This window comes from Burkholderia lata (genome assembly GCF_902499335.1).
In the GTDB taxonomy this organism is placed as follows: Bacteria; Pseudomonadota; Gammaproteobacteria; order Burkholderiales; family Burkholderiaceae; genus Burkholderia; species Burkholderia lata_B.
In genome coordinates this window covers 449,586-561,199 of the sequence record NZ_CABVQK010000001.1, presented here as the reverse complement: position 1 = coordinate 561,199, position 111,614 = coordinate 449,586, and the positions used below count along the sequence as shown (strand labels likewise).

Below are 111,614 nucleotides of genomic sequence, written 5' to 3'. Positions count from 1 at the left end.
GATTCGCGACATCGCCCGACTTGATGCCGAACACGCCGCCGGTGTGCAGCTTCTCGCGGACCACCGGGAACACGCGCCCGGCCCTTTGACTGTGCAGCACGAAGGCTTCGCGAACCGCCGCCGTTACTTGCGCGGCCTGGAGGGCGGGTGCGACGGCATCGCGGTCGAGAAGCAGGAGTCGGGCGTCTGTCGGCATGTTCAGGCAAGCGCTTTCGGCGCAAGGTGAATCGGAGTAGTTTAAATTTTGTCCAGATTTGGATAAATAGTCAATCAATCGACGTGGCGGCGTGGGCGCACGGTTTTGCTCACCACCCGTAGAAGCGCGGCCACGTGTGCGCGCCGCCGTCTTCGCCGATCGCTTGATACTCGGGATGTTGCGCACCGGTGGCGCACGCGTGATTCGGCAGGATGCGCAGGCGGGTGCCGATCGGAAACCGCTGCGCGATGGCGGAGTCGGGCGAGCCCGCGCACGACACGATCCCGTGCTCCTGGTTGGCGGCGCTCATCAGGTAGTCGCCGAGCACGTCGCCGTGTTCGGTGCAGACCTGCCCGTAGCCGAAATCGCGCGCCTGACGCTGCGTGCCGCGGTCGCGGCTCATCGCCATCCAGCCTGCGTCGACGATCGCCCAGCCTTTCTCTTCCTGGTGCCCGATGACGGTGGTCAGCACCGACAGCGCGATGTCGGACAGGTCGCACACGCCGATGTTGTGCATCACGAGGTCGAACATCACGTACACGCCGGCGCGCACTTCGGTGACGCCGTCGAGGTGTTCCGCCGCGAGCGCGGTGGGCGTCGAACCGATGCTCACGACCGGGCAGGGCAGCCCGGCGGCCCGGAGGCGCTCCGCCGCCCGCACGGTGCGGCTGCGTTCCTGCTCGGCGATCGCCGCCAGCGCTTCGGGCGTGTCGTATTCGTAGCTGGAACCCGCGTGCGCCAGCACGCCGCCGAGCACCATCCCGCCGTCGACCAGTGCGCGGCCCACGTCGATCAGCAGGTCGGCGTCGGGTGGAATGCCCGAGCGATGGCCGTCGACGTCGACCTCGATCCACACTTCGAAGCGCTCGCCATGTGCGCGCCCGAATTCGGCGATTGCTTGAGCGGCCGGCAGGCTGTCGGCGACCAGCTTCAGGTCGCAACCTTGCCGGCGCAGCGCAAGTGCCTGGCCCAGCTTCGCGGGCACCATGCCGACCGCGTAGACGATGTCGCGGATACCGTGAGCGAAGAATTGCTCGGCTTCCTTGAGCGTCGATACCGTGATGCCCTGCGCGCCTGCCGCGATCTGGGCGTCGACGACGTACGTGCACTTGGTGGTCTTGACGTGCGGCCGGAACCTGACGCCGAGCGCGTCCAGATGCGCCTGCATGCGGCCGATGTTGTGACGCATGCGGCCGACGTCGATCAGGGCGGCCGGGGTGTTGAGGGTTTGAAGGTCCACGATGCGTTGCCTCGGAGTGTTGCCGGTGCGAACACTGTAGAGGCGCCGACGGGTTGCGTGTTTAACGCGTGGCTAATCCGGCATTAAACGCTGTTTAATCGACTGGATCGAGCGGACACGCGGCGCGGCTCATGCCTTGCCGCGCCACGGCGGCGGGCTCAGAAACCGCGTCGCGGCTTCGAGGAACACCCGTTGCCGCGCGGAACGGCCGGTGCGCGACGGCAGCAGCGCCGTCACCGGCGCGGGCGGCAGATTCCAGTCGGGCAGCAAACGGACGAGCTTGCCGCTTGCCAGCAGCGGTGCGACGTCCCACTCCGAGCGTTCGACGATCCCGAGCCCGGCCAGCGCCCAATCGGTGATGACGGTACCGTCGTTGGACGACAGCGCGCCCGTGACGCGGATCACGGTAGACCGTCGCGGCTCGCCTTTGGCATCGCTGCGTGGCGAGAAGCGCCATCGCGGGATGTCCTCGTCGTTCTCGCGCAGGCACAGGCAGTCGTAGCGGGCCAGGTCGGACGGATGGTTCAGTTCCTTGATGCGGCGTGCGTAGGCCGGGCTCGCGCACAGAAAGCGATCGTTGGGCGCGAGCGGATACCCGATCCACGACGACGACTTGAGGCTGCCGACATGGACGACCACGTCGGCGCCGGACGCGCTGGTCAACGGGCTCTCCGACAGGTGGAGCGATATTTCCAGCTTCGGATGCGCGCGTTGCACGTCGCGCACGATCCGCGCGACGTACTTTCGCCCGAAGCCGAGTGGGGCGACGACGCGCAGCGTGCCTTGTACGTCGCCGTGGTCGCCCGCGATGCTGACCGGCAGCGCCTCCACGCGCTCGAGGATGTCGACGGCTTCCTGGTACAGCCGTTGCCCTTCGTCGGTGAGCGCAATCCCTTTCGGCTGCCGCACGGCGAGCCGTGCGTTCAAGCGCGCTTCCATCCGCTGCAGGCGGATCGTGACCGCGGGCGGCGTGAGATCGAGCAGCCGCGCGGCGGAGGCCAGCGAGCGCGATGTGCCGATTGCGCGTACGAGTCGAAGGTCGTCGAGGTCGAGCATTTCATGTCTCTTAATGCTGGATGTGCCGAGCATTAAACCTCACATCGTGACGCGAATCCATCGATGCGGCTGTGGATCGCGTGGGCCGCGCATCGAATCGGATCGCATCGCATCGTCGTTTCGAATGACACGGCCCGCGACGCCACGCACCGTTACCGGTCGAGCCCGAAAATCAGCGACCGGTGCGCGGCAACCCCGGCCATCACGCCCGACGCCGATGCGAACGTTGCGTTGCTCATCGGTGTCGACGCGTCGCCGGCCGCGAATACGCCGGCGACGCTCGTCTGCTTCAATGCATCGACGCGCACGACCGGGCCGAGCGGCCCGTCGTCGAATGCACAGCCGAGCTGCTGCGCGAGATCGCTCGCCATTGCCGTGCGCGCGCCGACGAACAGCGCATCGACCGGCACGACCTGCCCGTCGGCGAGCCGCAATGCGTCGATACGCGGTGCATCGCCGAGGATTTCCACGACCGGCGACCGCTCGATGCGCACGCCACGCGCATCGAGCAACGCGGTTTCTTCTTCATTCGCTTCGACCACGCCCTGCGTGAACCACGTCGTCGGGCCCCAGTCCGGAATCAGGATCGCCTGATGCACGGACAGCGGATGCGTGGCGAGCACGCCGAGCCGCTGGCCGCTCACCTCGTACCCATGGCAATACGGACAATGCAGCACGCTGACGCCCCAGCGCTCGGCGAGCCCCGGCAGCGCGGGCAGTTCGTCGCGGATGCCGGTCGCGAGGATCAATCGGTCGGCGCTCGCCCGGCCGCCGTCGGCCAGCGTCACGTGGAAGCGGCCGTCCGCATCGCGCTCGGCCGTGCGCACGTCGCCTGCGAGCCGCTGCACGGTCGGATACGCGGCGAGTTGCGCGGCGGCTTCGTCGACGATCCGCGCGGGCGGCTTGCCGTCCTGCCCGAAAAAGCCGTGCGCGTGTTCGGCAAAGCGGTTGCGCGGCCGGCCGGCGTCGATCACGAGCACGCGGCGGCGCGTCCGCGCCAGCTGCATCGCGGCCGACAGCCCCGCGAAGCTCCCGCCGATCACGATCACTTCATGATGGTCATGCATGCACCCGCTCCTTTCCTGAACCTGCGTGAATGACGAACGTGCTCCGCTGATGGCCAACTCACGAAACACGAGAAGTTGCATGATAGGGCGATGGTATCATTCATGCAACTTCAAAAGTTTCGAGAAAGGGGAGCGCCGCTAGTGAGAACCGACAGCCGCTTGTCGCGCATGCTGCATGCGCTGATCCACATGGACCAGGCCGACGGCCCGATGACGTCCGAAACGATCGCGACGATGCTGTGCACGAACCCGGTCGTCGTGCGGCGCCTGCTCGGTGGCTTGCGCGACTGCGGCTACGTGCAGTCGGAGAAGGGGCATGGCGGCGGCTGGGTGCTGAGCGTCGCGCTCGACGACATCACGCTGCTCGACGTCTATCGCGCGGTGGGCGAGCCGCCGCTGTTCTCCGATCTCGTCACCGACGACGAGGCCGAATGCCTGGTCGAGCAGGCCGTCAACGCACATCTGTCGGCCACGCTGAAGGAGGCCGAAACGACGCTGCTCGCCCGCTTCGGCGAAGTCACGCTCGGCATGCTGTCGCGCGATTTCGAAGCGAAGCACGCGAAGCGGCGCAAGCCGCGCTGACGCGCCGCAGCATCGCGGCCGATCGTGCCCGACGCGCGATCCGGCACGGCCGAAAACGCTGCGCCGCGATGTTCTGTCCCCCAACTTCTGCCCGGTTTGCCCGCCACAGGGCAAAATACGGGTTTTCCGCACCCGCGAGGGCGCGACCGAATCACGCGCCGGGCGGCGCCAGTGCGCAATCCGCACGCTGCCGCCGGGCGCCCAGGCAAGATCGCTCGCCATGTCGCGAGCCCACAGGAGTCCAGACCCCATGCCCGAATCCAACCTGTCCTTCTTCGGCCGGCTGTCGCTGGCCGTCGGCACGTTCTTCTCCGTGCTCGGCAACCGCGAATTCGCGGCCGGCGTGCTGCGCGTGCGCGATGGCGCCCCGGCGCCGGTCGCGCCGGCACCCGCCGCTGCCCCGGCTCCGGCCCCGGCACCTGCCGCCGCGCCCGTGAAGGCGCCGGCGCCCGAGCTGCGCGAGGCGAGCCCGCAGGCCGCCCTGCAACTGCTCGGCCTGCTGCAGCGCGATGCGCGCTTCATCGACTTCGTCGAGGAAGACATCGCCGGCTACGCGGACGCCGACATCGGCGCGGCCGCGCGCCTCGTGCACGACGGCTGCCGTGCCGCGCTGCGCGAACATTTCACGATCGTACCGGTGCGCGACGAAGCCGAAGGCAGCCGCGTGACGCTGCCGGCCGGCTTCGACGCGACGGCCGTGCGCGTGACGGGCAACGTGGTCGGCTCGGCGCCGTTCACGGGGACGGTCAGCCATCGCGGCTGGCGCGTGGCCGACGTGCGCCTGCCGAAGCTGACGGGCAGCCACGACGCCTCGGTCGTCGCACCGGCGGAGGTGGAACTGTGAGCGATCCGCGCTATTCGATCGGTATCGATCTCGGTACGACCCACTGCGCGCTGTCGTATGTCGACAGCGCCGCGAGCGACGGCGAAACCATCACGCAGCAGGTGCTGCCGATCGCGCAGCTCACCGCGCCCGGCGCGCTGGAGTCGCGCGACCTGCTGCCGTCGTTCCTCTACCTGCCGCATGAAAGCGAACTCACGCAGGGCGACCTGACGCTGCCGTGGACGGCCTCGCGCGCCTTCGCGGTCGGCGAGATGGCGCGCACGCGCGGCGCCGGCACGCCGATCCGCCTCGTGTCGAGCGCGAAGAGCTGGCTGTGCCACCCCGGCGTCGATCGCCGTGCGGCGATCCTGCCGAGCGATGCGCCGCCGGAAGTGTCGCGCGTGTCGCCGCTGGAAAGCTCGATCCGCTACCTGACGCACCTGCGCGAAGCGTGGGACCACACGCATCCCGACGCGCCGTTCGCGGATCAGGACGTGACGGTCACGATCCCCGCGTCGTTCGACCCGGCCGCGCGCGAACTGACGGCCGAGGCCGCACGCGCGGCCGGCTATTCGCGGATGACGCTGCTCGAGGAGCCGCAGGCCGCGCTGTACAGCTGGATCCAGAAGAGCCAGGGCGGCTGGCGCAAGCAGGTGCAGGTCGGCGACCTGATCCTGTGCGTCGACGTCGGCGGCGGTACGACCGACCTGTCGCTGATCGCGGTGGTCGAGCGAGAAGGCAATCTCGAACTGCATCGCGTGGCGGTCGGCGAGCACATCCTGCTCGGCGGCGACAACATGGACCTCGCGCTTGCGCATATCGTGGCGCGCAAGCTCGCGCAGCAGGGCACGCAGGCCGATCCGTGGCAACTGCGCGCGCTCACGTACGCGTGCCGTTCCGCGAAGGAAACGCTGCTGTCCGACCCGACGACCGATGCGGTGCCGCTCGTCGTGCCGAGCCGCGGCTCGAAGCTGATCGGCGGGTCGATCCGCACGGAGCTGACGCGCGCGGAACTCACGCAGACGATCCTCGAAGGCTTCTTCCCGCAAGTCGACGCAGCCGCGCGCCCGGTGAGCCGCGCACGTGTCGGCCTGACGCAGCTCGGCCTGCCGTATGCGCAGGATGCGGGCATCACGCGCCATCTCGCGGCGTTCCTCGGCCGCCAGGTCGCGGCGCTCGACGCGCTCGAAGGCGTGCAGCGCACGCTGCCGCAGGGCGCGACGTTCCTGCATCCGACGGCCGTGCTGTTCAACGGCGGCGTGTTCAAGTCGACGCTGCTCACGCAGCGCGTGCTCGATACGCTCAACAGCTGGCTCGCCGCCGAAGGCGCGCCGCCCGCGCGCCTGCTCGAAGGCGCGGATCTCGATCTCGCGGTCGCGCGTGGCGCGGCGTACTACGGCTACGTGAAGCGCGGCCGTGGCGTGCGCATTCGCGGCGGCACGGCGCGCGCGTACTACGTCGCGATCGAATCGGCGATGCCCGCGGTGCCGGGGCTCGAACCGCCGGTGCAGGCGCTGTGCGTCGCGCCGTTCGGGATGGAGGAAGGCTCGGACGCGGCGCTGCCGCCGCAGGAGTTCGGCCTCGTGGTCGGCGAACCGGTGCAGTTCCGCTTCTTCGGTTCGTCGGTGCGTCGCCAGGATCAGGTCGGCACGCTGCTCGACTACTGGTCGCCGGAAGAGCTGCAGGAACTGGAGGAAATCCAGGCGACGCTGCCCGCCGAAGGGCGCACGGTCGGCGAGGTCGTACCCGTGAAGCTGCATGCGCGCGTGACCGAAGCCGGCACGCTCGAACTCGAGGCGATCCCGAGCGGCACGAACGAGCGCTGGAAGGTCGAGTTCGACGTGCGCGGCGCCGCCTGAGCGCGATGAAGCGCTATACGGTCGGGATCGACCTCGGCACGAGCAATACGGTCGTCGCATACGTCGAGGCCGGTTCCGACGCGATCCGCGTGTTCGACGTCGAGCAGCTGGTCGGCCCCGGCGCGGTGGCCGCGCAGCCGCTGTTGCCGTCGGTGCGCTATCACCCGGCGGCGGGCGAGCTGCCGCCGGACACGCTGCGGCTGCCTTGGGCGGCCCATGCGAAAGCGAACGCGGCCGGTGCGACGCCGGCCGTGATCGGCCGCTACGCGCGCACGCTCGGCGCGCAGGTGCCGGGCCGGCTCGTCACGAGCGCGAAGAGCTGGCTGTCGCACGCGTCGGTCGACCGGCTCGCGGCGATCCTGCCGTGGGGCGCGGCCGACGGCGTCGACAAGGTGTCGCCGGTCGATGCGAGCGCGAGCTATCTCGCGCACGTGCGCGACGCGTGGGACGCCCGCTTTCCCGATGCGCCGCTCGCGAAGCAGGACGTGATCCTGACGGTGCCCGCGTCGTTCGACGACGGCGCGCGCGCACTGACGGTCGAGGCCGCGCGGCGCGCGAAGCTGCCCGCGCTGCGGCTGCTGGAAGAGCCGCAGGCCGCGTTCTACGACTGGCTGTACGGCCAGCGCGCTACGCTGCGCGACACGTTTGCCGCCGCGCGGCGCGTGCTGATCTGCGACGTCGGCGGCGGCACGACCGATCTCACGCTCGTCGATGTCGCGCCAGGCGACGACGGCGAGCCGGCTTTCACGCGGGTCGGGGTCGGCAACCACCTGATGCTCGGCGGCGACAACATGGACCTCGCGCTCGCGCGCCTGGTCGAGTCGCGGCTGACCGAGCCCGGCACGCGGCTGTCCGCCGCGAGCCTGTCGCAGCTCGTCGAGCGTTGCCGTGCCGCGAAGGAGCGGCTGCTCGGCGACGATGCGCCCGAATCCGTCAACGTCACGCTGCTCGGTGCGGGCAGCAAGCTCGTCGGCGGCGCGCGTTCGGCCGAGCTGACGCGGCAGGAAGTCGAGCAGATCGTCGTCGAAGGTTTCTTTCCGCAGGTCGAATCCGGCGAACTGCCGCGCCGCGCACGCGCCGCGATCGTCGAATTCGGGTTGCCGTATGCGAGCGACGCGGCCGTCACGCGGCACGTCGCCGCGTTTTTGAAGCGTCATTCCGAAGGCCCGCTGCCCGACACGCTGCTGCTCAACGGCGGCGTGTTCCGCGCGGGCGCGCTCGCCGGCCGTCTCGCACAGACGCTCGGCGCGTGGCGCGGTGCACCGCTCGACGTGCTGCACAACGCGCATCCGGACGTGGCGGTCGCGCGTGGCGCGGTGGCCTACGGGCTCGCGCGCGCCGGGCATGCGCCGCGTATCGGCGGCGGCTCCGCGCGCAGCTATTTCCTCGTGCTCGACGATGGCGCGGCCGATTCCGCCGCGCGCGGCGTCTGCCTGTTGCCGCGCGGTGCGGAAGAGGGCCACGAGATCCGGCTCGACGATCGCACGTTCGCGCTGCAACTCGGGCAGCCGGTGCGTTTCCACCTTGTATCGACAGTGGCCGAAACCGCGTACCGGCCCGGCGATCTCGTCGATCTCGACGGCGGCGATTTCGTGCGGCTGCCGCCGATCGCGACCGTCGTCGACGCGAAAGCGGGTGGCGATGCGCGCGAAACGCCGGTGAAGCTCACCGCGTCGCTGACCGAGGTCGGCACGCTTGAAATGCACTGCATCGCGACCGACGATGCGTCGCGCCGCTGGCGGCTCGAATTCCAGTTGCGCGGCGATGCGCCCGCGCAGGGCGACGACGCTGCATTCGCGCGGCATCCGCGTCTCGACCAGGCGATCGAACTGATCGAGCGCTCGTTCGGCAGCAAGGCCGCCGACGTCACACCGAAAGACACGCGTCGGCTGCGCGCGCAGCTCGAACAGGTGCTCGGCGCGCGTGAAGAGTGGGACGTCGCGCTTGCGCGCGAACTGTTCGATGCGCTGCTCGCGCGCGCACGGCGGCGCCGGCGCTCGGCCGATCACGAACGTGCGTGGCTGAACCTCGCCGGTTACTGCCTGCGTCCGGGCTTCGGCCATCCGCTCGACGCGTGGCGCATCGAGCAGCTGTGGCCGCTGTTCGACGACGGGATTCAATACGTGACCGACGGACAGGTGTGGTCCGAGTGGTGGACGTTGTGGCGACGCGTGGCCGGCGGCCTCGACGACGACGCGCAGACGCAGGTGCGCGACGCGATCGCGTTCCTCGAACCGTCCGACGACAAGCGGCGCAAGCTGCCGTTCGATCCGGGCAAGGTCGGGCCGGCCGACATGACGCGGCTGTCCGCGTCGCTCGAACGGCTACCGGTCGAGCGCAAGGTCGAGCTGGCCGAGCGCCTGATCGCGCAATTGCAGAAGCCGGCCGAGCGTGCACTGTGTGCTTGGGCGCTCGGGCGCATCGGTGCGCGCCGACCGTTCTACGGCAGCGCGCACAGTGTCGTGCCGGCGGACGTGGCCAACGGCTGGCTCGATGCGCTGTTTGCGCTCGACTGGAAACAGGTCGAACCGGCGGCGTTCGCGGCTGCGCAGATTGCGCGGATGACCGGAGACCGTTCGCGTGACCTGCCGGACGACACACGCGAGGCCGTGATCAAGCGCCTGTCGGCCGCGAATGCGTCGACGGCGTGGGTCGACATGGTGCGCGAGGCGCTGGCGTTCGACGAAGCCGATACGGTGCGGGTATTCGGCGAAACGCTGCCGGCCGGGTTGAAGCTGCTGGCCGGGTGAAGAAAGTCACGGATGCTTCGGCCTCGTTCGCAGGACGAAGCATCCGGTTGCGCCAGTCAGTGCGCGACTTGGCCGTCGCTTCCTTCAGGCATGCGACACCGATTCAATTCCCGATGCATCGCGCGCGGTCAAACGCCGCGCGAGATGAATCCCCGCCAGCATGCAGCGCACCGAGCCGCCGGCCAGTTCGATCGTCGGCACGTCGAGCGGTAGCAGCCGTGCGGAACGCTCGATCGTCGCGCGCTGCACCGGCGTGAGACAGTCGTACGCGCGCCGTGACAGCGCGAGCACACGTCCCTCCTTTCCCGACAATTCCAGCGTATTGCCCGCGAAATTCGCGATCTGCGCTGCATCGAGCGCGATCACCGTGCGCCCCGTTTCGGCCAGCCGTTGCGCGATCTCGTCACGACGGCGGCGGTCGGCGATGAAGTCGAGGCCGACCATCGCGAACTCGGTCGCGACGCTCATCATCACGTTCGTGTGATAGATCGGCCGCCCGTCGGCATCGGCCGTATCGAAGCAGATCGGCTCGAAATTGAAGTTGGTGCAGAAGCGTTCGAGCGCGACCGGATCGGCGCGGCGCGAACGCGCGGTGTACGCGATTCGCGCGACGTGGTCGAGCACCATCGCGCCGGTACCTTCGAGGAACACGTCGTCGTATTCGAGCCCCGAGTAGTCGATCACGTCCTGCACGCGATACTCGGCTTTCAGCATCTCGATCACGTCCGCGCGCCGTTCACGGCGGCGGTTCGGGCTATACATCGGATACAGCGCGACGTGGCCGCCCGGATGCGTCGAGAACCAGTTGTTCGGGAACACCGAGTCGGGCGTGTCGCGCTCGCCGTGGTCGTCGAACACGTGCACGCGCACGCCTGCGTCGGTGAGCGTCTGTGCGGCGGCCGTGACTTCGTCGCGCGCGGCGGCCGACACCGACGACGTGTCGTTCGCCCCGCCGCCGGATGTGCGCTGGAACGCGTTGTCGGCCGCGGTCTGCGGGTTCGGCAGGAAGTGGTGCGGCCGGATCATCACGACGGCGGCCGGCGCCTGGATCGATACGAGATTCATGGAAGGCAGGAGCGAAAGGCAAGGGGCCGGGCGGCGCACGGGCCGCCCGGGGATGACGGTCAGCGCGCGAACGCGGCGACGGCTTCGGTCACGTACGCCGCGTGACCCTGTGCGATCGCGGCCGGGTCGTCGATCAGCGCGAACAGGTTCTTCGGGTCGACGGCCGGCGGAATCAGCGCGATCTCGACACCCGCGTTGTGCTGCTGCGCAAGCGCATACAGGTAGCGCAACGCCGAGTAATCCTCGAGCGCGAAGCCGACCGAGTCGAACACCGTGACTTCGTCCGCGCGTTCGCGGCCGGTCGTCTCGCCTTGCAGCACGCGCCACAGCTCGGTGACGGGGAAGTCGGCCGGCATCTGCTGGATCTCGCCCTCGATGCGCGACTGCGGCTCGAATTCGACGAACACGCGGCCCGCACGCAGCACGCCGGCCTCGAGTTCGGTCTTGCCCGGGCAATCGCCGCCCACGGCGTTCAGGTGCATGCCGGGCTCGATCATGTCGGCCGTGACGATCGTCGCGTACGCCTTGTCGGCGGTGACGGTCGTCACGATGTCGGCGCCGCGCACGGCGTCGGCGGTCGACGCGGCGCGCACGACGCGCAGTGCCGGGTACGCGGCGAGGTTCTGCTCGAGCTTGTCGGTCGCGCGCGGATCGACGTCGAACACGCGGATTTCGTCGATGCCGAGCAGCGTGTGGAACGCGATCGCCTGGAATTCGCTCTGCGCGCCGTTGCCGATCAGCGCCATCGTGCGTGAATCGGGGCGTGCGAGGGCTTGTGCGGCGAGCACCGACGTGGCGGCCGTGCGCAGCGCGGTGGTCAGCGTGAGTTCGGCGAGCAGCAGCGGGTAGCCGGTATCGACTTCGGCGAGCGCGCCGAACGCCATCACCGTGTGCATTCCGCGCGCGGCGTTGACGGGGTGGCCGTTCACGTACTTGAACGCGAACAGCGATGCGTTCGCGACGGGCATCAGTTCGATCACGCCGTCGCGCGAGTGGCACGCGACGCGCGGCGACTTGTCGAAATCGGCCCACTGCAAGTAATCGGCGCGCAGCGTGTCGACGAGCTCGCGGAGGAACGTCGTGACGCCGGTCCTGGCGATCAGTCGGGCGGTGGCGGGAACGTCGAGGAAGCGGGTCATAAGTTTGTCTCCTGTCGACCCGAGTTAGCGCTTTAGCGCTTACTCGGGTCCCATGCCTTGTGCGGTCGACCCGAGTTAGCGCTTTAGCGCTTACTCGGGTCCCATGCTTTGCAATTACTCAGTGCCGGTACGGGTGTCCCTGGCGTCCTGGTCGACCGGGCGGTGCTTCGGCGCGCGTTCGGGCTTCCTGGAAAGCGCCCGCGCGGCTTGTCCGGCCGGTCGATAGAGTCATTATTTCCGCGAGTCGAGCCAACAAAAAGACAGCAAAAGTGGCAGATTTATCGATAGACTTGGCAAATTGCCACCCCAATCCGGCAGTTTGATCAAATCGCACTGGCCGGAATGCTCAGCCTCCGGCACGCTGGCGGCCGGTTCACGTTCAACAGGAAGGCCCGTCCATGATCACGCTCGACGACGTCGACCGGCAGCTCATCGCACTGCTGCGCGACAACGCGCGACTGCCCGTCGTCGCGCTGGCGAAGGAATTGCGCGTCGCGCGCGCGACCGTGCAGAACCGGCTGACGCGGCTGGAGAAGAACGGCGTGATCGTCGGCTATACGGTGCGGCTCAAGCCGGCGGCGGAACGGCACCGGATCCGCGCGCTGATGTCGATCGCGGTGCAGGGCAATCGCGGCGCGGAAGTGGTGAAGGTGCTGCGCGGGCATCCGAACGTCGCGTCGATCCACAGCACCAACGGGCGCTGGGATCTCGTCGCCGAGCTGCATGCCGATTCGCTCGAGCACTTCGATCGCGTGCTCGGCGCGATCCGGCTGATCGACGGGATCGCGAATACCGAAACGAGCATTTTGCTGTCGACGCACAAGGCGTGATGCGGGCGGGACCGCGTCAGGCTGCCGACGCGTCTGGACCGCGGATGGATTGGCCACGTCGCGGCTGCGAAGCAAAGAGGCCAGCGCGAAGTCTGCCGCGTTGCGCCGTTACCCGCCTTCCATCCTGGTCACCCAGTGCGTGACCTGCATCAGGCCGATTTCGCCCAGGGCAAGCCAAACGTTTGCGAGGCGGCAGAGATGATTTCGTTCGCCTGAAAATCAATATGAGCCGGGAATGGATGGGTGGACCGCGCGTCCCTTGCGTCGGTATCACCATTCGACCGGGCGCTCGGGAATTACACCAATCAACATCAGAAAGTTGAAACTTGGGCGTTCGCCCATTGAGAGGGCATGCTAGTCTGAAATGGAAATATAAAAAGTCCTCAATAAATTACAGACCAATAACATGAAACAGGCGATACAGGACGCAGGGGCACGGGGAGCGCGCACGCAAAGTACGTTGGCAGTACACGCTACGGGTGTGAGAGAGGCATCGGAGCAGATCAGTCTGATCGAGCTTGGTGCTCGCGTGTCTTCCGTGACGGTGCTGGGCGTGTTCGCCTGTTTGATCTATTTTCAGTGGCGATTGAATCCAGGCCGGATCACGCTGATCCTGCTGTTGGCCTCTGCAGTACTGACCGTTGGATTCTCGGCCTTCGCGAAATTGCCGAGGCGGCGCGACTGGCATCCGGTCGCGGTGTGCCTTTCGATTGGCGGTTCATTCTATTGCCTCGCCTATCAGCTGACCGCCAGTACCCAACTGATTCCGGAGTGGGCCGGGGGCGGCGGGCAGATTGTCGGGATTGCATTGCAATTGTTCGCGAAGCTGTCGCTGGGGCGCTCATTCGGTCTGCTGCCGGCAAACCGCGGGGTAGTCTCGATCGGCGCGTACCGCTTCGTGCGTCACCCGATCTATGCCGGTTACCTGTTGTCCGAAATCGGCTTCCTGCTCACCAACTTCAGTACCCGAAACCTGGTCACGATCGGCGTCTGGATGCTGTTGCAAATCGGGAGAATCAGATTCGAGGAACGCGTGTTGTCGGAAGACGCGGATTATCGGGCGTACAAGACGCAGGTTCGATATCGACTGATTCCCGGCGTGTTCTGACGGGATTACCGGAAGCTCGCCATCCCTGAACGTTGGTGACGCACATGAGCGTGAGTCCGGCGCAGCTTTGTGCGCCGGAATTCGTCAGATCAATCGCGTGGAATGGTCAGACGGATCAGACGTGGGCTACCTGCTCCGGAAACACCGGTTCGCCGAGCGTCAGCATCAACCGGTTCGCCCACGCGAAGATCGCGATCGCGTGCGACAGGTCGAGAATCTCCTCATTCGTCAGCCCTTCGGCTTCCAGCGCGGCGATGTCGCGCGCGTCGACCGTATCGGGCCGCTCCGTCAGCGCGATCGCATAGCGGACGATCGCGCGTTCGCGCGCCGTCGTGCCGGCCGTCGCCGGATCGTCGAACACCTGCTCGATCGCGTCGGTGCGTTTCGCGAGCTGCGCGAAGCGCTGCGCATGCACGGACGCGCAATACACGCAGCCGTTCACGCGCGACACGGCGGTGCTCGCCAGTTCGCGCTCCGCGCGCGACAGCCCGCCGGGGCCGTACATGATCGCGTTGAACACGCCCGAGCGTTGCCGCAGGATCTCGGGAAGATGGACGAGCAGCAGGTAGTAGTCGGACGTCTTCGCTTGCGGATGGCTCGCTTCGAGCACCGCAAGCTGATCGGGCGTCGCGGCATCGAGCGAAACGGTATCGAGCCAGGCACGCCAGCCGAGCGTGTCGGACGTGAAGCCGTGGGTGGTCGTCGTCATGCGGCCTCCGTGGCGGCACGCGCCTGAAGTGCTTGCGCGGCAGCCGCGACACGCAACTGATACGCGACGAACGCAACGAGTTGCGACAGCGCGACGATCGCGGGCGTCGTGAGTCCGGCCGACTTCAGCGCGTCGAGATCGGACGGGCGTGCATCGACAGGGGAGCGCGCCAGCAGGCGCGCATGCGCCAGGATCGCGCCGATGCGGCGGGGCAATGCGTCGAATGCATCGGCGTCTGCCCGTGCGATATCGTCGAGCGTGCCGCCTGCGTCGACCAGTCGTTTTCGATACGTGTCGGCCAATGCGAGTGCGTTCGATTTTTGTGCGACATACCGTGCCGCGTGCAATCGTTCGGTTAGCGAAAGATCGGGCAGCGCGGGATCGAACAACGCGGCTTCGCTTAGTCGCGTATGCAGCAGCACCTTGTCGCGCGCGCGGCGCAGCGCGGCGACCGCATCGCCGTCGCGCAGGCCGGCTACTGCGTCGATCGTGTCCGGCGCATCGGCCGGCGTGATGGATTCAGTCATCGTTTCGGGTTCCCTTCGTCGTCAATGTGATCGATGAACGTGCGCTCACGCGTCTGCGTCGCGCCATTCGTCGCCTTGCAGTTCGGCGTTCGCGTATGCGACGAGCGCGTCGTAGTGGCGGTCGCGGTCAGCGTCGAACAGCCGGCTCGCAATGCCGCGCGCGAGCCGCCTGGCGCCCGCGCTGATGGCCGGGATATCGCCGGACAGCTTGCCGTGGCTCAGGCTCGCCGCATGGTTGAAGCAATGGATCCGCGTGATGGCCGCGCACGTGCCGGGCTCGCGCTCCTGGAATGCGAATGCGGGGCCGAGATCGGGCGACTCGGCGAGTTCGTCGAGCCACGTGCCCGGTTCCGGTCGATAGCGATCCTTCCAGCGCCGCACCTGCGCGCCGAACGACGCGAATTCCGCGCGCGTCGTCCAGTCCGAATGGAAGCCGGTCGCGAAGATCAGGAAATCGACGGGGTAGCGCCCGCGCGGCGTCGTGACGTCGAGGCCGTCCGCGTGTTCGGCGAGCGTCTCGATCGGGCTGTTCGCGTGGAAATGCGCATGCGCGTGGCGCGACACACGCAGCACGCTGTCGCGCGGCGGCGGCGTTTGCGACGTCAGCGCGTAGTGCATGAAGCGCCACTTCGTCGCGTCGTCGAGATCGGCGTAGCCGTGCACGAGGCCCGGGCTGCCGATGCCCGTCAGCTTGTTGATGCGCGGAATGTCCGCGCGGCGGAAGAACAGGTCGACGCGCGCGGCGCCGGCTTCGAGCGCGGTGCCCGCATTGTCGAACGCGGACGCGCCCGCGCCGACCACGCCGACGCGCTTGCCCGCGAGCGCCGCGAAATCGATCGGCTCGGACGAATGGGCCCAGCGCGTGCGCGGCGTGCGTTGCGCGACGGGCGGTACGTACGGGCCGCCGAGCCCGTCGCGGCCGGTGGCGAGGACCACGTGGCGCGCGAGCAGCGTCTGCGCTTCGCCGTTGCCGCGCACATCGAGCGCGAGCAGGCCGTCGTCGCGCGGACGCAGCGCGACGAGCGTGGTGTCGTTGCGTACCTGCAGGTCGAGCGCGCGGCGGTACCAGCGCAGGTAGTCCATCCATTGCGTGCGCGGAATCTTGTAGAGCGCGTCCCATGCGTCGCGGCCGTATTGCGCCTCGAACCATGCGCGGAACGTCAGCGCGGGCAGCCCGAGCGCGGGGCCCGCGAGCTGCTTCGGCGAGCGCAGCGTGTCCATCCGCGCGAACGTGACCCACGGCCCTTCGTAGCCGGCCGGCGCGCGGTCGATCACGCACTGGTTGTCGATGCCGAGCAGGCGCAGTTCGGCGGAAGCCGCGAGCCCGGCCATGCCGCCGCCGACGATCGCGACGTCGAGCACGCGTGTGCCGTCGGCCTCGCGCGGCGGCACCCACGACGGCGCGGGCAGGTCGAGCCAGCGCAGGTCTTGCGCGAGCCGTGCTTCGAGTGCGTGGAGCGAGGTCGTCATGCGGCCTCCTTGCGCGAACGGCGGGTGCGGGTCGGGCGAGGCGCGGGCGGCGTGCGGCCGCCGCGCTCGCTGCGCAGCCGGTCGCCACGCAGCAGCGCGTCGTGCGCGGCCGCTTCATGAAAGATCACGTCGTCGAGCAGGGCGCGCGTCGTACGGTGCAGCGCATCGAGCAGCGCATCGACGGCGGCCGTGCGCGTCTTGCCGGCCGGCGTCGCGACGCCGAATGCGAACGGGATGTCGACGTCGAGCGGGCGCGCGACGACACCGTCCACCGGCAGCGCGACACCCGTCGCCGGATCGACGATGCCGATCCCGATGCCCGCGCGTGCGGCCATCACCGCATTCAGCGATGCATTGGTTTCGATGAACACGCGGGCGTCGACCCGTGCGGCCGCGAATGCCGCATCGATCCGCTGGCGCAGCCGGTGCCGGTTCGCGACCGTCACGATGCGGCGGCGTGCGAGATCGCGCAGCGCGATGCGCGGCTGCGCCGCGAGCGGGTCGCCGGCGGGTAGCACGGCGACGCACGGCGTCTGCGCGATCCAGTGCACGTCGAGCCCCGCGTGTGCCATCGGCAGCGTGACGACGCCGACATCGGCCGTCCCGGCCAGCACCTCGTGCACGACATGCTCGGCCGATTCGCTGCGCAACTGGTAGTGCGGCGCCTGCGCGCCGTCGGGCAGCGCGGCGAGCGCGGTCGGCACGAGCGTGGCCGCGAGCGAAGGGGTTGCCGCGATGCGCACGGGTTCGGCGGTTTCATCGCCGAGCGCCCGTGCACGTGCCTCGATCGCACGCAGGCCGACCAGCGAGCGTTCGACTTCCTCGTAGAGCAGGAACGCGCGCCGCGTCGGCGTGACGCGCGGGCCATGCCGGTCGAACAGCGCGTAGCCGAGATCGGCTTCGAGCTCCTGGATCTGCCGCGTGACGGCCGGCTGCGAGCGGCCGAGCAGTTCGCCCGCGCCGGTCACGCTGCCGGCCGACATGACCGCGGAAAAGGCTTCGAGTTGATGCAGCTCCATGACACCTTCCGATGATGCGATTTGCGCATTGTAGGAGTGCGAGCATGCGCGATTCATATAATGATTTTTGCTATCGACAGCGCGAAAACTGCGAAGCGCCCGATCGTCGCGATGGCCGGTTGCGCGTGCGTGCGCATTGGTCGAGACGGGTGACGTGAACGAAACGCCAATCGAATCAAGGCGCTGCGATGCATGCTGATGCATCGTGCGATACAGGGTGTGCATGCGATCGCTTGCGAGCCTCTCCGCTTCGCGCGGCGCACGATATCGATATGCGCAAAACTTCGTTGGATCGTCCTGAACCGGATGGTTACATGCCCTCACTCTTTTCGACTGACTGAAGCTGGGGGACGCATGAACGTTTCGGGGAACGACGCACGCGGCGCATGGCGGCGCGTGCTGGGCACGGTGGCGGCGCTCGCTGCCGCATGGGGCTTGTCGACGGGCGGCGCGCTCGCGGCGGGCGTGTCGGGCGAGCCGGTGGTGATCGGCGTGAGCGGTCCGCTCACGGGCCAGGACGCGCAGTACGGCGAACAATGGAAGCGCGGCTTCGATCTCGCGCTCGACGAGATCAACGGCAGCGGCGGCATTCATGGCCGTCCGCTCGCGGTCGACTTCCAGGACAGCCGCAGCGACCCGCGCCAGGCCGTCGCGATCGCGCAGAAGTTCGTCGCCGATCCGCGCATCGCGATCGAGCTGGGTGACTTCTCCAGCGCGACGTCGATGGCCGCATCGCCGATCTACCAGCGCGGGCAGCTGATCCAGTTCGGCTTCACGAACTCGCATCCCGACTTCACGAAGGGCGGCGACTATCTGTGGAGCACCGCGCTGAGCCAGGCCGAGGAGCAGCCGCTGCTCGCGCGTTATGCGGTGAAGGAGCTCGGCTTCAAGCGGATCGCGGTGCTGTACCTGAACACCGACTGGGGCCGCACCAGCAAGGATATTTTCGCGAAGGCGGTGGCCGGGCTCGGCGCGCAGGTCGTCGCGGCCGAAGGCTATCAGCCGACCGAGAAGGATTTCCGTTCGACGCTCGTGCGGATCGGCGCATCGAAGCCCGATTCGATCGTGCTGATCTCGTACTACGCGGACGGCGCGCAGATCGTGCGGCAGGCGCGCACGTCGGGCGTCACGCTGCCGATCGCGGCGGTCGGCTCCGTGTATTCGCCGAAATTCCTCGAACTGGGCGGCACGGCCGTCGACGGCGTCTATACGGAATCGAACTTCTTCCCGGCCGAGCCGCGCCCGGAAGTGCAGGCGTTCGTGCAGCGCTATCGCGCGAAATTCCACGCCGATCCCGATTCGTTCGTTGCGCGCGCCTACGACGCGCTGATCCTGTCGGCCGAAGTGCTGCGCCGCTACGGCACGACGCGCCAGGCCGCACACGACGGCTTCGCGAAAATCAGCGACGTGCCGAGCGTGATCTTCGGCAAGGTGCGCTTCGATCCGCAGACGCGCCGCGTCGCGGGCGCACGTACCGTGTATCTGGTCGTGAAGCAGGGGCAGTGGGCGCTGTGGGATGGCGCGAAACCGCAGCTCGCCGCGCGTTGAGCCCGGCCCTGAACAGCATGCACGTAACGGACGCATCGTGATGGCTTCCTGGCTCGACTACACGCTCAACGGCCTCATCGTCGGCAACATCTACGCGCTGCTCGCGGTCGGGCTCGCGCTGATCTTCGGCGTGTCGCACCTGATCAACTTCGCGCACGGCTCGGTCTACATGGTCGGTGCGTTCATCGGCTGGCTGTGCCTGACGCGCTTCGGGCTGCCGCTGCCGGTCGCGCTCGCGGCGGTCGTCGTCGGCTGCGGCGCGCTCGGCGTCGCGATCGAGCGGATCGGGCTGCGGCCGCTGCGTCACGCGGCACGCATCGCGCCGCTGCTCGCGACGATCGGCATCAGCTTCATCCTCGACCAGCTCGTGCAGCTCGCATTCGGCGCGGACCCGCGCGCGGTGCCGACGCCGCTGCCCAACTGGCACCTGCGGATCGCCGGTGCGACGCTCGGCTCGCTCGACCTGCTGATCGCGGGCATCGGCATCGCGGCGGCCGCGCTGCTGTACGGCTTCCTGCGCTTCACGCGGCTCGGCTGGGCCGTGCGCGCGACCGCGCAGGATCGCGATGCGGCGCTGCAGATGGGCGTCGACGTCGACCGCGTGAACCAGACCGTGTTCGCGATCGCGTGCGCGCTCGGCGGCGTGAGCGGGCTGCTGGTCGGCATGTACTACAACAGCATCGATCCGGCGATGGGCTTCCAGGCCACGCTGAAGGGTGTGGTTGCGCTGCTGATCGGCGGGCTCGGCAACGTGCCGGGCGCGATCGCGGGCAGCCTGCTGCTCGGTCTCGTCGAAAGCTACGGCGTCGCGCTGTTCGGCACCAGCTATCGCGACCTGTTCGCGTTCGGGCTGCTGATCGTGTTCCTCGTATGGCGGCCGAACGGGCTGTTCAGCGCGAACCGCGCGCTGCCGCCGGAGCCGATGACGGGCACCTTCCTCGCGGCCGCGAAGGCCGTACGCGTGCCGCGCCCGGTACTCGTCGTGCTGGTCGCGCTGGCGGCCGTGCTGCCGTGGCTCGGCGCGTCGCCATACGTGTTGCAGACGCTGACCAACGCTTGGCTGTACGGGCTGCTCGCGCTGAGCCTCACGCTGGTGGCGGGCACGGTCGGGCAGATCTCGCTCGGCCACGCGGCGCTGCTCGTGATCGGCGCGTATGCGTCTGCGCTGCTGTCGTCGGATCTCGGCTGGCCACCGGCCGTGACGATCCCGTGCGCGGGCGTCATCACGGCCGTGCTCGGCACGCTGCTCGTCTATCCGGCATTCCGGCTGCGCGGGCACTACGTGTCGATCGCGACGCTCGGCATCGGCGAAGTGGTGAGCCTCGTGATCCTGAACTGGGACGGCCTCACGCGCGGCCCGCTCGGCATCACCGGCATCGCGCCGCTGCCGTGGGCGACGACCGCGCGCGCCGCGTACTGGTTCACGTTCGCGGTGCTCGTCGTGTTCGCGCTCGTGCAGGTGCGGCTGCTGCGTTCGCATCTCGGCCGCACGCTGCGCGCGGTGCGCGAGGACGACGTCGCTGCGCGTGCGCACGGCATCGCGCCGAACCGCTACAAGGCGATCGCATTCGCGGTCGGCGGCGTCGCGGCCGGCGTGAGCGGCGGGATCGCCGCGCACCTGTACAGCTACATCAATCACCAGACCTTCGATTCGCAGGTGTCGATCCTCGCGCTGACGATGGTGATCCTCGGCGGGCTCGGCAACGTGCTCGGCGGCATCGCCGGTGCGATCGCGCTGATCGGGCTGCCCGAGCTGTTCCGCTGGGCGGCCGATTACCGGATGCTGATCTACGGCCTCGTGCTGCTGCTGCTCGTCCGGTTCCGGCCGCAGGGCCTGCTCGGCACGGTGTGAGGAGGAATGCGATGACGACCAATCGACCCTTGCTCGACGTACAGGGCCTGACGCGCCGCTTCGACGGCGTGACCGCGCTCGACGGCGCGAGTCTGACACTCGCCGATGGCGAACTGCTGAGCGTGATCGGGCCGAACGGCGCGGGCAAGTCGACGCTGTTCAACCTGATCGCGGGCGCCGACCGGCCCGATGCCGGCCGCGTGACGTTCGACGGCCTCGACATCACGGGCACGGCGCCCGAGCGGCTCGCGGCGCTCGGCATCGCGCGCACGTTCCAGCACGGCCGCGTGTTCGGCAACCTGAGCGTGCTCGACAACGTGCTGATCGGCGCGCATGCGCGGCTGCGCGCGGCGCGGCCGGGCTGGCCCGCGTTCGGCGCCGCGGCCGAGGTGCTGCGCGCGCTCGTGCGGCCCGCGTCGGTGCGGCGCGAGGAAGCCGCGCTGCGCGAAGATGCGCGCGCGATCGTCGCCGGGTTCGGCGAGCGGCTCACGCCGCGCATCGATCATCCGGCGCACAGCCTGTCGTATGCGAACCGGCGGCGTGTGGAGATCGGCCGCGCGCTCGCGCTGCATCCGCGCCTGCTGTTGCTCGACGAACCGACGGCCGGGATGAACGAGACGGAAACGGCCGAGATGCTGCAGCTGATCCAGTCGCTGAAAACGCGCGGCCTGACCATCCTGCTGATCGAGCACAAGCTCGAACTCGTGATGCGCGTGTCCGACCGCGTGATGGTGCTCGACAACGGCGTGAAGATCGCCGAAGGCGCGCCGCGCGACGTGCGGCACGATCCGCGCGTGATCGAGGCGTACCTCGGCCGCCGCCATGCGGGTGGTGCGCCGGCCGATCGCGCAGCACAGGCGGCCGCATGACCGCACTTTCTTCCGGACCCGACACGACCATGACCGACGCGCTGCTGAAACTCGAACACCTCGACACGTTTTACGGGCCGGTGCAGGTGCATTTCGACGTGAACTTCGAAGTCGGCCGCGGGCAGATCGTCAGCCTGCTCGGCGGCAACGCGAGCGGCAAGTCGACGACGATGAAGCTGATTCTCGGGCTGATGCGGCCGCGCCGCGGCGTCGTGCGCTTCGACGGTGACGACGTGACGGCGCTCGCGACGCCGCAGCGCGTGCGGCGCGGGATCGCGGCCGTACCCGAGGCGCGGCGGCTGTTCGGCGACATGAGCGTGCGCGAGAACCTGCTGATGGGCGCGTACACGCGTGGCGACCGCACGGCGGTGGCGGAAGACTACGAACGCGTGCTCGACCTGTTTCCTCGGGTGCGCGAACGGCTGACGCAGCGCGCGGGCACGCTGTCGGGCGGCGAGCAGCAGATGCTCGCGATGGCGCGGGCGCTGATGGCGCGGCCGAAGCTGATCTGCATGGACGAGCCGACGATGGGGCTGTCGCCGCTTTACGTCGACAAGGTGCTCGAACTGATCGACGCGATCAACCGGCAGGGCGTGACCGTGTTCATGGTCGAGCAGAACGCGAGCCTCGCGCTGGAGATCGCGCATTACGGGTACGTGCTGCAGACGGGGCGCGTCGTGCTCGAGGGGCCCGCGAAGGCGCTGCTCGACGACGAGCGGGTGCGCGATGCGTATCTCGGCGGAGAAGCGGTGGCGGCGTAGCGGGCGTGGCAAAAAACTGCGATGCACTCCGGATTGTCAGGTAGATTGGCGCTCAGTCGCCATTACCGCCACCGGGAGCGCCGCGCCATGTTGACCTATTCCGTTCAGAAAGTCGGCTACCAATTCGATCAACTGGATTCTCAGGGTGCGACGGATTACCCGTCGTTCACGCAAGCGTTCGATGCGTTCCCGTGGGCAGCGCAGCATGCCGAATGGGACGACACGCAGGAAGGCCCGCTGCCGGCTCTCGTGCTGCAGCATGCCGACGATCAGCGGGAATTGTGGGTGACCGCGCTGAGCGACGCGCATGCGGACGGCTTCCAGCTGAATGCCGTCTCGATGCGGATGAAGAAGGGCCTTTTCGGAATCGGCAAGGGAAAGCTGGAGCAGCATGTCGATACGATCGACGTCGACACGCGCGCGGACGTCGACACGTTGTGCCGGCTGTTCTGCGATCGTCAATACGACGAGCTGGACCGGGTGGTTGCGCGGCACGTGGAGCGCAACCGCTTCGATGACGACAGCGACGATTGAGCGCCTGTCGCGCATGAGCCGACGCGCACCGGTCGGCTCATGCCCTTTCTGCGCCGATCCCCGCCGCGCGCGGAAACGTCAGCACTACCGCAAACCCGCCCGCATCGGGAAACGCGAACCCGACGCGCCCGCCGTGCGCCTTCATCACTTCCTGCACGATCGCGAGCCCGAGGCCTGACCCCGTGCGCCGCTCGCTGCCGTCCGGTGCGATCCGCACGAACGGTTGCAGCGCGGCGTCCCAGTGCTCACGCGGAATCCCGCGGCCGTTGTCGGTGACGGTCAGCGTCACCGCATCGTCGCCGTTGCCCTGCGTCGCGACCGACACGACGATGTCGTCCGCATGACCGTGCAGCAGCGCGTTGTGCAGCACGTTCGACAGCGCTTCCTGCAGGCTGATCGCATCGCCGTCGATCCACGCGAGCGGCGCGTCGCTCGCGAACGCGACGGCGACATCGCGCTCGCCAGCGAGCGGAATCGTGCGGCCGAGTACGTCCTTCGCGAGCGCGACGAGTTCGACGGGTTGCAGCGGCACGGCCTCGGTGCGGTGAATCACCATCGCATGATTGAGCAGCTGCCCGGTGAGCCGACCGACGTCCGAGCAGGTCGCGCGCAGCGCGTCGAGTCGTGCCGCGTGGCGCGCGGGATCGGCTTCGCCGTCGAGCAGCTCGATCTGCGCGTCGAGTCGCGCGAGCGGCGTGCGCATCTGGTGCGCGGCGTCGGCAATGAAGCGCTGCATTGCGTTGATCCGCTCGGCGAGGCGGCGCATCAGCCCGTTGATCGACCCGATGATCGCGTCGATCTCGCTCGGCGTATCGACGGCCACCGGCCGCAGGTCGGCCGGGTCGCGTGCGGCGATGATCGTGCCGATCTGCGCGAGCGGGCGCAGCCCGCGCCGGATCGCGAGGCCGCTCGCGCCGATCGCGAGCACGCTCATCAGCAGGATCAGCGTCCACACCTTGAAACTCATGTCGTTCGTGAGCTGCTGGCGCGCGTTGGTGGTTTGCGCGACCGTCACGAGCGCCCAGCCCGGCGTGCTTTCCTCGGGCATGTAGCGCGCGATGGTCGCGGTGCGGATCCGGTGGCCCTGGTACATGCCGTTCGCGAACGCGGGGCCCTGTTTCGCGGCGGCGAGCGTCGCAGGGCTCGCGAGATCGTTGTAGCCGGCCACGACGATGCCGCGCGAATCGACGACCTTGTAGTAGACGAGGTCGTAGCGCGACAGCGTCGACAGCGCGGCCACCGGCGGATTCAGTGCGAGCACGCCGCCCTGCACGTAGAGGTTTTCCGCGACCTGGATCGAGGCGCCGGCCAGCAACTGGTCGTAGGCGCGTTCGGCCGCGACGCCCGCGTAGTAGCGCGCGATCGCCGCGAGCGCGAGCGCGCCGGTCGCGACGACGAGCGCGATGAACAGCAGCGTGCGCCCGAACAGCGTCTTCGGGAACCAGTCAGTGCGCGGCAATCTGATACCCCATCCCGCGCGCGGTACGGATCTCGACCGAGCTGCCCTGCAGCTTCTTGCGCACGCGTGTCACGTACTGCTCGACCGCGTTCGCGGTCGGCTCGTTGCCGAAGCTGAACAGCTGGTTCAGCAGTTCGTCCTTCGAGAAGATGCGCTGCGGCCGGCTCGCGAGGATTTCGAGCAGCGCGAATTCCTGGCGCGACAGCGACAGCGGCTGGCCGTCGAGTTCCGCGAGGCGGCTGCTGCGGTCGATCACGAGGCCGCCGAGCGTCAGCACGTCGTTCGCGTGGCCGCTGTTGCGGCGCAGGAGCGCCTGCACGCGCGCATCGAGCTCGCGGTAGTCGAACGGCTTCACCAGGTAGTCGTCGGCGCCCAGGCCGAGGCCGCTCACGCGGTCGTCGATCGCCGAGCGCGCGGTGACGAGCAGCACGGGCGTCGTGCTGCCCGATGCGCGCAGGTGGCGCAGCACCGTGAAGCCGTCCATGCCGGGCAGGTTCGCATCGAGCACGACGAGGTCGAAGCGCTCGACGCGCAACAGCCCGTTCGCGGTCGCGCCGTCGGTTTCGAGATCGGCGGCATGGCCGAGCCGCGTGAGGCGGCTGCGGATCGCCGCGCCGATTTCGGCATCGTCCTCCACGACGAGAATGCGCATGGTGCCGTTTCGCAGGTGGGTGGGTTAGGGGTTTTCCCGGGGCCGGGATGTCAGCATTTTCTCAGACTCGGTCGATAACCTGTGTCGAGCCGGAAGTTGCAAGGACGGCCATTAATACCAGAACCACAGGAGACGGCAACATGCAGCAGCAAACGGGCGCGACGAACGCGCGGCGCAGCGCGCCGCCGGCCTGCGCTCGCCGGTGCGGCGAAGCGGGCCGCGGCCGCGTGGGGGGCGATGCAATGGCGTTCGCGGCTCATCCCGCACGTGCCGGGAAGGCCGGCGCATGACGACGTCGCCGCGCCGCCGCGCATTGATCGCCGCCGGGCTCGGCGTGCTGGCCGCGCCGTCGCTCGTGCGCGCGAAGCCGCGCACGGTGCGGATTTCCAAAGGCTATGGCGTGCTGTACCTGCCGCTGCTCGTGATGGAGAAGCAGCGGCTGTTCGAGCGGCACGCGGCGCGCCACGGTGTGCGCGACGTGGCGGTCGACTGGGTGCTGCTCGACGGCGGCAATTCCGTCAACGACGCGATGATGGCCGGCACGCTCGATTTCGCGGGTGCCGGCGCACCGGGTTTCATCGAGCTGTGGGCACGGGCGCGCGGCATTCCGAATGTCGAGGTGATCGGCATCAGCGGGCTGTCGACCACGTCGCTGTCGCTGAACGCGAACCGGCCGGGCCTCGTGTCGCTGCGCGATTTCACGCCGTCCGACCGGATCGCGGTACCGGGTATCCGCACGTCGCTGTCGGCGGTGGTGCTGCAGATGGTCGCGAGCCGGCAGCTCGGGCCGAAGCATTTCGCGCAGCTCGATTCGATCACCGTGAACCTGCCGCATCCGCAGGCGATGCAGGCACTGATTCGCCGCGAGAACGGTGTTACCGCGCACTTCACGTCACCGCCGTTCTCGACGCTCGAATTGCGGCAGCCGGGCATTCACCGCATCGTGAATTCGGTCGACGTGCTCGGCCCGATGACGCTCGACGTCGTGTTCGCGCCGAAGCGGCTCGTCGATACGGAACTCGCGCTGGCCATCGCGTTTCTCGGCGCGCTCGACGAAGCGAACCGCCTGATCGCGCAGGATCCGCGCGCGGCGGCGGCGCTCTATGCGGCCTCGTCGGGCGTCGGCGTGTCGCACGACGACGTGATGCGGATGCTCGCCGCACCCGACACGCGCTTCTCGGTGCTGCCGAACCAGCTGATGGACTACGTCGAATTCCTGTACCTGGCCGGCACGATCAAGGCGAAGCCGCGTGCGTGGCACGAGATGTTCGCGCCGATGCTCGACGCCTACCGGTCGGGCTGATACCGCCGCGCCCTTTCAACGAAACATCCCGCGCCCGTGCGTTCGTCGCGCGGCGCCGATTCAACCGATATGCAACCGCTATGCAACCGATTCACGCAAGGAGCCTGAAGTGAACGCTACCGATACCCTGGACCCCGCGTCCGCCGAAGAACAGCGCATCATGTCGAAGATGGCGCGGCGCCTGCTGCCCATCCTCGTCGTGATGTTCCTGATCGCGTTCATCGACCGGCAGAACGTCGGCTTCGCGAAGCTGCAGATGGTGCACAGCCTCGGGATGACGGAAGCCGCGTTCGGGCTCGCGTCGTCGCTGTTCTTCATCGGCTACCTGCTGTTCGAGGTGCCGAGCACGCTCGCGCTGCATCGCTACGGCGCGCGCGTATGGCTCGCGCGGATCATGCTGACGTGGGGGCTCATCACCGTGCTGATGGGCTTCACGACGTCGATGCCCGCATTCTGCGCGCTGCGCTTCGTGCTCGGCATCGCCGAGGCCGGCTTCTATCCCGGCGTGATCTATTACCTGACGCTGTGGTTTCCGCAGAGCTATCGCGCGAAGGTGCTCGGCATCTTCACGCTCGGCAGCGCGCTCGCGAACATGCTCGGCTCGCTGGTCGGCGGCGTGCTGCTGAGCCTGAACGGCGTGTGGGGGCTCGCGGGCTGGCAGTGGGTGTTCGTGGCGACGGGCATCCCGGCGGTGATCGTCGCGGTCGTCGTGTTCCGGGTGCTGCCCGCATCGGTGCGCGACGCACGTTTCCTCGACGACCGCGAGAAGCAGATCGTCGAGGCCGCGCTCGAACGCGAGAAGCCCGCGCAGGCCGAGCACGGCCAACCGTGGAAGGCGCTGCTCGATCCGCGCGTGATGCTGTTCGCGGCAACCTACATGCTGATGTCGACGTCGCTGTACGGCGTCACGTACTGGCTGCCGACGCTCGTGAAGTCGTTCGGCGTGTCGAGCACGACGAACGGCTTCCTGAGCATGCTGCCGTGGGCGCTCGCGGTGCTGCTGCTGGTGTGGCTGCCGGGGAAGCTGCGCCGCGCGAAGAGCATCCTGCGCACGATCGCGATCGTCGCGGCGCTTGGCGCGCTCGGCTTCCTGCTGAGCCTCGTGCTGCCGTCGACGCCGCTGCGTTTCATCGCGCTCGTGTTGGGCGGCGCATGCATCCCGCTGCTGTATCCGTGCTTCTGGTCGATGCCGCCGCGCTACTTCACCGGTGCGCGGGCGGCGGCGAGCGTCGCGGCGATCAACTCGATCGGCAACCTCGGCGGCTTCTTCAGCCAGAACCTGATGCCGTTTGCCGGCAAGGTGACGGGCACCGCGTTCGGGCCGATGATCGTGCCGATCGTGTGTCTCGCGCTGCTCGGGATCGGCGCGCTGGTCGCGTGGACGCGGTCGGAGCGGGGGATGGTGGCGGCGCGGGCGTGACGGCGGGCGGCGTTACCGCTTCATCAACCGGTTCCCGACGAACGAGAAGTTGGCCGTTGCGTGCGTGTTCGACAGCAGGTACTTGAGCGCGTGGAGGTCGGGAGCGGTCGTCGTGAAGCGGTTGTCGCCGTCGAAGATGAAGTCCCACGTGACGATGCCGCGGCTGGTGCCGGGATCGTCCAGGTGGATCGCCTTCAGCGATGCAAGCGGATACGCGCGCTCGTGCCAGTCGAACAGGTGCCGCACGTAGAGGTGATCCGGTGTGACGATCTCGTAGCGGCGCAGGAAGGGCGTCGCGATGAGCAGGACCACCGTCGTGAAGATCAGCCACGAGCGGGCGCCGCGCCACAGGACGGCCCGCGCCGACGGGCGGCCGCGCACCATGACGCGGTAGCGCGCGCAGGCGGGCTGCACGATGAGCGCGGTGCCGAACCACCAGGCGATCGCGATGAACCCGAGCGGCACGTTCATGAACGGCACCGAAAACGCGCCGACGAAGCTCGTCGGAAAATCCAGGAGCCGTGCGGTCGACACGAACCCGAGACCGATGTAGCTGCCGGCCGGATGCGGGATGAACACGGCCGTCGTCAGTGCCTGCAGCGCGAGCAGGACGGGCCAGCACAGCAGCGATACGGCGAGCCAGCCGGCCAGGGCGGCGAGAAAGAAGAGTGGATAGCTCAGGATGGATTTCATCGTGGTGGAAGCGCGAGGTTCGGACTGCCGACGCATCGGTGCGAGAGCAAGGCGGGACGGTGGCAAATTGTAGCGTTGTGCGGAAGCGGGTCAGGCGGGCAATGTTGCCTTGGGCCGCCTGGCGGCCGAGCAGGACCATGCAGCGCATGCGTCGCGGTCAGCAGACTGACACTTTGGGAATCCCTGCCGATGCGCTACCGTTCGTCGCAGGTGTGGCGTATGGAGCGGACAATGAAAACGATGACGATGAAAATGTTGCGCGATGGAATGTCGCGCCGACGCATGCAGTGCGAGTTTGTCGCACGTGGCCTGGCATCGCGCGACGAGGCGTGTCGGACTGGCGAATACATCGATGCCGCCCACGTCCATGCAGATCTTGAACGCATGCTGGATGTGGCACGTTCGACGAAGGCTGTCGATTAAATCGTAGGATCAGACTCGTACTTCGCCGGGTAGGCAGCGATTGCGGTTGCTCGACACCCACCCGCACCACCGTCTTCGCCGGGTGCCTACCCGCGCGAACCCCCATCCCCGCCATGCACGACCGTCACCTTCGCAGGCGACAGCGGAATCTCCACCTCGACCGTCGTCCCCTCGCCGAGCGTCGTCGTGATCCGCAGCGTGCCGCCGACGAGATACGCGCGCTCACGTAACCCGACCAGCCCGAACGATCCCGACTTGCGCGGCACGCCGGGATCGAAACCCGTGCCGTCGTCGCGAATCGTCAGCTCGATCGCATGGTTCGCATGCACCAGTTCGACGTTCGCATGCGACGCGGCCGCGTGCCGCGCAACGTTCGCGAGCGCTTCCTGCGCGATGCGGAACACCGCCGTCGCATACGGCTCGTCGAGCTGCAGCTCGGGCGGGTCGACATGCAGCGCGCATTCGATGCCGTGACGGTGCCGGAAATCCTCCACGAGCCATTGCATGGCCGCGGCGAAGCCGAGATCGTCGAGCATCAGCGGGCGCAGGTCCGACGCGATGCGGCGCGTCGCGGCCACCGCGCCGCGCGCCAGCGCGTGCATTGCCGCGATCTTGCGCGCCAGCTGCGCATCGTCCTGCGGCACGCGGTCGATCAGCCATTCGAGATCGTTCTTCAGCGTCGCGAGCGTCTGCGCGAGTTCGTCGTGCAGCTCGCGCGCGATGCGGCGTTGCTCGGCCTCGCGTGCGCTCGCGCTGATCGCGGCGATCTCGCGCAGCTCCTCGCGCGATGCCTGCAGCGCCCGCTCCGCGCGCACGCGGTCCTCGACTTCGCGTCGCAGGTCGCGGTTCGACGCGCTCAGTTGCGCGGTGCGCGCGGCGACGCGCTGTTCGAGCCGTTCGTTCGCGTCGTTCAGCTGCGCGCTCTTCTGCACGACGAGCAGATGCTGGTAGCGCGCGCCGGCCAGCGCGCGCACCGTCTGCGCATGCAGCCGGCCGTTCTCGAACAGCATCGCGAACAGCACGACGCCGGACGCGACGAGGCCGTACGCGCGCCCCGCGTAGAAGCCGAGGTCGTAGCGCCCGTGATTCAGCATCGACGACAGCGCGATGTCGAACAGCCACGCGACGAGCACCGTCATCACCCACAGGTCGAGCACGGAATGGCGCCGCCGCCGTTGCCACATCAGCATCAGCGCCACGAGGTTCAGCCCCCAGACGATCGTGATCGCGTTCGTCATCGTCGCGGCCATCCGGTTGCCGTTCATGATGCGCGGCAGGTGGTCGTGGCCGGCCGTCGCGAGCAGCGCGAGCGCGGCTGTCGCGCCGACCGCGGCCGCGATGCACAGCACTATGGGAATCGCCGCGCGGCGCTGCGGGGCCGGGATCGGGCCCGCCGCACGCGATGTCGCGCGCAGCAGCGCGTACGCGGCGACCGCCAGCGGAAAGCCGCCGTGCCAGAACAGGTACAGCCAGGCGGTGGTCTGGTCGCCGGCGCCGAGCAGGCCGGTCGGCGCGAACAGCCCCGGAAAGGTCAGCATGTGGGTGCCGGCCATGAAGCCCGTGAACAGGTAGCCGCCCGCGAGCACGAGCAGCGGCTTCTGGCGCAGGATCGCGTACTGGCCGAGCAGGAGGCCGGCCGTCACCATGTCGTTGACGACGATCGCCGATTGGTACACGGGGATGAACGCCCAGCCCGGCGCAAGCGGCCTGCCCGCGAACGGCGCAAGCGCGGTGAAGATCACGGCGGAGATGAGCACGGTCGCGAGCGCGAGCCGCCGTTCGCGCCGGCCGGGCGGCAGCGACGACATGAACAGGCGCGACGCGTCCGGGTCGTCGTCGTCCGGGGGCGAGGGCGGGAAGCGGAAGGCGGCGGTCATGCGTCGCCGCCGGGGTCGAGGTCGTGGCGCACCGCGTAGCGGACCAGCGCGGCTTCGTGCGGCAGTTCCATCTTCTCGAGGATCCGTGTCTTGTATGTGCTGACCGTCTTCGCGCTCAGCGCGAGTTCGGTCGCGATCTGCGTGACGGTCTGGCCCGCGACGATGCGGCGCATCACGTCGAGTTCGCGCGCGGACAGCCGTTCGTGCGGCAGCGCGGCGGCCGGCGCGCGCAGCGTCAGCGCGAGGCTTTCGGCCGCCGACGGGCTCACGTAGACGCCGCCCGCCGCGACCTTGCCGACGGCCTCCACGAGCTCGGCGGTCGCGCTGTCCTTCGTCAGGTAGCCGGTCGCGCCGGCCTTGAACGCGCGTGCCGCGTACTGCGCCTCCGCATGCATCGTCAGCACGAGCGTGCGCAGCGACGGTGCGTGGCGCTTCACCAGCCGGATCAGCTCGATGCCGGTCGGCGCGGGCATCGACAGGTCGAGCAGCAGCACGTCGGCGGCGCCGCGCTCGACGAGCGCGAGCGTGGCCGAGCCGTCGCTCGCCTCGCCGACGATTTCGAAACCGCCGGCCGTTTCCAGGATGTACCGCAGTCCGTCCCGCATGACTGCGTGATCGTCAGCCAGAATTACCCTGATCATCTAGCGATCCTCTTCGGGATGACGCCGCGCACTGCTGTCCGGTGGTCGCCGCGGCTGTTCTTCTGACCAATATATTCCGCCGAATCCGAAAACGGTACACATCCGGGAAATTTTCGAGATAGCCGATCGCGGAATGTGCACTGAAACGAAATAATCGCGGGGAAAAGGTACGCGGCGGAGCGGGTGCAAATCAGGGTATTCCCTGATGACTGCGGTGGCCGGAACGGGATGGCGCCGCGCGTCGCGAACCGTTCCGCGAACCGTCCCGATTCGGGACTAAACTGGTGCCCGATGCCACGCCACCGCCCGAGGAGCCCCGCGATGATCGATCTTGCCGATATCCTGCCGTCCGCACTGCCCGCCGCCGTTGCATGGGCCGAAGCGGAGGCGGCGCGCGGGATCGCGCAGGGGGCGCCGCTGACGCCCGCGCAAGCCGACGACGCGCGCACGGTCGGTGTCGCGCAGCCGGAGCGGATCCGCGTGGTGATCGTCGACCGCATGCCGTTTCCCGAGGTGCCGTCGCTCGCCGCGATCGCCCGCGACACGGGCCTCCTGTCGCCGGGGACGATCGGGCTCACGCTCGGTCATGCGGTGTACGTGCTGCGCGGCCAGGACACCCGCCGCCTGCTGACCCACGAATTCCGCCACGTGCATCAGTACGAGGCCGCCGGATCGATCGGCGCGTTTCTCACGCGCTATCTGCAGGAGATCGCGACGGTCGGGTACCACGACGCGCCGCTCGAGGCCGACGCGCGGCAGCACGAGTTCGATTGATTCGCCACGCCGGCGCGATCGCGCGCAGTTCCCGATGAACGTTCCCCCTGCCATCGCCGGCCCGGCGTCCGCACGCCGCGGTGTCCCGCCGTGGAGCGGGCCATGAGCGACACGATCCACGCGTGGATCGGCGCGATCGGCGCGCATCCGCTGCTCGTGCTCGCGATCGTGTTCGTGACGGCCTGTGCCGAGGCGATCGCGCTGATCGGCACCGTCGTGCCGGCCGGCGCCGTGATGTTCGCGGCCGGTGCGCTGATCGGCGCGGGCGCGCTCGACGGCTGGACGACGATCGGTGTCGCGGCGGTCGGCGCCGTGATCGGCGACGGGATCAGCTACGAACTCGGGCGGCACTACCGCGGGGTGATCCGCAACGTGTGGGCGCGCTTCGGTTATGCGGCCGCCTACGGGCGCGGCGAGGAGTTCGTGCTGCGTCATGGCATGAAGAGCATCGTGCTCGCGCGCTTTCTTGCGCCGGTGCGTGCGGTCGTGCCGGTGGTCGTCGGCTGCGCGACGCTGCCGCGCCGGTCGTTCTATCCGGTCAACGTCATCTCGGCGCTCATCTGGGCGCCCGTGCACGTCGCGCCGGGCATCCTGTTCGGGGCGTCGGCCGCGCTGGCCGCGGCGATCAGCGTGCGGGTCGCCGTGATCCTGCTGGTCGTCGCGGCGCTGGTCGCGCTCGTGTGGATCGGTGTGCGCGTCGCGTTGCGGCGCGGCTGGCCGCTGTTGCGCCGTGCGCTCGTCGAAGGCGTGCACGCATGCGGGCACCGCTGGCCGCGCTTCGGCGCGCGGCTGCACGACGCGATCGCATACGTGCGTGGCCTGCCGGGCGCGGTGCCCGTGCTCGCGCTGCTGTTCATCGGCTGCGTGTGGCTCTTTGCGGGGATCGTGCAGGATGTCGTCGCGAACGATCCGCTGATGCACGCGGACATCGCGCTGTATGCGTTCCTGCAGAACCTGCGTACGCCACCGGTGGACGCCACGATGCGCGCGCTTGCGGTGCTGCACGGACACGATACGGGGCTGATCGTCGCGGCCGCGTTTCTCGTCTGGCTGTTGATCCATCGCTGCTGGCTGACGTCCGCGTGGTGGCTCGTGACGGTCGGCGTTGCCGTCGTGCTCGTGCCGGTGTTCGGCGCGGGCGTGCCCGGCGCGACGCCCGCGAGCCTGCCGCCCGGTGCGCTGCACGTGCCGCTGCCCGATGCCGAAGCCGCGTTCGCGATTCTCGCGAGCAGCGGCCTCGGCTGGGTGCTGACGCGCGACCGGCCCGCGCGGTGGCGGATCCCGGTCGTGACGGCGGTGGTGCTGTGGATCGTGCTCGGCGGCTTCGCGCGGCTGTATGTCGGCGACACGTGGCTGTCGGGCCTGCTGGGCGGCTGGAGCCTCGGGCTGGCCTGGTTCGCGTTGCTGGCCGGCGCCTATGCGTACTGGCGCGTCCGCGAGCATGTGCAGCCACGGGGCGCGCTCGTCGCAGTGAGCGTGGTGCTCGCGACGGCCGGCGTATGGACGGTTCCCGTGCAATGGCAGCTCGACCGCGCGGCGCGCCCGCATGTCGGCGACGTGGTCGCGATGACCGTCGACCAGTGGCTGCGTGGCGGGTGGCAGCGCGTGCCGGTGCGGCGCACCGAGATCGGCGGCGACCGCGAGGAATATCTGCCGCTGCAGTGGAGCGCGACGTCGGACACGCTCGACCGGCATCTCGCGCAGGCCGGCTGGCAGCGCGCGACGCCGTGGTCGCCGGCCACCGCGCTGCGCTGGCTGTTGCCGCAGGCGCCGGCCGATGCGCTGCCGGTGCTGCCGCGCTACACGCACGGCGAAAGCACGCGCCGCGTGTTCGTGCGCGTCGATCCGGGCCAGCCGGAAAGCCGCCTCGTGCTGCGGCTGTGGCGTTATCCGTACGTGCTGCAGGACGCGCTCGGCATGCGGCCGCTGTGGTACGGCGCGCTGTATCGCGAGACGCTGCACCGGCCGGCGCGGCTGATGACGATCGTGCGCACGACGACGATCGACGATGCGGCGACGATCGCGAAGGCGCTGGCGGTCGAGCCGACGATCGAGCATCCGCCGGCGGGGATGACGGCGGCGCCGGCGGAGATGCTGCTGGTGTGGATGGTTCGGCCGTGAGGGGGCGGTACGCCGCTTACGCGTGCGCCGGCTGTGCGGGGACGACGGACAGGCGCAGGCCGACGGTCTTGAGCACCGCGAGCAGGGTTTTCAGCGTGGGGTTGCCGTTGGGGGAGAGTGTGCGATACAGCGATTCGCGGCTGATGCCGGCTTCGGCCGCGACGGCGCCGAGCCCGCCGTACGCTTCCGCGACCGTACGCAGCGCGAGCAGGCCGGCCGCGCGGTTGTCGGGATCGTCGAGCGACTCCATCGCGACGCGCAGATAGGCCACCGCGAGTTCGCGGTCGGCGCCGAGTTCGGCGACTTCCGCGTCGTGGTGCGATACCGCGGCTTTGAGCTGCTTCATGCTTACCTCCGTGTCCGGTTCAACCTTGGTCGCGATTGTAGCTTATAAGTTACAGGGCGAGGGGCCGAGGAGGAGGCGTGTGAACCGCAGACCTGTCGGCGCGAGCCGACAGGCTTCCTGACATTACTGCTTCGCCGGCGCGACCGTCGCGACCTTGTCGAGCGCAGCGGGGATGTACGTGTCGAGCTGCGTGGTCACCGATTCGTAGAAGTCGATCGGCTTGCCCCACGCGTCGGGCACGTCGACGTGCTTTCCGGACGCATACTCGGCGAGCGTGAACACCTTGCCGGCGGCCGACGGATAGAGCGCGAGCACCTTCTCCTTGTGTTTGTCGGTCATCGTCAGGATCACGTCGGAATGCTTGACGTCGTTCGCGTTCAACTGCACCGAACGGTGCGCGGACGTGTCGATGCCGCGGCGCTTCATCAGGATCACGCCGTTTTCCTCGGGCTTTTCGTCATACGGATCTTCGTCGACCGCGCGCGAAATCACCGCGATGTGCGCGTGGCGCTGCGCGATCAACTGGCCGGCGATCGCTTCGGCCATCACGCTGCGCCCGGTGTTGCCCGTGTCGACGAACGCCACCTTCTTCGGCTCGTCGGCGAATGCCGAAGTCGCGCACTGGATGCCGACGCAACAGAGCAGTGCCAGCGTATTGAGGGTGTGCCTTCTTTTCATGATGTCTCCGCGAGGATGGGGGAGCCCCGGCGGCGCGCCAGGGCTTGCGGGAGATCATGACGGCCGCATGCGACGGAAAAAAATAAACGACCGGTTTTCGCAAGACGGCGTCGCTTCGTGGCAAGCGGGCCCGGTGGCGACGCATGCGCCGTGTGCCCGATCGGGGAAGCCGCGAACCACGGCCCCGATCGCGGCGCGCGACTGCTTCATCGTCACGCCGTTACCGCCACCCGTTCCGCCGCGAACCCCGCCAGTGTCCGCAACGCGTCGCGCGCCGACCGCAGGTAAAACGCCTGCAGATGAAACACGTGCCAGCGCGCCGCATGAACCTCCAGCCGGCACGGCACGCCACAAGCCTGCGCATGACGGGCCAGCCGCTGCGCATCCGACAGCAGCACCTCCTGGTCGCCGGCCTGGACGAGCATCGGCGGCAGGCCGCGCAGGTCGGTGTCGAGCGGGCCGCGGGCCGCCACCGAACCGGCGCCGTGATACCAGCGCAACCCCTGTTCGAGCCAGCCGCGACGGATCATCGGATCGTCGTGGCGGCGCGAAGCCAGCGTCGCGCCGCCGAGCGCGGGATCGGTCACGGGCGAGATCAGCAGCAGCGCGGCGGCGGCCGGCTCGCCGCGCTCGCGCAGCGCGATGGCCAGCGCGAGCGCCAGCGCACCGCCGGCCGAATCGCCGGCGATCACGATCCGGTGCGGCGCATGGCCCTGCGCGCGCATCGCGTCATAGACGGCCAGCGCGTCGTCGAGCGCGGCCGGGCTCGGATGCTCGGGGGCCAGCCGGTAATCGGGCACCCACACTGGCAGGCCGGCATCGTTCGCGAGCCGCGTGGTCACGCCGCGATGCGTATGCGGGCCGCCGAGACAGAATGCGCCGCCGTGCAGATAGAGGATCGCGCCGCCCGTGTCGCCGCGTTTCGGCGCCACGACTTCGACCGGCACGCGATTCGCGGACGTACGGTAGCGCAGCGTGCCGCCCGTGCCCGGCATCAGCGGTGACAGCAGCGCGACGACGCGGCGCTGCATGCGCGCGCCGAACGGCGGCCCGATCAGCGGCCGGAACGCCACGCGCAGGAAGCCGCGCAGCGATGCGGCAGTGAGGGCCTCCAGCCGGCCGGCGGGCGGCGCGACCACCACGTCGCGCGCCGGTGCGACCGACTCGGGCAACGGATGCGTGAAACGGTAAGCGGACATCCCGGTGAAGCGCGTGATCCACCGGTAGGTCAGCGTGAAGCCCGGCCAGTTCGTGCTGTTGTGTCCCGACGCATCGACGTACCAGCTCTTGCAGGTGTTCCACACCGATCCTTCGAGCCGCTGCTGCACATGCACGTTGAAGCGCCGGTAGCGGCGCGCGTCGACGTCGATCTCGCGTGCGCCGTCGCGCCGCATCGTGCGCAGGCAGCGCATCACGTGCGCGATCTGGCTCTCGAGCATGTAGACGATCGAGTTGTGGCCGAGGTTGGTGTTCGGGCCGTACAGCATGAAGAAGTTCGGAAAGCCGGGCACGGTGAGCCCGAGATACGCCTGCGCGCCGCGCCGCCATGCGTCGTTCAGGTCGAGCCCGTCGCGGCCCGTGATGCGCATCGGCGACAGGAACTCGGTCGCCGCGAACCCGGTGCCGTAGACGATCGCTTCGACCGGATGGTGCACGCCGTCGACGGTCTCGATGCCGTTCTCCGTCACGCGCCGGATCCGCTGCGTGACGAGCTCGACGTTGTCGCGGCTCATCGCGGCAAGGTAGTCGCTCGACAGCAGGATGCGTTTGCAGCCGATCGGGTAGTCGGGCGTGAGCCGCGCACGCAACGCGGCGTCCGGCACGTCGCGTGCAAGCAGCTTGTGGAACGGCCGGCCGACCGCGACCTTCATCAGCTTGTGCAGGCGCGTGAACGCGATCGCGCGCGATTCGTAGCGCAGGTAGATCGATGCGCGATGCAGCTTCATCGCCCACGGCAGCCGGCGGAACAGCGCCTTCTCCCACGGCCGGTACGCGCGGTCGGGGCGCGGCATCACGTAGGCCGGCGAACGCTGGAATACGACCAGGCGCTGCACGTCGCCGGCGATCGCCGGGACGAACTGGATCGCCGACGCGCCGGTGCCGACCACCGCAACGCGTTTGCCGACGAGCGAATAGTCGTGATCCCAGTGCGCGGAGTGGAAGGCGCGGCCGTGAAACGTGTCGATGCCGGGCAGGTCGGGCATCGCGGGGCGGCTCAATTGCCCGGTGCCGCTGACGAGCATGGTGGCGCTCAGCGTCGTGCCGTCGGCGAGCGTGACGCGCCACAGCGCAGCAGCTTCGTCGTAGCGCGCGTGCTGGACTTCGGCGCCGAAGCGCAAATAGCGCGCGAGGCCGTACTTGCGCGCGCAATGCTGCAGGTACGCATGGATTTCGGGCTGCGGCGCGAACACGCGCGACCAGGCCGGATTCGGCTCGAACGAGAACGAGTACAGGTGCGAGGGCACGTCGCAGGCAGCGCCCGGGTAGCTGTTGTCGCGCCACACGCCGCCGACGTCGTGCGAGCGTTCGACGATCGTGAATTCGTGGATGCCGGCACGTTGCAGTGCGATCGCCATGCCGATGCCGGCGAAGCCGGCGCCGATGATGATCGCCGCAAGCGGGGCGGCGGATTCGGTCAGGTGGGCTGCGTCACGCGACGACATGGCGGGTCTCCTCCGGCTGGACGGCATCGTGCGCGGCGCACGAGGCGGGAGCGGTGTCGCGATCCGTCGATGCGTCGGCGGCTTCGCTCGCTGGCCGCACTGACGTGCGGCTCACGCCGCGGATCAGGTCGACGGCCTTCTCGGCGATCATGATCGTCGGTGCGTTGGTATTGCCGCCGATGAGCGTCGGCATGATCGACGCATCGACGATGCGCAGCCCCTGCAGGCCGCGCACGCGCAGTTGCGGATCGACGACGGCGAGCGCGTCGTGCCCCATCCGGCACGTGCCGACCGGGTGATACACGGTGTCGGTGCGCCGCCGCAGCACATCGCGGATTTCATCGTCGGTGTCGACGTTCGCGGTGAACAGGTCGCGCGTGGTCCAGCCGGCAAGCGCAGGCGCCTCCATCAGCCGGCGCGTGAGGCGGAAGCCCGCGACCATGTCGTCGAGGTCGCGCGGATCGTCGAAGAACGCGGGATCGATGCGCGGCGCCGCGAGCGGATCGGTGCCGTTGAGCGTGACCGAGCCGCGGCTGCGCGGCCGCAGCAGGCACACGTGGCACGACAGCCCGTGGCCGGCGTGCAGCTTGCGCGCGTGATCGTCGACGAGCGCGACGACGAAGTGCAGCTGGATGTCCGGTGCGTCGAGTTCGGCGCGCGTCTTCAGGAAACCGCCGCCTTCCGCGAAATTCGATGTCAGCATCCCGCGCCGTTCGCGGCGGAAGCGTATGAACTCGCGCAGCATGCGCAGGCCGCCGCGCGCGGACACGCCCATCGTATCGACGCTGCGGGTGCGGTAGCCGAAGATGAAGTCCGGATGATCCTGCAGGTTGCGGCCGACGCCGGGCAGGTCGGCGTGCACGGCGATGCCCTGTTGCTGGAGTTCGCGGCCCGGGCCGACGCCCGACAGCATCAGCAGCTGCGGCGTCTGCAGCGCGCCGGCCGCGAGCACGACTTCACGCCGTGCGCGCAGCGTGCGCACCTCGCCATGCTGCCGCACCTCGACGCCGATCGCGCGCGTGCCGTCGAACAGGATGCGCAGCACCTGCGCGTGCGTCTCGACCGTCAGGTTGTCGCGCCGGCCGAGGTGCGGCAGCAGGTACGCGCGCGCCGCGCTCCACCGTTCGCCGTGCTTCTGCGTGACCTGGTAGATGCCGATGCCTTCCTGCTGCTCGCCGTTGAAATCGTCGGTGAGCGGCAGGCCGGCCTGCTGCGCGGCTTCGAGGTAGCGCGCATGGAACGGGTTGCCGGTGCGCAGGTCGCTCACCCACAGCGGGCCGTCGCGGCCGTGCCACGCGTCGTCGAAGCGCTCGTTGTGCTCGCTCAGGCGGAAGTACGGCAGCACGTCGTCGTACGCCCAGCCTTCGTTGCCGAGCGCGGCCCAGCCGTCGTAGTCGACGCGATGGCCGCGGATATAGACCATCGCGTTGATCGCCGACGAACCGCCCAGCACCTTGCCGCGCGGCTGGTAGCCGATGCGCCCGCCGAGGCCCGGCTGCGGCACCGTGTCGAACGCCCAGTTGTTGATGCGCGTCGGCATCATCGCGACCGCGCCGGTCGGCACGTTCACCAGCGTGCCGTCGCCGCGGCCGCCGGCCTCGAGCACGCAGACGGTCACGGCCGGGTCCTCGGTCAGCCGCCCGGCGACGACGCTGCCGCCCGAACCGCCGCCGACGACGATGTAGTCGAAAGTCTTGCTCATGGATTCGTCCTCTGATGGTCGATGGATCAAGCGGGGCGCGGCGGGTGGGCCGCGAGTGGCGGGGCGGGGGCGCGGGCGGATTCGGCGCGCCGGCATGCGAAGCGGGCTGCGGGATCGGTCGGGCGACTCGGTCGCATGGTGTCTCCTCAGGAGGGCGATGGCGTCGTTCGGATGACGACTGGATGACGTCGATGGTGCTGGCCGCATGGGAAAACACCAATGCTGCTTCGGGACAATTGTTTTAGTATTTGGGCCAAATCGGCGCTTCGAGGGTTTCTCCGCATGAGCTTCTGGGATTTCACCCGGAGTCCGGCCAGCGCCCGGCTGCTGGTCGATTTCGGCGACGAACGCGGCGTGCCGCACACGACGCTGCTGGCCGGCACGGGGCTCGCGGACGCGCAGCTCGACGATCCGAAAGTCGAGGTGACGGCCGCGCAGGAGCTGCGGCTGACCGGCAACCTGCTGCGCGCGCTCGGGCGCGCGCCGGGCCTAGGGTTCGAGGTCGGCCAGCGCTATCACTTTTCCGCGTACGGGGTGTGGGGCTACGGGCTGATCGCGAGCGCGACCGCGCGCGACGCGCTCGCGCTGGCGCTGCGATTCCTGCCGCTCACCTATGCGTTCACGGTGATCACGTACCGCGAGGAAGACGGGACGTGCGTGCTCGGTTTCGGCGCGCCGGAACTCGATGGCCCGCTGAGCCGGTTCCTCGTCGAGCGGGACATGACGGCCGCGGCCGTGCTGCTGCAGGAAATTGGCGATGACGCATTCGCGTTGTCGCGCTTCACGGTGCAGGCGGCGCGCACGCCGAGCATGGCGGTGCCGCGCATCGCCGGCATCGAGCCCGCGTTCTCGGCGCGCGCGAACAGCCTCGCATTCGACCGCGTGTTTCTCGACCGGCTGCTGCCGCACGCGAATCCGCTGACGGTGTCGATGTGCGAGCAGATGTGCGGCCAGTTGCTCGAAGCGCGGCGCGCGCGCGTGGGCACGTCGGAGATGGTGCGCCAGTACCTGACCGCGACACCTGGCCCCGCGCCGTTCTCGCTGGAAGACATGGCGCGGCTGATGAACACGAGCCCGCGCACGCTCAAGCGCCGGCTGCAGGAAGAGGGCACGACGTTCCGCACGCTGCTCGCGCAGGCGCGCGGCGCGATGGCCGAGACGTTGCTCGGCGACGCGCGCCTGTCGCTCGCGGAAGTGGCCGAGCGGCTCGGCTTCAGCGACCTGTCGAGTTTCTCGCAGGCGTTCAAGCGCTGGTACGGCGTGCCGCCGGGCGCGTATCGCAGCGCGGCGCAACGGGACAGCGGCCGTTCCTGAATCACGGTACGATCACTGGCTTTCCTGCCGACATTCCAATCACGAGAGACTCCGCATGATCACGATTCGCCCGATGACCGACGACGATTTCCCGCGCTTCTGGCCGACCTACCGCGCGATCGTCGCTGCTCAGGAAACCTATGCATTCGATCCGGCGCCGACGCAGGAAGCGGCGCGCGCCCTGTGGCTCGCTGCGCCGCTGTGCACGTGGATCGCCGAAGAGGATGGCGTCGTACTCGGTTCGTACTACCTGAAGGCGAACGCGGCTGGGCCCGGCAATCACGTGAGCAACTGCGGCTACATGGTGAGCGAGGCCGCACGCGGCCGTGGCGTCGCGCGCCTGATGTGCGAGCACTCGCAGCAGGTCGCGCGCGAGCGTGGCTTCCTCGCGATGCAGTTCAACTCGGTGGTGTCGACGAACGAGGTGGCGGTCGCGCTGTGGCAGAAGCTGGGTTTTGAAATCGTCGGGCGCCTGCCGCGTGCGTACCGTCACGCGCGGCTCGGTTTCGTCGATAGCCTCGTGATGGTCAAGTGGCTCGGCGACACGGGGGCCGCCGAGGCCTGAGCACGCAGCCGCTTCGTCAGACGGCGAACGCGCCGTCGAACACGACCCGGTCGTCGAGCGCGAGCGTGCCGCGCGCGAAGATCAGGTCGAGATGGTGGCTGCCGTTTTCGCCGCCGCCGAGCCCGAGGTGCAGGCCCGGATGACGTTCCTCGAACCCGGCGTTGCGGCCGTACAGCCCGCGAATCCCGAGGTTCGTGCCGATGCCGAATTCCTCGATCCGCCGGTGGTTCGCATGCCGGTCGAGATAGGTCGAGAAATCGCGCCGGAAGCCCTCATCGTCGGTATCGAAACCGACGATCATGCTGTTCTCGACATGCAGCGTGGCGAGCCGCTCGGCCACCTTGTACTTGATCGCGAACGGCACGGTGCCGAGAAACGTGCCGCTGAAGACGATCGAGCCGTTGAGATCGGTGACGTGCGTCGCGATCTCGCCGGGCACGACGTCGAGGTTGCCCATTCCATCCACGCTCGTCCATTTCTGGTCCGGCGCGAGCGAGCCCGTCAGCGTGTTGCCGGCTTCGTCGATGAAGCGGATCTGCGATGCGTGCGCGGCCGCGTCGATCAGCCGGCCGTTGCGTGCCGCGATGTCGTCGAGCGATTCGGCGAACGCCTCGTCGAGGTGTGGCCCGTAATCCTTGAACAGTACCGACTTGCTCCAGTGCTCGACGATCGCGGGGCGAATCGCGGCGAGGAACGGCGGCCCGCTTGGCGACGGTGTCGGCAGGCACGACGAGTCGTACAGCAGCACGAACAGATCGGCGCGATCGAGCGCGGCAGCAATGTCGGCGGGCGGGGTGCTTTCGAGGCAGAGTGTGGTCGCGTCGAGCGAATCGGGCAGGGCGGAAAACGCGCGCAACGCGATGTCGCGGTTGCGGGTGTCATGGCCGACCAGCAGTTTTCCCGACTCGCCGCGCGCCAGCTTGTCGCGCAGCGCGGGGTGGAAGCCCAGCGCGCGGTGCAGGTTCAGCATGCGTGTCTCCGGAAGCAGCGGAAGGGCCGCGGCCCTTCCGCGAGAACGGGTGGCCCGCTCAGACCGGCCAGAGCGCGGTGCCGAACGGCACCACGGCGTCCTCGACCATCATGTCGACGGCCTCGGGGTGCGTGTCTTCCTGCATCCAGTCAAGCAATTCGATCTGCTGGGTGTCCTGCATGTCAATTCTCCTGTGGTGAACATGAGTGTTTCAACATGAAAGTGCGGCTAAAAAATTGCCACTCCTCATCACGCATTTCATGAATGCGCGACGAGTGGCGTTGATATTAGTCTGAGGAATTTACGAATGCAATGCGTTGCAAGGTTTTTAGCCGAGGCGTGCTAAACATGGGGGATTTGCGGATCGCGTGCCGTAAAACACGGATAAAGAGGATGACGAATTCGATGTCATTTTTTCAATGACAGGAATTGGAATCGACGCATTGCACTCGGCGATTTTTCATCGGGAATTCAATCGCCGAGATTGCCGCGAGTGATGTCGTTCGCGGCGAGCAAGCGTGCATGCGCGCGGACGCGTCGTCGGTCATCGGTAGCGCGTCAGCGGCCTGACGCCCGTGTCAACCGAGCAGCGCCTTGCCGAGCGGTTTGGTCGGCTCGGACCGGAGCACCAGTGACGTCGTGACCGCACCGAAGCGCGCGATCGCATCGATGATGGTTTCCAGTTGTCCCGGTGTCGGCACCAGGACCTTCAGCAGGAAGCAATCCTCGCCGGTCATCCGGTGGACCTCGATGACGTGCGGCATCTCGGCGAACGCGCGCAGCGCAGGCTTGATGTGTTCGTGCGTCGTCTTCAGCCGGATGATGGCCATCATCCCCAACCCCAGCGCGGCCGGGTCGATCCGTGCGCCGTAGCCCGCGATGATGCCGCGCTCTTCCAGCCGCTTGACGCGCTCCGACGTGGCGGGCTGCGACAGGCCGATACGCCGGCCCACTTCGGACAGCGGCGTGCGCGCATTTTCCTGTAGCGCTTCGAGGATCGAAAGATCCAGGCGATCGAGCTCTCCGTTCGACATGTCCGCTTTCCTGCTCCGTTAATTCATCGGCATATTGTCTCAATATCCGATGATTTGCCATTCCCGGTCGGTTTCCGGCAGGCCAGACTGCGAACTCGCTTATTCATGGAGACGGAGATGGACCAGACGATCGTGATCGTGCCGGGGATCGGCAACTCGGGACCGGATCATTGGCAGAGCCACTGGGAGGCCGCGCTTCCGGGCGCCGTGCGCATGGAGCCGGCGTCATGGGATGCGCCCGACCTGCGCGACTGGATCGCGGCGCTCGATGAAGTGGTCGCGCAAGCCGCGACGCCGCCGGTGTTGATCTGTCATTCGCTGGGTTGCCTGCTGTTCGCGCACTGGCGTGCGGCGTCGGCGCGGGTCGTGCGCGGCGCGATGCTCGTGGCGGTGCCCGATCCTCACGGCCCGCGTTTTCCGGTTGCGGCCCGTGCGTTCGCGGATGTGCCGGGCGGCGATTTCGGTGGCTTGCCGGTGCTGGCGATCGCCAGTTCGGATGACGGGTACGATCCATCCGGGCGCGGCATTGCATGGGCAAGCGAGCGGGGTGCGACGCCGTTGCTGCTCGGCCCGCGCGGCCATCTGAATACGGACGCGGGATTGGCGGAATGGCCCGAGGGACGCGCGTTGTTCACGGCCTTCATGGCGGGATTGCAGGGGTAGCGCGGGCAAGCGGCCGACGTGCTCCCGCGACGGCTTGCGGTGGGTGATGCATGGACGACCCGGCTGCTGCGGCCGGGCGCCTGTCGCCAACCCATGCCGGCCCGCGACGGCTCAAGTATGATCGATCGACAGAATTGGAAGCCCCGGCAGTCGGGATTGACGCGTGCGGAACACCGGTTCCGCCGTCACGACTTGCCGGGGCTTCGAACGACCAAGGAGACACGCGATGCGCGCAGCGCCGCAACCGGAGCGTGCCGGCCCGTCGAGGCCGGACACCGGCGCGACCGGCACCTACCCCGACCGTGACCCCGATCGCATGGCCGCGTGGCGGCTCGCGATCTGCCTGTCGCTCGGCAGCGCGATCGCGCTCGGCCTCGCGCGCTTTTCGTATGCGCTGCTGCTGCCGCCGATGAAGGCCGATCTCGGCTGGACGTTCGCGCAGGCCGGCGCGCTGAACACGGCGAACGCGGCCGGCTACCTGGTCGGTGCGCTCGCGTTTCCGTTGCTGTCGCGCCGCTGGCGAGCAGGCTCGCTGCTGGCGGCCGGGTGCGTGCTGACCGCGTTGCTGATGGCCGCGTGCGGGGTCACGTCCGGCATGCACGCGCTGCTCGTGCAGCGGCTCGCGACCGGCGTCGGCAGCGCGCTGATCTTCATCAGCGGCGGCGTGCTGGCCGCGCGGCTCGCATCGGCGTCGCCGCGCGATGCGAGGTTGCTGCTCGGCCTCTACTACGGCGGCACGGGATGGGGCATCGTCGCATCGTCACTGCTCGTGCCGGCGACGCTCTCGCACGGCATCCATGGCTGGCAGCCCGCATGGTTCGCACTCGCGTTCGCGTGCGTGCTGTTCTCGGTGGTGGCCGTGTCGGCCGCGCGCCGCATCGAGCACGTACATGCGGCGCCTGCCGCGCCACGCGACGGTGCGGCGCCGGCCGCGACCGCGAGCCCCATTCGCTTCGCACTCGCGCTGGCCGGCTACGGCCTGTTCGGCGTCGGCTATATCGGCTACATGACGTTCATCGTCGCGCTGCTGCGCGGTGCGGGAATGAGCGGTACGGTAGTCGCCGCGTTCTACGTGATGCTCGGCGTCGCGACCGTCGTGTCGGCGCGGCTGTGGTCGGGGCTGCTCGACCGGATGCGCGGTGGCCAGGCGCTCGCCGTGCTCAACGCGCTGCTCGGTATCGCGACGCTGATGCCGGCGATGTTCGTGCATCCGGTGGCCGCGTTCGCGTCGGGCGTGCTGTTCGGTGCGACGTTCCTGTCGGCTGTTGCATCGACGACGGCCTTCGTGCGCCACAACCTGCCGCCCGACGGCTGGGCGAAAGGGATCAGCGCGTTCACGACGGTCTTTGCGTTCGGGCAGATCGCCGGGCCGGTCGCGATCGGCTGGGTGTCCGACAGCGCGGGGCTTGCGCGCGGGCTCGTGTATTCGGCGCTGACGCTTTTCGCAGGCGCCGCGCTCGCGGCCGGGCAGCGCGCGTTGCGGGCCGCGGCGTAGTCACGCGCGATACACCATTCACCGCACGCACGCCGTGCGCGATACGCGATGAAACGCACGGCTGAAGTAGATCAGGCTGTCGCCGTCGTCGCGCACGCGGATCGACGTCGCCTCGATGAACATCACCGAATGCGAGCCGACCTCCTTCATGTCAGCGATCGTGCCCTGCAGGCTCGCGAGCGCGTCGCGCAGCACGGGCACGTCCTGGTCGCCGCGATCCCACACGGGCAGGTCGAAGCGCCGCTCCATCGGCAGGTCGGTGAGCCCTGCGAAATGCCGTGCAAGTTGCTCGTGTTCGGCCGGCAGCACGTTGATGCAGACGTGGCGGTTGCGTTCGAACGTCGCACGCATCGCGCTCGACCGGTTGAGGCACACGAGCAGCGTCGGCGGCGTATCGGTGACGGAGCACACGGCGCTCGCGGTGATGCCGCAGCGGCCGTGTGGCCCGGCGGTGGTGATCACGTTGACGGCCGCGCCGAGGTGGGCCATCGCTTGCCGAAAGGCCTTCTGCGCGTCGGTCGGCTCGACGCGTGCCGGTCGCTGGATATCGGTCGTGGAAGACATGGGCGCTCCTGATTGGACGAAAGCGGCGATCGCGTGGCGCTGCCGCTGCAGCGCCGGATCGCCGACGATGACCCAAGCGTACGTCGCGAAAATGCCGGCGACCATTCGCACGATTGACGATGGAGATGGCGTTCTCGCCAACGCATCTAAAGGTTCTACCTAGATGCGCGCCGCACCGCGCGAAAAAAATCGAGATTGCACGTTCATGTCGCCCGTGAAGGGGTTTTCAGCGGGTTTTCGGCTCGTTATGATGTGCCGCACACCCCCAGCGAACGACGTGCGCGACGCGCCGGTAACCGGCCCCGTATGCGGCGCGTGCGATACCGATACCGATATTCAGCGAGACACCCGCGATGACGTCACCCGCACCGATCGTATACATCGTCGACGACGACAACGGCATGCGGACGTCGCTCGCGTGGCTGCTCGAATCGGTCGGCATCGCGTCCGAAGGGTTCGCGAACGCCACCGATTTTCTCGCGCGTTTCGACGTGAACCTGCCCGCGTGTCTGGTGCTCGACGTGCGGATGCCGGAGAAGAGCGGCTTCGACGTGCAGGCGGAACTGAACGCGCGCGGCGCGACGCTGCCGGTGATCTTCGTCAGCGGGCATGGCGATATCCCGATGTCTGTGCGCGCGCTGCAGAACGGTGCGATCGATTTCGTCGAGAAGCCGTACAACTCGCAGCAGATGCTCGAGCGCGTGCAACGCGCGCTGCGGCTCGCGCAGCAGCGGCATGCGGTGAGCCAGCGCCACCGCGAGTTGCGCCAGCGACTCGATGCGCTGACCGCGCGGGAGAAGGAAGTGCTGCGCGGCGTGGTGGACGGCAAGGGCAGCAAGCAGATCGCGTCGGATCTGTCGATCAGCGTGAAGACCGTCGACGTGCATCGCGCGAGCATCAAGGAGAAGCTCGGCGCGACGTCGATCGCCGCGCTCGTGCGCGACGTGATGGTCGTGTGGGGCGACGACGGCGAAGCGCCGCGCTAAGGTACGTTCCCTTGTCGGGAGAGGTTCGTTCGCGGGCCGGCGCATAGGCGGCCGTTGGCGTGAACCGGCCCGGAGCGTCGCAGGAGACGCGGCGAGGCCGTCGTGCTCAGCGCATGTACAACCCGCCGTTGATGTCCCAGCACGCGCCGTTCGCGAAATGCGCGTCGCCCGACGCGAGCAGCACGGCGGCATCCGCCACGAAGCCGGCCGAGCCGAGCTTGCCGCCCGGCAGGCTCGCAAGCACCTGGCGCAGCTTCTCCGGTGCGACGCTTTCGTACACGATCGGCAGGTCGAGCGGGCCCGGCGAGATCGCGTTGACGGTGACGCCCTGCGCGGCGAGATCGCGCGCGAACACCTTGGTCAGCGTCAGCGTGCCGCCCTTCGCGGCCGCGTAGTGCGCGCCCGTCGCCGAGCCGCCATTCTGTCCGGCGAGCGACGCGATGTTGACGATACGGCCCGCGCCGCGCGTCGCGAAGTACTGGCCGAACACCTGGCAGCCGAACAGCACGCTGCGCAGGTTCACGTCGATCACCTGGTCGAACTGCTCGGCCGTGATCTCCATCGCGGGCACGACTTTCGATGCGCCCGCGTTGTTCACGAGCACGTCGATCGTGCCCCAGCGCGCGACGAGCGCATCGCGCGCGGCTTCGAAATCGCGTTTCGACGTGACGTCGAGCGGCAGCGCGATCGCGCGTGCGCCGCTCGGGTCGAGTTCGCGCGCATGCGCCTGAATGGCGTCGGCGGCGATATCGGCCAGCGCGACGCGGTAGCCGGCCGCATGAAAGCGTTCGGCGATGACGGCGCCGAGCCCGCGCGCGGCGCCGGTGACGAGGACGACTCGGTCTGACATGGTGCGTGATTCCCTGGTTGGCGAGCGCGTGCCGGGTGCAGCCGCGCCTGCATCGTGGTTCATGCGGCGAGTGCCGCTTCGAAGTGTGCCGCGATCGCGCAGACCTGCTCGTCCGCGCCCTTGCGCCCGACGATCTGCAGGCCGGCCTTCAGCGGCGAACCGGCCAGCGGCAGCGGCAGGCTCAGTGCCGGATGGCCGCTCAGGTTGAACGGCCGGATCAGCGACGACATCGCGATCACCGATACGCCGTCGCGTGCCTGCTGCAGCGTGATCGGCAGCGCGGGCAGCGTCGGCAGCACGAGCACGTCCGCGTGTTCGAGCGCGGCGTCGACCTGTGCGGTGAAGCGTGCACGCACGGCCTCGGCTTCTTTCAATGCCGCAGGCGTGGTCGTGGCGGCTGCTCGCAATCGCGCATCGAGGTCGGCGCCGAGCTTGCCGGTCGCGACGAGATGGCCGAACGCGTGCGACGTTTCCGCGTTGATCACGGTGAGCCCTGCGGCGAACGAGGCCGCCATTTCGTCGAGCACGACCGCGTGCGAACGCAGGCCGGACGCGCGCACGGCCGCGTCGAGCGCGGCGGCGATCGCCGGATCGGCGTCGACCGTGATTTGCGCGACTGAGCAGCCTGCGGCGGAGGCCGCCGCTCGCGCACGATCGAAGCCCGGAGCGATCGCGGCCATCACCGCGGCCAGCGTGCGGATGTCGCGTGCGAACGGCCCGACGCAATCGAGCGTCGTCTCGGCGGGCGCGACGCCGCACCGCGACACGCGGCCGAACGTCGGCTTCAGCCCGGCCACCCCGCAGCAGGCGGCCGGCCCGCGAATCGAGCCGCCCGTGTCGGTGCCGAGCGCCGCATCGACCGCGCCGAGCCCGACGAGCGAAGCGGAACCGCTCGACGAGCCGCCCGGAATGCGCGTTTCATCCTGCGGATTGACGGGCGTGCCCGTGTAGTCGTTGATGCCGGTCATGCCGAATGCGAGCTCGTGCATGTTCGCCTTGCCGGCGATCCGCCAGCCCGCGTCGAGCAGCAGGCGGACCACGTCCGCGTGTTGTTCGGCCGGCGGTGCATCGGCGAGCGCACGGCTCGCCGCGCGGGTCGGATGGCCCGCGATGTCGATCGTGTCCTTGATCGCGATCGTGGGGCCGGGGCCGCCGAGCGTGAACGTATCGATGAAGCCTGTCATGGTCGGTATCGTGCGCAGCGTTGGAAAGGATCAGAAATCAGGACCGTGGCGCGGCAGCGAGCGGCCACGGGCCGTCGAGCACGCGTTCGGTGCGGAAATGGCGGATCAGCCACGCAGCGCCGTCAGCGGCCGGCGCGAAATCGACGGTCAGCCGCGCGGCGATCAGTTCGGCCGAGCCGTCCGCGTAGCGCGACGCCTGCAGCATGATCCAGCGGCCGCGTGCGCTTGCGTTGTCGGCGCCGATCTCGATCGACTCCGACGTCAGGAAGTGCAGGTTGGCCGAGAAATGCGGATCGGGCGGCAGGTAGCGGCCCAGCATCGCGACGATCGCGGCCGTGCCTTCGAGGCGGCCGAACTTGCGTGCGTACTGCCGGCCGATGCCTTCCCACACGGCATCGGTCGTGAACAGCCCGGCGAGCGACGGGCCGTCGCCGGCATCCTCGGGCACGTCGCACAGCGCCATGTAGCGCGTAATCGTCGCGCGCACCGCGCGCTCGGCGTCGAGCGCCGCCAGGCGCTGCGCGAGCGCATCGATCAGGCCGGGAGACAGGTCGGTCATCGCGCGCCTCACGCCGCGGGTTTCGCGGCCGGCGGCACCGTCAGCGCGCGGCCGACCCGCGCTTCGATCTTGCCGTAGCGCCACAGGTTGTATTCGCCGACCGGCGTCGTGCGATACAGGTTGCACACGGCGACCGTCGTGTCGAAATCGGCGACGTCGGCCATGATGTAGAAGGTCCACGGCGCGCCGTCGGCCTGGCCGACCACGAGGCGGTCGTCGTCCATCACGCCGAGCACGCGCACGCCGGGCATCGCTTCGACGGCGGCGAGCATCGCGCCGTACGCCTGCCACACTTCGCCGATCTTCTCGCGCGGCAGGTCGAAGAAATTCTGCGACACGCCGCAGCAGAACAGGACGCGCAGCGGCAGCGGATTCGAATCGGACATATCAGGTTCTCCAGAGGAATCGGTGGGGCGCATGAACCGGCCGGCAACGGCGCTTCGGCTTCATGCGCGTTCAAAAACAGTGCGGTCGACGCGGGTTACGTTACAGATAGCCGGGAAACGGCGTGACGCCGGTGAACACCGCGCCGGCGCCGTCGAAGTTGCCTTCGGCGAGAAACGCGTGCTGCGTGACGACCATTGCGTCGCGCAGCAGCCGTTGCAACGGATGCGACCGGTAGATCGCCGCGGTGCCGCCGAGCCGGTACGCGCGTTCGACGACGCTCGCGCCTTCGCGTGCGATCTGCGTGGCCGCGAGCCGCAGCAGGCTGACCTGGTCGGGCGTCACGGGGTTGCCCGCGAGAATCGATTGCCACACCGTATCGGTCGCATCGTAGAAGAACGCGCGCGCCGAGCGCAGTTGCGCCTCGGCCTTCGCGAGCTCGATGCGGAAATACGCGCGATCGGCGAGGCGCGGTGCGCCGGTCGTCGTCTGGCGGCCGCCTGACATGCGGTTCGCGACGTCGAGCGCCGCGCGTGCGAGGCCGAGGTTGACGACGGCGAGCACCTGCGCTGCATACGCGACGGTCGGATAGCGGTACAGCGGCTCGTCGACGGTCGGTTCGCCGCCGCGCACGAAGGTCCACGCTTCGGGCACGAAGCGGTCGTCGACGCGCAGGTCGTGGCTGCCGGTGCCTTGCATGCCGACCACGCTCCAGTTCTCGACGATCTCGACGTCGGCTGCGCGGAACACGGCCGTGCGCGGCTTGTTCGGCGCGGCGTCCTGCGCGCCCGGCACGGCGATGCCGACGCCGAGCCAGTCGGCCCCCTTGCAGCCGCTCGCGAATTTCCACGTGCCGTTCACGCGCCAGCCGCCCGGCGCGGGCTGGGCCGGCTGCACCGGAAACAGGCCGCCCGCGAACACCTGGTCGGGGCCGCTCGCATACAGCTCGGCCTGGGTGTCGAGCGGCAGCGCGGCGAGATACACGTTCGCGGAGCCGAAGCTCGCGACCCACGCGGCCGAGCCGTCGGCGGTTGCGATCCGTTCGATCATGTCGAGGAACGCGGTCGGCGCGAGCGCATCGCCGCCGAAGCGGCGCGGCGTGCCCGCGCGATAGATGCCGGCCTGCTTGAACAGCGCGATCACGTCGCGCGGCACGTGCGACAGGCGGTCGAATTCTTCGCGGCGCGCGGCGACGGTCTCGATCACGGCGTCGAGCGGCGACAGCCGGGCGGCCGGTTCGCTGGCCGCATGGGGGGCGCTCGGTGCGGTGTCGAGGGCGAGGGCGGCGTGGGGCATGGCTGTCTCCTGGGGCGGATTGGGGTTCGAATGCGAGGTGGTCACGACGATGCAGCCAGTCTAGAAACGCCGAAAACGCGCAGCAATTGGTGCGTTGGGCCGTGCGACTGGTGACGTTCCGTGCCGCACTAAAGAAATCTTCAGATGCGGGCGGCGCGCGCCGGTGCTATGTTGGGTTTCCAGCCGCGCGATGCCGCGCGGCCTCATCCGAAGCCGATCATGAGTTTCCCCGACGAAGACGATTTCCACCGGCTGCTCGACGCGCTGACGACCTGCGTGCTGCTGCACGACGCGCACACCAAGGCGATCGTGTGGGCGAACCGCGCCGCGTGCATCGCGCTCGGTTTTTCCGTCGAGGAACTGCTGCCGCTGAAGGCGCCGGACATGACGCGCCCCGAACCGAAATACCAGCGCGAGATCGCCGTGAGTGCGTGGGATCGCGCGCTCGTCGACGGGCCGCAGGTGTACGAGTGGTGCTACCGGTCGCGCACGGGCGTCGACATGCTGTCCGAGGCGACCGCCACCTACGTGCCGCTGCGCGGGCGCGACGTCGTGATGGTGCAGTTCCGCGACATCAGCGCGGAAGAGGCGGTGCGCCAGCAGCTGCGCCGCTACGAGGCGCGGCTGCGTGAATTCATGCAGGATCTCGACGAAGGCATCGCGGTCGTCACGCCGCACGGCGGCGTGCAGTTCATCAGCGAGTCGGGCCGCCGCGTGCTCGGGCTCGCGCCCGACGAAGCGCTCGGCGAGGTGCTCGACTACTGCTCCGCGGCCGACCGCGACCGGCTCGTCGCGCAACTGCGCGATGCGCCGTCCGCGTATCCGTCCGCGCCGCAGCGCTACCGGATCGTGCGGCGCGACGGCTCGCCGTGCTGGCTGCGCATCCTGTGCCGGCAGGTCGAGATCGAGGACGATCTCGACGGGCTGCTCGTGCAGTTCCGCGACGTGAGCGACGAAGTCGCGATCGAGGACGCCCGCCGCGCTGAAGCGCGCATGCTCGAACATGCGGGCCGTTACAACGCGATGGGCGAGATGGCGAGCGTGATCGCGCACGAGCTGAGCCAGCCGCTCGCGGCCGTGCGCAATTTCATCGAAGGCGCGGTGCAGCGGCTGAACGCGCGCGGCGCGATCGACGACGCGATCTGGGGGCTGCGCAGCGCGGACCGGCAGGCCGAGCATGCGGCGCTGATCATCAAGAGCGTGCGCGAGTTCATCGTGAAGCGCGAACCGGTCGTCGCGCTCGCCGACCTGCGCGACATCCTCGCGGACGTCGCGTATTTCATCGAGCTGCGCGCGAAGGAGGCCGGCGTGACGATCACGATCGTGCAGGCCGATGCGCCGCTGCCGATTCGCTGCGAGCGCGTGCTGATCGGGCAGGTAATCCTGAATCTCGCGTTCAATGCGATCGAGGCGTTCGCCGGTTGCGAACGTGTGCCGCGCACGCTGACGCTCGGCACCGCGAACGTGGCCGGGCATGCCGAGTTGCGCGCGATCGACAACGGCCCCGGTATCGCGGCCGGCGCGCACGACCGGCTGTTCGACGGCTTCTCGTCGTCGAAGGCGGGCGGCAACGGAATCGGGCTGTCGCTGTGCAAGAGCATCGTCACGCGCCACGGCGGCCGGATCGCGGCGAGCCCGGCCGATGGCGGCGGGCTCGACTGCCGCGTGACGCTGCCGCTCGCCGATACGAAGACGAATACGAACACAAGCGCATCGTCGCAGGCGAACGCGTGATGCCGCGGCCGCCCGGCGGTCGTCGCGCATGAGCGGGCAGGCATGCGCGCAGCGCATGGTCAGCGCCCGAGCGCCCGTGCGGTTAGCCCGCCGATGCCGAAATCGGTGTTCGGGATGTCCTTGATCATCACGCGGGTGGCTGGTAACGGCGCGTCGAGCACGCTGGCGCTCGTCTCCGACAACGCGGCGATCAGCGCGCGCTTTTGTTCATCGGTGCGGCCGGCGATCAGGATCGCGACGATCACGGGCAGCGACGGCGGCGCGCCGTCCGCGGCGCTGCGGCCACCGAGGCCGATGTGCGTCGCGGGCAATTCGGTGAGCAGCACGCGCACCGATTCGAGCGGCGCGCCGATCGAATCGACGGTCGCGTTGCTGAGCCGTGCGATCAGTTCGGCCTTGCGGGCGTCGTCGTGGCCGGCCGGCAGGAAAACTTCGAGTGTGGGCATGGTCGTCGGGAAAGGTGAAGGTGGCCGGCTCACCGTTGCGCTGGCGACGGCGAACCGGTGGCCGCTGACAGGTGAAGGTGGCCGGCTCACCATTGCGTTTGCGACGGCGAACCGGTGGCCGCTTATAGGTGAAGGTGGCCGGCTCACCGTTGCGTTGGCGACGGCGAACCGGTGGCCGCTGACAGGTGAAGGTGGCCAACTCACCGTTGCGTTGGCGACGGCGAACCGGTGGCCGTTGACAGGTGAAGGTGGCCGGCTCACCGTTGCGTCGGCGATGGCGAACCGGCGGCCGCTTACAGCAGGAAGCCGATCGCGCTGAGCGCTTCGGTCGAGTCGATCAGGCGCACGACCTTCTCGGCGATCCGCATCTCGCCCTCGGCATCGACGTGCAGCTTGTGCGTGACATCGGCCGCGAACAGCGTCGCGACGCCGCGCTTGTACGCGACGACAACCTGCGCCGATTTCAGCTCGACGGTGCCGGCGCTGCCGCTTTCCAGCGTGAAGCGCGACACGGTGCGCACGGTGCGCGCCGCATCGGTCGCCGACGCCGAATAGCCGGACACCATCCGCTGCACGCGCTTCTCGCGCATGTCCTGATCGTCGAACACGTAGTTCAGCGTGGCGGCGAAGTCGGTCGTGTCGGGATCGATCGGCACCACGTAGTGGCCGGCCGGATCCCACAGGTCGAGCCACGCGCGATAGTCGCGGCGGTCGAGCATCTCGGCTTCGCGCCACACGAATTCGACCGCGCGGGCGAAGGTCTGCTCGGAAAAGAGGGCGTTGCGGTCGTCCATTATTGTTGCTCCATCATCGTGCGCCATTGCTGGTAGGCCTCGCGCATGCCGGTCTCGTCGGTCGCATGCGCGGTCTTTTCGCCGTTCGCGGCGGTCGTCTCGCGGTTCAGCCCGCGATTCACGAGGATCGGCACGTCGGGGCCCGCGTGCGCACCGCGCTGTACGCGCTCCCAGGCTTCCGCGTCGTCGGGGCTGCCGAAGCCGAACGGGCCCTGGAAGTGCTCGTGGATGCGCAGCCGCTCGCGGTTCGCTTCGTCGGGGCCGCCGTCCATCGCGAGCGCGACGTGACGGATCTCGGTTTCGTTCGCCGAGATCGGCCGCAGCACGCGGAAGAACGCCATCGACAGCGCGAGGTTCGGGAACAGGTTCAGGTTGAAGCCGACGCCCATCAGCGAGCGCACGATGCGGCGCACTTCTTCCGGCGTGTGGCGCTCGGCGAGCTTCGCCGCGAGCGGCGCGAAGCGCTCGGCCAGCGGCGCGCCGTCGTCTTCGTCGAGGTCGATCAGCTCGGGCATCAGCACCGCGAGGCTGTGGCCGTTGCCGAGCCCGCGGCAGAACGCGTCCTCGCTCGTCATGAAGCTCGTGATCGCGGCGGCCGTCTCGTCGTCGATCGACTTCATCCACGACTTGTGCACGACCGGGAAGTGATAGAGGTCGGTCGTGTTCTCGAGCTGGATCTTCCAGTTGCCCTTGAACTTGAACTTGTGCTCGCCGTTTGCCTTGATCGGGTAGCCGGCACCCTGTTTCATGAACAGGTCGATCCACGGCTTCGCGCCGCCGAGGAAATCCTCGAGCGGTTCGATGTCATCGTTGAAGCTCGCGAAGATCAGCCCCTGGTACACGCCGACGCGCAGCTTCACGAGCGGCAGGTCGCCTTTCTCGCACACGCCTTCGTAGCCGTCGCCGTACGGCAGCGCGCGCAGCGTGCCGTCGAGCGCGTACGACCAGCTGTGATACGGGCACGTGAAGCCCTTCGCATTGCCCTTGTGCGATTCGCACACGGTCGCGCCGCGATGGCGGCAGCGGTTCTGCAGCACGTTGATCTCGCCGGTCTTGTCGCGCGCGACGATCACCGGCTGGCGGCCGATCGTCGTCGTGATGAAGTCGCCCGGGTTCGGCAGCTCGCTCTCGTGCGCGACCCAGATCCAGGTACGGTAGAAGATGCGGTCGAGCTCGGCTTCGAACAGCGCGGGGTCGTGATACATCGCGGGCGCGATACGGTCGGGTTGCGCGAGACCATGCAACGCGCTGGTGTCGATCGTCTGGTAGGAAATGTCGCTCATCGTTGTCGTGGGGAAAGAGTCGCGAAATCGGGCCGCGCAGCGCGCGGTTTCGAGTACCCAGTCTCGTCTTCCACTATATATCCGTCAAATTGATCTAAAATTGGCTGGTCAATAAATACGGCAAATGATGGAGGCTACGATGACGTCGGTCGATCATCTCGATCTGAACCTGTTGCGCGTGTTCCAGGCGATCGTCGAGGAACGCAGCCTGACGAAGGCCGGCGAGCGGCTCGCGCTGTCGCAGCCGGCCGTCAGCTATTCGCTCGGTCGGCTGCGCACGCTGTTCGACGATCCGCTGTTCGTGCGCACGCGCTCGGGCATGCAGCCGACCCCGGTCGCGCTCGAACTCGCGGGGATCGTCGGCAAGGCGCTCGACATGGTGCGCGTGGCCCTGCGCTATGCGGAGCGCTTCGATCCGGCGACCAGCACGCGCACGTTCCGGCTGTCGTTGTCGGATGCGGGCGAGATGGCGTACCTGCCGGCGATCTGCCAGGCGCTGCGCGAGCGCGCGCCGCGCGTGACGCTGAGCGTGCAGCCGCTGCCGGTGGAGGAGATCGAGGAAGCGCTGCGTGCGAGCCGGCTGGATTTCGCGATCGGCAACCTGCCGGAACTGATGCCGCGCACGCGCCACCAGGTGCTGTTCGAGGAAACCTACGTGTGCATGACGGGTCGCCGGCGCGGGGTGCCGAGCGGCGCCGCGCTGAGCCTCGAACAGTTCGTGCGCGCTGCGCACGTCAACGTGAAATCGGTCGAGCACAGCCATCACGCGCTCGACGATGCGCTGCGGGCGCAGGGCGTGGGCCGCAACATCGCGCTCGAAGTGCCGCACTTCGTCGCGCTGCCGAGCGTGCTGTCGGTCACGGATCTCTATGCGACGCTGCCGAAGCGGCTCGCGCAGATCCTGAACCGCGACAACACATTCCGCCTGTATGACTTGCCCGTCACGCTGCCGCCCGCGCCGGTGACGATGCACTGGCACGAGCATTTTCATGAGGATGAGGGCAACGCGTGGATGCGCACGCTGCTGACCGAGCTCGTCGAGCGATTCGACAATGCGTGATTCACGGGGACGGGGCAACTCGTTGAATGCGGGTGTTGCTGGCCGAGCTCGTCGAGCGTTTCGACGACGCGTGATTCATGAAGACGGGAAACGCGCTGGATGCGTGTGTTGCTGGCGGAGATCGTCGAGCGATTCGACAACGCGTGACCCACGAGGCGAGGGCGACGCGTGGATCCACGCGTTGCCGGCTGAGGTCATCGCGCAGTTTCGACTGCGCGCGACGTCTTGAACCGGCGCCGCTCGCGCCGTGAGCGTCAGAGATCGAGCACCAGCACCGCCGAGCGCGCACGCGACACGCAGCAGCAGATCACCGTGTTGCTCGCACGCTCGGCCTTGCTGAGACAGTGATCGCGATGATCGGGCTCGCCGTCGATGACAGGCACCATGCAGGTGCCGCACACGCCTTCGCCGCATGACGTGTCGACCTCGATGCCGATGCGCGCGAGCGCGTCGACGATCGACGCGTCGGGCGTGACACGTACCGATTGACCGCTGCGCTGCAGGCGCACCTCGAATCCGTCGGCCGGGCCGGCATCGGCATTGCCCGCATCGGCGGCGGCCGGTTCCGCCGCGAAGCGTTCGAGATGGACCGAATCGTCGGGCAAGCGCGTCGCGGCCGCCGCGACGACCGCATCCATGAACGGCCCCGGGCCGCACGTATAGACGTGTGCGTGCGCGTCGACCGATTCGACGCAGCGGCCCAGCTCGGCCGCGAGCGCGTCGGGCTCGATGGCGTAGTGAAACGTCACGTGCGACGCAAACGGCTCGGCCGACAACTCGGCGACGAAGGCCGCGTGCTCGCGGCTGCGTGCGAAGTAGTGCAACCGGTAGCGCGCGCCGCGCTTGTGCAGCGCATACGCCATCGACAGCAGCGGCGTGATGCCGATGCCGGCCGCGATCAGCACGTGTTCGCTCGCGCTATCCGTCAGACGAAACAGGTTGCGCGGCGCGCCGATCGACAGCTCGGCGCCAACTCGCACGTCGTCGTGCAGCGAACGCGAGCCGCCGCGCGACTGCGCCTCCTTCTTCACCGCGAACAGGTAGCTGCCGCGCTCGTCGGGGTTGCCGCACAGCGAGTATTGGCGCGTGATGCCGGACGGCGCGGTGACGTCGATATGGGCGCCCGGTTCGTAGGCGTCGAACGGCTGGCCGTCGACGCGCGAAACCCGGAAACAGCGGATGTCCTGCGCCGCGTCGATCAGCGCGTCGATCCGGACTTGGTGGCGGTTCGCTTGCATGGGGAAATCCGTGGGGTAGGGGAAACGCGGCGCGGCAGACACCGCGCCGTCATGCGATCGAGAATAGGGACGGGCATCGCATAAATCAAATCGATTAAAAAGCGATGACTGAATCAGTGGGATGGATGATGGTCGGGCGACCGATCGCGCCCGATGTTCAGCGCGCGGCGATTGCGTTGCCCGCCTCGGCCGCCTGCGGCGCGGCCGCCGATGCATGACCGCGTTCGCGATCGAGGCTGCGGCGATAGTGCCGGCACCCGGCGGCGAGCAGCAGCGCGGCGAGCGTGGCCGCCGCGACGTTGACGATCGACATCGAGTGGCCGACTGCCGCCGGCGCGCCGAACACGCGATCGGTGAACAGCGCGACGACGGTCGTGCCGATCCCGAGCGCGATCAGGTTCGACACGAGCAGGAACAGCGCGGAGATCTGTGCGCGCATCTGGTTCGGCGCGAGCGTCTGCATCGCGGCGGTCGAAGTCGGCATCGGGAACGACGCGAAGAACATCGCGACGACGAGCATCGCGAGCGACGCGGGCAGCGAGTCGAGCTGCGTGAACAGCGTCGCGGGGATCACCATGCAAGCGGCGCCGATCGCGCCGGCACGCATCGGCGCATCGCTGCGGCCGCGCTTGAGCAGCCAGTCGTTGAGCCAGCCGCCGCAGAACACGCCGGCCGTATTCGCGACCAGCAGCACGATGCCGAGTGTGTAGCCGGCTTCGACGGCCGTCATCCCGAAGTGGCGGATATAGAACGCGGGCGTCCAGCTCAGCAGGCAGTACAGCGTCATCGCGTAGAACGAGAAGCCGAGGTAGTGGCACGAGAAGGTCGCGCGATGCGTGCCGACGAAGCGCAGCGAATCGCGCATCGACACGCGCCGCACGGCGCCCGAGCGATCCTGCGCGAGCCCCTTGCGCTGCGGGTCGCGCACGGTCGCGGCGAACAGCAGCGCGACCAGCAGCCCCGGCAGCCCGACGATCAGGAACGTGACCTGCCACGCATGCACCTGCCCGACCACCGGCAGCGTGAACGCGCTCGCATGCTTGAGCAGCGCGATCACGTAGCCGCCGATCAGGAACGCGACGCCGCCGCCGATGAACGAGCCGAGCGAATATACGGCGATCGCGCGCCCGAGCTTCTCCTTCGGGAAGTAGTCGGCGAGCATCGAATACGCGCCGGGCGACAGCGCGGCCTCGCCGACGCCCACGCCCATGCGCGCGATGAACATCTGCACGAAATGCTGGCTGAGCCCGCACGCGGCAGTCGCGACGCTCCACAGCGCGATGCCGATCGAGATGATCCGCGGCCGCGCGTAGCGATCGGCGAGATACGCGACGGGCAGCCCCATCACCGCATAGAACAGCGAGAACGCGAAGCCGTTCAGCAGGCTGAACTGCGTGTCGGACAGCTGCAGGTCGCGCTTGATCGGTTCGATCATCAGCACGAGGACCTGGCGGTCGACGAACGAAAAGACGTACGCGAGCATGCAGATGACGACGACATACCATTCGTACGTATAGCGCTTGCCGTCGGCAGCGCGGGCCGTGGATGCGGACATGCGGATTCTCCAGGAGCGGGCGGTGGAAAAAAGCGGCAGCGGCCTTGCGGGCCGGGCGCCGTCGCGGCGCGAAAGCGTGCGGGTGACACGATCGGAGACGCAGCGTAGTCGGCCAAATTCGGCCGCCATAGCCGGAGTGACAGCGGCGCCACACGGGCATTTACCGACCCGGATAAAGAAAACACCGAGGCCGTGCGAGCCGGCTGCCGCACAGCGCGCTTGCGGCGGGGCGCGCGCACATCATGCGGCGCATCTATAAGCGTTATAGAGCGCATTGCGTCGACGTCCGAAATTGTCGTTCCTAGACTCGGCCCGTTTTTGATCGGCAGCGTTGGCCCTTCGCGGCGAACGCGCTTCACCTCACGCGGCGCGACGCCGACCGGCGCCGAAATATCTACGGGACGACGACGATGAACCAACCGAACGGGCGGGCCGACCGGCTTGCCGTACCGCTTGCCGCGCTGCTTGCCTGCGCGGCGCTGCCCGCATTCGCACAATCGAGCGTGACGCTCTACGGCCGTGTCGACACCGCGATCGAATACGCGAACGCCGGGCCGAACCACGTGACGCGCATGGGCAGCGGCAACCTGTTCGCATCGCAGTGGGGGCTGAAGGGCGTCGAGGATCTCGGCGGCGGCTACGCGACGATCTTCAAGCTGGAAGATGGCTTCAACGCGGGAAGCGGCGCGCTGTCGAACAGCAGCGCGCTGTTCGGTCGCGAGGCATGGGTCGGCATCACGGGGCCGTTCGGCGGCGTGCAGTTCGGCGAGCTTTACACGATCCTGCACACGACGCTCGTCACCTACAGCCTGCCGGGCCTCGGCGCGGGGCTCGCGTGGGGCAACGCGACGAACAACTTCGTCGGGCCCGCGTTCCTGCGCGTGCGTAACTCGATGCGCTACACGTCGCCGCGCTACGCTGGCTTCATGCTGCGGGCGATGGCCGCGCGCGGCACCAACGGCGCGGCCGGGCAGCCGGCGACGCTCGGCGATACATACGGCGCCGGGCTCAACTACGTACGCGGCGGCCTGTCGATCGACATCGACTACATGCAGCAGAAGTTCAGTCCGGTGGCCGCCTCCACGCTTGGCGACACGAGCCCGGCCGCGAACGGCAACTACACGCTCGGTGCGATTTCGTACGATTTCAGCGTCGTGAAGGTGGCCGCGCTGTACATGCGGCATCGCGGCGGCCCCGACGTTGCGACCGCGATCGACAGCCAGAGCGCGTATCCGCACAGCGACATCATGGAGCTGAGCGCGACGGTGCCGATCGGGCGCGCGTCGCTGCTGCTGAGTGTCGGCCATTACCGCAAGGTCGCGGACAGCGACGGCAACGCCGATTCGTACGGCATCCGCTTCGACTATCCGCTGTCGAAGCGCACGGTGCTGTACACGGGCGCCGCGATGGTGCGCAACGGCGCGCATGCGCGCTTCGTCGTGAACGGTGCGGCGGGCGGCGGCGTCGCGGTCGCCAAGCCGGGCGCGACCGCCAGTTCGATCGTCGCGGGCATCCTCACGTCGTTCTGACCGTTTCGGCCGCCCCGCGCGCGTATGCGTGCCCGCTTGCGTCGCTACGCGCAGGCGGGCGGCTGCGGCGCGAGCCATGCGTCGAACGGCGCCAGCTCGCCGATGTTGAACAGTTCGAGCAGCAGCGCACGCAGCCAGCGATGGCCGGGGTCGGCGTCGAAGCGCCGGTGCCAGTACGCGTTGACGGCCCATTCGCCCGCACCGGCGATCTCGTACAGTGCGCAGGGCTGCCGTGCCGCGAACGTGATCGCGATCGTCTCCGGCAGGATCAGCGCATAGTCGCCGTCCTGCAGCAGCGCGGGCACCACCATGAAGTCGGGCAGCGCCGCGCGCACGCGCGGCATCAGCCCGTGCCGTTCCAGCAACTGCATCGATTGCGGATGCGACGTGACTGCGACGAAGCGCAGCGTGTCGGGGGCGTCGCCATCGAGCACGTAGTCGTCGGGCAGCGCGACGCGCTGCGCGGTGCGGCGCGGCATCAGCAGCACGCAGCGCTCGTGCAGCAGCGCGGCGCGCTGGAAGTGGCTCGACGCGTCGGCGAAATGCCCGAGCGCGAAATCGATGCGCCCCGATTCGAGCGCGACGTTGAGCTGGCATTCGTCGACGTGCAGCGTCTCGATCACGGCGCCCGGCGCGCGGTGGTCGAATGCGGCGAGCAGCGTCGGCAGGAACGCGCTCGCCGCGAAATCGCTCATGTGCAGGCGGAACACGCGCTGCGTGCTGTCGGGCGTGAAGCGCGAACCTTCGTCGAGCACGTGCTGCAGGATCGCGAGCGCCTTGTCGACCGACAGCGCGAGCCGCTGCGCGCGCGGTGTCGGCTCGACGCCGGTGCCCGTGCGCACGAACAGCGCGTCACGGAACATCAGCCGCAGCCGGCCGAGCGCATAGCTGACGGATGGCTGCGTGACGCCGAGCCGCAGCGCCGCGCGGCCGACGTGCCGCTCCTCGTACACAGCGCGAAACGTCTTCAGCAAGTTGAGATCGAGATCCTGCACGCGCAGTTCGGACGGGTCGCTGTCGTGCGGCGCGGATTCGGCGCGGGCGGGGGCCGCCGGGCGGCCGGTTGCGGAGTGCGTCATCGGGGTTGCCTCGCGGTGACGGAAGGCGCGTGGCCGTAACGCCGCGCATACGCCTTCGCGAAATGGCCGAAGCCATGAATGCCGTGCGCGATCAGCACGTCGGTCACGCTGCGCGCGTCGCCGCGCTGCAGCGCCGCGTGCACGGCGGCGAGCCGGCGCTCGCGCACGTACGCGGCCGGCGTGGTGTGCAGGAATGCGCGGAACGCGTGCTGCAGCGTGCGCGGCGCGACACCTGCGACGGCTGCGAGCGCGGCGAGTGCGAGCGGTTCGCCGAGGTGCGCATCGACGTGATCGCACGCGCGGCGCACGTGCGCCGGCAGCGGCGGTGTGCCGCGCACGAGCGCATCGCTGTACGAATGCGGCAGGTGCGTGAGCAGCAGCGACATCAGCCACGCGGTGAGGTCGGCGCCGAAAGTCGTCGCGGCTGCACCGATGCCCGGCTGCGCGCCGAGCCGGCACAGGTATTCGAAGGTCGGCAGCAGCAGCGCGGCGCCCGCGCCGGCACCGCCGGCCGCGAGATCGAACTGCAGCGGCCGCGTGAGCGTGGCCCGCAGCATGTCCTGCAGCTTGCGTTCGAGCGCGCCGCGTTCGAGCCGCAGCACGAGGTTGCGGCAATCGGGGCTCGTGCTCAGGCGGCTTGCGAGCGCGGGCGACGACACGGTCAGCTCGCCGGGGCCGGCGCGCGCGACGACGCTGCCGGCCTGCAGCTCGCAGGCGCCGGCGAGCGTCAGCCTGAACAGGAAGTGATCGGCATCGCCGCCGAAATCGATGCGCGTTTCGCGGCCGTAGCAGAGTTCGAGCAGCGCGCCGTGATGCAGCGGCACTTCGTACAGCTCCGCATGGAACGGATCTCGGCCGCGCGCGGCCATCCGGTGCGGCCCGAGCCGGTGCGCGACCGCGCGTTCGACCTCGTCGGGGGCGTGCAGCGTGCCGAGCCGGTTCGGCGCATGGCGGGACAGGGCGATATCCATTCACGGACCTCGTAGCGGATGCGGGTGCGCGGCGGTCTGCGCACCGCCGCGATTGCGTTGCGCGAACGGGCGTGCCGTTGCGCGTTTTGAAGCGACGCGGCGCAGGCGGCCGCGTAGTCTCGGAAGTACTCAATCACCGGGAGAAGACGATGAAGGTATGTGTTCTGGGCGGCGGCCACGGCTGCCATGCGGCGGCGATCGACCTGCTCGAGAAGGGCCACGACGTGACGTGGTGGCGGCGCGACCGCGAGCCGCATGCGCGGCTGCGCGAGCTCGGCGTGCTGAACGTGACCGACTATCGCGGCAAGCGCGCGGTGCCGCTCGGCGATGCGCCGGGTGCCATCCGCCTGACCGGCGATCTCGCAGCCGCGTTGCGCGGTGCGCAGCTCGTCGTGGTGCCGCTGCCTTCCACGTCGCACGACGCACTCGCCGCGCAGGTTGCGCCTTTGCTGGAGGACGGCCAGGTCGTCTTCCTGCCGCCCGGCACGTTCGGCAGCTTCGTGTTCGCGCAGGCGGCGTCCGATGCCGGCAACCGTTCGCGCGTCGCATTCGCCGAGACGGGCACGCTGCCGTACCTGGTGCGCAAGCATGGCGACAATGACGTCGTGATCAGCGCGTATGCGACGCGCTTGCCGACCGGGGTATTTCCGGCGAATGCGGCCGGCTGGGCGTTCGACGTGCTGCGTGTGGGCTATCCGTCGGTCGAGCCGGTCGAGGATGCGCTGTCCGGCGCGCTGATGAACGCGGGCCCCGTGATTCATCCGCCGCTGATCCTGATGAACGCCGGGCCGCTCGAACACTTCGACGCATGGGACATCCACAACGAAGGCACGCAGCCGTCGATTCGCCGCGTGACGAACGCGCTCGACGCCGAACGCATCGCGGTGCGCGAAGCGCTCGGCTACCGCGCGCCGCATTTCCCGCTCGCGGATCACTACGCGGCGGAAGGCGACGAATGGATGTACGGGCGCGGCGCGCACGGCAAGCTGACCGATAGCGGCGACTGGCGCGAGAAGATCGATCTGCGCACCCATCGCTACATGCTCGAGGACACCCGGCTCGGGCTGTCGTTCATCGTGTCGTGCGGGCGCTGGGCCGGCGTGCCGACGCCGGTTGCGCAGGGGCTGCTGAGCATCGCGAGCGCGGTTGCGGTGCGCGACCTGTATGCGGAAGGGCGCACGCTGGAGCGGCTTGGGATCGCGGCGTTGTCGAAGGACGCGATGCGTGCGCTGCTCGACGCCGGATTCGCCAGCGTCGCGGGAGTTTCAGCATGAGCGCGGCCGCCGAGGGGACGCGCGTGCATGTGCTCGGTGCGGGGCGCATGGGGCAGGGGATCGCGCTCGTGTTCGCCTTTGCCGGGATCGACGTGACGCTGATCGACTTCAAGCGGCGCGATGCGGCTGGCCAAAGCGCCTTCGACGATCGCACGCGCGACGAGATCGCGAGGCCGTTGCACGCGCAGGTCGCGCTCGGCCGAATCGATGTCGCGCAGGCCGATGCGGCCGTCGCGCGCATCGCGATCGTTGCCCGGGACGGCGCTGCGGAGGCCGTGCGTGATGCAGACGTCGTGTTCGAGGCGCTGCCTGAAGTGCTCGATGCGAAGGCCGACGCGTTGCGCTGGCTCGGCGAGCATGTCGACGCGCACGCAACGATTGCGTCGACCACGTCGACGTTCGTCGTCACCGAATTGCAGCGCCATGTTGCGCACCCGGAACGGATGCTGAATGCGCACTGGCTGAATCCCGCGCTGCTGATGCCGCTGGTCGAGATCAGCCGCAGCGATGCAACCGACCAATCGGTGGTCGATGCGCTCGCCGCGCTGCTCGAACGCGTCGGCAAGAAGCCGGTGATCTGCGGGCCGGCGCCCGGCTACATCGTGCCGCGCATCCAGGCGCTCGCGATGAACGAAGCTGCGCGAATGGTCGAGGAGGGCGTCGCAAGCGCGGAGGATATCGATACGGCCATCCGCACGGGCTTCGGCCCGCGCTTCGCGGTGCTCGGGCTGCTCGAATTCATCGACTGGGGCGGCTGCGACATCCTGTACTACGCGTCGAAGTACCTGGCCGGCGAGATCGGCCCGCGCTTCGCGCCGGCCGCGAGCGTCGTGCGCAACATGGAAAGCGGGCGCGACGGCGTACGCACGGGCGCGGGCTTCCACGACTATGCGAACGTGGATGTGCCCGCGTACATGCGGCAGCGGCTCGGCGAATTCGCGCGGCTGCTCGATCATCTGGGACTGGCGCCGGTGTTCGACGGCGGGCGGCGCAACCAGGACGCGTAGCCCGGCCGTCGCGGCCGCGTGCGCTCGCGGTGCCGCGCAAGCGTGCATGTGGCACCGTGAACCGGCGTGTCGCTCACCCGGCGGCAAGGGCAGCGACACGGGCGTGACGGCCGGCGCGCGCCGCGCGCTCATGCCGTATCGCCGCGCGTGCCGGCGGCCGGCGTGGCACGCGTCTCGCGCATCACGCACAGCGTCGCGACGGTCACGAGGCCGAGCGCGATGAGGAACAGCGATACGGGCCACGACGCGTGATAGTGCGCGAGCAGCGCGGTCGCGATCAGCGGCGACATCCCGCCCGCGAAGATAGACGCGACTTCATGCCCGAGCGCGACGCCGGAGTACCGCACTTCGGTGCTGAACAGCTCGCCGACGAGAGCGGGCAGCGTGCCGATCATCGCGCCGTGGCTCACCGCCGTGCCGACCGTGAGCGCGAGCCATACGAGCGGCGTCGCGCGCGTGTCGAGCAGCCAGAAGAACGGGAACGCGCACGCGACGAGGCTCAGCGCGCCGATCAGGTACACGGGCTTGCGGCCGATCCGGTCGGACAGCCGGCCCCACGCGAGCATCGCGCCCATCTCGACGATCATCGCGATCATCACGCCGGTCAGCATCACGCCGTTCGGGATGCCGACGTATTTGCCGTAGACGAGCGAGAACGCGAGGAAGATGTACGCGCCGCCGTTCTCGGCCACGCGCAGCCCCATTGCGAGCAGGATTTCCTTCGGGTGGCGGCGGAGGCATTCGACGACCGGCAGGTGCGTGTGCGCGCCGCGCTTGCCGGCCTGCTCGAAGTCGCGGCTTTCCGGCAGATGGCGGCGGATATAGATGCCGATCGCGAAGATCACGATGCTCGCGAGGAACGGCAGCCGCCAGCCCCACGTGCGGAATGCGTCGTCCGGCAGCGCCTGCGCGGCGAGGAATGCAGCCGACGACAGCACGAAGCCGCCGCCCACGCCGAGCTGGCTCCACGCGGCGTAGTAGCCGCGTTGTTCGGGCGGCGCGTTCTCGCTGATCATCAGCACGCCGCCGCCCCATTCGCCGCCTGACGCGATGCCTTGCAGCAGGCGCAGCACGACGAGCGCGGCCGGCGCCCACACGCCGACCTGCGCATAGGTCGGCAGCAGGCCGATCGCGAAGGTCGATGCGCCCATGATCAGCAGCGTCCACACGAGCGATGCCTTGCGCCCGTAACGATCGCCGACGTGGCCGAACACGATCCCGCCGAGCGGCCGCGCGACGAAGCCGAGCGCGAAGGCCGCGAACGCGGCGAGGCTGCCCGCGAGCGGCGACGCGCCGGGCGGGAAGAACACGTGGCCGAACACGAGCGCCGCGGCCGTGCCGTACACGAAAAAGTCGTACCACTCCATCGCGTTGCCGGCGACGGAGGCGATGACGATCCGGCGCAGCTGCCGGTCGGCGAGCGGCCGGGCGGCGCTCGGGGATTGCACGGTGTCGGTCGGGTACATGGCGGACTCTGAAGGGGGAGGCAGGCGCGTGCCGTCTTTGCAGCACTGCGGGCTAGTGTTGTCGGCACCGTGCCCCCGGTCAAATCCGCAGAAAAAGGGGAGTGACATCACTCCCGCTGATGATGGTCGCGGCGCTCCTTCGCGCCTACCCCACGCTTTCCCGCAGCAGCGCGATCATCCGCTGCGCCAGCGGCGGCACGTACGCGCCTGCCCGGTGCATCGCGCCGATGCGCCGGTCCAGCTCGAGTTCGCCGGCCCGCAGGTCGAGCGCGCGCAACCCGCTCACCTGGTCGAGCGCATCCGTGCCGCCGACGCACAGCAGCGGCGTGCCGCGCAACAGCTGCAACAGCGACGTATTGCCGAAATCGGTCTCGATGCGTAGGCGCGGCGCGGGCAGGCCGCGTGCGCGGAATGCGTCGTCGATCCGGTGCCGCACGGGAATCGTCGCTTCCGGCAGCAGCCATTCCTGATCGGCGAGATCCGCGAGCGTGAGCCCGCGCTTGCGCTGCAGCGGGTGCGCGGCGTCGGCGAGCACCGCCAGCCGGTCGTCGAACAGTGCGATGGTGTCGAGCCCGGCGTCCTGCTGCTGCGGTTCGGGCGCGACGACGAGATCGAGCTCGCCGGCCGCGAGCAGGTCGAGCAGTTCGCGCGCGAGCCGGCAGCGCAGCCGCAGCCGCGCGGCCGGCCGTTCGCGGATCAGCTGTCGGCACGCACCGAGCACGAACGCATTGGGCACCGTCGGCGAGTAGCCGATTCGCACCACGCCCTGTTCGCCGCCGCGGATCGCGCGCATCTCCTGCATCGCGTCATCGAACTCGAGCGCGATCCGCTGTGCGCGCGCGACGAAGCGTGCGCCGGCCGGCGTCGGCGTCATCCCGTTCGCCGTGCGCTCGAACAACGTCACGCCGACTTGCGCCTCCAGCCGCTGCACGGCTTTCGTGAGCGCCGGCTGCGACAGCCCCAGCGCCTCGGCGGCCTTGCCGATACTGCCGTGCCGCTCGACGGCCAGCAGGTACTCCAGATCGCGCGTGTCCATCGGGGGATTCCTGTTGGTTATGACTTTATATCCGGTGATGCATTGTGGTGATGCCTGGGCATCTTACAGACTGGCGGCACTGTTCGACCAGGAGAATCGTTTTGAGCTTCGCCTACTTCCTGCGGCGCGCGGCCCGCTACTGGGGCAGCCAGCCCGCCGTGATCCACCGCGACCGCACCGTCACGTACCGCCAGCTCGACGAGCGCTCGACGCGGCTCGCGAATGCGCTGCGCGGCCTCGGCTTCGCACCCGGCACACGCATCGCCGTGCAGGCGCGCAACTGCATCGAGCTCGTCGAGATCGAATGCGCGCTTTACAAGGCCGGCCTCGTGAAAGCCGCGCTGAATCCGCGCTTCACGGCGGCTGAGGCCGCCGACGTCGTCGGCAACTGCGCACCCGCCGCGTTCATCGGCGGGCGCGGCTACACGGATTACACGCCCGATTCGCCGGGCTTCGCGTCGGTCGAGCGTTTCGTGTCGATCGGCGGCGCGGTGGCCGGCTATCTCGACTACGAAACGCTGCTCGCGAAGGGCAGCGATACGCCGCCCGACTATCAGCCGGCGCCGGACGATCTCGCCGTGCTGCATTTCTCGTCCGGCTCGACGGGGCGCATCAAGGCTGCGATGCAGAGCTACGGCAACCGCCTCGCATCGTTGCGCAAGATCGTGCTGGGGATGGACCGCCCCGCGCAGCCCGGCGACCGGCTCGCGCTGATCGGCCCGATCACGCATGCGTCCGGGATGCTGATGCAGCCGTACCTGTTCTGCGGCGCGACGCTCGTGCTGTTCGACGCGTTCGAGCCCGCGCATTTCCTCGCCGACGTTGCCCGCCAGCGCATCACGCACACGTTCATGGTGCCGGCGATGGTCAACATGCTGCTGAACGCGCCCGAGCTCGCGCAGGCCGACCTGCGCAGCCTGAAGGTGCTCGGCTACGGCGCGGCACCGATGGCGCCGGCGCGCATCGAGGAAGCGTGGGCGCGTATCGGCCCGGTGCTGTCGCAAGGCTATGGCGCGAGCGAATCGACGTCGGGTGTTACGCGGTTCGGCATCGCGGACCACGCGCACGCGCTGCTGCACGACCGCGAGCGGCTCGCGTCGTGCGGCCGGCCGCTCGGCGAAACCGAGGTGCGCGTGGTCGATGCCGACGGACGCGAAGTCGAGGGCGATGCGATCGGCGAGATCGTGATACGCGGCGCGGACGTGTTCCAGGGCTACTGGAATGCGCCGGAGCTGACGCGCGAGGTGCTGGTCGACGGGTGGCTGCACACGGGCGACCTCGCGCGCACCGATCGCGACGGCTTCATCTATCTGGTCGACCGCAAGCACGACATGATCATCTCGGGCGGCTTCAACGTGTATCCGACCGAAGTCGAAGCAGCGCTCTACCGGCACGAAGGCGTGCTCGAGGCGTGCGTGGTCGGCGTGCCCGACGACAAGTGGGGCGAGGCCGTGAAGGCCGTCGTCGTGCTGCGCGCCGGCCGTGAGGCGCACGCGAACGATCTCGTCGCGCATTGCCGCGCGCAGCTCGCCGACTACAAGCTGCCGCGCTCCATCGATTTCGTCGCCGAGCTGCCGAAGAACGCGAACGGCAAGATCGCCCGCAAGCTCGTGCGCGAGCAGTACTGGCGCGGTGTCGCGCGCCGCGTCAACTGACGGAACCCGCCATGTTCGATCATCTGCAACGCCCTGAATTCGTCGCGCTGCGCGCGGCCGTGCTGCGCTTCGTCGACGACGAACTGCGCCCGATCGAGCGCGAGCTGCGGCTCGACTCCGAAGGCGTGTGGCCGCGCGACGTGCTGCGCCGCGTCTGGCAACGCTCGGCCGCGCTCGGCTTCTATACCGCGAGCCTGCCCGCCGAGATCGGCGGACAGGGGCTGTCGATCGCCGAGGTGTGCGCGCTGAAGGCCGACCTCGCAGCGTGCGGCGCGGCGCTCGCGCCGCATGTGCTTGGCGAACTCGGCGGGCCGCCGCGCGTCGGCAACATGCTGAAGTACGCGACGCCCGCGCAGCTCGATCGCTATTTCAGGCCGGTGATGCGTGGCGAGAAATCGACGTGCTTCGCGCTGACCGAACCGCACTCGGGCTCGGACGCGATGAGCATCCGCACCACGGCGGTCGAGGACGGCGATGCGCTCGTGATCAACGGCACGAAGCATTACATCAGCGGCGCGCCGTTCGCCGATTTCGCGATCGTGATGTGCGTGACCGATGCGTCCGCGTCACCGCCGCAGATCACGGCCGTACTGGTCGATCTCGACCTGCCCGGCGTAAGCGTCGAGCATGAGTACGTGCCGATGTCCGGCCAGCACATCGACGCGGACATCCGCTTCGTCGACGTGCGCGTGCCGCGCGAGAACGTGTTCGGCGGGCTCGGCAACGGCTTCCGGCTCGGCATGTCGCGCATCAACGTGAACCGGTTGCTGCATTGCCCGACGATGCTCGGCCTCGCGATGTCGGCGTACCGGGCGTCGCTCGATTACGCGCGCACGCGCCGGCAGTTCGGCGGCCCGATCGCGCGGTTCCAGGCGATCCAGCACATGCTGGCCGACATGGCCGCCGCGTTGTGGGCATGCGAAAGCATGATCGCGCATACGGCCGCGCTCGCCGATGCAGGCGCCGACCTGCGGATGACGGCCGCTTCATGCAAGTTGTACGTGTCGGAGCGCTGCTTCGAGGTCGCGGACAAGGCCGTGCAGATTCACGGCAACGTCGGCGTCACGCGCGGCCATCCGGTCGAGCAGACGTTCCGCAAGCTGCGGATGTTCCGGATCCTGACGGGCACCAGCGAGATCCAGCGCAACACGATCGCGAAGGCGATTCTCGAACCGGCCGGCGCGGGAGGCGGCGCATGACGGCGCGCGACGACGCACGCGGCGCCTGGCCCGCCGCCGATGGCGACGCGCCGGCCTGGTCGTGCCTGCGCGGCGTGCGGATCGTCGATGCCGGTCAACTGCTGCCCGGCCCGCATGCGTGCTCGCTGCTGCGCCAACTCGGCGCCGACGTGATCAAGGTCGAGCCGCCGGGCGGCGACGCGCTGCGGCAGTTCGGCGCCGACACGTTCGCGCAGTTCAATCGCGGCAAGCGCTCGATCGTGCTCGACCTGAAGACGCCGGACGGACACGCACGCTTTCTCGATCTCGTGCGCGATGCCGATGCGGTGGTCGAAGGCAACCGGCCCGGTGTGATGGCGCGGCTCGGGCTGGGCTACGACGTGCTGGCGCGCGCGAACCCGCGCGTCGTGCTGTGCTCGATCACCGGCTACGGGCAGGACGGCCCGTATGCGAACCGTCCCGGCCACGACCTGAACTTCCTTGCCGACGCCGGTTACTGGTCGGTGCCCGCGCAGCTTCGCGACACCGTCGCACGGCCGCGGGTGCGGCTGGCCGATCACGCGGCCGCGCTGCACGCCGCGCTCGCGCTGGCGGTTGCCGTGATGAGCGCACGCGCGAGCGGGCGCGGCCAGCATCTCGACGTGTCGATCCACGACGCGATTTTCGCGTGGACCGCACCGGCCGCATGGGCGCTGCGCACCGGCCGCGATACGCAGGATACGGCGCGCTGGGTGATGCCCGACAACGACCTGTTCGAGACCGCCGATGGCCGGCACATCGTGCTCGCGACGCTCGAGGACAAGTTCTGGGCCGTGTTCGCCGATGCGCTCGGCGACGCGTATCCGGCGCTGCGCGAACCGCGCTTCGCGCAGCGTGCGGGCCGGCAGCAGCATCGGCACGCGCTTGGCGCGCTGCTGCGCGCGACCTTCGCGACGCGCACGCAGGGCGACTGGATGCGCGTGCTCGGCGCGCTCGGGCTGCCTGTGTCGCGCGTGGCCGACGCGGGTGCGGTATTCGACGATCCGCACGTGCGCGCACGCGGCGTCGCCCGCGAGGTGGCGGGCGACGGGTCGCTCGCGGTGCGCTTCCCGGTGAAATTCTCGCTCGGCCTGCCGGACGGCGACGACTGTGTGCCGGCGCCCGGCGAGCACGGTGGCGGATAGCGCGATACCACTGGACGCCGACGATAAATAAACAGGAGACAGCCATGACGAATGGTGCGCAGTACCGCCCCGGACGGGCGTGGTCGATCGCGACGATGCTCGCGCTGATGATGCTGGTGAATTTTCTCGACAAGGTCGTGCTCGGCCTCGTGTCGGTGCCGATGATGCGCGACCTGCATCTGAGCCCGACGCAGTTCGGCGTGATCGGCGGCAGCCTCAACTGGCTGTTCGCGGTCGCGGCGGTCGCGGGCGGTATCGCCGCGAACCGCTGGCCCGCGAAATGGCTGCTGTTCGCGATGGCGGCCGCATGGGCGCTGCTGCAACTGCCGATGCTCGTCGCAAGCTCGATCTGGGTCGTCATCGCGTGCCGCGTGCTGCTCGGTATCGGCGAAGGGCCCGCGTCGCCGGTCGCGACGCATGCGATCTACAAATGGTTTCCCGATACGCGGCGCAATCTCCCGGTCGCGCTGCTGCATCAGGGCAGCGCGCTCGGCCTGCTGATCGCGGGGCTCGCGATTCCGGTCGTCACGTCGCACTGGGGCTGGCGCGCGAACTTCGCGGTGCTGGCGCTGTTGGGGGCTGTGTGGTGCATCGCGTGGGCGGTGGTCGGCGAGGAGGGCACGCTGTCGCGCGGCCCGCGCGTGGGCCGTGGCGAACGCGTGCCGTACGGGCGGCTGCTGACCGATCGCACGGTGCTCGGCAACTTTCTCGGCCATTTCGCGGCGAACTGGATTCTCGCGATGACGCTCACGTGGATGCCGACCTACCTGCAGCTCGGGCTCGGTTTCGGGCCGCACGAGGCGGGGCGCATGTTCGCGCTGTTCGTCGCGGTCACGTCGCCGCTCAGTCTCGCGCTGGCATGGCTGTCGCAGACGTTGCTCGCGCGCGGCCTGCCGTCGCGACACGGGCGCGGCACGTTCATCGCCGTCACGCTCGCCGTCGCCGGCGCAATGCTGGCCATGCTGCCGGTGCCGGAGGTGCCGCGCACGGCGAAGCTCGTGCTGCTGACGCTCGGCAGCGGCCTGACGCTGACGATGTACTCGGTCGGCCCCGCGATGCTCGCCGAGGTGACGCCGGACGCGCAGCGCGGCGGCGTGCTCGCGCTCAGCAACGGCTTCGCGTCGCTTGCGGGCCTCGGCGCGCCGGTCGTCACCGGGATGCTGATCGAGGCGAGCGGCGCGTCGGTTGCGCGCGGCTTCGAACAGGCGAGCGTCGTGTGCGGCGTCGTGCTGATCATCTGTGGCGTGCTCGGTGCGTGGTGCCTCGATCCGCAGCGTTCGCTGCGGCGCCTCGCGGGCGACACGGAGCGCGCCGCGCCGCCGGTCGGCGCGTGCGGCCGCTAGCGCTTGCCGCGCCTATCGCATTGCATCGCTTTCGGCGTGCGACCCGCCAGCCGGGCAGCGGCGCCTTTCGACGGGAAGCAGTACCACGATACGCCGTGCGACGACGCGGCAGGAGGAGACATGAAGAAGATGATCGCGGCGGCGCTGATCGGCGCGCTGTGGGGGAGTGCGCATGCGCAGTCGAGCGTGACGCTGTTCGGCCGGATCGGCGGCGGCGTGCGCTGGGTCAACGGGTTGCCGGGCGGCAGCCAGGTCGGGTTCAACAACAACATCATCGCGGGCAACGAGTTCGGCATTCGCGGCAAGGAAGATCTGGGCAGCGGGCTGAAGGCGCTGTTCGTGCTCGATGGCGCGTTCAACAGCGGCACCGGTGCGCTGAAGACATCCGGCACGTTGTTTTCGCAGGCCGCGTATGTCGGCCTGGCCGGCGACTTCGGCCGCCTGACCCTCGGCCGCCAGTTCAACGCCGCGGAAGATCTCGGCATCGCGCTCGATCCGCTCGGCGGGCGCGGGCAATCGCTCGCGGTCGAGCCGGGCGTGCTGTTCGACGGCAACTTCTTCACGCTCGACTCGCGCTTCAACAACACGATCAAGTATCTCGGGCAGGTGGGCGGTTTGCGGTTCGGCGCGAACTATTCGCCGGGCGGCGTGGCGGGCAGCTCGCATGCGGGCGCCAGCTATTCGACGGCCGCGATGTACACGTATTCGGATCTGATGGGCGGCGTGTCGTACGCGAAGACGTATAGCCCGGACGGCTCGCAATCGGCGCAGACGATCCAGGCGGGCGGCACGCTGCAGCTTGGCCGTGCGCGCTTCTACCTGAGCTACGCATCGCTGAACGTGAGCGCGAACAAGGCGGGGGCGCCGTCGCGGCGTGACGATATCCCGTCGTTCGGCATCGTCGTGCAGCCGCTGCCGTCGGTGCAGCTGAGCGCGGCCGCGTTCTACGACCGCGCGCGCAATCTCGGCAACGTGTCGGGTGCGGACGGCCACAAGCTGACGACCTACGCGATCGCCGAGTACTTCCTGTCGAAGCGCACCGAGCTGTATGTCGAGGTCGATCGCAACGGGATGACCGGTGCGTACATGCGCGACCCGGCGACGATCGCGGCGCTGAACCTGCGGCGCGGGGCGAGCGCGACGACCGGTGTGTCGATCGGCCTGATGACGCAGTTCTGAGTTTTTTTCAACGATCTTTCAGGAGTGTGATTCGATCATGCGTACTTCATCCCGACTGGCTGCGGCGCTGCTGACGGCGGCAGGCTGGACCGTCGTCGCCCACGCGCAACCCGATGCCGCGAGCGCGGCGCTCCCGCCACCGGCGGAGACGGCCGTGCAGGCATCGGCGCAGGCGCCTGCGTCGGCCGACCTGTCGCCGGCACAACGCAAGGCGGCCGACCGCAAGCTGAAACGCCGCGTCAGCACGGCGCTCGCACGCACGAAGAACCTGAACGTCACGCGCATCCTCGTGCGGGTGCGAGACGGCAGCGTGACGCTTAGCGGCTCGGTCACCGATACGAACCAGGTGAATCTCGCGGCGGCGGTTGCGCGCCGCGTCGACGGGGTCGCGTCGGTGTCGAACCTGCTGCGCATCGATGGCCAGCAGCCGTGATCGCCCGGCACAAGGTCGCTTTCCTTCCACTACGAGACATGATTCGATGCGAATTCATCGACGCTTTACCGCTACCCGGCGCACTCGCCGGCTGGCTGACGCTTTCGTGCTGGCCGGCGGGCTCGCGCTCACCGCGATCGCGCCCGCTGTCCCCGCCGCAACCGACGCCGTCACCCCGAGCATGATGCAGGGCTTCCCGCCGCCGTCCGGCCAGGTCGTCAACAAGACGAACGCATTCACGCCGGCGCGCCTGCGCTGGGCGTTGGGCAATACGCGGCTGCTCGCGCCGACGGCCGGCATCCGGCACGCGGCCGCGCCGATGCTGTTGCCCGAGCAGCCGGCATCCGGCCTCGACACGCTGCCCGTGACGATCGGCGGCGAGACGCTGACGCTCGACGCATACCTGCGCGCAACGCATACGGACGGCTTCATCGTCGTGCAGCGCGGTCGGATCGTCTACGAGCGCTACTTCGACGGTTTCCGGCCCGACCAGCCGCACGCATGGGCGTCGATGACGAAATCGGTGACGGGCCTGCTGGCCGCGCAGATGATCGAATCCGGCGTGCTCGACGCGGGCGCGCCGCTCGCGCGCACGGTGCCGGAACTCGCCGACACGCCGTTCGGCGGCGCGACGCTGCAGCAGAACCTGGACATGGAAGTACCGACCGCGTATGCACCAGGCATCCCGCCCGATCTCGGCCTGTTCGGCGCCGTCGGGCTGGTGCCGCACCGTGAAGGCGCGCCGGCCAGCATCGCTGACTTCCTGCTGACCGTACAGCGTGTACCGGACGTGGCGCCCGGCAGCGCGTGGTTCTATCAGAACGGTTCGCCGGAAGCCGTCGCGTGGGCGATGCAGCGCGCGACGGGGCAGTCGTGGAGCGCGCTGGTCGAACGGTGGCTGTGGCGCGATTTCGCGGAAGACGATGCGTACGTCGTCGTCGACCGCAATGCGATGGCGATGGCGAGCGGCGGGTTGTACACGACGCTGCGCGATGCCGCGCGCTTTGCAGAGCGCGTGCGCACCGGGTTCGGCGGCGCACGCGGCACGCTGCCGGCCGCGACGATTCGTGCGGCACTGCAGCCCGCGCCCAACGCGGCGCTGTTCGCGAAGGGCAACGTGATCGCGGGCAAGGACGGCTATGCGTATCGCGACTACTGGTACCAGGTGAACGACGGCGACGGCTCGTTCGCGGCGGCGGGGCGGTTCGGCCAGTCGATTCTCGTCGAGCCGAAGACCGCACTGACGATCGTCAAGTTCTCGTCGTCGCCGGACTTCGCGCCGCGCGCGCTCGATGCGCAGGGCGCAGCGACACGGCCGCGCGCGGCGCTCGAGCGCGGCGATGCGCTGAGCTCGGTGGCACGCGCGGTCGCGGAGAAGCTGCGGTAACGCAACCGCGCCCGCCCAGGCTTACCGCTCGATCTGCCGGTTCCAGCGCGTATCCCACTGCGCGCGGCGCGCATTGATCGCGGTCCAGTCGACGACCGTCACCTTGCGCACCAGGTCGTCGACGTTGCCGAGGCTTTGCTGCATCGCGGCGGGCATCTTCGCGACGCGGTTGGTCGGGATCTGCCTGCCGGCCTCGGCAGCCTTCGTCTGCGCGGGCGCGGACAGCAGGAATTGCGCGAGCTTCTGCGCCAGCTGTGGATCGGGATTGTTCGCCACCACGCACAGGTCGACGAGCAGCAGCACGGGGCCTTCCTTCGGATTCGCGTACGCGACCGGGATGCCCTTGTCCTGCAGGTCGCCGACGCCGGTCGGTGTGAGCGGGAACAGGCCGGCCTCGCCGGTCTGCACCATCTCGGAGATCTTCGCCGAGTTCGGGATGTACTCGACGACGTTCGGCCCGACCGTGCTCGCCCACTTGCTGAAGCCGGGCTCGACGTTCTGCTCGCTGCCGCCGAGCAGACGGTTGATCGCGAGGAAGCCATGCAGCCCGAACGTGCTGCTCGATGCCGACTGGAACACGACCTTGCCCTTGTATTTCGGATCAGCGAAATCCATCCACGACGTCGGCGGCGCCCAGCCTTTTTCCGCGAACAGCTTCTTGTTGTACGCGATGCCGGTCATCCCGAGCTGCACGCCCGCGCCGACATCGTCCTTCATCCGCGCGAACGGATACAGCTCCTTGAGCACCGGCGAATCGTCGAGCTTCTGGCACACGCCGAGGCTGACCGCGCGCGCCATCACGCCGTCGTCGAGGAACGCGACGTGGATCTGCGGCTTGTTGCGGTTCGCGAGCAGCTTCGCGAGCACGTCCGACGACGTGCCGGGCACCACGACGACCTTCACGTTGTTCGCCTTCTCGAAGTCGGGCAGCACCTGGCTCGTATAGGCCTTCTCCATCGGGCCGCCGTTCATGCCGACGTAGATCGTCTTCGTTTGCGCGAACGCGGGCGCATTCGCGCCTGCGATGCAGAGGGCGGCGGCCGCCGCGATCGTTCCGAGCAGTTTCATTTGTGGGTCTCCTCTTGGGGGAAAGGGGCAGTCGGCGTGGCTTGCGGTGCAAAACGGCCGATCGAGAACGCATCGAGCGGCGTGGCGGTTTCGCCGGTCGTGACAAGATCGGCGAGCACGTCGCCGACGCCCGGCGCGAGCAGGAAGCCGCCGCCGGAAAAACCGAATGCATGCAGCAGGCGCGGCGTCGTGCGGCTCGCGCCGATGATCGGGTTGTGGTCGGGCGTGCAGCCTTCGACGCCGCTCCACGTGCGGATCAGCAGCGCGTCGCGCAGCGCGGGCAGCAGTGCGCAGGCGTCGCGCATCACCGCGCGCGTCGTATCGACCGACGGCTGGCCGAACTCGCCGTCGCCGCGGCCGCGCCCGCCGCCGATCACGCAGTTGCCGCGCGCGACCTGCCGCGCGTACACGCCGCCGCCATAGACGCCGAGGTTGTGCGTGATGAACGGCGGCAGCGGTTCGGTCACCCACATGTTCGGGTAGATCGGCTCCATCGGCACGGCTTCGCCGAAGCGCTCGGCGATCGTGTTCGCCCACGCGCCGGCCGAATTGATCAGCCACGTCGCGCTGCACGCGCGGCCGCCTGCGTGGAAGTGGAAGCGCGAGCCATCGTGGTGAACGTCGCCGATCGGTGTGTGCTCGAATACGTCGGCGCCCGCCGCGCGGGCCGCGCGCGCGAACGCGGGCGACACGAGGCGCGGGTTCGCATGGCCGTCGGTCGCGCACAGCGAACCGCCGAGCGCCGCGCGGCCGAGCCACGGATAGCGGCGGCGGAACGCGTCGCCGCGCATCACCTGCAGCGGCAGGCCGTGCTCGCCGGCGAGCGTCGCGTACGCGTCGAGCGCGTCGAGATCGGCGTCGCTGCGCGCGAGTCGCAAGTGGCCCGACACGACGAATTCACCGTCGATGCCGATCAGCTCGGGCAGGCGATCCCAGATGCGCCGCGCGCGCAGCGCGAGCGGCAGTTGCTCGGCCGGGCGGCCCTGGCAGCGCACGCCGCCGTAGTTCACGCCACTCGCCTGCGCGCCGCAGTCGCGCCGCTCGAACAGCCCGACGCGCAGGCCGCGCCGTGTCAGCGCCAGCGCGGCCGATGCGCCGACGAGGCCGCCGCCGACGATCGCGACGTCGTAATGCCGGATCTCACTCATCGCGCGCCTCGTCGGGAATCGCCGCGACATCGTCGCCCGCGAGCGCGGCCGAGATCGGGAACGGCTTCACGGGCGGTTGCACGCGCAAGCGGCCGATGTCGGCAAGCGGGCGGCCGGTTTCGGCAGCCAGCACGAGCGCGGCCGCGTCGCCGCACATGCGGCCCTGGCAGCGGCCCATCCCGACCCGCGTCAGCGCCTTCAACCGGTTCAGTTCGGTCGCTGCGCCGCCACGAATGCAGCGGCGCAGCGTGCCCGCGTCGACCTCCTCGCAGCGGCACACGATCGTGTCGTCGGCGCAGCGCGCAACCTGCTCGACGGGCAGCGCGAACGCCGCTTCGAGGCCCGCGCGGAAGGCGCCGATGCGCGCGAGCGTGCGTTCGAGCGTTGCCGCATCGGGCTTGCCGGACGGCGAGGGCGATGCGATGCCCGCGTCGGCGAGCAACGCGAGCGCCGCGCGCCGGCCCGACGCTTCCGCCGCGTCGGCACCCGCGATGCCCGCGCCGTCGCCCGCGACGTAAATCCCGCGCACCGACGTGCGGCCGGCCGCGTCGCGCTCGGGCAACCATGCACGGTTGACCGGGTCGAAACCGAACCGGCAGCCGGCAAGATCGGCGAGCTGCGTTTCCGAACGCAGGCCGAAGCCGAGACCGAGCGCATCGCAGTCGAGCATGCGCGGCTGCGCATCGGCGCCGGCCGCGCGCCACGCGAGGCCCGTCACATGTTGCTCGCCGAGCACGCGCTCGAGCGTGACCCCCGTTTCGATCGCGACGCCGCGCGCACGCAGCCAGCCGATGTAATAGAGCCCCTTCGCGAGGATCGACGGCATGCGCAGCAACGCGGGCGCGGCGGCGGCCTGGCGACGCAGCGGGCTCGTGTCGAGCACGGCCGCGACCTGTGCACCGGCCTTCGCATACTGGTACGCGACGAGATACAGCAGCGGCCCCGTGCCCGCGAACACGATGCGTCGGCCGATCGCGCAGCCCTGCGCCTTCAGCGCGACCTGCGCGCCGCCGAGCGTATAAACACCTGGGAGGGTCCAGCCCGGCACGGGCAGCATGCGGTCGGTCGCGCCGCTGGCGACGATCAGGTGTGAATACGGCACGGTCACTTCGTGGCCGTCCTGCAGCGTATCGACGCGGCCCGCACCGCATGCCCAGGCGAGCGTGTCCGGCCGGTAGTCGACGTGCGGCAGCAGCGCGGCCATGGTCCGGTGTATGGCGTCGGCCTTCGCGGCCTCGAACCCGTACAGCGTGCGCTTGCCGCGTGCGAAAGCGCCGTTCGCCGGCGGTTGCCGGTAGATCTGCCCGCCCCAGCGCGCGTTCTCGTCGATCACGACGGGGCGCAGTCCCGCGTCGACCAGCGCCTCGGCCGCGCGCACGCCGGCCGGGCCTGCGCCGACGATCACCGGTTGGAGTGCGTCGGTCATTGCGTGTCTCCGGCTGCAACGGGCTGCACGCCTGTGAGAATCCGCATGCCGTCGGCGATCGGCGTCGAACATGCGCGCACGCGTGCGCCTGCCTCGGTGCGCACCCAGCAGTCCTGGCACGCGCCGATCAGGCAGAAGCCCGCGCGCGGCAGGCCGCTGAATTCGCTGATGCGCACGCGGCGCTGCGCGACGAGGATCGCGGTGAGCACGGTGTCGCCGGCAAGGGCCTGCGCGGGGTGGCCGTCGAGCGTGAACGCGATCGCGGCACGCTCGCGCTCGGCGACGCGCACGAACTGCGCGCCGTCGTCCACGGGTTCTATTGAACGGGAAACGGAAGTCATGGTCAGTGTTGGCCGATCAGAATGCGGTTCAGGCCGTACACGCGATCGAGCAGCAGCATCGCGCCGGCGGTGATGAAGATGACGAGCGCCGACACCGACGCCATCATCGGGTCGATCGACTCGGTCGCATACATGTACATGCGCACGGGCAGCGTGACCGTCTGCGGCGACGTGACGAAGATCGACATCGTCAGCTCGTCGAAGCTGTTGATGAACGCGAGCAGCCAGCCGCCGGTGATGCCGGGCACGATCATCGGCAGCGTGATGCGGCGGAAGGTCGTCCACGGGTCCGCGCCGAGCGAGCACGCGGCCTGCTCGATGCTGCGGTCGAGGCCGGCGACGGATGCGAGCACGAGCCGCATCACGAACGGCGTGATGACGATCATGTGCGCGAGCACGAGCCACGCGAACGAGCCGGTCGCGCCGATCAGCGCGAAGAAGCGCAGCAGCGCGATGCCGAGCACGAGGCCGGGAATCACGAGCGGCGACAGCAGCAGCCCGTTCAGGAACGCGCGGCCGGGAAACGTCGCGCGGCCGATGGCGAGGCCCGCCGGCAGCGCGATCGCGAGCGACAGCGTCGCCGACGCGAATGCGAGCTTCAGGCTGTTGAAGAACGCGGTGACGAAGTCGGGGTAGTCGAGGATCGCGCGGAACCAGCGCAGCGACAGCCCGTGGGTCGGCAGTGTCAGCGTTTCGTCCGGCGTGAACGCGACCAGCACGACGATCGCGAGCGGCGCGAGCTCGAACACGATCACGAGCGTGTGGAACGCGAGGGCGAGGGGGCCGTTCTTTCTCATCGGGATGCGCCTCCGAGGCTGCGTGCGTAGCGGCGTTCGAGCACGCGGTAGTAGGTGAGCATCACGACGAGGTTCGCGATCAGCAGCAGCACCGCGATCGTCGCGCCGAGCGGCCAGTTCAGCGAGCCGAGGAATTCGTCGTAGACGGCCGTGGCCGCGACCTTCAGCCGGCGTCCGCCGAGCAGGCCCGGAATCGCGAACGCGCTTGCCGACAGCCCGAACACCATCAGGCTGCCCGACAGCACGCCCGGCATCAGTTGCGGCAGCACGATGCGGCGCAGCGTCGTGAACGGCGACGCGCCGAGCGACAGCGCCGCGTGCTCGGTCTGCGGATCGAGCCGTTGCAGCGCGGTCCACACGGGAATCACCATGAACGGCAGCATCACGTGTACCAGTGCGATCACGATCGCGAAGGTCGTGTATTCGAGCTTGTACGGCCCGAGGCCGACGAGCCCGAGCGTCCGGTTCACGAGTCCGCTCGTGTTCAGCAGCATGCTCCAGCCGAACGCGCGCACGACGATCGACACGAGCAGCGGCGCGAGGATCGCGAGCAGGAACAGCGAGCGCCACGGGTCGCGCATTTTCGACAGCACGTACGCTTCCGGCGTGCCGACCGCGACACAGATCGCGGTCGTGAGCGCGGCGATCCCGAACGTGCGCAGGAAGATCGTGTGGAAGTACGACGAGCCGAGCACTTCCGCGTAGTTGCCGAACTGGAACGCGGGGATCGCACCCGTCGCCGGGTCGAAGCGGTAGAACGTCAGCACGAACGTCATCGCGAGCGGCACCAGCACGAGCGCGGCGAACAGCGCGAATGCCGGCGCGCACATCAGCCACAGCGGCGCATGCGCACGCCATGTCGCGCGCGGCGCGCGTCCGGCGGCGGCGCGTGCCGGCGCGCCATCGGGCGGGGCCGGCTGCGCGAGGCCGGCCGGTACGCCGTCGGTGGTCAGCGGGCGGGTGGGCTGTCCCATTCAAGCCTCCCTGCTCATCACGCGTACCGCATCGCTGTGCCAGTCGATGCCGACCGGCGCGCCTTCCGCGAGCGGCTCCGCGCCTTCGTTCTGGCAGCACACGAGCACTTCGCCGAGCGCGCTGTCGACGCGGTACAGCCACTGGCTGCCGAGAAAGAAGCGGCTCGTGACGGTCGCGGCGAAGCGGCCGGCATCGGGCGCGCATAGCCGCAGTTTCTCCGGACGGATGCAGACCGACACGGCATCGCCGACGCCCATGTCGCGCTCGCGCGGCGGCAGGTGCGCGGCGTGGCCGGTTTCGGCGAGGCCGTGGCCGAGGTCGATGCGGATCGCGTCGCCGTCGTGCGCGACGATCGTGCCGGGCAGCAGGTTCGCCTTGCCGATGAACTGCGACACGAAGCGGGTTTCCGGGCGCTCGTACGCACGGTACGGCGTGTCGGTCTGCGTGATGCGGCCGGCTTCCATCACGACCACGCGATCGCTGATCGACAGCGCTTCCGACTGATCGTGCGTGACCATGATCGTCGTCGTGCCGATCTTGCGCTGGATCGCGCGCAGCTCGAACTGCATGTCCTCGCGCAGCTTCGCGTCGAGGTTCGACATCGGTTCGTCGAGCAGCAGCACCGGCGGCTCGATCACGACCGCGCGCGCAATCGCGACGCGCTGCCGCTGGCCGCCCGACAGCTCGCGCGGAAAGCGGTGCGCGAGCGCATCGAGGCGCACGAGCGCGAGCGCCGCGCGGATGCGCTCCGTGCGCTCCGCCTTGTCGACGCCGCGCATGTCGAGCCCGAAGCCGACGTTTTCCGCGACGCTCATGTGCGGAAACAGCGCGTAGCTCTGGAACACGATGCCGAGCCCGCGCCGGTTCGGCTTCAGATGCGTGATGTCCTGCCCGTCGAGCGCGATGCGCCCGCGCGTGACGTCGACGAAGCCGGCGATCATCTGCAGCGTGGTGGTCTTGCCGCAGCCCGACGGCCCGAGCAGCGACACGAATTCGCCTTGTTCGACCGACAGGTTGACGTCGGCGACGGCGGTGAGGTCGCCGAAGGTTTTCGTCAGATCCGTAAGCGTGAGAAACGACATGGGAAGCTCCGGGTTCGCACACCGCGAGGCCGGTGTGCCAATGACGCGGACTCTAGCCAGCCATATTTCGGAGCGTCAATTTCGAATTCTGCTGAACGGGATGAATTTCTGAAAAATTCCGATGATCGGAATAGATCGAAGCGCGGCACACAAATCGTTCCGCTGGATGACGGGTGGCAGAACCGCAAATCGCACGCGTCAATCCCGTGCACACCCGGATGCCCGCGGAATTTCGGCCGGACGAAAATGGCGGCTAGCGTATTCCGTTCATTGAAATCATCGAGGAGAGCCGGCATGCAGGAACCCCATTCGGCCGGAACGTCGCCCGCCGCAGGCGCGGCGCACCCGGACGAGGACGTCGCCGATGCGGCCGGCGCGCCGGGCACCGGCATGCTGCAGCGCGCGTTCGCGATCCTGCGTGCGCTGGCCGGCATGCAGCAGGACGGCGTGCGCGTCACGCATCTCGCGAAGGCCGTCGGCCTCACGCAGGGCACCGCGCACCGGATCCTGCAATCGCTGATCGCCGAAGGGATGGTCGAGCAGGATGAGCAATCGAAGTTGTACCGGCTGAGCGTCGACTTCTTCGCGCTCGCCGCGCAGGCCGGCAACCCGAGCAGCATGCGCACGCTGTGCCGCCCCGCGCTGCTGCGGCTGTGTGCGAGTCTCGGCGAGACGATCTTCCTGCTCGTGAAGAGCGGCTTCGACGCGGTGTGTCTCGACCTGTGCGAAGGGCCATTCCCGATCCGCTCGTTCACCGGCGATATCGGCGGGCGCATCGCGCTCGGCGTGGGGCAGGGCAGTCTCGCGATCCTCGCGTTCCTGCCCGAAGCCGAACGCGAGGAAGTGATCCGCTTCAACGTGCCGCGCATTCGCGGCTATGGCGTGCTCGACGAGGTGTACCTGCGCACCGAGATCGAACGCGTGCGGCAGCTCGGCTACGCGGGCCGCAACAGCGGCGTGCTCGACGGGATGGCCGGCGTCGCGGTGCCGATCCTCGATCGCACCGGGTATCCGGTCGGCGCGCTGAGCGTCGGTACGCTTGCGTCGCGCCTCGGCGACGACCGGATGCCGATGGTCGTCGAACTGCTGCGGCGCCAGGCCGATGCGATCGGGCCGCGCACCAACCCGTTCGACGCCGCGCTGCGGCGGCCGATGCACGGGCTGTCAGGGAAAACCGCATAGGCGCATCACGCGTCGCCGTTTCGTCAGCTTGCTTACGCGAGCCATTCACGTCTGAGCAAAGCGCGCCGCGTCCAGCGGACTTGCGCGCTTTCGTTTCTCTTGCAGGGACGCACCGTCCCCGCTCATCTCGCCACCATTCGATTTTCAACTGCTCGCCAGTTGAACATTTCATTTCTTGATGTGATTGCGGCTGGATACCATCCAGCGACTGTCTATACAACCCGGTCGGCGCGGATGGGCAGGATCAAAAAAACACAACACATCGATGAACAGGTTTGGAGAGGAGAAGACGGAGATGGTGCGAATGAAGGGTGGGAAGACGGGCGCCGCAGGCGTGGGCGCAGCGGTCGCAATGCTGTTTGCGGGCGCCGCGCACGCGCAGTCGACGGTGACGCTGTACGGGATCGTCGACGCGGGCGTGACCTACACGAACAACGCGAAGGGCCATGCATTGTGGCAATTCACGGGCGGCAACGAATCGGGCCCGCGCTGGGGCTTGATCGGCACCGAGGATCTCGGCGGCGGGCTGAAGGCGAACTTCCGCCTCGAGAACGGCTTCAACGTCGCGAACGGCGCGCTTGGGCAGGGCGGCCGGATGTTCGGGCGATCGGCGTGGGTCGGCCTGAGCGGCGCGAACTGGGGCGCGGTGACGCTCGGCCGCCAGTACAACTCGACGCAGGACATCCTCGGCTCGCTGCAGATGAGCAGCTTCCTCGCGCAATACTCGACGCACCCGTTCGACAACGACGACATCAACAACACGTTCCGCACCAACAACGCGGTGAAGTACGTGTCGCCGACGATCGCGGGCCTGCAGGCGAACCTCGTGTACGGCTTCTCGAACTCGACCGGCTTCGCGAACGACAACAGCTGGAGCGCGGGCGTCACATACGTGAACGGGCCGCTCAATGCGGGTGCCGCGTATGCGCGCGTGAACCATCCGGCGGTCAGCACGAGCGGCGCGGTTGCTTCGGATAACTACTATCCGGCGTCGGAGTCGGTGTTTGGCGCGAGCCTCGGCAACGCGATCCGCCAGCAGATCTGGGGCGCGGGCGGCAGCTACGCGATCGGGCCGGCCACGCTCGGCCTGCTGTATACGGGCTCGAACTTCGGGCAGGCGACGGGTGGCGCGCTGCGCTTCAACAACTACGAAGGCAGCCTGCGCTACATGATCACGCCGGCGCTGATGGCGGCGGCCGGTTACACCTATACGCAGGTCGCGCGCGCCAGCGACAGCGGCCACTACCACCAGGTATCGGCAGGCGTGCAGTACCTGCTGTCCAAGCGCACCGACGTGTACGTGAACGGCTTCTACCAGAAGGCGTCGTCGGGTGTCGGCCAGGCATGGATCGACGGCACCGACAGTGCGTCGTCGACGACGTCGCAGGTGGCGGTGGTGGTCGGCATCCGCCAGAAGTTCTGATGTTCTGACGCATACGCGCGTCTTCCGGAGGAGGCATTCATGAAACTCAAACTGTTGCTGGCGGCGTTGCCGTTCGTCGGGATGTATGCGGGCGGCTCGCTCGCCGAGGTGCGGCCGATGCTGTTCGGGCTGCCGTTCCTGCTCGTCTGGAACCTGGTCTGGATGGCGGCCACGGCCGCGATCCTCGCGATCCTGTTCCATCTCGACGAGCGCGACGCGGCCCGCGCCGGCCGCCCGGGAGACGCGCGATGAACGCTTCGATCATCATCATCGCGGCGTTCGCCGTGTTCGCGCTCGCCATCGGCGTGATGGCGCGCCGCGGCCGCAAGCTCACGCTCGAGCAGTGGGCGGTCGGCGGGCGCGGCTTCGGCTCGCTGCTCACGTTCCTGCTGATGGCCGGCGAGGCGTTCTCGACGTTCTCGTTCCTCGGTGCGAGCGGCTGGACCTACAGCAAGGGCGTGCCCGCGTTCTACATCCTGTCGTACGGCTGCCTCGCGTTCGTGATCGGCTACTGGATGCTGCCGGCCGTCTGGCGTTACGCGAAGGAGCGCGGGCTCGTATCGTTCGCCGACTACTTCGCGTCGAAGTACGACAGCCGCGCGATCGGCGTGCTGGTGTCGGTCGTCGCGGTGTTCGCGATGGTGTCGCTGCTGATGATCCAGTTGCGCGGGCTCGGCGTGATCGTGTCCGAGATGTCGTACGGGCTGATCCCGCAAGCGGCCGCGATCTGGATCGCCGCGACGCTGATGGCCGTGTACATGGTCGTGTCGGGCATCCACGGCTCCGCGAGCATCGCGATCTTCAAGGACGTGCTGATCCTCGCGATCGCGATCTTCCTCGGCCTGTATCTGCCGATGCATTACTACGGCGGCCTCGGCGAGATGTTCGCGAAGATCGACGCCGCGCATCCCGAACTGCTGCGCATGCCGGAGCACGGCTTCAACCTGAGCTGGTACAACTCGACGATCCTGCTCACGTCGCTCGGCTACTACCTGTATCCGCACGGCTTCACCGCGATCTACGTCGCGAAGGACGAGCGCGCGCTGCGCCGCAACGTGATCCTGATGCCGTTGTACCAGGTGCTGATCGCGTTCCTGTTCCTCGTCGGCTTCGCGGCCGTGATGACCGTGCACGGGCTCGAAGGCGCGCAGACCGATCTCGCGCTGCTGCGCCTCGTGAAGCAGACCTTCCCCGCGTGGTTCGTCGGCGTCGTCGGCGGCACGGGCCTCCTGACCGCGCTGGTGCCGGGTTCGCTGATCATGCTGAACGCATCGACGACGATCGCGCGCAACATCTACCGCGAAGGTTTCGCACCGAACGCGACCGACCGCGAGGTGACGCGCGTCGCGCGGATCGCGCTGCCGATCTTCACGCTGGTGGTCGTCTACTTCGTGCTGCGCGGCGGTGCGACGTTCGTTACGCTCGCGATCTTCTCGTCGAGCCTGCTGACGCAGCTCGTGCCGATGCTCGCATCGAGCTTCCTGAAGCGACCGTTCGGCACGCGTGAAGGTGCGTTTGCGGGCATCGCAGCCGGTGCGATCGTGATCGCGATGACGAACTACTATGGCGTGACGCTCGCATCGCTGTTCCCCGGCGCGTCGAACACGCTGACGTCGATCAACCCCGGGCTCGTCGCGCTCGCGGTGAATGCGGTGGTGTTCATCGTGATCAGCGCGGGGCAGCGCAAGCTGAAGGCGCGTATTGCCGCGCCGGTCGGTTCGGCGTGACCGATTTTCATGCCGCTGGATGGCAACAAGATCAATCGAATGACAACAGGACACTGTGCGATGACTACCGAGGACAAGCGAGACGACAACCGCGAAGCGATCGACACGCTGATCGCGAATGGCTGCGTGATCACGATGGACCCGCAGCGGCGCGTGATCGAGAACGGCGCGGTTGCGGTGAACGGCGATCGCATCGTCGCCGTGGGCAGCACCGATGAATTGCAGGCGCGCTACCGTGCCGAGCGCACGATCGACGCGCGCCGCAAGGCCGTGCTGCCGGGCCTGATCGATGCGCATGCGCACGCGGGTCACGCGATGCTGCGCACGATCGGCGGCGCGGACGGCGATGCATGGTCGGCCGCGGCCGAAGCCATCTACACGCGCGCGTCCGACGAGGCGTTCTGGGAAGCAGAATCCCATCTCGCCGCGCTCGAACGGCTGAAGGCCGGCGTGACGACGGGCGTGTCGCTGCTCGGCGGCGGTAATTCGATCATGCGCGTCGACGATCCGGTCTATGCGCGTCGCCATTGCGACGCGGTCGTGCGCACCGGTACGCGCTCGATCGTGGCGGTCGGCCCGTCGCGTCCGCCCGCGCCGCGGGCTTATACGCGCCACACGCCGGACGGCAGCGATACGCGCGACATCGATTTCGACACGATGTATGAAGTGTGCGAGCGCATCATCGACGAATGCCACGACGATGCCGATGGCCGGATCCGCATCGCGCTCACGCTCCCTGTGTACGGACCTGAGCACGACTCCGAACTCGCACGGTACGAGCGCGATTTCCGCGACCAGGCCGCACGTTACGGCGCGCTGGCGCGTGAGCGCGGGCTGACGTTCACGCAGGACGGCCACCGCGCAGGCACGCTCGCGTTCGCGCATCGCGAGCTCGGCTTGCTCGGCCCGACGTCGTTCATGTCGCACAGCATCGACCTGACCGACGACGACATCGCGGCGTGCGTCGAGACGGGCACCGCGATCGTCCACAACCCGAGCGCGATCATGTCGATCATCGGGCGCTGCCCGGTGCCCGAGCTGATCGATGCGGGCGTGACGGTGGCGATCGCGTCCGACGGCGCGGCACCGGATCGCGGCTACGACATGTTCCGTCACATGTGGCAGTGCATGCATTACCACCGCCGGCATTTCCGCGACCCGGACGTGCTGCCGCACGGCAAGGTGCTGGAGATGGTGACGATCGACGCGGCGAAGGCGCTGTCGGTCGATCACGAGGTCGGTTCGCTGGAAACGGGCAAGCTCGCCGACATCATCCTCGTCGACCTGTTCCGGCCGCACATGATGCCGATGAACATGCCCGTGTATCGCGTGACATGCTTCGCGAACGCGGCTGACGTGTGCATGACGATGGTCGGCGGAAGGGTACTGATGGAGGATCGGCGCGTGTTGTCGGTCGACGAAGGCGCGGTTCTCGACCGCGTGAACGAAGTCGCGGAAATCACGATCGAGCGCAGCGGGTTGCGTCATTTGCTCGACGAGCCGAAGACGCTGTGGGGGCGCAGCCGCTATTGATTAACAAAAGTTGACGCGACGGGCAGAACTCTTTTCGGTGTTATGGCGACTAAGGAATCGCCATATTGATAGGAGTGGATATATGAACTTGAGGATTCCTCTCGCCGCTGCCGCGCTGATCCTCGCCCAGGCCGCATGGGCCGCGGGCCCCGCGCCCACGAAAACATGGACGATGAGTGCAATCCCCGGCGATCGCGCGGCGAGCGACGCGTTCACCGCAATGAAGAAAGGTCACGCAGTGCCGGCATGGGTGACGAACGGCACCGAATCTCCGGGAACCACCGTCGTGTTCGGCGGGCACGACGTCTACGTGATGACTGCCTGCAAGCCGCACAACTGCGGGTCGGAGCGCATCGCGGTGCTGTACGATCCGCAGAAGAAGGTGATGTACGGCGTGCTGTCCGTCGCGGGTCCGAAGGAGGGCGCCGAGAAGCTGACTTGGCTCAATATCGGCGGCGGGAGCGAATCGATCGACGGACGGACGATTCTGTATGCGGCACTGACGGGCAGCCTCGAGAACCACCCCGACGCGTTCAATTACAAGTGACGCCGGCCGATTGACGGCCTGTCACGCATCAATCGCCATCGTTGCGCGACTGAACTGGCCGAGGCGAAGCAGGGGCGTCGCGCACTCGTGCGCGGCGCCCCTTTTTGCTGGCGTGGCTCGGTCGGCGTGCAGCAGCGAAGGTCAACGACGGTAGATGAATTCCAGGTCGGTCGCTTCACCGACCTTGAAATCGTAAGTGCCGACGCGCTTGAAACCGGCCTTCTCGTAGAAGGCGATGGCCTTCGCGTTGCCGGACCACACGCCAAGCCAGACCGGGCCGGGGCGTTCCGTTGCCAGATAGTCCAGTGCGGAGTCGAACAATGCGCGCCCGGCGCCGGTCCCTTGCGTGCCTCGCCGAAGGTAGATCTGATGGATCTCCCCCGAATCGTCCGCCACGTCCGGGTGCGGAAGCTTGCACGGCCCCGCGTGCGCATACCCCACCAGCTGGCCGTCGTCGCTTTCGGCGACCCACGTGCGGCACAGGGGATCGTTGAGCTGGCCCGTGACCGCTTCTACCGAGTAGGTTTCGGCCTCGTACGCGGCCAGATCGTGCGGCGGGTAGTCGATATTGAATCCGTCATGCAGAAAGGTTTCGCGAAACGTGTCGCGCTTCAGTTCGGCAAGCGGGACGGCATCGGACGGTGTTGCAACGCGGATCAACATGAAGAATGGCTCGGTTCGTGGGTCGGGCGGACAGTGTATCCCGGGTGACATCAGGCCGGTGTGTGCGCGGTCGATCCGCATGCGTGGCGCCGCTCTCCATGCCGGTCGGCCCGGGGCTCGCGACCCGGACCGACGCCAACGCCGATGCCCACGCATCGCCCCTGCTAACCGGCGATCGTCGCAGTCGGACGCACGACGATCTCATTCACGTCGACATCGGCCGGTTGCGCGATCGCGTATGCAATGGCCGCCGCGATCGCTTCCGGCTCGAGCGCGATGCTGCGGTATCGCGTCATCGCTTCGGCGGCGACCGGATCCGTAATGGTGTCGGCCAGCTCGGACGTGACGACACCCGGACAAATGCTCGTGACGCGCAGCTTGTCGTTCTCTTGCCGCAGGCCATCGGAGATCGCGCGCACCGCATACTTCGTCGCGCAATAGACGGCGGCCGTCGGCGACACCCGCAGCCCGCCGATCGACGACACGTTGACGATCTGTCCGAACCCCTGGCGATTCATCACCGGCAGTGCGGCCGCGATACCGTACAGCACGCCCTTGATGTTGACATCGACCATGTGGTCCCATTCGTCGACTTTCAGCGACGCCATCGGCGAGAGCGGCATGACGCCCGCGTTGTTGACGATGACGTCGACCTGTCCGTACTCGGCGAGCGCTGCTTCGACGAAGGCGGCGTTGTCGTCGCGACGCGTCACGTCGAGCGGGCGCCATGCCGCGGTGCCGCCGCTGGCGCGAATGTCGCCGGCCAGCGCGGCCAGACGGTCGGTGCGACGCGCGCCGAGCATGAGACGGGCGCCGCGCGCGCCCAGATAGCGGGCGGTGGCCTCGCCGATGCCGCTGCTTGCGCCCGTGATCAGTACCACTTTCCGTTCGATGTTGTGGCTAGTCATGTCCGTTCCTCGGTTCGGGGGTGAAGAGCCGACAGCATCTCGCGGAACGCGCCATCGCCGTTATCCTGCGAGTCCGCATTTCTTGCACGATTCTCCGAATATGCGGCGGATGCGATGCGGGCCGCGATCCGCCATGCGACACTCGCGACATGGAACATATCGATGACCTGGCGGCGCTGATCGCGCGCCATGCACCGGCGGACGGTGCAGTCGACACGGCGATAAAGGGTCTGGGCCTGCTGCGCTCGTCGGCGGCGACGGAGCCGGTGCATACGCTCTACGAACCCTCGTGCTGCATCGTCGCGCAGGGGCGCAAGCGCGCGGTGGTCGGCGGTCGCGAGTATCAGTACGATCCGTCGAACTATCTGATCGTCGGCCTGGACTTGCCGGTCATCGGGGCGGTGATCGAGGCCAGCGCGCGCAGGCCGTATCTCAGCGTGCGCTTGCCGCTGAACCGCCAGGCGCTCGCCGACATGCTGATGCACGATTCGACGAAACCCGATCGCGGCCCGGCGCGCGGTTCACCCGCAATCGCGGTGGAAGCGGCGACGCCGCACCTGATCGATGCGGCGTCGCGGCTGCTGCAACTGCTCGATACGCCCGACGACATCCCCGCGCTCGCGCCGCTGGTCGAGCGCGAGATTCTCTATCGTTTGTTGCGCGGGCCGCACGCCGGCATGTTGCGTCAGATCGCGTATCAGACCGGCCGTATCAGCCGGATTCAGCGCGCGATCGCTTTCATTCGCGGGCACTTCGCCGAAGAATTCGCGATCGACGAACTGGCCTCGCTCGCGGACATGAGCGTGTCCAGTTTCCACGCGCAATTCAAGGCCGCCACGCATATGAGTCCGCTGCGCTTTCGCGCGCAGATCCGCTTGCAGGAGGCGCGTCGCCTGATGCTGACGGAAGGGCTTGGGGCGGCGGAAGCCGGGTTTCGCGTCGGCTACGAAAGCCCGTCCCAGTTCAGCAGGGAGTACGGGCGCCTGTTCAGCACGCCGCCCAAGCGCGATGCGGCAAAGCGCAAGGCATTGGCGCTCGCCTGACCCGGCTGTCGTGACGATTCGAGCAGCGGTCACGCATTCTTGCCGATGCCGGTGGTTGACCGCCGACGGACATGCTAGGATTTCCGTCAAACAACTTCGGAGACTGCCATGCCGTTCATCTGCGAAAACGTTGCATGCCGCGCTGTGCTGGCTCGCGGGCAGGTCAGGCCCCATCAAGAGGACGCGGGGTGGTGCTTCTACTGCCCGGACTGCAAAACCAGGAATGAGTTGATGTATGTCGACGTGGCCGGTGGCGCCGTCGAACTGGTTCAGCCGGAGCGAGCGAGTCCTCCGCACAAGGTTGTTGCAACGGCCCGGCCGTTGCAGGACGGCAAATACGCCGCGCAGTTGAGCGTTCAGCGGGCGCTCGCCGTCAGGGGAACGTATGCGGCCGAAGAACACTGGGATGAGCTCGGTGTGTTCGGCGATGCGCAGGAAGCCGTCGCGCACGCGAAGTCTTTCGCAACCGACTTGTTGCAGCGAGCGGCGTAGTCTCGCCATTCGATGCTGACGGGCCGTGCATGTCGCGATCGTTCGCGACATGTGTCATGGTTTGTCCAGCACGGCGATACAGTCGATTTCGACGAGAAAGTCGGGATTCGGCAATGACACCACGATCGCGGTACTTCGGGCCGGGAATTTCCCGGCCTGGAAGTATCCCGCGTAAATGCGGTTCATCTCCTTGAAGTCTTCCCGCCGCACCAGCATCACATCCACCTTCACCACGCGGTCCCATCCCGTGCCTGCGGCCTTGAGGATGCCCGTGACGTTCTCCATCGCCTGAGTCATCTGCTTCGTGAAGTCGCCGACGGCGAGCTTGCCGTTCCGGTCATAAGCGGGAATCCCCGAAACGAACAGAAGATTGCCGGCTTTGACGGCCGGGGCGAGCGGCACGGGGATCACGTACTGATCGGCGGCCTGCACATATTCCAGCTGTGTTCGAGAGGAAGCGGCCTGCTGGCCCATGGGTGCCGTGCAGCCGCATAGAAGGAGGCCGGATCCGATGAATCCGGCAACAAGGAAGGGCGTTCGCATCGTGTTTTCTCCCGGGATCGGTCCTGTGCGCGATCCGGCAGTGGGCACGCTGCGAGACAGCGGATCGTGATCTCCTCCAGACAGTTTAGGAAATCGAAGAACGAAGGGGCACGCAACCCGCGCGGGAGGGGGCCGTGCCGAGAGAAATGGATGACCGGTGCTTCGTTTGTCCTACGAAAAAGCCGGTTGAGGATCGCCCTCGGCAAGTCGCGAAAATGAACAAGGGGTGTCATGCATTCGCGCACGACGCCCCTTCGCATTTTCCGTTTTCGCCCGTCAGTTGTAGATGTCGAACGAGAAATACTTCTTCGCGATCCGCTGGTAAGTCCCGTCCTGGATCAGGCTCGCAAGTGCCTGGTTGATCTGCGTGCGCAGCGCGTCGTCATCCTTGCGCACGCCGATCGCGGACCCCACGCCGAGCGTCTTCGGATCATGCAGCGGCGGCCCCGCGAATTCGAAGTTCGCCCCCTTCGCGGTTTTCAGGAAACCGAGGTCGGCCTGCACCGACGATTGCAGCGACGCATCGAGCCGCCCGGACAGCAGGTCCTGGTAGACGAGATCCTGCGTCTGATACGTGCGGACGATCACGCCCTTCGGCTCCCAGTACGTGCGTGCATAGGTCTCCTGCGTCGAACCCTGCTCGACGCCGACGCTCTTGCCCTGCAGCGATTCGGGCGTCGGCTGCAGGTTCGAGCCGCGCCGCGCGACGAGCCGGGGCGGCACGTTGTTGATCTTGTCCGTGAACGCGATCTGCGCGAGGCGCTTCTCGGTCACGCTCATCGACGACAGCACGCCGTCGAACTTGCGCGCCTTCAGCGCCGGGATCATCCCGTCGAACGCGTTCTCGACCCACACGCAGCGCACCTTCATCCGTTCGCAGATCGCATTGCCGAGATCGATGTCGAAGCCGACGAGCTTGCCGTCGGGCGCGAGCGATTCGAACGGCGCATAGCTGGGGTCGACGCCGAGGCGCAGGGCCGCCGGGTCTTTCGCGGCGGCGGCGCCGGCCGTCAGCGCGAGCGCCACGGCCAGAACGAGCTTTTTCATGACTGTCTCCAATACCGATTGATGTTGTCTGTTGTGAAGCAAACCAGCGGCCGATGGGCGTGACTGCCCGCGCCCGGCCATGCGCGGGCGGCTGGACGATCGCCGGAAGCGTTCGCCCCGATTCGAAGGGGGTTATCGAGCGGCGCCGGTGATGTGCACCATGCTGTGCCGGTAGCCGGCGGGCGCGAACACGGCGTTCAGCGCGGCCATCGCGGCGATCACGCCGAGATGCATCCACCACGCGATCGCGAAGCCGCCGCCCGCGTCGCGCAGCCAGCCGATCAGCCAGGGGCTCGCCGCGACGGTCAGGAAGCCGATGCCCTGCACGAACGCGGCGAGCGCGCCGGCGAGCCGTGCGTCGGGCAGGTGGTCGAGCGTGACGATCAGGCTCATCGAGAAGAAGCCGCCGAGCCCGAGGCCGACGCTCGCGACCCAGAGCCACGGCGCGAACGCGGGCAGCGTCGCGAACCCGATGAAGCCGGCCGCCTGCAGCGCGAGCGTGAGCCACAGCACGGCGCGGCGGTCGGGCGAACGTTTCGCGAGCATCGGCATCGCGAGCGCGCCGGTCGCCTGGAACAGCGCCATCCACGCGAGCAGGTTGCCGCTCGCCTGCGGACTCATGCCGATGCTGCGGTAGAACGCGGGCAGCCACGCGACGAGGCTGGCGTAGCCGCTGTTGCTGAGCCCGAAGAACAGCGCGAGCTGCCACGCGCGCGGAAGGCGGGCGAACGCGGTGATCGGGGCCGATACGGCCGTCGCGTGCACGGCGTCGCGCGGCGCCTTGGCGCGCCACAGCGCGAGCGTGACGAGCGCGGGAACGGCCCACACGGCGAGCGCGAGATGCCAGCCGCCGTGCGCGGCGAGCCACGGGCTCGCGACCGCGCCGAATGCGCCGCCGCCGACCAGCGCGGCCGAGTAGAGGCCCATCGCGAGCGGCAACCGGTCGACGAACCAGCGCTTCGCGAGGCCGGGCACGAGCGCCTGGATCACGGCGACGCCGGCGCCCGCGACGATCGCGGTCGCGATCAGGCCGGCGCTGCCGCCGGTCCACAGGCGCGCCGTGCAGCCGGCCGCGATCAGCGCCAGTGCGACGGTCAGCGCAAGGTGCTCGCCGACGCGCCGCGCGAGCCCGACACCGATCCCGGCGACGACCCCCATCAGCACGAACGGCAGCGTGGTCAGCAGCGCGGCCGCGCGAAAGCCGAGGCCCGTATCGGCGCGCACGACGTCGAGCACGGGGCCGAACGCGGTCAGGAACGGTCGCAGGTTGAGGCCGGCCAGCACCAGCAGCGCGAGCGCGCCATAGGACACGGAAGCCGCATGCGGGCGGTGGACGGCTTGCGCGGTGCCGGGGTCGGACATCGGGATGCTCCAGGGAGGGGCCAGTGGCCCTGTGATGCGATGCCGAAAGGGTAAGCGCGCGCTACGCCAGGTGAAAATTAAATATTCGACTGGGAATCAGTGCGGAATGCGATGGGTTCGCCCGGGGCGATGGCGCCCGATGGGCGCGGCTGGCGGCGGCCGGTGATATCGCGCGAGGGCGCGTTCATCAGATGAAACGCGCCGTCATGCGACGGGCATCTGCTCGGCCAGCGCTTGCTTGCGCGCGGCCACCAGCGTCCGGACGAGCGCGCGATCGGCCGCCGTTTCCGGCGTAAAGATCACGAGCGTCTGGTCGGGCCGGCCGCTCACAGCGAACGCCGAGTATTCGAGCGCGATTCGTCCGACAGCAGGATGGTGGAGCTCCTTGGTCCCTTCTTCGTGCGAGCGGATATCGTGGTCGCGCCACAGCGCGTCGAACTCGGCGCTCGTCGCGCGCATCTCGTCGACGAATGCCTGCACGGCCTGCGTCGCACCACCGCGCGCGACGTCGGCACGAAACGCGCCCACCGCGAACCGCGCGACGCGTTCCCAGTTCGTCTGCACGCCGCGCACGTGCGGATCGACGAAGATGAGCCTCAGGATGTTGCGTCGTTCCGGCGACAGCGTCGTGTAGTCGGTCAGCGTCGCGGCCGCGGCGTCGTTCCACGCGACGACGTCCCACGTCGCCGAGCGCACGATCGCGGGGCTCGCATCGAGTGAATCGAGCACGTGCTGCACCCGCGGCGACACGTGGTCGGTCGCGTGATAGCGCACTTCCGGCAGATGGCCGACACCGATCAGGAACAGGTGCTCGCGCTCGGCATCGTTCAGCAGTAGCGCGCGGGCGAGCCGGTCGAGCACGTCGGCCGACGGCGCACCGCCGCGCCCCTGTTCGAGCCACGTGTACCACGCGGTGCTCACGTGCGCGCGCTGCGCGACTTCCTCGCGCCGCAGTCCCGGTGTGCGGCGGCGCGTGGCCGGCAGCCCGAGCGCGGCCGGGTCGAGTTTCTCGCGGCGGTCCCGAAGGTACGCGCCGAGCAGGTTGTCGGGGGCGTCAGCCATGTCCTGTTAGTTCGTTTACCGGTAAACCGTCACGACTTCACCGTGCGCGGCGATCGACAGATAGTAAGCCTCCATGCCATCCGGAGGTGTTGAACATGCGTGTCTTTGTTACTGGAGCGTCGGGGTTCGTCGGCTCTGCCGTCGTGGCCGAACTCGTTGCCGCCGGGCACTCGGTGCTCGGTCTCGCGCGGTCCGATGCGGCCGCGTCGTCGGTTGCCGCGGCTGGCGCCGACGTCCATCGCGGGTCGCTGGAGGATCTCGGCAGCCTCACGCGCGGCGCAGAAGCCGCCGATGCGGTGATCCATACGGGATTCAATCACGACTTCTCGCGCTTCGCGCAGAACTGCGAGCTCGACCGTCATGCGATCGAGACGATCGGCGCGGTGCTCGCGGGCTCGGCGCGGCCGCTGGTCGTCACGTCGGGCCTCGCGCTCGTCGCGCCCGGGCGCGCGGCGACGGAAGACGATCCGCACGTGCCGGTGTCGTCGACCTACCCGCGTGCGTCCGAAGCGACCGCGGTCGAGCTGGAGGCGCGCGGCGTGCACGCGTCGGTCGTGCGCCTGCCGCCGTCCGTGCATGGCGACGGCGATCACGGCTTCGTGCCGCGCCTGATTGCGTTCGCGCGGGAAAAGGGGGTATCGGCCTATCTCGGTGATGGCGCCAATCGCTGGCCGGGCGTGCACCGGCTCGATGCGGCGCGCGTGTACCGGCTCGCGATCGAACGCGGTGCGGCCGGCGCGCGCTATCACGCGGTCGACGATACCGGCGTGCGGTTCCGGGAAATCGCGGAAGTGATCGGCCGGCGGCTGAACGTGCCGGTCGTCGCGAAAACAGCAACTGAAGCCGGCGAACACTTCGGCTGGTTCGCGATGTTCGCGGGGATGGATGCGCCGGCCACGAGCGAGCGCACGCGTGCATCGCTCGACTGGGCGCCGACGCAGCCGGGGCTGCTGGCCGATATCGACCGGCCGCGGTATTTCGAAAGCTGAGCGGGCGGCGGGCGTGCCGTCTTTTCAAACGGCACGCCTGCATGACGACGTTCAGACCGTGACGACGATCTTCCCGACCTGTGCGCCGGCCTCCATGTATCGATGCGCTTCCACGATGTCGTCGAACGCGAACGTGCGATCGATCAGCGGCTTCAGCGCGCCGGCCGCGAGCCCGTCGACGATGAAGCGCTTCGCGCGTTCGAGCTTCTGCGCGTCGCCGGTGATCTCGAACAGCTCGTAGCCGCGCAGCGTCAGATGGCGCGCAAGTAGATCCATCACGGGCACCGGGATGTCGCGCGTGTCGAGCGCGCCGTACTGGAAGAACGTGCCGTTCGTGGCCAGCGCGCGCAGCAGGTTCGCCGTGTCGGGGCCACCGACCGGATCGAACACGAGGCGCGCGCCGGTGCCGCCGGTGATGTCCGCCACCTGCTGCGGCAGGTCCGCAGGGCTGCCGACGATCACGTGCTTCGCGCCCGCGTCGAGCAGCGCCTGACGCTTCGATTCGCCGCGCGTCAGCGCGATCGGCACTGCGCCGACGTGGTTCGCGATCTGGATTGCCGCTTGCCCGACGCTGCTCGACGCGGCGCCGATCAGCACCGCGTCGCCGCGCCGCAGCCCGCCGAGTTCGATCAGCGCGCCCCAGGCCGTGACGAACATCATCCACGTCGCGGCCGCTTCCTCGAACGACAGGCTTGCCGGATGTCTGACCGCCGCATGCGCGGGTACGTTGACGACTTCGCCGTACATTCCGTAGTCGGCGAACGAGAACGCCGGCACGACGCTCACCGCATCGCCCTCGGCGAACGCCGTCACGTCGCGGCCGACCGCCGCGACGATGCCCGATGCCTCGTAGCCGAGCGCAGCCGGCAAGCGCGGCATGAACGTGTATTCGCCGCTGCGGAACATGACTTCCGCGCGATTGAGGCCGATCGCCTTCACGCGCAGCTGGATTTCGTCGGGGCCCGGCGCGGGCACGTCGACGGTGTCGATCTGCAGGACGTCGGGGCCGCCGACGCGGTGGAAACGAACGATGCGGGACATGGAGGGCTCCTTCAATGAACGGGTGTCGATGAAGGAGCATCGTAGGCGGGTACCTGCGCCGGAGGAACGTGCCGACGGATCATTGATTGTTATTCGGCGAATAACAATCGACGAAATCGGTTACCGGATTCGGCGCATCGTCGAGTGCTTCGCCAATCGCACCAAACGTCTTCATCGTTTCGCCGTGCGTTGCGGATGCCTGCCATCTCGTGCGCAAAATTGCTTTTTATTCAATGAAACCTATATTGGGATTTGTTCGTTTCGATATGAGGAATAAAAACGATGACGACTCAATCGAACGTGCTCGAGACGTTTCAGATGCATGCGGCCGTCGGAGGAGACACGTCGGCCGTGGTGTCGGAGCACGAATGCCTGAGTTACCGCGAGCTGGACCGTCGGAGCGACGCGGTTGCATCTGCATTGCGGGACCGGGGCGTCGGGCACGGCAGCCTGGTGCCGATCGAGGCGGCGCGTAACGCCGACTTCATCGTCGGGATCCTCGGCATCCTGAAGGCCGGTGCGACCTATGTCCCGATCGACGAACGCTATCCCGATGCCCGCAAGGACATCATCCTGCAGCAATGCAGTGCGTCGCTGGTGTTGACGGCTCGCGCGACGCCCCGGGATACGGCCGTTCCGTTCATCAGCGTGGCCGGCCTGTCCGCGCAGCGACCGGATCGGGACGACGCGCATGCGACGCAACGCGCCGATGCGCCCGATGGCGCGATCTACGTGATCTTCACGTCCGGCTCCACCGGCGCGCCGAAAGGCGTCATCGTCGAACATGCCGCCGTGGCCACACTCGTCGACTGGCACAACGCGCGCTTTTCGATGAATGCAGAAAGTCGAGCGACGCTGATGGCCGGCCTTGGTTTCGATGTGTCGCAGTGGGAAATCTGGTCGGCCCTCTGCGCGGGCGCGACGCTGTTCTTGCCGGACGACGATACGCGTTTCGATGCCGATGCGCTCGTCGGTTTCTTCACCCGTCACCGGATTACGCATGCGTACGTGCCCACCGTGATGGTGGCCGACGTGGTGGGCGTCGGCCAGCCGGCGGACCTGAAGCTCGAGTATCTGTTCACGGCCGGCGAAAAGCTCGATCCGGTCGATACCGACCGAATCGGTTACACGGTGGTCGATTACTACGGGCCGACCGAAGCGACGATCTTCGCGACGTGTCACGTCGTCCCGAGTGCAACGCTCGGCCGTCCGGCATCGATCGGACGCCCGGTCGGCAGGACCGAAATCCTGATCCTGAACGATGCGCAGGAGGTGGTAGGGGAGAGCGACGTCGGCGAGATCTGCATCGGCGGGCCGGGCCTGGCGCGCGGCTATCTGAACAACCCTGCATTGACTCGCGAGAAATTCCGTCAGCACCCCAAAATTATGGACCGGATCATCTATCGCACGGGAGATCTCGGGCGCTGGCTGAACGACGGCTCGATCCAGTTTCTCGGCCGCCTAGACGATCAGGTCAAGATTCGCGGCAATCTGGTCGAACTGAGCGAAATTCAATCGGTGCTCGTCAGGTCCGGCGTGGTACGCAAGGCGCTGGTGCTTGCGCTGCCCCGCGCTGCCGGAACCGGGAAGGAACTGGTCGCGTTCGCCGTGCCGGGCGATCCCGCTGCGCCGCCCGACCGTGTCGTCGACGCGCTCAAGGCAAGCGTGCGGCAATACCTGCCCGATTACATGTGGCCCGTTGGTCACGTGCTGCTCGACGAGATGCCGGTGACGGCGAACGGCAAAACCGACCGGGCTGCCCTGCAGCATCGTTACCAGGACGAACGGCGCAACCGGACGGAGCGAGAACCGTACACGGCCATCGAGCGGATCGTGGCGGATGCATTCGTCGCGTTGACCGGCCATGCGTCGTTTCTCAAGACCGACAGTTTCTTCGACATCGGCGGTAATTCGTTGTTGACGGCGAAGCTCGCGAGGGCGCTATCGGATGCCGCGGGGACGAAGATGCTGATCCGGGACGTCTACGAGCATCAATCGGTGGAAGGGCTGGCAGGCGAGATCGAGCGGCGTGTCGCGGCGGCGCTCGAGATCGACCGCGAGCCCGTTTATGTGCTCGCGGATGATATCCGCGTGCCGGAACAGGCGGATTTCAGCGGCGCGTTCGACAACGCGCTGCTGGCGCGCCCGCGCACGATTCTGTTGACGGGTGCCACGGGCTTCGTCGGCGTTCATTTGCTGGCCGAACTCCTTGCGACGACGTCGGCGATCGTGCATTGCCTGGTACGCGCGGAGGATGCCGTCGCGGGGCGGTCGCGGATCGACGAAAAACTGCGCGCCTACGACGCGAACCTCGGGCCGGACGAACGATCCCGCATCCGCGTGTGGGCGGGCGATCTCACGCAGGCGCGCTTCGGGTTGGACGAACGCGACTACGCGGCGCTGGCCGACGGAATCGACATCGTTTACCACTCCGCGGGCGCGGTCAATTTCATCCAGCCGTATTCGTACATGAAGAAGATCAACGTGGACGGCCTGACCCAGGTCCTCGCTTTCGCCGGGTGCCGGCGTACCAAGGCGATGATCCTGCTGTCGACGATCTCGGTGTACAGCTGGGGGCATCGCTTCACCGGCAAGGCGATGATGACCGAAGCGGACGACATCGATCAGAACCTGCCCGCGGTGCTCGAGGATATCGGCTACACGCGCAGCAAATGGGTGATGGAGAAAATGGCCGACCTGGCGGAGCAGCGCGGCCTGCCTCTGATGACCTTCCGGCTCGGCTACGCGACGTTTCACAGCGAGACCGGCGTCAGCGCAGACTATCAATGGTGGGGGCGGCTGGTGAAGACGTGCATGGCGCTCGGCACCGTGCCCGACCTGCAGGACCTGCGCGAAGGGTTGACGACCGTGGACTACATGACGAAAGCGCTTGCGTGGATTTCGCGCAATCCGGCCGCGCTGGGGCGGAAATTCAACCTGATCAATTCGCCCGAGGCCAACCTGACGCTTCGGGAATTTTTCTCGAAGCTGGAGCGTTACTTCGGCCTGCGATTCCGGGTCGTGCCGTTCCGCGACTGGCGCGATGCTTGGAAGACCGATATCGACGCACCGCTCTATCCGCTGTTGAGCCTGTTCGACGACAACATTCGCGATGGGATGTCCACGGCCGAGCTGTATCAGAACAATTACGTGTGGGACTGCCGCAACGTGATCGAATTTCTCGAAGGCAGCGGAATCGAGCAGCCGGCATTTTCCCGCGAGCAACTGGCGCGATACATGGAGCGGTCGATCGGCTATCGGGTCGCGCGGTGAGCAAGACGACGCAGCCGCGTGGCGCTTTTTACGCGGCGCTGTGCGGCTGCCGGTGAAGTCGGTCATCCGTCTGCATTCGTGCGCGTTCGTGATCCGGTCTACGCCGGATACCGCCGCGCAAACAGCTCGGTCAGCCAGTCGATGAACGCACGCACCTTGTCGGACAGATGCGCGCGGTTCGGGTACAGCACCGACACCGGCTTCGGCTCTGCCGGCACGCCGGGCAGCAGTTCGATCAGCTGGCCCGAGTCGATGCTCGGCTGCAGCGCGGGCCGTAACGCATGCACGATGCCGAGGCCGGCCAGCCCGCAGGACAGCAGCGCTTCCGAATTGTCGGTAAGCAGGCTGCTCGCGAGTTTCACCGCGACCGTTTCGCCGTGCGGGCGGAACGTCCATTCGAGCACCTTGCGATTGCTGCCGGTAAAGAAGTTGACCGCCCGATGCGCACGAAGGTCGTCGAGTGTGCGCGGCAAACCGTGGCGGGAAACATAGGCGGGCGACGCACACGTGACCATCGGCACCGTGCCGACCGTGCGCGCGATCATGCTCGAATCCTTCAGCTTGCCGACCCGCACGACGCAGTCGATGCCTTCGCCGATCAGGTCGGCCGGCTGGTCGCTCGCGCCGAGCACGAGCTCGATCTGCGGATAGCGCTGCTGGAAATCGGGCAGCGCCGGAATCACGACCGTCTTCGCCAGCGCGAGCGCGATGTCGATGCGCAACCGGCCTTTCGGTATCGCGCGCTGCTTCGGGAACGACGCGAACGCGTCATCGATGCTGCCGAGCAACTGCACGCAGCGCGCATGGAACGCCTCGCCTTCGGCGGTCACGCTGACGCGGCGCGTGCTGCGGTTCAGCAGCCGGACGCCGAGTTCCTGTTCGAGCTGCTGCACGGCTTTCGTCACGGCCGGCCGATGCAGTTGCAGCGCGTCGGCGGCCTGCGTGAAGTTGCCGCGTTCGACGATCTGTACGTAGATCTGCATCGCTTGCAGGCGGTCCATGGCATTTCCGGGTGTCGTGGCGAGCGGCCATCTTCGCATACCGTTCGACGCCGATGCGCAGCCGCCCGCCGCGCGTCATTCGACCGGATGCAGATCCTGCAGCAGCGTCGGCACGAGTTCCGACACGGTCGGGTGGATGTGCATCGCGCGGCTGATCGTCGTGTACGGCGCGCCCGCGGCCATCACGTCGAGCATCCCGTGCACGACTTCGTCGCCGGTCACGCCGAGGATCGACGCGCCGAGGATCGCGTGGCTGTCCGCGTCGACGATCACCTTCATGAAGCCCAGGCTCTCGCCTTTTTCCACCGCGCGGCCGACGCGCGTCATCGGGCGCGTGCCGACCAGCAGCCGGCGGCCGGTCTGCTTCGCTTCCGCGAGCGTCATGCCGACGCGGCCGAGCGGCGGATCGACGTACAGCGCGTACGCCGCGATGCGATCGGACACCTTGCGCGGATCGTTGTCGAGCAGGTTCGCCGCGACGATCTCGAAGTCGTTGTACGCGGTGTGCGTGAACGCGCCGCGCCCGTTGCAGTCGCCGAGCGCCCAGATGCCGGGCACGTTCGTGCGCAACTGTTCGTCCACCTCGATATAGCCGCGCGCGTCGGTCGCGACGCCCGCACGGTCGAGCCCGAGATCGTCGGTGTTCGGCACGCGTCCGACCGCGAGCAGCAGGTGCGAGCCTGCGACCTCGCGGCCGCCGCCCGCGCAGTCGAGGCCGACCGCGATGCCGCTGCCGTCGCGCCGTGCGCTCAGGCAGGTCGCATCGAGCTGCACGTCGATCCCTTCCTTCTCGAGAATGTCGCGCACGGCCTGCGACACGTCCTCGTCCTCGCGCCGGATCAGGCGATCACCTTTCTCGACGATCGTGACCTTCGACCCGAAGCGGCGATACATCTGGCCGAATTCGAGCCCGATGTAGCTGCCGCCGACGATCACGAGATGCTCGGGCAGGAAGTCGACGTCCATCATCGTCGAGTTGGTCAGGTACGGCACCGTGTCGAGGCCCGGCATGGCCGGCACCTGCGCGCGCCCGCCGACGTTGATGAAGATGCGTTCCGCTTCGAGCAGCGCGTCGCCCACGCGCACCGTGTTGGCGCGCTCGAAGCGGGCGTGGCCCTGAAACACGGTGGTGTTCGCGAGGCCGCGCACCCATTGCTCGACACCCTGGTTCGAGCGGCCGGAGATCTGGTCCTTGCGCGCCTTCACGGCTTTCATGTCGACGGTGACGGGGCCGCCGACCGACACGCCGTATTCGCTGCCCCGCCGCGCGAGGTGGGCGGCGTACGCGCTCGCGATCAGTGTCTTGGTCGGGATGCAGCCGGTGTTCACGCAGGTGCCGCCGAAGCGGCCGCGCTCGATGATCGCGACTTTCATCCCGGCGGCGGACAGCCGCGCGGCGAGTGGCGGCCCGGCCTGCCCGGTGCCGATGACGATCGCGTCGAAGTGTTGCGTCATGACGTCCTCCTGTGCGGGTGCAGCGAGGGAACGCGTGCGGGCGAGCCGCGTGCGAGGCCGGCGCGCGGTCGCGCGACGGCGAGCGCTTATGGTAGTCCTGTTGGCGTGCGCTCGCGAGTGCGGGGCAGGGTGGGAGCAGCGGGGCATGACGGCGTCTGGCCCTGCCCGCACCGGCCGGAGCACGAGGCAACCGGTCTCGGCGCGTTGCCCCGGCCGCGTCAGTCCTTGCGTTGCCACTGACTGAACGACACCGGGCGGTGCGCGTCGGCGCGCGTGACGGTGACGTGGTCGGGCTGGTCGTCGAGCGGAAACGATTGGGTGACGATCCGGTTCGAAAACAGCCACCCGTGCGTGCGCGGGTCGTAGCGGAACGTCACGTAGTCGCTCCAGTGCTGCCCGCACGCGACGAAGTTCTGCACGGTGAAATAGTGGCCTTTGATCGCGAAGCCGTTGTCGGCTGCATCTTCGGGATCGAACGGGTCGCACTGGCCGCCTTCGTTCGCGCGCAGCACGACCTGGTCGTTGCGGGCGGCGAGCCGGAATGCGTGGTCGGGCTGTTCCTCGAAGATCAGCAGTGGACGCGGCGACGGCTGCTCGCGCGTATCGACTGCCCGATGCACGACGACGAGAAAGCTGTGCCGCCCGTTGTCGAGATCCGGCCCGGCATGGGCGAGCAGCGGCTGGTAGCCGGGCGGCAACTGCGCGGCGATCGATTTAGGCAGGTCGCCGGCGCGGGCGTTGAGCGACAGCGCGGCGAGCAGCGGGAGAAGCACGATGGACAGGCGGGACATGCGCATGACAGGGTGTCCGGTCGAAAGGGAGAAAGAGGTGCCGACGGCGAGATGTTACAAATCCCGCCCGAGAAACTCGGTGCCCGGCACCGGATTGAATGCGACGGGCGGCGCGGGCGTGAAGCCGAGCGACGCATACAGTCGCCGCGCGGCGACGAACTCGGGTAGCACGTCGAGGCACATGCGCGCATAGCCGGCGGCCTTCGCGTCACGCAGCAGCCGTTCGACGAGTTGGCGGCCGACGTTCAGCCCGCGTGCTTCGGGGCGCACGTAGACGCGCTTCATCTCGCACGTCGTCGCGTCGATTTCGCGAAACGCCGCGCAGCCCACCGCGCGCTCGCCTTGCCACGCGAGCAGCAGCAGCCCGCGCGGCGCCGCGTATTTGCCGGGCAGCGCGGCGATCTCGGGCTCGTAGTCCTGGAATTCGAGGCTGACGGTGGGGCTCGCAATGTACTCGCGGAAGATCGCCTCGACGACGCGGGCGTCGTCGGGATAGCGGGCAGCGCGGATCTCGATCATGGGTGGCGGCGCGAATGACGGAAAAGAGGGCTAGCATAGCAGCGCAGGGCGGCTTTCGGCCATGCGTGAAGCGTGCCAGAATCGGCGCTTCGACCGTCGGAAACGACACGCAGGCGTCGGCGATTCGACGTCGCTCACCAAGGAGACTTCGATGACTGCATCGGCTGCCGTACTCGCCATCCTGGCTGCGCTGTTTCTCGGCGCGATGATTCCGGGCCCGAGCTTCGTGCTGGTTGCCCGGAATTCGATCGGGCTGTCGCGCCGCGACGGGCTCGCTACCGCGCTCGGCATGGGCATTGGCGGCATCGTGTTCGGCGGCGTCGCGCTGGCCGGGCTCTACACGCTGCTGCAGGCCGTCGAATGGCTGTACGTGGGCCTCAAGGTGGCGGGCGGCGCGTACCTGATCTACATGGCGTCGAAGATCTGGCGCGGCGCCGACCGGCCGATCGCGATGGACGATCCGGAGGCGATGGCCGGCGGCAGCGCGCGCAAGTCGTTCTGGACGGGCCTCACGACCCAGCTCAGCAACCCGAAGACGGCGATCTGGTACGGCAGCATTTTCGCGGCGCTGCTCCCGCAGCATCCGCCGCTGTGGTGCTATCTGGCGCTGCCGCCGCTCGTGTTCGGCGTGGAGTTCGGCTGGTACACGATCGTCGCGCTGTGTTTTTCCACCCGCCGGCCGCGCGAGCTCTACCTGCGCGCGAAGAAGTGGGTCGACCGCGTCGCCGCCGGCGCGATCACGCTGCTCGGGTTGCGACTGATCCTGAATGCACCGAAAGCGGGCATCTGACCGCTTCCATTCCCGATCTGCATCGCACGGCGGCCGGCCATTCCCGTGGCTGACCGCCGGCGCGCACCGCGCGAACGCGCATCGGCATCAGGCTTCGCTGAACCGCTCCAGCAGCGCCGCGAACCGCGTGTCGTCCGGAAACACCTTCACTTCGTAGCGCACCGGGCGATGCCCGGTGGCCGTCATCAGATCGCCGCACGTGCCCAGCAGCTCGGCCATCGGCACGTAGGCGGACTGTCCCGTCGACGCGCGATGGAGCGCGACGATATCCGTCTCGGGCAGCAGCGTATGCGCGCCGTCGCTCCACACGCCGACGCTGAACAGGGTGCCGTCCTGGCGCTTGTACACCGAGTAGGTCGCCACGAAGATGTCGGTGCCGTCTTGCTCATGCAGGTCGTTGAGCAGCATCCGCTGATCCTGGTAATCGCCCGCGAGCTCGCCGATGCGCAGCGCGTGCAGCTTCGATTCGAGCCCTTCCGGCACGAAGCGCCGCCAGGCGGCACCATCCCAGCGCAGCATCAGCGGCGGCAGCGGGCGCGGCTGCGCCTGCGCCTGTTCGGCAAGGTCGACCATCGCTGCCAGCCCGGCCGGATTGCGGTCGCCGGTGAGCAGCAGCACCGCGCGGTTCGGTGCCATCACGACCGGCGCGCCGGCGATCGGCTGCCGGTGGAGCAGGTCGGTCAGCAGCAGCCGTGCCGCGTCGTAGGATTCGTCGAATTGCGACAGGAATACCCCGTTCGGCAGCGCGGCCCACGGCGTCGACGATTCGGCCCGCAGGTTGTCGATCGCGATGTCGCATGCTTCGTCGAACGAGACGCCCCATTGGTCGAGCGTCGAGGTCGGCAGGCGCGCGATGTTGAACTCGCCGTCATACGCGATGCCGATCTCGATGTTCTCGCACAGCGGCCGGAACGCCAGCGCCGTGATGCCGATCTGCCCGGTCGTTTGCAGCGCCGCGACGCAGCGCTCGGTCGCGCTGCGGATCACGGGGCGCAGCTTCGCGCGCGCGGCGGCGAAATCCGTCGGGATTTCGTGCTGCATCATCGCGCTCGCCTGCCGCTTCAGCACGGTGTCCCGCTCGGACGGCTTCGCGGCCGCGTAGTCGCGGAACAGGTTGTTCAGGTTGATGATGGTCGACGGGGCATCCGACTGGACGAGGCAGCCCTTCTCGTCCTCGTGGCGCCAGGTGCGCGTGTCGCCCGATGCGCGCAGCGTGGCGATCAGGCGTTCGGCGAAGGCCTGCGGGGTCGGCGGTTTGCCGAAACGGTCGCGCAGGCGCGTGACGAGATTGGCAAGCATCGTGTGCGGTCGGGCCGGGCCCGTCTGTTGTCGTTGTGGGTCGGTGGCGCCCGGTCTCGGCGGCACGGCCCGCGGCCGGCACGCGTGGCTCGACGGGTGCTGCGATGGTAGCGCAACGCGGCCGGTATCGTCAGACGGTATTCGTAACCGGCGGGCGACATGGCTGCGGGCAAGGGCAACGGCGCGGCCGGACCATCGCCGCGGCGGCCCCCGGTCGCCCGCCAAGCCTTGCGCGGCGGGCGTTCGCGTGTGTCGCACGCCGCGCCGGATGGCGCCGCTTCCCCGATTCTGGCGGCCGACCTCCCGGCGACGTGTAAACTGCTGCCTTTTTTGACGGTTTGCAGCATGGTGCAAGCACCTCCGCGCCCGGCGCTGAGCGGCCCGGCGCTCGTCCGGTTGCTCGCGCGCCTGGCCGATGCCGACGTCGCGGAATCCCGGCAGACGCTGTCCGACCGGCTGAGCCAGTGGCTCGGCTGGACCGACGCGATCACGCTGTCGTCCGCGCTGAACGCGAGCCCGCCCGGCGTCGCGGCCGGCGTGCGCGGCTACGACGCGGAGCGCGACTGCGCGCGCGTGCGGCACGAGCTCGCGCAGGCGATCACGGCGACCAACCGGCCGCGTGCGCGGCGCCGGCCCGGCGATCCGCCGCCGCCGGCCGCCGACACGGCCGATTTCGCGGACTTCCGCCAGCGTTATCTGTCCCTGCAGCAGGACATGGAAACGGCGATCGGCCAGTTGCGCGGCCGCCTGCGGGTCGCGGTCGCCGCACGCTCGTCCGGAATGGCACGGCTCGCGACGCTCGACGCGATCATGGAGCGCGTGCTCGGCGCGCGCGAGCGCAGCCTGCTGTCGGCCATCCCCGCGCTGCTCGGCACGCGTTTCGGGCGGCTGCGCGACGCGGAGCGGCAGGCGCTGGCCGACGCTGAATCCGCAGCCGCAGCCGCAGCCGCAGCCGCAGCCGCAGCCGATCCGGCCGGTGACGGCGCGGTGGTGGCCGATGACACGACCGTCGCGGCGATCGTGCCCGGCACATGGCTCGATACGTTTCGCGACGAGATGCAAAGCATCCTGCTTGCCGAACTCGAAGTCCGGTTTCAAACGGTAGACGGGCTGCTCGCGGCCCTTCGCACCAGCTAATCAACACGCTATGTCCAGAATTCGCCTTGATCTCGTTGTCTTCGTCGCCGGTCTGCTCGCTGTGTGCTGGATCGGCGTCGGCTATGTCGCGTCGAACCCGCTGGCGTCGGCCGTCACGCTGCTGATCGCCGCGTGCTACGTCGCCGGCGCATGGGAACTGCTGCGCTACCGGCAGGCCACCGCCACGCTGTCGCGCGCGGTCGCCGGCCTGACCGAGCCGCCCGCGAAGCTCGACACGTGGCTCGACACGCTGCACCCGGGGCTGCGCGGCGCCGTGCGTGCGCGGGTCGAAGGCGCGCGCGTCGCGCTGCCGGGCCCGTCGCTCACGCCTTACCTCGTCGGCCTGCTCGTGCTGCTCGGCATGCTCGGCACGCTGCTCGGGATGGTCGTCACGCTGAAGGGCACGGGCGCCGCGCTCGAAAGCGCGACCGATCTCGACGCGATCCGCGCGTCGCTGATCGCGCCGGTGAAGGGTCTCGGGTTCGCGTTCGGCACGTCGATCGCCGGCGTCGCGACGTCCGCGATGCTCGGGCTGCTGTCCGCGCTCGTGCGCCGCGAGCGGATCGACGCGGCCCAGCAGCTCGACGCGAAGATCGCGACGACGTTGCGCGTGCATTCGTCCGCGCACCAGCGCGACGAATCGTTCCGGCTGCTGCAGCGCCAGGCCGACGTGATGCCGGCGCTGGTCGATCGCCTGCAGACGATGATGACGACGCTCGAGGCGCGCAGCGTCGCGCTGCACGATCGCCAGATCGAAAGCCAGCAGGCGTTTTTCGACCGGACCGAGCGCGCGTACGCGGGCCTCGCGTCGAATGTCGGCGATGCGCTGAAGGAAAGCGCCGCCGAAAGCGCGCGCGTGGCCGGTGCCGCGCTGCAGCCGGTCGTCGCCGCGACGATGACGGGGCTTGCGCAGGAGATGGCCGCGCTGCGCGACACCGTGACGGGCGCCGTGCAGCGTCAGCTCGACGGGCTGACGGACGGCTTCGAGAAGACCACCGGCAACGTGACGGCCGTCTGGAACCGCGCGCTCGACGAACAGCGCCGTGCAGGCGACGCCGTCGCGCAGCAGCTGCAGACGACGCTCGGCCAGTTCACCGACACGTTCGCGCAGCGTTCGACGGACCTGCTCGACGGCGTGGCAACGCGCCTCGAATCGACTGAAAGCCGCCTGTCGGACGCATGGCGCGATGCGCTGTCGCGCCAGGAGCAGGTCGGCGAGACGCTGGCCGGCCAGCATGCGCGCGCGCTGGGCGACGCCGCCGCGACGTTCGAACGCCATTCGGGCGCGACGCTTGCCGCGATGCGCGAGTCGCACGCGGGGCTGCAGACCGACCTGGCGGCGCGCGACGAACAGCGTGTCGCCGCGTGGAACGATTCGCTGGCCGCGATGGCCGCGAAGCTCGGCGACGAATGGCAACGCGCGGGTGTACACAGCGCCGGCCGGCAGCAGGAAATCTGCGACGCACTGGCGCAAACGACGCGCGATCTCACGGCACAGGCTTCGACGTTCGAACAACGCTCGAACGATCTGCTGTCGACGATTCGCGATTCGCACACGGGCCTGCAGACGCAGCTTGCCGCGCGCGATGAAGAACGCCTGTCGGCATGGAACGATTCGCTGGCCGCGATGGCCACGAAGCTCGGCGACGAATGGCAGCGCGCAGGCGTGCATAGCGCTGGCCGCCAGCAGGAAATCTGCGACGCACTGGCGCAAACGACGCGCGACCTGACCACGCAGGCGTCGACCTTCGAACAACGTTCGACCGATCTGCTGTCGACGATCCGCGATTCGCACACGGGCCTGCAGACGCAGCTTGCCGCGCGCGATGAAGAACGCCTCACCGCGTGGAACGATTCGCTGGCCGCGATGGCCACGAAGCTCGGCGACGAATGGCAGCGTGCAGGCGTGCATAGCGCCGGCCGCCAGCAGGAAATCTGCGATTCGCTCGCACAAACGACGCGCGATCTGACCACGCAGGCGTCGACCTTCGAGCAACGCTCAAGCGATCTGCTGTCGACGATCCGCGATTCGCACACGGGCCTGCAGACGCAGCTCGCTGCGCGCGATGAAGAGCGCCTCACCGCGTGGAACGATTCGCTGGCCGCGATGGCCACGAAGCTCGGCGACGAATGGCAACGCGCAGGCGTGCACAGCGCGGGCCGCCAGCAGGAAATCTGCGATGCACTGGCACAAACGACGCGCGATCTGACCGCGCAGGCATCGACGTTCGAACAACGTTCGAACGACCTGCTGTCGACGATCCGCGATTCGCATACGGGCCTGCAGACGCAACTGGCCGCGCGCGACGAACAGCGCCTGTCCGCATGGAACGACTCGCTCGCCGCGATGGCCGCCGCGCTGCGTGACGAATGGGCGCAGACGAGCGCGCAGGCCGCGACGCGTCAGCAGGACATCTGCGACACGCTGGCGCGCACCGCGAACGACATCACCGCGCAGGCACAGGTGCATGCGAGCGACACGATCAACGAGATCGCGCGCCTCGTGCAGGCTGCGTCGGA

The 111,614-nt window shown here is 68.5% G+C and carries 103 protein-coding genes (2 of these 103 cut by a window edge); 47 read left to right on the top strand and 56 right to left on the bottom strand.

All coding sequences use genetic code 11. The annotated features are described in order from the left end of the window. The 4 genes from BCO18175_RS02610 to BCO18175_RS02595 form a co-directional block, all read right to left on the bottom strand. Positions 1 to 196 carry the 5' end (the start) of an ornithine cyclodeaminase family protein gene (locus tag BCO18175_RS02610; protein ID WP_174979599.1) on the bottom strand. Its footprint begins 776 nt before the window's first position, so 196 of the gene's 972 nt are visible here — the first part of the coding sequence; the start codon lies at positions 194 to 196; its stop codon lies beyond the left edge, outside the window. Between the two features lie 109 nt (positions 197 to 305). Further along, on the bottom strand, positions 306 to 1,436 hold the full coding sequence (locus tag BCO18175_RS02605) for a DSD1 family PLP-dependent enzyme (RefSeq protein ID WP_174979212.1): 1,131 nt from the start codon (positions 1,434 to 1,436) through the stop codon (positions 306 to 308). 129 nt (positions 1,437 to 1,565) lie between these two features. Further along, complete coding sequence (locus BCO18175_RS02600; protein ID WP_438820479.1) at positions 1,566 to 2,492, bottom strand: LysR family transcriptional regulator; 927 nt, start codon at positions 2,490 to 2,492, stop codon at positions 1,566 to 1,568. A 152-nt stretch (positions 2,493 to 2,644) separates the two neighbouring features. Continuing rightward, complete coding sequence (locus tag BCO18175_RS02595; RefSeq protein ID WP_174979210.1) at positions 2,645 to 3,559, bottom strand: NAD(P)/FAD-dependent oxidoreductase; 915 nt, start codon at positions 3,557 to 3,559, stop codon at positions 2,645 to 2,647. Between the two features lie 141 nt (positions 3,560 to 3,700). On the opposite strand from BCO18175_RS02595, the gene BCO18175_RS02590 reads away from it, so the two are divergent. The 4 genes from BCO18175_RS02590 (at position 3,701) to BCO18175_RS02575 (ending at position 9,573) form a co-directional block, all read left to right on the top strand. Next, entirely contained in the window at positions 3,701 to 4,141 is a 441-nt protein-coding gene (locus BCO18175_RS02590; protein WP_174979209.1) for an RrF2 family transcriptional regulator, read from the top strand. 250 nt (positions 4,142 to 4,391) lie between these two features. Beyond that, a complete protein-coding gene (locus BCO18175_RS02585; RefSeq protein WP_085040935.1) occupies positions 4,392 to 4,985 on the top strand; it encodes a DUF2760 domain-containing protein in 594 nt (197 codons plus the stop codon). After that, entirely contained in the window at positions 4,982 to 6,823 is a 1,842-nt protein-coding gene (locus BCO18175_RS02580) for an Hsp70 family protein (protein WP_174968120.1), read from the top strand. The genes BCO18175_RS02585 and BCO18175_RS02580 overlap by 4 nt, the downstream gene beginning before the upstream one ends. Positions 6,824 to 6,828: 5 nt before the next feature. Continuing rightward, positions 6,829 to 9,573, top strand: coding sequence for an Hsp70 family protein (locus BCO18175_RS02575; RefSeq protein ID WP_174979208.1), 2,745 nt, complete (start codon positions 6,829 to 6,831; stop codon positions 9,571 to 9,573). A gap of 84 nt (positions 9,574 to 9,657) precedes the next feature. Here the strand turns inward: BCO18175_RS02575 and ctlX are convergent, their stop codons facing one another. Beyond that, on the bottom strand, positions 9,658 to 10,638 hold the full coding sequence (gene ctlX, locus BCO18175_RS02570) for a citrulline utilization hydrolase CtlX (protein WP_174979207.1): 981 nt from the start codon (positions 10,636 to 10,638) through the stop codon (positions 9,658 to 9,660). 59 nt (positions 10,639 to 10,697) lie between these two features. Further along, entirely contained in the window at positions 10,698 to 11,777 is a 1,080-nt protein-coding gene (locus BCO18175_RS02565) for an ornithine cyclodeaminase (RefSeq protein WP_174979206.1), read from the bottom strand. A gap of 398 nt (positions 11,778 to 12,175) precedes the next feature. Between BCO18175_RS02565 and BCO18175_RS02560 the strand changes: the two genes are divergently transcribed. Together BCO18175_RS02560 and BCO18175_RS02555 are read left to right on the top strand one after the other, a co-directional pair. Then, positions 12,176 to 12,607, top strand: coding sequence for an Lrp/AsnC family transcriptional regulator (locus tag BCO18175_RS02560; protein WP_006479718.1), 432 nt, complete (start codon positions 12,176 to 12,178; stop codon positions 12,605 to 12,607). 406 nt (positions 12,608 to 13,013) lie between these two features. Beyond that, a complete protein-coding gene (locus tag BCO18175_RS02555) occupies positions 13,014 to 13,715 on the top strand; it encodes a methyltransferase family protein (protein WP_174979205.1) in 702 nt (233 codons plus the stop codon). 115 nt (positions 13,716 to 13,830) lie between these two features. On the opposite strand, the gene BCO18175_RS02550 is transcribed toward BCO18175_RS02555, so the two are convergent. Genes BCO18175_RS02550 through BCO18175_RS02535 form a run of 4 tightly spaced genes read right to left on the bottom strand, consistent with a single transcriptional unit; the run spans position 13,831 to position 17,440 of the window. Continuing rightward, entirely contained in the window at positions 13,831 to 14,424 is a 594-nt protein-coding gene (locus BCO18175_RS02550) for a peroxidase-related enzyme (protein ID WP_174979204.1), read from the bottom strand. Next, positions 14,421 to 14,951: a CMD domain-containing protein gene (locus BCO18175_RS02545; protein WP_174979203.1), complete on the bottom strand. Its 531-nt coding sequence runs from the start codon at positions 14,949 to 14,951 to the stop codon at positions 14,421 to 14,423. The genes BCO18175_RS02550 and BCO18175_RS02545 overlap by 4 nt, the downstream gene beginning before the upstream one ends. A 45-nt stretch (positions 14,952 to 14,996) precedes the next feature. Beyond that, positions 14,997 to 16,421 (bottom strand): NAD(P)-binding domain-containing protein, encoded by a 1,425-nt coding sequence (locus BCO18175_RS02540; protein WP_174979202.1) that lies wholly within the window; start codon positions 16,419 to 16,421, stop codon positions 14,997 to 14,999. Further along, positions 16,418 to 17,440, bottom strand: coding sequence for a LysR family transcriptional regulator (locus tag BCO18175_RS02535; protein ID WP_174979201.1), 1,023 nt, complete (start codon positions 17,438 to 17,440; stop codon positions 16,418 to 16,420). Before BCO18175_RS02535 ends, BCO18175_RS02540 begins: the two co-directional genes overlap by 4 nt. A 354-nt stretch (positions 17,441 to 17,794) precedes the next feature. Here BCO18175_RS02535 and BCO18175_RS02530 point away from each other — a divergent pair, with 354 nt between their 5' ends. The 5 genes from BCO18175_RS02530 to BCO18175_RS02510 all read left to right on the top strand — a co-directional run bounded on the left by BCO18175_RS02530 (position 17,795) and on the right by BCO18175_RS02510 (position 23,004). Next, positions 17,795 to 18,988 carry an ABC transporter substrate-binding protein gene (locus tag BCO18175_RS02530; protein ID WP_174979200.1) on the top strand — a complete coding sequence of 398 codons (1,194 nt, stop codon included), beginning with the start codon at positions 17,795 to 17,797 and terminating at the stop codon, positions 18,986 to 18,988. A 40-nt stretch (positions 18,989 to 19,028) separates the two neighbouring features. After that, positions 19,029 to 20,840, top strand: coding sequence for an ABC transporter permease (locus BCO18175_RS02525; RefSeq protein WP_174979199.1), 1,812 nt, complete (start codon positions 19,029 to 19,031; stop codon positions 20,838 to 20,840). 11 nt (positions 20,841 to 20,851) lie between these two features. After that, complete coding sequence (locus BCO18175_RS02520; protein WP_174979198.1) at positions 20,852 to 21,709, top strand: ABC transporter ATP-binding protein; 858 nt, start codon at positions 20,852 to 20,854, stop codon at positions 21,707 to 21,709. Beyond that, the gene (locus tag BCO18175_RS02515; RefSeq protein WP_043178306.1) at positions 21,706 to 22,470 is read left to right on the top strand and encodes an ABC transporter ATP-binding protein; all 765 of its coding nucleotides are present in this window, start codon (positions 21,706 to 21,708) and stop codon (positions 22,468 to 22,470) included. The genes BCO18175_RS02520 and BCO18175_RS02515 overlap by 4 nt, the downstream gene beginning before the upstream one ends. Before the next feature lie 87 nt (positions 22,471 to 22,557). After that, positions 22,558 to 23,004 carry a hypothetical protein gene (locus tag BCO18175_RS02510; RefSeq protein WP_174979597.1) on the top strand — a complete coding sequence of 149 codons (447 nt, stop codon included), beginning with the start codon at positions 22,558 to 22,560 and terminating at the stop codon, positions 23,002 to 23,004. 37 nt (positions 23,005 to 23,041) lie between these two features. On the opposite strand, the gene BCO18175_RS02505 is transcribed toward BCO18175_RS02510, so the two are convergent. Both BCO18175_RS02505 and BCO18175_RS02500 read right to left on the bottom strand, forming a co-directional pair. Next, positions 23,042 to 24,463, bottom strand: coding sequence for a sensor histidine kinase (locus BCO18175_RS02505; RefSeq protein ID WP_174979197.1), 1,422 nt, complete (start codon positions 24,461 to 24,463; stop codon positions 23,042 to 23,044). Further along, complete coding sequence (locus tag BCO18175_RS02500) at positions 24,450 to 25,115, bottom strand: response regulator transcription factor (RefSeq protein ID WP_174968132.1); 666 nt, start codon at positions 25,113 to 25,115, stop codon at positions 24,450 to 24,452. The genes BCO18175_RS02505 and BCO18175_RS02500 overlap by 14 nt, the downstream gene beginning before the upstream one ends. A 286-nt stretch (positions 25,116 to 25,401) precedes the next feature. On the opposite strand from BCO18175_RS02500, the gene BCO18175_RS02495 reads away from it, so the two are divergent. Then, positions 25,402 to 26,418: an ABC transporter substrate-binding protein gene (locus BCO18175_RS02495; protein WP_174979196.1), complete on the top strand. Its 1,017-nt coding sequence runs from the start codon at positions 25,402 to 25,404 to the stop codon at positions 26,416 to 26,418. Between the two features lie 109 nt (positions 26,419 to 26,527). Then, positions 26,528 to 27,838 (top strand): MFS transporter, encoded by a 1,311-nt coding sequence (locus BCO18175_RS02490; RefSeq protein ID WP_174979195.1) that lies wholly within the window; start codon positions 26,528 to 26,530, stop codon positions 27,836 to 27,838. Positions 27,839 to 27,850: 12 nt separating this feature from the next. Here the strand turns inward: BCO18175_RS02490 and BCO18175_RS02485 are convergent, their stop codons facing one another. Next, a complete protein-coding gene (locus BCO18175_RS02485; protein WP_174979194.1) occupies positions 27,851 to 28,531 on the bottom strand; it encodes a hypothetical protein in 681 nt (226 codons plus the stop codon). A 231-nt stretch (positions 28,532 to 28,762) separates the two neighbouring features. Between BCO18175_RS02485 and BCO18175_RS02480 the strand changes: the two genes are divergently transcribed. After that, the gene (locus BCO18175_RS02480; RefSeq protein WP_254607945.1) at positions 28,763 to 28,954 is read left to right on the top strand and encodes a hypothetical protein; all 192 of its coding nucleotides are present in this window, start codon (positions 28,763 to 28,765) and stop codon (positions 28,952 to 28,954) included. 86 nt (positions 28,955 to 29,040) lie between these two features. Here the strand turns inward: BCO18175_RS02480 and BCO18175_RS02475 are convergent, their stop codons facing one another. Together BCO18175_RS02475 and BCO18175_RS02470 are read right to left on the bottom strand one after the other, a co-directional pair. Further along, complete coding sequence (locus tag BCO18175_RS02475) at positions 29,041 to 30,831, bottom strand: sensor histidine kinase (protein WP_174979192.1); 1,791 nt, start codon at positions 30,829 to 30,831, stop codon at positions 29,041 to 29,043. Next, positions 30,828 to 31,472, bottom strand: coding sequence for a response regulator (locus tag BCO18175_RS02470; RefSeq protein WP_174918140.1), 645 nt, complete (start codon positions 31,470 to 31,472; stop codon positions 30,828 to 30,830). The genes BCO18175_RS02475 and BCO18175_RS02470 overlap by 4 nt, the downstream gene beginning before the upstream one ends. Before the next feature lie 321 nt (positions 31,473 to 31,793). Between BCO18175_RS02470 and BCO18175_RS02465 the strand changes: the two genes are divergently transcribed. Beyond that, positions 31,794 to 32,246, top strand: a complete 453-nt coding sequence (locus BCO18175_RS02465) for a hypothetical protein (RefSeq protein WP_174979191.1) — start codon at positions 31,794 to 31,796, stop codon at positions 32,244 to 32,246. 102 nt (positions 32,247 to 32,348) lie between these two features. Continuing rightward, complete coding sequence (locus BCO18175_RS02460; RefSeq protein WP_174979190.1) at positions 32,349 to 34,367, top strand: VTT domain-containing protein; 2,019 nt, start codon at positions 32,349 to 32,351, stop codon at positions 34,365 to 34,367. A 16-nt stretch (positions 34,368 to 34,383) separates the two neighbouring features. Here the strand turns inward: BCO18175_RS02460 and BCO18175_RS02455 are convergent, their stop codons facing one another. From BCO18175_RS02455 to BCO18175_RS02440, 4 genes are all read right to left on the bottom strand, one after another. Beyond that, positions 34,384 to 34,713 (bottom strand): helix-turn-helix domain-containing transcriptional regulator, encoded by a 330-nt coding sequence (locus BCO18175_RS02455; protein ID WP_174979189.1) that lies wholly within the window; start codon positions 34,711 to 34,713, stop codon positions 34,384 to 34,386. Between the two features lie 123 nt (positions 34,714 to 34,836). Continuing rightward, complete coding sequence (locus BCO18175_RS02450) at positions 34,837 to 35,391, bottom strand: protein tyrosine phosphatase (RefSeq protein WP_174918136.1); 555 nt, start codon at positions 35,389 to 35,391, stop codon at positions 34,837 to 34,839. Positions 35,392 to 35,603: 212 nt separating this feature from the next. After that, on the bottom strand, positions 35,604 to 38,054 hold the full coding sequence (locus tag BCO18175_RS02445) for a flavin-containing monooxygenase (protein ID WP_174979188.1): 2,451 nt from the start codon (positions 38,052 to 38,054) through the stop codon (positions 35,604 to 35,606). Next, positions 38,041 to 39,756, bottom strand: coding sequence for a GMC family oxidoreductase (locus BCO18175_RS02440; RefSeq protein ID WP_174979187.1), 1,716 nt, complete (start codon positions 39,754 to 39,756; stop codon positions 38,041 to 38,043). Before BCO18175_RS02440 ends, BCO18175_RS02445 begins: the two co-directional genes overlap by 14 nt. A gap of 282 nt (positions 39,757 to 40,038) precedes the next feature. Between BCO18175_RS02440 and BCO18175_RS02435 the strand changes: the two genes are divergently transcribed. Together BCO18175_RS02435 and BCO18175_RS02430 are read left to right on the top strand one after the other, a co-directional pair. Next, positions 40,039 to 41,070, top strand: coding sequence for an AraC family transcriptional regulator (locus tag BCO18175_RS02435; RefSeq protein ID WP_174968143.1), 1,032 nt, complete (start codon positions 40,039 to 40,041; stop codon positions 41,068 to 41,070). A gap of 55 nt (positions 41,071 to 41,125) precedes the next feature. Next, positions 41,126 to 41,635, top strand: coding sequence for a GNAT family N-acetyltransferase (locus tag BCO18175_RS02430; RefSeq protein WP_174968144.1), 510 nt, complete (start codon positions 41,126 to 41,128; stop codon positions 41,633 to 41,635). Positions 41,636 to 41,651: 16 nt separating this feature from the next. On the opposite strand, the gene BCO18175_RS02425 is transcribed toward BCO18175_RS02430, so the two are convergent. From BCO18175_RS02425 to BCO18175_RS02420, 3 genes are all read right to left on the bottom strand, one after another. Continuing rightward, on the bottom strand, positions 41,652 to 42,605 hold the full coding sequence (locus BCO18175_RS02425; RefSeq protein ID WP_174918131.1) for a leucyl aminopeptidase: 954 nt from the start codon (positions 42,603 to 42,605) through the stop codon (positions 41,652 to 41,654). Between the two features lie 58 nt (positions 42,606 to 42,663). Beyond that, entirely contained in the window at positions 42,664 to 42,786 is a 123-nt protein-coding gene (locus BCO18175_RS40820) for a hypothetical protein (RefSeq protein WP_006766865.1), read from the bottom strand. A 397-nt stretch (positions 42,787 to 43,183) separates the two neighbouring features. Then, on the bottom strand, positions 43,184 to 43,639 hold the full coding sequence (locus tag BCO18175_RS02420) for an Lrp/AsnC family transcriptional regulator (protein ID WP_174979186.1): 456 nt from the start codon (positions 43,637 to 43,639) through the stop codon (positions 43,184 to 43,186). Between the two features lie 117 nt (positions 43,640 to 43,756). On the opposite strand from BCO18175_RS02420, the gene BCO18175_RS02415 reads away from it, so the two are divergent. After that, complete coding sequence (locus tag BCO18175_RS02415; protein ID WP_174979185.1) at positions 43,757 to 44,302, top strand: RBBP9/YdeN family alpha/beta hydrolase; 546 nt, start codon at positions 43,757 to 43,759, stop codon at positions 44,300 to 44,302. Positions 44,303 to 44,528: 226 nt separating this feature from the next. Further along, positions 44,529 to 45,797 (top strand): YbfB/YjiJ family MFS transporter, encoded by a 1,269-nt coding sequence (locus BCO18175_RS02410; RefSeq protein WP_174979184.1) that lies wholly within the window; start codon positions 44,529 to 44,531, stop codon positions 45,795 to 45,797. 18 nt (positions 45,798 to 45,815) lie between these two features. Here the strand turns inward: BCO18175_RS02410 and hpaC are convergent, their stop codons facing one another. Further along, positions 45,816 to 46,361 carry a 4-hydroxyphenylacetate 3-monooxygenase, reductase component gene (gene hpaC / locus BCO18175_RS02405; protein WP_131931651.1) on the bottom strand — a complete coding sequence of 182 codons (546 nt, stop codon included), beginning with the start codon at positions 46,359 to 46,361 and terminating at the stop codon, positions 45,816 to 45,818. 353 nt (positions 46,362 to 46,714) lie between these two features. Here hpaC and BCO18175_RS02400 point away from each other — a divergent pair, with 353 nt between their 5' ends. Further along, on the top strand, positions 46,715 to 47,347 hold the full coding sequence (locus BCO18175_RS02400; RefSeq protein ID WP_122948954.1) for a response regulator transcription factor: 633 nt from the start codon (positions 46,715 to 46,717) through the stop codon (positions 47,345 to 47,347). 106 nt (positions 47,348 to 47,453) lie between these two features. Here the strand turns inward: BCO18175_RS02400 and BCO18175_RS02395 are convergent, their stop codons facing one another. From BCO18175_RS02395 to BCO18175_RS02375, 5 genes are all read right to left on the bottom strand, one after another. Then, positions 47,454 to 48,197: an SDR family NAD(P)-dependent oxidoreductase gene (locus tag BCO18175_RS02395; protein ID WP_174979183.1), complete on the bottom strand. Its 744-nt coding sequence runs from the start codon at positions 48,195 to 48,197 to the stop codon at positions 47,454 to 47,456. Between the two features lie 59 nt (positions 48,198 to 48,256). Further along, positions 48,257 to 49,381, bottom strand: coding sequence for an amidase (locus BCO18175_RS02390; protein WP_174979182.1), 1,125 nt, complete (start codon positions 49,379 to 49,381; stop codon positions 48,257 to 48,259). A gap of 37 nt (positions 49,382 to 49,418) precedes the next feature. Continuing rightward, entirely contained in the window at positions 49,419 to 49,940 is a 522-nt protein-coding gene (locus tag BCO18175_RS02385) for a nuclear transport factor 2 family protein (RefSeq protein WP_174979181.1), read from the bottom strand. An 8-nt stretch (positions 49,941 to 49,948) separates the two neighbouring features. Beyond that, positions 49,949 to 50,326 (bottom strand): hypothetical protein, encoded by a 378-nt coding sequence (locus BCO18175_RS02380; protein ID WP_011356094.1) that lies wholly within the window; start codon positions 50,324 to 50,326, stop codon positions 49,949 to 49,951. Positions 50,327 to 50,426: 100 nt separating this feature from the next. Further along, positions 50,427 to 51,620, bottom strand: a complete 1,194-nt coding sequence (locus BCO18175_RS02375) for an acyl-CoA dehydrogenase family protein (protein ID WP_174979180.1) — start codon at positions 51,618 to 51,620, stop codon at positions 50,427 to 50,429. A gap of 144 nt (positions 51,621 to 51,764) precedes the next feature. On the opposite strand from BCO18175_RS02375, the gene BCO18175_RS02370 reads away from it, so the two are divergent. Then, the gene (locus tag BCO18175_RS02370) at positions 51,765 to 53,354 is read left to right on the top strand and encodes a sensor histidine kinase (protein WP_174979179.1); all 1,590 of its coding nucleotides are present in this window, start codon (positions 51,765 to 51,767) and stop codon (positions 53,352 to 53,354) included. A gap of 59 nt (positions 53,355 to 53,413) precedes the next feature. On the opposite strand, the gene BCO18175_RS02365 is transcribed toward BCO18175_RS02370, so the two are convergent. The 3 genes from BCO18175_RS02365 to BCO18175_RS02355 all read right to left on the bottom strand — a co-directional run bounded on the left by BCO18175_RS02365 (position 53,414) and on the right by BCO18175_RS02355 (position 55,877). Continuing rightward, positions 53,414 to 53,800: a tautomerase family protein gene (locus BCO18175_RS02365; protein WP_174979178.1), complete on the bottom strand. Its 387-nt coding sequence runs from the start codon at positions 53,798 to 53,800 to the stop codon at positions 53,414 to 53,416. A gap of 293 nt (positions 53,801 to 54,093) precedes the next feature. After that, positions 54,094 to 54,597: an aromatic-ring-hydroxylating dioxygenase subunit beta gene (locus BCO18175_RS02360; RefSeq protein ID WP_039364109.1), complete on the bottom strand. Its 504-nt coding sequence runs from the start codon at positions 54,595 to 54,597 to the stop codon at positions 54,094 to 54,096. After that, entirely contained in the window at positions 54,594 to 55,877 is a 1,284-nt protein-coding gene (locus BCO18175_RS02355) for an aromatic ring-hydroxylating oxygenase subunit alpha (protein WP_174979177.1), read from the bottom strand. The genes BCO18175_RS02360 and BCO18175_RS02355 overlap by 4 nt, the downstream gene beginning before the upstream one ends. Positions 55,878 to 56,016: 139 nt before the next feature. Here BCO18175_RS02355 and BCO18175_RS02350 point away from each other — a divergent pair, with 139 nt between their 5' ends. Next, on the top strand, positions 56,017 to 56,937 hold the full coding sequence (locus BCO18175_RS02350; RefSeq protein WP_174918121.1) for a LysR family transcriptional regulator: 921 nt from the start codon (positions 56,017 to 56,019) through the stop codon (positions 56,935 to 56,937). Between the two features lie 254 nt (positions 56,938 to 57,191). On the opposite strand, the gene BCO18175_RS02345 is transcribed toward BCO18175_RS02350, so the two are convergent. Both BCO18175_RS02345 and BCO18175_RS02340 read right to left on the bottom strand, forming a co-directional pair. Further along, the gene (locus tag BCO18175_RS02345) at positions 57,192 to 58,175 is read right to left on the bottom strand and encodes a PDR/VanB family oxidoreductase (protein WP_174979176.1); all 984 of its coding nucleotides are present in this window, start codon (positions 58,173 to 58,175) and stop codon (positions 57,192 to 57,194) included. Positions 58,176 to 58,332: 157 nt separating this feature from the next. Continuing rightward, entirely contained in the window at positions 58,333 to 59,730 is a 1,398-nt protein-coding gene (locus BCO18175_RS02340; RefSeq protein WP_174979175.1) for a spinster family MFS transporter, read from the bottom strand. A 410-nt stretch (positions 59,731 to 60,140) separates the two neighbouring features. Here BCO18175_RS02340 and BCO18175_RS02335 point away from each other — a divergent pair, with 410 nt between their 5' ends. After that, positions 60,141 to 61,259, top strand: a complete 1,119-nt coding sequence (locus BCO18175_RS02335; RefSeq protein ID WP_174979174.1) for a porin — start codon at positions 60,141 to 60,143, stop codon at positions 61,257 to 61,259. A gap of 44 nt (positions 61,260 to 61,303) precedes the next feature. Here BCO18175_RS02335 and BCO18175_RS02330 read toward each other — a convergent pair whose 3' ends face one another. Both BCO18175_RS02330 and BCO18175_RS02325 read right to left on the bottom strand, forming a co-directional pair. Further along, a complete protein-coding gene (locus BCO18175_RS02330) occupies positions 61,304 to 62,338 on the bottom strand; it encodes a LysR family transcriptional regulator (protein WP_174979173.1) in 1,035 nt (344 codons plus the stop codon). Continuing rightward, positions 62,335 to 63,309 (bottom strand): AraC family transcriptional regulator, encoded by a 975-nt coding sequence (locus tag BCO18175_RS02325; RefSeq protein ID WP_174979172.1) that lies wholly within the window; start codon positions 63,307 to 63,309, stop codon positions 62,335 to 62,337. The genes BCO18175_RS02330 and BCO18175_RS02325 overlap by 4 nt, the downstream gene beginning before the upstream one ends. A gap of 149 nt (positions 63,310 to 63,458) precedes the next feature. Between BCO18175_RS02325 and BCO18175_RS02320 the strand changes: the two genes are divergently transcribed. After that, positions 63,459 to 64,583 (top strand): NAD/NADP-dependent octopine/nopaline dehydrogenase family protein, encoded by a 1,125-nt coding sequence (locus BCO18175_RS02320; protein ID WP_174979171.1) that lies wholly within the window; start codon positions 63,459 to 63,461, stop codon positions 64,581 to 64,583. Then, positions 64,580 to 65,590, top strand: coding sequence for a 3-hydroxybutyryl-CoA dehydrogenase (locus BCO18175_RS02315; RefSeq protein ID WP_174979170.1), 1,011 nt, complete (start codon positions 64,580 to 64,582; stop codon positions 65,588 to 65,590). Before BCO18175_RS02320 ends, BCO18175_RS02315 begins: the two co-directional genes overlap by 4 nt. A gap of 128 nt (positions 65,591 to 65,718) precedes the next feature. Here the strand turns inward: BCO18175_RS02315 and BCO18175_RS02310 are convergent, their stop codons facing one another. Together BCO18175_RS02310 and BCO18175_RS02305 are read right to left on the bottom strand one after the other, a co-directional pair. Next, positions 65,719 to 67,056, bottom strand: a complete 1,338-nt coding sequence (locus BCO18175_RS02310) for an MFS transporter (protein WP_174979169.1) — start codon at positions 67,054 to 67,056, stop codon at positions 65,719 to 65,721. A gap of 145 nt (positions 67,057 to 67,201) precedes the next feature. Then, positions 67,202 to 68,092, bottom strand: coding sequence for a LysR family transcriptional regulator (locus BCO18175_RS02305; protein ID WP_174968163.1), 891 nt, complete (start codon positions 68,090 to 68,092; stop codon positions 67,202 to 67,204). A gap of 101 nt (positions 68,093 to 68,193) precedes the next feature. Between BCO18175_RS02305 and BCO18175_RS02300 the strand changes: the two genes are divergently transcribed. The 7 genes from BCO18175_RS02300 (at position 68,194) to BCO18175_RS02270 (ending at position 76,430) form a co-directional block, all read left to right on the top strand. Beyond that, positions 68,194 to 69,747, top strand: coding sequence for an AMP-binding protein (locus BCO18175_RS02300; RefSeq protein ID WP_174979168.1), 1,554 nt, complete (start codon positions 68,194 to 68,196; stop codon positions 69,745 to 69,747). An 11-nt stretch (positions 69,748 to 69,758) separates the two neighbouring features. After that, positions 69,759 to 70,946: an acyl-CoA dehydrogenase family protein gene (locus BCO18175_RS02295; RefSeq protein ID WP_174979167.1), complete on the top strand. Its 1,188-nt coding sequence runs from the start codon at positions 69,759 to 69,761 to the stop codon at positions 70,944 to 70,946. Beyond that, on the top strand, positions 70,943 to 72,088 hold the full coding sequence (locus BCO18175_RS02290) for a CaiB/BaiF CoA transferase family protein (RefSeq protein WP_174979166.1): 1,146 nt from the start codon (positions 70,943 to 70,945) through the stop codon (positions 72,086 to 72,088). The genes BCO18175_RS02295 and BCO18175_RS02290 overlap by 4 nt, the downstream gene beginning before the upstream one ends. Before the next feature lie 44 nt (positions 72,089 to 72,132). Further along, the gene (locus tag BCO18175_RS02285) at positions 72,133 to 73,431 is read left to right on the top strand and encodes an MFS transporter (protein ID WP_174979165.1); all 1,299 of its coding nucleotides are present in this window, start codon (positions 72,133 to 72,135) and stop codon (positions 73,429 to 73,431) included. A gap of 120 nt (positions 73,432 to 73,551) precedes the next feature. Beyond that, positions 73,552 to 74,610, top strand: coding sequence for a porin (locus tag BCO18175_RS02280; RefSeq protein WP_174979164.1), 1,059 nt, complete (start codon positions 73,552 to 73,554; stop codon positions 74,608 to 74,610). 37 nt (positions 74,611 to 74,647) lie between these two features. Further along, positions 74,648 to 75,043, top strand: a complete 396-nt coding sequence (locus BCO18175_RS02275) for a BON domain-containing protein (RefSeq protein ID WP_174979163.1) — start codon at positions 74,648 to 74,650, stop codon at positions 75,041 to 75,043. A gap of 46 nt (positions 75,044 to 75,089) precedes the next feature. Continuing rightward, positions 75,090 to 76,430, top strand: a complete 1,341-nt coding sequence (locus BCO18175_RS02270; protein ID WP_174979162.1) for a serine hydrolase domain-containing protein — start codon at positions 75,090 to 75,092, stop codon at positions 76,428 to 76,430. A gap of 21 nt (positions 76,431 to 76,451) precedes the next feature. Here BCO18175_RS02270 and BCO18175_RS02265 read toward each other — a convergent pair whose 3' ends face one another. From BCO18175_RS02265 to BCO18175_RS02235, 7 genes are read right to left on the bottom strand one after another with little or no spacing between them, the layout of a single operon-like run. Continuing rightward, positions 76,452 to 77,498 (bottom strand): ABC transporter substrate-binding protein, encoded by a 1,047-nt coding sequence (locus tag BCO18175_RS02265; protein WP_174968170.1) that lies wholly within the window; start codon positions 77,496 to 77,498, stop codon positions 76,452 to 76,454. Beyond that, the gene (locus BCO18175_RS02260; RefSeq protein WP_174979161.1) at positions 77,495 to 78,646 is read right to left on the bottom strand and encodes an NAD(P)/FAD-dependent oxidoreductase; all 1,152 of its coding nucleotides are present in this window, start codon (positions 78,644 to 78,646) and stop codon (positions 77,495 to 77,497) included. Before BCO18175_RS02260 ends, BCO18175_RS02265 begins: the two co-directional genes overlap by 4 nt. Beyond that, on the bottom strand, positions 78,639 to 80,072 hold the full coding sequence (locus BCO18175_RS02255; protein ID WP_174979160.1) for an NAD(P)/FAD-dependent oxidoreductase: 1,434 nt from the start codon (positions 80,070 to 80,072) through the stop codon (positions 78,639 to 78,641). The genes BCO18175_RS02260 and BCO18175_RS02255 overlap by 8 nt, the downstream gene beginning before the upstream one ends. Continuing rightward, a complete protein-coding gene (locus tag BCO18175_RS02250) occupies positions 80,069 to 80,413 on the bottom strand; it encodes a (2Fe-2S)-binding protein (protein WP_174979159.1) in 345 nt (114 codons plus the stop codon). Before BCO18175_RS02250 ends, BCO18175_RS02255 begins: the two co-directional genes overlap by 4 nt. A 2-nt stretch (positions 80,414 to 80,415) precedes the next feature. Continuing rightward, positions 80,416 to 81,210, bottom strand: coding sequence for an ABC transporter permease (locus BCO18175_RS02245; RefSeq protein ID WP_174979158.1), 795 nt, complete (start codon positions 81,208 to 81,210; stop codon positions 80,416 to 80,418). Then, positions 81,207 to 82,184, bottom strand: coding sequence for an ABC transporter permease (locus BCO18175_RS02240; protein ID WP_174979157.1), 978 nt, complete (start codon positions 82,182 to 82,184; stop codon positions 81,207 to 81,209). Before BCO18175_RS02240 ends, BCO18175_RS02245 begins: the two co-directional genes overlap by 4 nt. Continuing rightward, positions 82,185 to 83,267 (bottom strand): ABC transporter ATP-binding protein, encoded by a 1,083-nt coding sequence (locus BCO18175_RS02235; RefSeq protein WP_174916126.1) that lies wholly within the window; start codon positions 83,265 to 83,267, stop codon positions 82,185 to 82,187. Between the two features lie 294 nt (positions 83,268 to 83,561). Between BCO18175_RS02235 and BCO18175_RS02230 the strand changes: the two genes are divergently transcribed. The 6 genes from BCO18175_RS02230 to BCO18175_RS02205 all read left to right on the top strand — a co-directional run bounded on the left by BCO18175_RS02230 (position 83,562) and on the right by BCO18175_RS02205 (position 89,679). Further along, a complete protein-coding gene (locus tag BCO18175_RS02230; RefSeq protein WP_174979156.1) occupies positions 83,562 to 84,449 on the top strand; it encodes an IclR family transcriptional regulator in 888 nt (295 codons plus the stop codon). Between the two features lie 295 nt (positions 84,450 to 84,744). After that, positions 84,745 to 85,872 (top strand): porin, encoded by a 1,128-nt coding sequence (locus BCO18175_RS02225; RefSeq protein ID WP_174916124.1) that lies wholly within the window; start codon positions 84,745 to 84,747, stop codon positions 85,870 to 85,872. A gap of 39 nt (positions 85,873 to 85,911) precedes the next feature. After that, entirely contained in the window at positions 85,912 to 86,124 is a 213-nt protein-coding gene (locus BCO18175_RS02220; protein WP_174979155.1) for a DUF3311 domain-containing protein, read from the top strand. Beyond that, positions 86,121 to 87,599, top strand: a complete 1,479-nt coding sequence (locus BCO18175_RS02215) for a sodium:solute symporter family protein (protein ID WP_174979154.1) — start codon at positions 86,121 to 86,123, stop codon at positions 87,597 to 87,599. The genes BCO18175_RS02220 and BCO18175_RS02215 overlap by 4 nt, the downstream gene beginning before the upstream one ends. A 60-nt stretch (positions 87,600 to 87,659) precedes the next feature. Further along, positions 87,660 to 89,132, top strand: a complete 1,473-nt coding sequence (locus tag BCO18175_RS02210; protein ID WP_174979153.1) for an amidohydrolase family protein — start codon at positions 87,660 to 87,662, stop codon at positions 89,130 to 89,132. 82 nt (positions 89,133 to 89,214) lie between these two features. Then, a complete protein-coding gene (locus tag BCO18175_RS02205; protein WP_174979152.1) occupies positions 89,215 to 89,679 on the top strand; it encodes an Ivy family C-type lysozyme inhibitor in 465 nt (154 codons plus the stop codon). A gap of 141 nt (positions 89,680 to 89,820) precedes the next feature. On the opposite strand, the gene BCO18175_RS02200 is transcribed toward BCO18175_RS02205, so the two are convergent. Together BCO18175_RS02200 and BCO18175_RS02195 are read right to left on the bottom strand one after the other, a co-directional pair. After that, positions 89,821 to 90,342, bottom strand: coding sequence for a GNAT family N-acetyltransferase (locus BCO18175_RS02200; protein WP_174979151.1), 522 nt, complete (start codon positions 90,340 to 90,342; stop codon positions 89,821 to 89,823). 164 nt (positions 90,343 to 90,506) lie between these two features. Further along, complete coding sequence (locus BCO18175_RS02195; RefSeq protein ID WP_174979150.1) at positions 90,507 to 91,250, bottom strand: SDR family oxidoreductase; 744 nt, start codon at positions 91,248 to 91,250, stop codon at positions 90,507 to 90,509. Positions 91,251 to 91,270: 20 nt separating this feature from the next. Here BCO18175_RS02195 and BCO18175_RS02190 point away from each other — a divergent pair, with 20 nt between their 5' ends. Together BCO18175_RS02190 and BCO18175_RS02185 are read left to right on the top strand one after the other, a co-directional pair. Next, positions 91,271 to 92,293, top strand: a complete 1,023-nt coding sequence (locus tag BCO18175_RS02190; RefSeq protein ID WP_254607944.1) for an AraC family transcriptional regulator — start codon at positions 91,271 to 91,273, stop codon at positions 92,291 to 92,293. 108 nt (positions 92,294 to 92,401) lie between these two features. Continuing rightward, entirely contained in the window at positions 92,402 to 92,785 is a 384-nt protein-coding gene (locus tag BCO18175_RS02185; RefSeq protein ID WP_174916118.1) for a hypothetical protein, read from the top strand. A gap of 54 nt (positions 92,786 to 92,839) precedes the next feature. On the opposite strand, the gene BCO18175_RS02180 is transcribed toward BCO18175_RS02185, so the two are convergent. The 4 genes from BCO18175_RS02180 to BCO18175_RS02165 all read right to left on the bottom strand — a co-directional run bounded on the left by BCO18175_RS02180 (position 92,840) and on the right by BCO18175_RS02165 (position 96,799). Then, positions 92,840 to 93,328, bottom strand: coding sequence for a RidA family protein (locus BCO18175_RS02180; protein WP_174979149.1), 489 nt, complete (start codon positions 93,326 to 93,328; stop codon positions 92,840 to 92,842). Positions 93,329 to 93,604: 276 nt separating this feature from the next. Next, positions 93,605 to 94,375, bottom strand: coding sequence for an ABC transporter substrate-binding protein (locus BCO18175_RS02175; protein WP_174979148.1), 771 nt, complete (start codon positions 94,373 to 94,375; stop codon positions 93,605 to 93,607). A gap of 132 nt (positions 94,376 to 94,507) precedes the next feature. Continuing rightward, on the bottom strand, positions 94,508 to 95,737 hold the full coding sequence (locus BCO18175_RS02170) for a cyanate transporter (protein WP_174979147.1): 1,230 nt from the start codon (positions 95,735 to 95,737) through the stop codon (positions 94,508 to 94,510). Positions 95,738 to 95,941: 204 nt separating this feature from the next. Further along, entirely contained in the window at positions 95,942 to 96,799 is an 858-nt protein-coding gene (locus BCO18175_RS02165) for a helix-turn-helix transcriptional regulator (protein WP_174979146.1), read from the bottom strand. Positions 96,800 to 96,894: 95 nt separating this feature from the next. On the opposite strand from BCO18175_RS02165, the gene BCO18175_RS02160 reads away from it, so the two are divergent. Continuing rightward, entirely contained in the window at positions 96,895 to 97,788 is an 894-nt protein-coding gene (locus BCO18175_RS02160) for an SDR family oxidoreductase (RefSeq protein WP_174979145.1), read from the top strand. A 51-nt stretch (positions 97,789 to 97,839) separates the two neighbouring features. Here BCO18175_RS02160 and BCO18175_RS02155 read toward each other — a convergent pair whose 3' ends face one another. Then, positions 97,840 to 98,829 (bottom strand): zinc-dependent alcohol dehydrogenase family protein, encoded by a 990-nt coding sequence (locus tag BCO18175_RS02155; RefSeq protein ID WP_174979144.1) that lies wholly within the window; start codon positions 98,827 to 98,829, stop codon positions 97,840 to 97,842. Here BCO18175_RS02155 and BCO18175_RS02150 point away from each other — a divergent pair. Both BCO18175_RS02150 and BCO18175_RS02145 read left to right on the top strand, forming a co-directional pair. Beyond that, positions 98,828 to 99,106: a hypothetical protein gene (locus BCO18175_RS02150; RefSeq protein WP_174979143.1), complete on the top strand. Its 279-nt coding sequence runs from the start codon at positions 98,828 to 98,830 to the stop codon at positions 99,104 to 99,106. The genes BCO18175_RS02155 and BCO18175_RS02150 overlap by 2 nt on opposite strands. Before the next feature lie 5 nt (positions 99,107 to 99,111). Next, on the top strand, positions 99,112 to 102,102 hold the full coding sequence (locus BCO18175_RS02145) for an amino acid adenylation domain-containing protein (protein WP_174979142.1): 2,991 nt from the start codon (positions 99,112 to 99,114) through the stop codon (positions 102,100 to 102,102). A gap of 98 nt (positions 102,103 to 102,200) precedes the next feature. Here the strand turns inward: BCO18175_RS02145 and BCO18175_RS02140 are convergent, their stop codons facing one another. The 4 genes from BCO18175_RS02140 to BCO18175_RS02125 form a co-directional block, all read right to left on the bottom strand. Continuing rightward, positions 102,201 to 103,103 carry a LysR family transcriptional regulator gene (locus BCO18175_RS02140; RefSeq protein WP_174979141.1) on the bottom strand — a complete coding sequence of 301 codons (903 nt, stop codon included), beginning with the start codon at positions 103,101 to 103,103 and terminating at the stop codon, positions 102,201 to 102,203. A 75-nt stretch (positions 103,104 to 103,178) separates the two neighbouring features. Continuing rightward, the gene (locus tag BCO18175_RS02135) at positions 103,179 to 104,558 is read right to left on the bottom strand and encodes an FAD-containing oxidoreductase (RefSeq protein ID WP_174979140.1); all 1,380 of its coding nucleotides are present in this window, start codon (positions 104,556 to 104,558) and stop codon (positions 103,179 to 103,181) included. Between the two features lie 218 nt (positions 104,559 to 104,776). Then, entirely contained in the window at positions 104,777 to 105,355 is a 579-nt protein-coding gene (locus BCO18175_RS02130) for a hypothetical protein (protein WP_174979139.1), read from the bottom strand. A 48-nt stretch (positions 105,356 to 105,403) separates the two neighbouring features. Further along, on the bottom strand, positions 105,404 to 105,868 hold the full coding sequence (locus BCO18175_RS02125; RefSeq protein ID WP_174979138.1) for a GNAT family N-acetyltransferase: 465 nt from the start codon (positions 105,866 to 105,868) through the stop codon (positions 105,404 to 105,406). 151 nt (positions 105,869 to 106,019) lie between these two features. On the opposite strand from BCO18175_RS02125, the gene BCO18175_RS02120 reads away from it, so the two are divergent. Then, positions 106,020 to 106,658, top strand: coding sequence for a LysE family translocator (locus BCO18175_RS02120; RefSeq protein WP_174979137.1), 639 nt, complete (start codon positions 106,020 to 106,022; stop codon positions 106,656 to 106,658). Positions 106,659 to 106,745: 87 nt separating this feature from the next. On the opposite strand, the gene BCO18175_RS02115 is transcribed toward BCO18175_RS02120, so the two are convergent. Further along, entirely contained in the window at positions 106,746 to 107,957 is a 1,212-nt protein-coding gene (locus BCO18175_RS02115) for a hypothetical protein (RefSeq protein WP_174979136.1), read from the bottom strand. A gap of 345 nt (positions 107,958 to 108,302) precedes the next feature. Between BCO18175_RS02115 and BCO18175_RS02110 the strand changes: the two genes are divergently transcribed. Together BCO18175_RS02110 and BCO18175_RS02105 are read left to right on the top strand one after the other, a co-directional pair. Continuing rightward, a complete protein-coding gene (locus BCO18175_RS02110) occupies positions 108,303 to 109,094 on the top strand; it encodes a DUF3348 domain-containing protein (RefSeq protein WP_174979135.1) in 792 nt (263 codons plus the stop codon). Between the two features lie 10 nt (positions 109,095 to 109,104). After that, positions 109,105 to 111,614: the 5' portion of a DUF802 domain-containing protein gene (locus BCO18175_RS02105; RefSeq protein WP_174979134.1), read on the top strand. Its footprint extends 538 nt past the window's final position; 2,510 of the gene's 3,048 nt are visible here — the first part of the coding sequence; the start codon lies at positions 109,105 to 109,107; its stop codon lies beyond the right edge, outside the window.

What these genes read in the sequence shown, in the direction of transcription:
- BCO18175_RS02170 (WP_174979147.1), bottom strand. Translation starts at nt 95,737, where the DNA reads ATGTCCGACCCCGGCACCGCGCAAGCCGTCCACCGCCCGCATGCGGCT.
- BCO18175_RS02200 (WP_174979151.1), bottom strand. Translation starts at nt 90,342, where the DNA reads ATGTTGATCCGCGTTGCAACACCGTCCGATGCCGTCCCGCTTGCCGAA.
- BCO18175_RS02585 (WP_085040935.1), top strand. Translation starts at nt 4,392, where the DNA reads ATGCCCGAATCCAACCTGTCCTTCTTCGGCCGGCTGTCGCTGGCCGTC.
- BCO18175_RS02235 (WP_174916126.1), bottom strand. Translation starts at nt 83,267, where the DNA reads ATGTCGTTTCTCACGCTTACGGATCTGACGAAAACCTTCGGCGACCTC.
- BCO18175_RS02205 (WP_174979152.1), top strand. Translation starts at nt 89,215, where the DNA reads ATGAACTTGAGGATTCCTCTCGCCGCTGCCGCGCTGATCCTCGCCCAG.
- BCO18175_RS02275 (WP_174979163.1), top strand. Translation starts at nt 74,648, where the DNA reads ATGCGTACTTCATCCCGACTGGCTGCGGCGCTGCTGACGGCGGCAGGC.
- BCO18175_RS02330 (WP_174979173.1), bottom strand. Translation starts at nt 62,338, where the DNA reads ATGACGCACTCCGCAACCGGCCGCCCGGCGGCCCCCGCCCGCGCCGAA.
- BCO18175_RS02350 (WP_174918121.1), top strand. Translation starts at nt 56,017, where the DNA reads ATGACGTCGGTCGATCATCTCGATCTGAACCTGTTGCGCGTGTTCCAG.
- BCO18175_RS02525 (WP_174979199.1), top strand. Translation starts at nt 19,029, where the DNA reads ATGGCTTCCTGGCTCGACTACACGCTCAACGGCCTCATCGTCGGCAAC.
- BCO18175_RS02415 (WP_174979185.1), top strand. Translation starts at nt 43,757, where the DNA reads ATGGACCAGACGATCGTGATCGTGCCGGGGATCGGCAACTCGGGACCG.
- BCO18175_RS02495 (WP_174979196.1), top strand. Translation starts at nt 25,402, where the DNA reads ATGACGACGTCGCCGCGCCGCCGCGCATTGATCGCCGCCGGGCTCGGC.
- BCO18175_RS02575 (WP_174979208.1), top strand. Translation starts at nt 6,829, where the DNA reads ATGAAGCGCTATACGGTCGGGATCGACCTCGGCACGAGCAATACGGTC.
- BCO18175_RS02550 (WP_174979204.1), bottom strand. Translation starts at nt 14,424, where the DNA reads ATGACGACGACCACCCACGGCTTCACGTCCGACACGCTCGGCTGGCGT.
- BCO18175_RS02335 (WP_174979174.1), top strand. Translation starts at nt 60,141, where the DNA reads ATGAACCAACCGAACGGGCGGGCCGACCGGCTTGCCGTACCGCTTGCC.
- BCO18175_RS02460 (WP_174979190.1), top strand. Translation starts at nt 32,349, where the DNA reads ATGAGCGACACGATCCACGCGTGGATCGGCGCGATCGGCGCGCATCCG.
- BCO18175_RS02340 (WP_174979175.1), bottom strand. Translation starts at nt 59,730, where the DNA reads ATGTCCGCATCCACGGCCCGCGCTGCCGACGGCAAGCGCTATACGTAC.
- BCO18175_RS02530 (WP_174979200.1), top strand. Translation starts at nt 17,795, where the DNA reads ATGAACGTTTCGGGGAACGACGCACGCGGCGCATGGCGGCGCGTGCTG.
- BCO18175_RS02595 (WP_174979210.1), bottom strand. Translation starts at nt 3,559, where the DNA reads ATGCATGACCATCATGAAGTGATCGTGATCGGCGGGAGCTTCGCGGGG.
- BCO18175_RS02125 (WP_174979138.1), bottom strand. Translation starts at nt 105,868, where the DNA reads ATGATCGAGATCCGCGCTGCCCGCTATCCCGACGACGCCCGCGTCGTC.
- BCO18175_RS02565 (WP_174979206.1), bottom strand. Translation starts at nt 11,777, where the DNA reads ATGACCCGCTTCCTCGACGTTCCCGCCACCGCCCGACTGATCGCCAGG.
- BCO18175_RS02325 (WP_174979172.1), bottom strand. Translation starts at nt 63,309, where the DNA reads ATGGATATCGCCCTGTCCCGCCATGCGCCGAACCGGCTCGGCACGCTG.
- BCO18175_RS02500 (WP_174968132.1), bottom strand. Translation starts at nt 25,115, where the DNA reads ATGCGCATTCTCGTCGTGGAGGACGATGCCGAAATCGGCGCGGCGATC.
- BCO18175_RS02450 (WP_174918136.1), bottom strand. Translation starts at nt 35,391, where the DNA reads ATGAAAAGAAGGCACACCCTCAATACGCTGGCACTGCTCTGTTGCGTC.
- BCO18175_RS02535 (WP_174979201.1), bottom strand. Translation starts at nt 17,440, where the DNA reads ATGGAGCTGCATCAACTCGAAGCCTTTTCCGCGGTCATGTCGGCCGGC.
- BCO18175_RS02320 (WP_174979171.1), top strand. Translation starts at nt 63,459, where the DNA reads ATGAAGGTATGTGTTCTGGGCGGCGGCCACGGCTGCCATGCGGCGGCG.
- BCO18175_RS02385 (WP_174979181.1), bottom strand. Translation starts at nt 49,940, where the DNA reads ATGACCGACCTGTCTCCCGGCCTGATCGATGCGCTCGCGCAGCGCCTG.
- BCO18175_RS02260 (WP_174979161.1), bottom strand. Translation starts at nt 78,646, where the DNA reads ATGAGTGAGATCCGGCATTACGACGTCGCGATCGTCGGCGGCGGCCTC.
- ctlX (WP_174979207.1), bottom strand. Translation starts at nt 10,638, where the DNA reads ATGAATCTCGTATCGATCCAGGCGCCGGCCGCCGTCGTGATGATCCGG.
- BCO18175_RS02255 (WP_174979160.1), bottom strand. Translation starts at nt 80,072, where the DNA reads ATGACCGACGCACTCCAACCGGTGATCGTCGGCGCAGGCCCGGCCGGC.
- BCO18175_RS02165 (WP_174979146.1), bottom strand. Translation starts at nt 96,799, where the DNA reads ATGGCTGACGCCCCCGACAACCTGCTCGGCGCGTACCTTCGGGACCGC.
- BCO18175_RS02280 (WP_174979164.1), top strand. Translation starts at nt 73,552, where the DNA reads ATGAAGAAGATGATCGCGGCGGCGCTGATCGGCGCGCTGTGGGGGAGT.
- BCO18175_RS02520 (WP_174979198.1), top strand. Translation starts at nt 20,852, where the DNA reads ATGACGACCAATCGACCCTTGCTCGACGTACAGGGCCTGACGCGCCGC.
- BCO18175_RS40820 (WP_006766865.1), bottom strand. Translation starts at nt 42,786, where the DNA reads ATGCAGGACACCCAGCAGATCGAATTGCTTGACTGGATGCAGGAAGAC.
- BCO18175_RS02510 (WP_174979597.1), top strand. Translation starts at nt 22,558, where the DNA reads ATGTTGACCTATTCCGTTCAGAAAGTCGGCTACCAATTCGATCAACTG.
- BCO18175_RS02250 (WP_174979159.1), bottom strand. Translation starts at nt 80,413, where the DNA reads ATGACTTCCGTTTCCCGTTCAATAGAACCCGTGGACGACGGCGCGCAG.
- BCO18175_RS02120 (WP_174979137.1), top strand. Translation starts at nt 106,020, where the DNA reads ATGACTGCATCGGCTGCCGTACTCGCCATCCTGGCTGCGCTGTTTCTC.
- BCO18175_RS02155 (WP_174979144.1), bottom strand. Translation starts at nt 98,829, where the DNA reads ATGTCCCGCATCGTTCGTTTCCACCGCGTCGGCGGCCCCGACGTCCTG.
- BCO18175_RS02435 (WP_174968143.1), top strand. Translation starts at nt 40,039, where the DNA reads ATGAGCTTCTGGGATTTCACCCGGAGTCCGGCCAGCGCCCGGCTGCTG.
- BCO18175_RS02485 (WP_174979194.1), bottom strand. Translation starts at nt 28,531, where the DNA reads ATGAAATCCATCCTGAGCTATCCACTCTTCTTTCTCGCCGCCCTGGCC.
- BCO18175_RS02315 (WP_174979170.1), top strand. Translation starts at nt 64,580, where the DNA reads ATGAGCGCGGCCGCCGAGGGGACGCGCGTGCATGTGCTCGGTGCGGGG.
- BCO18175_RS02285 (WP_174979165.1), top strand. Translation starts at nt 72,133, where the DNA reads ATGACGAATGGTGCGCAGTACCGCCCCGGACGGGCGTGGTCGATCGCG.
- BCO18175_RS02115 (WP_174979136.1), bottom strand. Translation starts at nt 107,957, where the DNA reads ATGCTTGCCAATCTCGTCACGCGCCTGCGCGACCGTTTCGGCAAACCG.
- BCO18175_RS02425 (WP_174918131.1), bottom strand. Translation starts at nt 42,605, where the DNA reads ATGCTGAACCTGCACCGCGCGCTGGGCTTCCACCCCGCGCTGCGCGAC.
- BCO18175_RS02140 (WP_174979141.1), bottom strand. Translation starts at nt 103,103, where the DNA reads ATGGACCGCCTGCAAGCGATGCAGATCTACGTACAGATCGTCGAACGC.
- BCO18175_RS02135 (WP_174979140.1), bottom strand. Translation starts at nt 104,558, where the DNA reads ATGACGCAACACTTCGACGCGATCGTCATCGGCACCGGGCAGGCCGGG.
- BCO18175_RS02220 (WP_174979155.1), top strand. Translation starts at nt 85,912, where the DNA reads ATGAAACTCAAACTGTTGCTGGCGGCGTTGCCGTTCGTCGGGATGTAT.
- BCO18175_RS02475 (WP_174979192.1), bottom strand. Translation starts at nt 30,831, where the DNA reads ATGACCGCCGCCTTCCGCTTCCCGCCCTCGCCCCCGGACGACGACGAC.
- BCO18175_RS02555 (WP_174979205.1), top strand. Translation starts at nt 13,014, where the DNA reads ATGAAACAGGCGATACAGGACGCAGGGGCACGGGGAGCGCGCACGCAA.
- BCO18175_RS02345 (WP_174979176.1), bottom strand. Translation starts at nt 58,175, where the DNA reads ATGCAAGCGAACCGCCACCAAGTCCGGATCGACGCGCTGATCGACGCG.
- BCO18175_RS02465 (WP_174979191.1), top strand. Translation starts at nt 31,794, where the DNA reads ATGATCGATCTTGCCGATATCCTGCCGTCCGCACTGCCCGCCGCCGTT.
- BCO18175_RS02265 (WP_174968170.1), bottom strand. Translation starts at nt 77,498, where the DNA reads ATGAAACTGCTCGGAACGATCGCGGCGGCCGCCGCCCTCTGCATCGCA.
- BCO18175_RS02295 (WP_174979167.1), top strand. Translation starts at nt 69,759, where the DNA reads ATGTTCGATCATCTGCAACGCCCTGAATTCGTCGCGCTGCGCGCGGCC.
- BCO18175_RS02215 (WP_174979154.1), top strand. Translation starts at nt 86,121, where the DNA reads ATGAACGCTTCGATCATCATCATCGCGGCGTTCGCCGTGTTCGCGCTC.
- BCO18175_RS02290 (WP_174979166.1), top strand. Translation starts at nt 70,943, where the DNA reads ATGACGGCGCGCGACGACGCACGCGGCGCCTGGCCCGCCGCCGATGGC.
- BCO18175_RS02600 (WP_438820479.1), bottom strand. Translation starts at nt 2,492, where the DNA reads ATGCTCGACCTCGACGACCTTCGACTCGTACGCGCAATCGGCACATCG.
- BCO18175_RS02545 (WP_174979203.1), bottom strand. Translation starts at nt 14,951, where the DNA reads ATGACTGAATCCATCACGCCGGCCGATGCGCCGGACACGATCGACGCA.
- BCO18175_RS02420 (WP_174979186.1), bottom strand. Translation starts at nt 43,639, where the DNA reads ATGTCGAACGGAGAGCTCGATCGCCTGGATCTTTCGATCCTCGAAGCG.
- BCO18175_RS02375 (WP_174979180.1), bottom strand. Translation starts at nt 51,620, where the DNA reads ATGCCCCACGCCGCCCTCGCCCTCGACACCGCACCGAGCGCCCCCCAT.
- BCO18175_RS02180 (WP_174979149.1), bottom strand. Translation starts at nt 93,328, where the DNA reads ATGCGAACGCCCTTCCTTGTTGCCGGATTCATCGGATCCGGCCTCCTT.
- BCO18175_RS02400 (WP_122948954.1), top strand. Translation starts at nt 46,715, where the DNA reads ATGACGTCACCCGCACCGATCGTATACATCGTCGACGACGACAACGGC.
- BCO18175_RS02440 (WP_174979187.1), bottom strand. Translation starts at nt 39,756, where the DNA reads ATGAGCAAGACTTTCGACTACATCGTCGTCGGCGGCGGTTCGGGCGGC.
- BCO18175_RS02515 (WP_043178306.1), top strand. Translation starts at nt 21,706, where the DNA reads ATGACCGCACTTTCTTCCGGACCCGACACGACCATGACCGACGCGCTG.
- BCO18175_RS02210 (WP_174979153.1), top strand. Translation starts at nt 87,660, where the DNA reads ATGACTACCGAGGACAAGCGAGACGACAACCGCGAAGCGATCGACACG.
- BCO18175_RS02110 (WP_174979135.1), top strand. Translation starts at nt 108,303, where the DNA reads ATGGTGCAAGCACCTCCGCGCCCGGCGCTGAGCGGCCCGGCGCTCGTC.
- BCO18175_RS02150 (WP_174979143.1), top strand. Translation starts at nt 98,828, where the DNA reads ATGGAGGGCTCCTTCAATGAACGGGTGTCGATGAAGGAGCATCGTAGG.
- hpaC (WP_131931651.1), bottom strand. Translation starts at nt 46,361, where the DNA reads ATGTCTTCCACGACCGATATCCAGCGACCGGCACGCGTCGAGCCGACC.
- BCO18175_RS02430 (WP_174968144.1), top strand. Translation starts at nt 41,126, where the DNA reads ATGATCACGATTCGCCCGATGACCGACGACGATTTCCCGCGCTTCTGG.
- BCO18175_RS02240 (WP_174979157.1), bottom strand. Translation starts at nt 82,184, where the DNA reads ATGGGACAGCCCACCCGCCCGCTGACCACCGACGGCGTACCGGCCGGC.
- BCO18175_RS02310 (WP_174979169.1), bottom strand. Translation starts at nt 67,056, where the DNA reads ATGTACCCGACCGACACCGTGCAATCCCCGAGCGCCGCCCGGCCGCTC.
- BCO18175_RS02270 (WP_174979162.1), top strand. Translation starts at nt 75,090, where the DNA reads ATGCGAATTCATCGACGCTTTACCGCTACCCGGCGCACTCGCCGGCTG.
- BCO18175_RS02175 (WP_174979148.1), bottom strand. Translation starts at nt 94,375, where the DNA reads ATGAAAAAGCTCGTTCTGGCCGTGGCGCTCGCGCTGACGGCCGGCGCC.
- BCO18175_RS02445 (WP_174979188.1), bottom strand. Translation starts at nt 38,054, where the DNA reads ATGTCGTCGCGTGACGCAGCCCACCTGACCGAATCCGCCGCCCCGCTT.
- BCO18175_RS02130 (WP_174979139.1), bottom strand. Translation starts at nt 105,355, where the DNA reads ATGCGCATGTCCCGCCTGTCCATCGTGCTTCTCCCGCTGCTCGCCGCG.
- BCO18175_RS02145 (WP_174979142.1), top strand. Translation starts at nt 99,112, where the DNA reads ATGACGACTCAATCGAACGTGCTCGAGACGTTTCAGATGCATGCGGCC.
- BCO18175_RS02540 (WP_174979202.1), bottom strand. Translation starts at nt 16,421, where the DNA reads ATGACGACCTCGCTCCACGCACTCGAAGCACGGCTCGCGCAAGACCTG.
- BCO18175_RS02390 (WP_174979182.1), bottom strand. Translation starts at nt 49,381, where the DNA reads ATGACAGGCTTCATCGATACGTTCACGCTCGGCGGCCCCGGCCCCACG.
- BCO18175_RS02365 (WP_174979178.1), bottom strand. Translation starts at nt 53,800, where the DNA reads ATGCCCACACTCGAAGTTTTCCTGCCGGCCGGCCACGACGACGCCCGC.
- BCO18175_RS02245 (WP_174979158.1), bottom strand. Translation starts at nt 81,210, where the DNA reads ATGAGAAAGAACGGCCCCCTCGCCCTCGCGTTCCACACGCTCGTGATC.
- BCO18175_RS02305 (WP_174968163.1), bottom strand. Translation starts at nt 68,092, where the DNA reads ATGGACACGCGCGATCTGGAGTACCTGCTGGCCGTCGAGCGGCACGGC.
- BCO18175_RS02160 (WP_174979145.1), top strand. Translation starts at nt 96,895, where the DNA reads ATGCGTGTCTTTGTTACTGGAGCGTCGGGGTTCGTCGGCTCTGCCGTC.
- BCO18175_RS02370 (WP_174979179.1), top strand. Translation starts at nt 51,765, where the DNA reads ATGCGGGCGGCGCGCGCCGGTGCTATGTTGGGTTTCCAGCCGCGCGAT.
- BCO18175_RS02480 (WP_254607945.1), top strand. Translation starts at nt 28,763, where the DNA reads ATGAAAACGATGACGATGAAAATGTTGCGCGATGGAATGTCGCGCCGA.
- BCO18175_RS02410 (WP_174979184.1), top strand. Translation starts at nt 44,529, where the DNA reads ATGCGCGCAGCGCCGCAACCGGAGCGTGCCGGCCCGTCGAGGCCGGAC.
- BCO18175_RS02355 (WP_174979177.1), bottom strand. Translation starts at nt 55,877, where the DNA reads ATGAGCGACATTTCCTACCAGACGATCGACACCAGCGCGTTGCATGGT.
- BCO18175_RS02470 (WP_174918140.1), bottom strand. Translation starts at nt 31,472, where the DNA reads ATGATCAGGGTAATTCTGGCTGACGATCACGCAGTCATGCGGGACGGA.
- BCO18175_RS02455 (WP_174979189.1), bottom strand. Translation starts at nt 34,713, where the DNA reads ATGAAGCAGCTCAAAGCCGCGGTATCGCACCACGACGCGGAAGTCGCC.
- BCO18175_RS02225 (WP_174916124.1), top strand. Translation starts at nt 84,745, where the DNA reads ATGGTGCGAATGAAGGGTGGGAAGACGGGCGCCGCAGGCGTGGGCGCA.
- BCO18175_RS02230 (WP_174979156.1), top strand. Translation starts at nt 83,562, where the DNA reads ATGCAGGAACCCCATTCGGCCGGAACGTCGCCCGCCGCAGGCGCGGCG.
- BCO18175_RS02395 (WP_174979183.1), bottom strand. Translation starts at nt 48,197, where the DNA reads ATGTCAGACCGAGTCGTCCTCGTCACCGGCGCCGCGCGCGGGCTCGGC.
- BCO18175_RS02185 (WP_174916118.1), top strand. Translation starts at nt 92,402, where the DNA reads ATGCCGTTCATCTGCGAAAACGTTGCATGCCGCGCTGTGCTGGCTCGC.
- BCO18175_RS02560 (WP_006479718.1), top strand. Translation starts at nt 12,176, where the DNA reads ATGATCACGCTCGACGACGTCGACCGGCAGCTCATCGCACTGCTGCGC.
- BCO18175_RS02195 (WP_174979150.1), bottom strand. Translation starts at nt 91,250, where the DNA reads ATGACTAGCCACAACATCGAACGGAAAGTGGTACTGATCACGGGCGCA.
- BCO18175_RS02380 (WP_011356094.1), bottom strand. Translation starts at nt 50,326, where the DNA reads ATGTCCGATTCGAATCCGCTGCCGCTGCGCGTCCTGTTCTGCTGCGGC.